Annotated in this window: 116 protein-coding genes and 1 pseudogene (1 of these 117 running past the window's edge); 47 read left to right on the top strand and 70 right to left on the bottom strand. The window is 40.9% G+C overall.

Annotation, left to right across the window (positions count from 1 at the left end; translation table 11 throughout):
- A protein-coding gene (locus B9T29_RS06130) for an MFS transporter (protein ID WP_086175072.1) crosses the window boundary here: on the top strand, positions 1 to 37 show its 3' end. It extends 1286 nt beyond the left edge of the window; only the last 37 of its 1323 coding nucleotides appear in the window; the start codon falls outside the window, past its left edge; the stop codon is at positions 35 to 37.
- Between the two features lie 4 nt (positions 38 to 41).
- The gene (gene coq7 / locus B9T29_RS06125) at positions 42 to 677 is read left to right on the top strand and encodes a 2-polyprenyl-3-methyl-6-methoxy-1,4-benzoquinone monooxygenase (RefSeq protein ID WP_086175071.1); all 636 of its coding nucleotides are present in this window, start codon (positions 42 to 44) and stop codon (positions 675 to 677) included.
- 54 nt (positions 678 to 731) lie between these two features.
- Here the strand turns inward: coq7 and B9T29_RS06120 are convergent, their stop codons facing one another.
- On the bottom strand, positions 732 to 1301 hold the full coding sequence (locus tag B9T29_RS06120) for a DedA family protein (RefSeq protein WP_086175070.1): 570 nt from the start codon (positions 1299 to 1301) through the stop codon (positions 732 to 734).
- A 485-nt stretch (positions 1302 to 1786) separates the two neighbouring features.
- Here B9T29_RS06120 and B9T29_RS06115 point away from each other — a divergent pair, with 485 nt between their 5' ends.
- Positions 1787 to 2113, top strand: coding sequence for a pyrimidine/purine nucleoside phosphorylase (locus tag B9T29_RS06115; RefSeq protein WP_086175069.1), 327 nt, complete (start codon positions 1787 to 1789; stop codon positions 2111 to 2113).
- 501 nt (positions 2114 to 2614) lie between these two features.
- On the opposite strand, the gene B9T29_RS06110 is transcribed toward B9T29_RS06115, so the two are convergent.
- The 8 genes from B9T29_RS06110 to B9T29_RS06075 all read right to left on the bottom strand — a co-directional run bounded on the left by B9T29_RS06110 (position 2615) and on the right by B9T29_RS06075 (position 10988).
- On the bottom strand, positions 2615 to 3175 hold the full coding sequence (locus tag B9T29_RS06110; protein WP_086175068.1) for a hypothetical protein: 561 nt from the start codon (positions 3173 to 3175) through the stop codon (positions 2615 to 2617).
- A gap of 361 nt (positions 3176 to 3536) precedes the next feature.
- Complete coding sequence (locus B9T29_RS06105) at positions 3537 to 3974, bottom strand: 2-amino-4-hydroxy-6-hydroxymethyldihydropteridine diphosphokinase (protein ID WP_086175067.1); 438 nt, start codon at positions 3972 to 3974, stop codon at positions 3537 to 3539.
- A complete protein-coding gene (gene folB / locus B9T29_RS06100) occupies positions 3931 to 4311 on the bottom strand; it encodes a dihydroneopterin aldolase (RefSeq protein WP_086175066.1) in 381 nt (126 codons plus the stop codon). The genes B9T29_RS06105 and folB overlap by 44 nt, the downstream gene beginning before the upstream one ends.
- A gap of 97 nt (positions 4312 to 4408) precedes the next feature.
- The gene (locus B9T29_RS06095; RefSeq protein ID WP_086175065.1) at positions 4409 to 5707 is read right to left on the bottom strand and encodes an ABC1 kinase family protein; all 1299 of its coding nucleotides are present in this window, start codon (positions 5705 to 5707) and stop codon (positions 4409 to 4411) included.
- Positions 5708 to 5765: 58 nt separating this feature from the next.
- A complete protein-coding gene (locus tag B9T29_RS06090; RefSeq protein ID WP_086175064.1) occupies positions 5766 to 6521 on the bottom strand; it encodes a HesA/MoeB/ThiF family protein in 756 nt (251 codons plus the stop codon).
- 153 nt (positions 6522 to 6674) lie between these two features.
- Entirely contained in the window at positions 6675 to 8321 is a 1647-nt protein-coding gene (locus B9T29_RS06085; RefSeq protein ID WP_086175063.1) for an AMP-binding protein, read from the bottom strand.
- A 264-nt stretch (positions 8322 to 8585) separates the two neighbouring features.
- Positions 8586 to 9722: an acyl-CoA dehydrogenase family protein gene (locus B9T29_RS06080; protein WP_086175062.1), complete on the bottom strand. Its 1137-nt coding sequence runs from the start codon at positions 9720 to 9722 to the stop codon at positions 8586 to 8588.
- 495 nt (positions 9723 to 10217) lie between these two features.
- Positions 10218 to 10988 (bottom strand): 3-hydroxyacyl-CoA dehydrogenase, encoded by a 771-nt coding sequence (locus B9T29_RS06075; protein WP_086175061.1) that lies wholly within the window; start codon positions 10986 to 10988, stop codon positions 10218 to 10220.
- A 156-nt stretch (positions 10989 to 11144) separates the two neighbouring features.
- Here B9T29_RS06075 and B9T29_RS06070 point away from each other — a divergent pair, with 156 nt between their 5' ends.
- The 4 genes from B9T29_RS06070 (at position 11145) to B9T29_RS06055 (ending at position 15102) form a co-directional block, all read left to right on the top strand.
- Positions 11145 to 12167, top strand: coding sequence for an AraC family transcriptional regulator (locus B9T29_RS06070; RefSeq protein ID WP_086175060.1), 1023 nt, complete (start codon positions 11145 to 11147; stop codon positions 12165 to 12167).
- Between the two features lie 210 nt (positions 12168 to 12377).
- Entirely contained in the window at positions 12378 to 12731 is a 354-nt protein-coding gene (locus tag B9T29_RS06065) for a hypothetical protein (protein WP_086175059.1), read from the top strand.
- Between the two features lie 572 nt (positions 12732 to 13303).
- A complete protein-coding gene (locus B9T29_RS06060; protein ID WP_086175058.1) occupies positions 13304 to 14272 on the top strand; it encodes an aliphatic sulfonate ABC transporter substrate-binding protein in 969 nt (322 codons plus the stop codon).
- Complete coding sequence (locus B9T29_RS06055; RefSeq protein ID WP_086175057.1) at positions 14272 to 15102, top strand: ABC transporter permease; 831 nt, start codon at positions 14272 to 14274, stop codon at positions 15100 to 15102. The genes B9T29_RS06060 and B9T29_RS06055 overlap by 1 nt, the downstream gene beginning before the upstream one ends.
- Positions 15103 to 15145: 43 nt before the next feature.
- On the opposite strand, the gene prmC is transcribed toward B9T29_RS06055, so the two are convergent.
- Positions 15146 to 15964 (bottom strand): peptide chain release factor N(5)-glutamine methyltransferase, encoded by an 819-nt coding sequence (gene prmC, locus B9T29_RS06050; protein WP_086175056.1) that lies wholly within the window; start codon positions 15962 to 15964, stop codon positions 15146 to 15148.
- Positions 15964 to 17052 (bottom strand): peptide chain release factor 1, encoded by a 1089-nt coding sequence (prfA, locus tag B9T29_RS06045; RefSeq protein ID WP_086175055.1) that lies wholly within the window; start codon positions 17050 to 17052, stop codon positions 15964 to 15966. Before prfA ends, prmC begins: the two co-directional genes overlap by 1 nt.
- A 367-nt stretch (positions 17053 to 17419) precedes the next feature.
- On the opposite strand from prfA, the gene B9T29_RS06040 reads away from it, so the two are divergent.
- The 5 genes from B9T29_RS06040 (at position 17420) to B9T29_RS06020 (ending at position 21270) form a co-directional block, all read left to right on the top strand.
- The gene (locus tag B9T29_RS06040; RefSeq protein ID WP_086175054.1) at positions 17420 to 17851 is read left to right on the top strand and encodes a hypothetical protein; all 432 of its coding nucleotides are present in this window, start codon (positions 17420 to 17422) and stop codon (positions 17849 to 17851) included.
- A 192-nt stretch (positions 17852 to 18043) separates the two neighbouring features.
- Positions 18044 to 18544, top strand: coding sequence for a hypothetical protein (locus tag B9T29_RS06035; RefSeq protein WP_086175053.1), 501 nt, complete (start codon positions 18044 to 18046; stop codon positions 18542 to 18544).
- Between the two features lie 158 nt (positions 18545 to 18702).
- On the top strand, positions 18703 to 19704 hold the full coding sequence (locus B9T29_RS06030) for an LLM class flavin-dependent oxidoreductase (protein ID WP_086175052.1): 1002 nt from the start codon (positions 18703 to 18705) through the stop codon (positions 19702 to 19704).
- Positions 19705 to 19875: 171 nt separating this feature from the next.
- Positions 19876 to 20352, top strand: coding sequence for an inner membrane protein YiaA (gene yiaA, locus B9T29_RS06025; protein ID WP_086175051.1), 477 nt, complete (start codon positions 19876 to 19878; stop codon positions 20350 to 20352).
- Between the two features lie 363 nt (positions 20353 to 20715).
- A complete protein-coding gene (locus tag B9T29_RS06020; RefSeq protein WP_086175050.1) occupies positions 20716 to 21270 on the top strand; it encodes a flavoprotein in 555 nt (184 codons plus the stop codon).
- Positions 21271 to 21620: 350 nt separating this feature from the next.
- Here the strand turns inward: B9T29_RS06020 and B9T29_RS06010 are convergent, their stop codons facing one another.
- Both B9T29_RS06010 and B9T29_RS06005 read right to left on the bottom strand, forming a co-directional pair.
- Positions 21621 to 22391, bottom strand: coding sequence for a hypothetical protein (locus tag B9T29_RS06010; RefSeq protein ID WP_143223870.1), 771 nt, complete (start codon positions 22389 to 22391; stop codon positions 21621 to 21623).
- A 76-nt stretch (positions 22392 to 22467) separates the two neighbouring features.
- Entirely contained in the window at positions 22468 to 23304 is an 837-nt protein-coding gene (locus B9T29_RS06005) for a pyruvate, water dikinase regulatory protein (protein WP_086175047.1), read from the bottom strand.
- Between the two features lie 153 nt (positions 23305 to 23457).
- Between B9T29_RS06005 and ppsA the strand changes: the two genes are divergently transcribed.
- From ppsA to alr, 12 genes are all read left to right on the top strand, one after another.
- A complete protein-coding gene (gene ppsA, locus B9T29_RS06000; protein WP_086175046.1) occupies positions 23458 to 25836 on the top strand; it encodes a phosphoenolpyruvate synthase in 2379 nt (792 codons plus the stop codon).
- An 89-nt stretch (positions 25837 to 25925) separates the two neighbouring features.
- Positions 25926 to 26696, top strand: a complete 771-nt coding sequence (locus tag B9T29_RS05995) for an RDD family protein (protein ID WP_086175045.1) — start codon at positions 25926 to 25928, stop codon at positions 26694 to 26696.
- Between the two features lie 317 nt (positions 26697 to 27013).
- The gene (gene cyoA, locus B9T29_RS05990; protein WP_086175044.1) at positions 27014 to 28084 is read left to right on the top strand and encodes a ubiquinol oxidase subunit II; all 1071 of its coding nucleotides are present in this window, start codon (positions 27014 to 27016) and stop codon (positions 28082 to 28084) included.
- Between the two features lie 3 nt (positions 28085 to 28087).
- Positions 28088 to 30076 (top strand): cytochrome o ubiquinol oxidase subunit I, encoded by a 1989-nt coding sequence (gene cyoB / locus B9T29_RS05985; protein ID WP_086175043.1) that lies wholly within the window; start codon positions 28088 to 28090, stop codon positions 30074 to 30076.
- 4 nt (positions 30077 to 30080) lie between these two features.
- A complete protein-coding gene (cyoC, locus tag B9T29_RS05980; RefSeq protein WP_086175042.1) occupies positions 30081 to 30701 on the top strand; it encodes a cytochrome o ubiquinol oxidase subunit III in 621 nt (206 codons plus the stop codon).
- Positions 30702 to 31028: a cytochrome o ubiquinol oxidase subunit IV gene (locus B9T29_RS05975; RefSeq protein ID WP_086175041.1), complete on the top strand. Its 327-nt coding sequence runs from the start codon at positions 30702 to 30704 to the stop codon at positions 31026 to 31028.
- A gap of 10 nt (positions 31029 to 31038) precedes the next feature.
- Entirely contained in the window at positions 31039 to 31917 is an 879-nt protein-coding gene (gene cyoE, locus B9T29_RS05970) for a heme o synthase (protein ID WP_086175040.1), read from the top strand.
- Positions 31918 to 32227: 310 nt separating this feature from the next.
- Positions 32228 to 32614 (top strand): 30S ribosomal protein S6, encoded by a 387-nt coding sequence (rpsF, locus tag B9T29_RS05965; protein ID WP_004648827.1) that lies wholly within the window; start codon positions 32228 to 32230, stop codon positions 32612 to 32614.
- An 11-nt stretch (positions 32615 to 32625) separates the two neighbouring features.
- Positions 32626 to 32853: a 30S ribosomal protein S18 gene (gene rpsR, locus B9T29_RS05960; protein WP_004676982.1), complete on the top strand. Its 228-nt coding sequence runs from the start codon at positions 32626 to 32628 to the stop codon at positions 32851 to 32853.
- 9 nt (positions 32854 to 32862) lie between these two features.
- Entirely contained in the window at positions 32863 to 33309 is a 447-nt protein-coding gene (gene rplI, locus B9T29_RS05955) for a 50S ribosomal protein L9 (RefSeq protein ID WP_086175039.1), read from the top strand.
- 257 nt (positions 33310 to 33566) lie between these two features.
- Positions 33567 to 35012, top strand: a complete 1446-nt coding sequence (dnaB, locus tag B9T29_RS05950; RefSeq protein WP_086175038.1) for a replicative DNA helicase — start codon at positions 33567 to 33569, stop codon at positions 35010 to 35012.
- A gap of 300 nt (positions 35013 to 35312) precedes the next feature.
- The gene (alr, locus tag B9T29_RS05945) at positions 35313 to 36377 is read left to right on the top strand and encodes an alanine racemase (protein ID WP_086175037.1); all 1065 of its coding nucleotides are present in this window, start codon (positions 35313 to 35315) and stop codon (positions 36375 to 36377) included.
- A gap of 63 nt (positions 36378 to 36440) precedes the next feature.
- Here alr and B9T29_RS05940 read toward each other — a convergent pair whose 3' ends face one another.
- From B9T29_RS05940 to B9T29_RS05925, 4 genes are read right to left on the bottom strand one after another with little or no spacing between them, the layout of a single operon-like run.
- Entirely contained in the window at positions 36441 to 37181 is a 741-nt protein-coding gene (locus B9T29_RS05940) for a proteasome-type protease (protein WP_086175036.1), read from the bottom strand.
- 26 nt (positions 37182 to 37207) lie between these two features.
- On the bottom strand, positions 37208 to 37987 hold the full coding sequence (locus tag B9T29_RS05935) for a transglutaminase family protein (RefSeq protein ID WP_086175035.1): 780 nt from the start codon (positions 37985 to 37987) through the stop codon (positions 37208 to 37210).
- Complete coding sequence (locus B9T29_RS05930) at positions 37984 to 38586, bottom strand: alpha-E domain-containing protein (protein ID WP_086175034.1); 603 nt, start codon at positions 38584 to 38586, stop codon at positions 37984 to 37986. Before B9T29_RS05930 ends, B9T29_RS05935 begins: the two co-directional genes overlap by 4 nt.
- 24 nt (positions 38587 to 38610) lie before the next feature.
- Positions 38611 to 40170, bottom strand: coding sequence for a circularly permuted type 2 ATP-grasp protein (locus tag B9T29_RS05925; protein ID WP_086175033.1), 1560 nt, complete (start codon positions 40168 to 40170; stop codon positions 38611 to 38613).
- A gap of 380 nt (positions 40171 to 40550) precedes the next feature.
- On the opposite strand from B9T29_RS05925, the gene B9T29_RS05920 reads away from it, so the two are divergent.
- Together B9T29_RS05920 and B9T29_RS05915 are read left to right on the top strand one after the other, a co-directional pair.
- On the top strand, positions 40551 to 41552 hold the full coding sequence (locus B9T29_RS05920; RefSeq protein WP_086175032.1) for a helix-turn-helix transcriptional regulator: 1002 nt from the start codon (positions 40551 to 40553) through the stop codon (positions 41550 to 41552).
- A gap of 569 nt (positions 41553 to 42121) precedes the next feature.
- A complete protein-coding gene (locus B9T29_RS05915; RefSeq protein ID WP_086175165.1) occupies positions 42122 to 43792 on the top strand; it encodes an FMN-binding glutamate synthase family protein in 1671 nt (556 codons plus the stop codon).
- Between the two features lie 86 nt (positions 43793 to 43878).
- Here B9T29_RS05915 and B9T29_RS05910 read toward each other — a convergent pair whose 3' ends face one another.
- From B9T29_RS05910 to B9T29_RS05895, 4 genes are read right to left on the bottom strand one after another with little or no spacing between them, the layout of a single operon-like run.
- Positions 43879 to 44922 (bottom strand): alpha/beta hydrolase, encoded by a 1044-nt coding sequence (locus B9T29_RS05910; protein WP_086175031.1) that lies wholly within the window; start codon positions 44920 to 44922, stop codon positions 43879 to 43881.
- A complete protein-coding gene (locus B9T29_RS05905) occupies positions 44922 to 46049 on the bottom strand; it encodes a YdcF family protein (protein ID WP_086175030.1) in 1128 nt (375 codons plus the stop codon). The genes B9T29_RS05910 and B9T29_RS05905 overlap by 1 nt, the downstream gene beginning before the upstream one ends.
- 7 nt (positions 46050 to 46056) lie before the next feature.
- Complete coding sequence (gene murB / locus B9T29_RS05900) at positions 46057 to 47091, bottom strand: UDP-N-acetylmuramate dehydrogenase (protein WP_086175029.1); 1035 nt, start codon at positions 47089 to 47091, stop codon at positions 46057 to 46059.
- A 12-nt stretch (positions 47092 to 47103) separates the two neighbouring features.
- Positions 47104 to 47640, bottom strand: coding sequence for a low molecular weight protein-tyrosine-phosphatase (locus B9T29_RS05895; protein WP_086175028.1), 537 nt, complete (start codon positions 47638 to 47640; stop codon positions 47104 to 47106).
- A gap of 116 nt (positions 47641 to 47756) precedes the next feature.
- Here B9T29_RS05895 and B9T29_RS05890 point away from each other — a divergent pair, with 116 nt between their 5' ends.
- Together B9T29_RS05890 and B9T29_RS05885 are read left to right on the top strand one after the other, a co-directional pair.
- Positions 47757 to 48917: an iron-containing alcohol dehydrogenase gene (locus B9T29_RS05890; RefSeq protein WP_086175027.1), complete on the top strand. Its 1161-nt coding sequence runs from the start codon at positions 47757 to 47759 to the stop codon at positions 48915 to 48917.
- Positions 48918 to 49099: 182 nt separating this feature from the next.
- A complete protein-coding gene (locus tag B9T29_RS05885; protein ID WP_086175026.1) occupies positions 49100 to 49537 on the top strand; it encodes an acyl-CoA thioesterase in 438 nt (145 codons plus the stop codon).
- Positions 49538 to 49539: 2 nt separating this feature from the next.
- Here B9T29_RS05885 and dnaX read toward each other — a convergent pair whose 3' ends face one another.
- From dnaX to B9T29_RS05855, 6 genes are all read right to left on the bottom strand, one after another.
- On the bottom strand, positions 49540 to 51684 hold the full coding sequence (gene dnaX / locus B9T29_RS05880; RefSeq protein WP_086175025.1) for a DNA polymerase III subunit gamma/tau: 2145 nt from the start codon (positions 51682 to 51684) through the stop codon (positions 49540 to 49542).
- A gap of 61 nt (positions 51685 to 51745) precedes the next feature.
- Positions 51746 to 52474 carry a hypothetical protein gene (locus tag B9T29_RS05875; protein ID WP_086175024.1) on the bottom strand — a complete coding sequence of 243 codons (729 nt, stop codon included), beginning with the start codon at positions 52472 to 52474 and terminating at the stop codon, positions 51746 to 51748.
- A gap of 69 nt (positions 52475 to 52543) precedes the next feature.
- Complete coding sequence (locus B9T29_RS05870) at positions 52544 to 52990, bottom strand: copper resistance protein NlpE N-terminal domain-containing protein (RefSeq protein WP_086175023.1); 447 nt, start codon at positions 52988 to 52990, stop codon at positions 52544 to 52546.
- Between the two features lie 76 nt (positions 52991 to 53066).
- Entirely contained in the window at positions 53067 to 54341 is a 1275-nt protein-coding gene (locus tag B9T29_RS05865) for a serine hydrolase domain-containing protein (RefSeq protein WP_086175022.1), read from the bottom strand.
- Positions 54342 to 54418: 77 nt separating this feature from the next.
- Positions 54419 to 55273, bottom strand: coding sequence for a MaoC family dehydratase (locus tag B9T29_RS05860; protein WP_086175021.1), 855 nt, complete (start codon positions 55271 to 55273; stop codon positions 54419 to 54421).
- 179 nt (positions 55274 to 55452) lie between these two features.
- Positions 55453 to 56844: a 3-oxoacyl-ACP reductase gene (locus B9T29_RS05855; protein ID WP_086175020.1), complete on the bottom strand. Its 1392-nt coding sequence runs from the start codon at positions 56842 to 56844 to the stop codon at positions 55453 to 55455.
- A 240-nt stretch (positions 56845 to 57084) separates the two neighbouring features.
- On the opposite strand from B9T29_RS05855, the gene B9T29_RS05850 reads away from it, so the two are divergent.
- Both B9T29_RS05850 and B9T29_RS05845 read left to right on the top strand, forming a co-directional pair.
- Positions 57085 to 58602 (top strand): acetyl-CoA C-acetyltransferase, encoded by a 1518-nt coding sequence (locus B9T29_RS05850; RefSeq protein WP_086175019.1) that lies wholly within the window; start codon positions 57085 to 57087, stop codon positions 58600 to 58602.
- A gap of 126 nt (positions 58603 to 58728) precedes the next feature.
- Complete coding sequence (locus tag B9T29_RS05845; protein ID WP_086175018.1) at positions 58729 to 59277, top strand: hypothetical protein; 549 nt, start codon at positions 58729 to 58731, stop codon at positions 59275 to 59277.
- A 47-nt stretch (positions 59278 to 59324) separates the two neighbouring features.
- Here B9T29_RS05845 and aceI read toward each other — a convergent pair whose 3' ends face one another.
- Complete coding sequence (gene aceI / locus B9T29_RS05840) at positions 59325 to 59756, bottom strand: chlorhexidine efflux PACE transporter AceI (protein ID WP_086175017.1); 432 nt, start codon at positions 59754 to 59756, stop codon at positions 59325 to 59327.
- Between the two features lie 84 nt (positions 59757 to 59840).
- Here aceI and B9T29_RS05835 point away from each other — a divergent pair, with 84 nt between their 5' ends.
- The 4 genes from B9T29_RS05835 to B9T29_RS05820 all read left to right on the top strand — a co-directional run bounded on the left by B9T29_RS05835 (position 59841) and on the right by B9T29_RS05820 (position 63849).
- Positions 59841 to 60731, top strand: a complete 891-nt coding sequence (locus B9T29_RS05835) for a LysR family transcriptional regulator (RefSeq protein WP_086175016.1) — start codon at positions 59841 to 59843, stop codon at positions 60729 to 60731.
- 88 nt (positions 60732 to 60819) lie between these two features.
- Positions 60820 to 61809, top strand: a complete 990-nt coding sequence (gene tal, locus B9T29_RS05830) for a transaldolase (RefSeq protein ID WP_086175015.1) — start codon at positions 60820 to 60822, stop codon at positions 61807 to 61809.
- A gap of 80 nt (positions 61810 to 61889) precedes the next feature.
- The gene (gene leuE / locus B9T29_RS05825; RefSeq protein ID WP_086175014.1) at positions 61890 to 62540 is read left to right on the top strand and encodes a leucine efflux protein LeuE; all 651 of its coding nucleotides are present in this window, start codon (positions 61890 to 61892) and stop codon (positions 62538 to 62540) included.
- Positions 62541 to 62676: 136 nt separating this feature from the next.
- The gene (locus B9T29_RS05820; protein WP_086175013.1) at positions 62677 to 63849 is read left to right on the top strand and encodes a benzoate/H(+) symporter BenE family transporter; all 1173 of its coding nucleotides are present in this window, start codon (positions 62677 to 62679) and stop codon (positions 63847 to 63849) included.
- On the opposite strand, the gene B9T29_RS05815 is transcribed toward B9T29_RS05820, so the two are convergent.
- From B9T29_RS05815 to B9T29_RS05805, 3 genes are all read right to left on the bottom strand, one after another.
- A complete protein-coding gene (locus B9T29_RS05815; protein ID WP_086175012.1) occupies positions 63846 to 64415 on the bottom strand; it encodes a TetR/AcrR family transcriptional regulator in 570 nt (189 codons plus the stop codon). The two genes, B9T29_RS05820 and B9T29_RS05815, sit on opposite strands and share 4 nt — an antisense overlap.
- Positions 64416 to 64763, bottom strand: coding sequence for a DMT family transporter (locus B9T29_RS05810; RefSeq protein ID WP_086175011.1), 348 nt, complete (start codon positions 64761 to 64763; stop codon positions 64416 to 64418).
- A gap of 87 nt (positions 64764 to 64850) precedes the next feature.
- On the bottom strand, positions 64851 to 65852 hold the full coding sequence (locus B9T29_RS05805) for an alpha/beta hydrolase (protein ID WP_086175010.1): 1002 nt from the start codon (positions 65850 to 65852) through the stop codon (positions 64851 to 64853).
- A 268-nt stretch (positions 65853 to 66120) separates the two neighbouring features.
- On the opposite strand from B9T29_RS05805, the gene B9T29_RS05800 reads away from it, so the two are divergent.
- Entirely contained in the window at positions 66121 to 66564 is a 444-nt protein-coding gene (locus B9T29_RS05800; protein WP_086175009.1) for a universal stress protein, read from the top strand.
- 135 nt (positions 66565 to 66699) lie between these two features.
- Positions 66700 to 67143, top strand: coding sequence for a universal stress protein (locus tag B9T29_RS05795; RefSeq protein ID WP_086175008.1), 444 nt, complete (start codon positions 66700 to 66702; stop codon positions 67141 to 67143).
- 165 nt (positions 67144 to 67308) lie between these two features.
- Here the strand turns inward: B9T29_RS05795 and B9T29_RS05790 are convergent, their stop codons facing one another.
- Both B9T29_RS05790 and pepN read right to left on the bottom strand, forming a co-directional pair.
- On the bottom strand, positions 67309 to 67524 hold the full coding sequence (locus B9T29_RS05790) for a hypothetical protein (protein ID WP_086175007.1): 216 nt from the start codon (positions 67522 to 67524) through the stop codon (positions 67309 to 67311).
- Positions 67525 to 67819: 295 nt separating this feature from the next.
- Positions 67820 to 70426 (bottom strand): aminopeptidase N, encoded by a 2607-nt coding sequence (pepN, locus tag B9T29_RS05785; protein ID WP_086175006.1) that lies wholly within the window; start codon positions 70424 to 70426, stop codon positions 67820 to 67822.
- A 422-nt stretch (positions 70427 to 70848) separates the two neighbouring features.
- On the opposite strand from pepN, the gene B9T29_RS05780 reads away from it, so the two are divergent.
- The 3 genes from B9T29_RS05780 (at position 70849) to thiM (ending at position 73438) form a co-directional block, all read left to right on the top strand.
- The gene (locus B9T29_RS05780) at positions 70849 to 71112 is read left to right on the top strand and encodes a hypothetical protein (RefSeq protein ID WP_086175005.1); all 264 of its coding nucleotides are present in this window, start codon (positions 70849 to 70851) and stop codon (positions 71110 to 71112) included.
- A gap of 265 nt (positions 71113 to 71377) precedes the next feature.
- Positions 71378 to 72541 (top strand): hypothetical protein, encoded by a 1164-nt coding sequence (locus B9T29_RS05775; RefSeq protein ID WP_086175004.1) that lies wholly within the window; start codon positions 71378 to 71380, stop codon positions 72539 to 72541.
- A gap of 75 nt (positions 72542 to 72616) precedes the next feature.
- A complete protein-coding gene (gene thiM / locus B9T29_RS05770) occupies positions 72617 to 73438 on the top strand; it encodes a hydroxyethylthiazole kinase (protein WP_171263992.1) in 822 nt (273 codons plus the stop codon).
- Between the two features lie 121 nt (positions 73439 to 73559).
- Here the strand turns inward: thiM and B9T29_RS16500 are convergent, their stop codons facing one another.
- The 3 genes from B9T29_RS16500 to B9T29_RS05760 form a co-directional block, all read right to left on the bottom strand.
- On the bottom strand, positions 73560 to 73922 hold the full coding sequence (locus tag B9T29_RS16500) for a hypothetical protein (RefSeq protein ID WP_228146566.1): 363 nt from the start codon (positions 73920 to 73922) through the stop codon (positions 73560 to 73562).
- Between the two features lie 69 nt (positions 73923 to 73991).
- Positions 73992 to 74291, bottom strand: a complete 300-nt coding sequence (locus B9T29_RS16495) for a hypothetical protein (protein ID WP_228146565.1) — start codon at positions 74289 to 74291, stop codon at positions 73992 to 73994.
- A 224-nt stretch (positions 74292 to 74515) separates the two neighbouring features.
- The gene (locus B9T29_RS05760) at positions 74516 to 76042 is read right to left on the bottom strand and encodes a TerC family protein (protein ID WP_086175003.1); all 1527 of its coding nucleotides are present in this window, start codon (positions 76040 to 76042) and stop codon (positions 74516 to 74518) included.
- A 481-nt stretch (positions 76043 to 76523) separates the two neighbouring features.
- Between B9T29_RS05760 and B9T29_RS16490 the strand changes: the two genes are divergently transcribed.
- The 4 genes from B9T29_RS16490 to B9T29_RS05740 all read left to right on the top strand — a co-directional run bounded on the left by B9T29_RS16490 (position 76524) and on the right by B9T29_RS05740 (position 78757).
- The gene (locus B9T29_RS16490; RefSeq protein WP_228146564.1) at positions 76524 to 76718 is read left to right on the top strand and encodes a hypothetical protein; all 195 of its coding nucleotides are present in this window, start codon (positions 76524 to 76526) and stop codon (positions 76716 to 76718) included.
- 343 nt (positions 76719 to 77061) lie between these two features.
- Positions 77062 to 77529, top strand: a complete 468-nt coding sequence (locus B9T29_RS05750; RefSeq protein WP_086175002.1) for a MarR family winged helix-turn-helix transcriptional regulator — start codon at positions 77062 to 77064, stop codon at positions 77527 to 77529.
- A gap of 151 nt (positions 77530 to 77680) precedes the next feature.
- The gene (locus B9T29_RS05745) at positions 77681 to 78145 is read left to right on the top strand and encodes a MarR family winged helix-turn-helix transcriptional regulator (protein WP_086175001.1); all 465 of its coding nucleotides are present in this window, start codon (positions 77681 to 77683) and stop codon (positions 78143 to 78145) included.
- A gap of 147 nt (positions 78146 to 78292) precedes the next feature.
- Positions 78293 to 78757, top strand: coding sequence for a MarR family winged helix-turn-helix transcriptional regulator (locus B9T29_RS05740; RefSeq protein WP_086175000.1), 465 nt, complete (start codon positions 78293 to 78295; stop codon positions 78755 to 78757).
- A 10-nt stretch (positions 78758 to 78767) separates the two neighbouring features.
- On the opposite strand, the gene B9T29_RS05735 is transcribed toward B9T29_RS05740, so the two are convergent.
- The 5 genes from B9T29_RS05735 to B9T29_RS05715 all read right to left on the bottom strand — a co-directional run bounded on the left by B9T29_RS05735 (position 78768) and on the right by B9T29_RS05715 (position 86058).
- Positions 78768 to 79430 (bottom strand): SOS response-associated peptidase family protein, encoded by a 663-nt coding sequence (locus B9T29_RS05735; protein WP_086174999.1) that lies wholly within the window; start codon positions 79428 to 79430, stop codon positions 78768 to 78770.
- Positions 79431 to 79507: 77 nt separating this feature from the next.
- Entirely contained in the window at positions 79508 to 80950 is a 1443-nt protein-coding gene (locus B9T29_RS05730) for an aldehyde dehydrogenase family protein (protein ID WP_086174998.1), read from the bottom strand.
- Between the two features lie 332 nt (positions 80951 to 81282).
- Positions 81283 to 83445 (bottom strand): malate synthase G, encoded by a 2163-nt coding sequence (locus B9T29_RS05725; RefSeq protein WP_086174997.1) that lies wholly within the window; start codon positions 83443 to 83445, stop codon positions 81283 to 81285.
- Between the two features lie 361 nt (positions 83446 to 83806).
- Entirely contained in the window at positions 83807 to 84955 is a 1149-nt protein-coding gene (zapE, locus tag B9T29_RS05720) for a cell division protein ZapE (RefSeq protein ID WP_086174996.1), read from the bottom strand.
- Between the two features lie 95 nt (positions 84956 to 85050).
- Complete coding sequence (locus B9T29_RS05715; protein WP_171263991.1) at positions 85051 to 86058, bottom strand: AraC family transcriptional regulator; 1008 nt, start codon at positions 86056 to 86058, stop codon at positions 85051 to 85053.
- A 158-nt stretch (positions 86059 to 86216) separates the two neighbouring features.
- On the opposite strand from B9T29_RS05715, the gene B9T29_RS05710 reads away from it, so the two are divergent.
- Together B9T29_RS05710 and B9T29_RS05705 are read left to right on the top strand one after the other, a co-directional pair.
- Positions 86217 to 87728 (top strand): flavin-containing monooxygenase, encoded by a 1512-nt coding sequence (locus tag B9T29_RS05710; RefSeq protein WP_086174995.1) that lies wholly within the window; start codon positions 86217 to 86219, stop codon positions 87726 to 87728.
- A gap of 49 nt (positions 87729 to 87777) precedes the next feature.
- Positions 87778 to 88686, top strand: a complete 909-nt coding sequence (locus tag B9T29_RS05705; RefSeq protein WP_086174994.1) for a lysine exporter LysO family protein — start codon at positions 87778 to 87780, stop codon at positions 88684 to 88686.
- 114 nt (positions 88687 to 88800) lie between these two features.
- On the opposite strand, the gene pyrF is transcribed toward B9T29_RS05705, so the two are convergent.
- From pyrF to B9T29_RS05565, 28 genes are all read right to left on the bottom strand, one after another.
- Positions 88801 to 89496 (bottom strand): orotidine-5'-phosphate decarboxylase, encoded by a 696-nt coding sequence (gene pyrF / locus B9T29_RS05700; protein ID WP_171263990.1) that lies wholly within the window; start codon positions 89494 to 89496, stop codon positions 88801 to 88803.
- 229 nt (positions 89497 to 89725) lie between these two features.
- A complete protein-coding gene (locus B9T29_RS05695) occupies positions 89726 to 90091 on the bottom strand; it encodes a lipopolysaccharide assembly protein LapA domain-containing protein (RefSeq protein ID WP_086174992.1) in 366 nt (121 codons plus the stop codon).
- A 21-nt stretch (positions 90092 to 90112) separates the two neighbouring features.
- Positions 90113 to 90415 carry an integration host factor subunit beta gene (locus B9T29_RS05690; protein WP_086174991.1) on the bottom strand — a complete coding sequence of 101 codons (303 nt, stop codon included), beginning with the start codon at positions 90413 to 90415 and terminating at the stop codon, positions 90113 to 90115.
- Between the two features lie 160 nt (positions 90416 to 90575).
- Positions 90576 to 92252, bottom strand: a complete 1677-nt coding sequence (gene rpsA / locus B9T29_RS05685; RefSeq protein ID WP_086174990.1) for a 30S ribosomal protein S1 — start codon at positions 92250 to 92252, stop codon at positions 90576 to 90578.
- Between the two features lie 107 nt (positions 92253 to 92359).
- On the bottom strand, positions 92360 to 93043 hold the full coding sequence (cmk, locus tag B9T29_RS05680) for a (d)CMP kinase (protein WP_086174989.1): 684 nt from the start codon (positions 93041 to 93043) through the stop codon (positions 92360 to 92362).
- Between the two features lie 17 nt (positions 93044 to 93060).
- Entirely contained in the window at positions 93061 to 93492 is a 432-nt protein-coding gene (locus B9T29_RS05675) for an SRPBCC family protein (protein ID WP_086174988.1), read from the bottom strand.
- Between the two features lie 59 nt (positions 93493 to 93551).
- Positions 93552 to 94073 carry a tRNA adenosine(34) deaminase TadA gene (gene tadA, locus B9T29_RS05670; protein ID WP_086174987.1) on the bottom strand — a complete coding sequence of 174 codons (522 nt, stop codon included), beginning with the start codon at positions 94071 to 94073 and terminating at the stop codon, positions 93552 to 93554.
- A gap of 4 nt (positions 94074 to 94077) precedes the next feature.
- Entirely contained in the window at positions 94078 to 95202 is a 1125-nt protein-coding gene (locus B9T29_RS05665) for an enoyl-CoA hydratase/isomerase family protein (protein ID WP_086174986.1), read from the bottom strand.
- On the bottom strand, positions 95199 to 95912 hold the full coding sequence (ung, locus tag B9T29_RS05660; RefSeq protein WP_086174985.1) for a uracil-DNA glycosylase: 714 nt from the start codon (positions 95910 to 95912) through the stop codon (positions 95199 to 95201). Before ung ends, B9T29_RS05665 begins: the two co-directional genes overlap by 4 nt.
- Before the next feature lie 49 nt (positions 95913 to 95961).
- Positions 95962 to 96558: a 6-pyruvoyl trahydropterin synthase family protein gene (locus tag B9T29_RS05655; protein ID WP_086174984.1), complete on the bottom strand. Its 597-nt coding sequence runs from the start codon at positions 96556 to 96558 to the stop codon at positions 95962 to 95964.
- A 177-nt stretch (positions 96559 to 96735) separates the two neighbouring features.
- Complete coding sequence (gspK, locus tag B9T29_RS05650; RefSeq protein WP_086174983.1) at positions 96736 to 97683, bottom strand: type II secretion system minor pseudopilin GspK; 948 nt, start codon at positions 97681 to 97683, stop codon at positions 96736 to 96738.
- 18 nt (positions 97684 to 97701) lie between these two features.
- Positions 97702 to 98385, bottom strand: coding sequence for a type II secretion system minor pseudopilin GspJ (gspJ, locus tag B9T29_RS05645; protein WP_086174982.1), 684 nt, complete (start codon positions 98383 to 98385; stop codon positions 97702 to 97704).
- Positions 98382 to 98804 (bottom strand): type II secretion system minor pseudopilin GspI, encoded by a 423-nt coding sequence (gspI, locus tag B9T29_RS05640; RefSeq protein WP_171263994.1) that lies wholly within the window; start codon positions 98802 to 98804, stop codon positions 98382 to 98384. Before gspI ends, gspJ begins: the two co-directional genes overlap by 4 nt.
- A gap of 7 nt (positions 98805 to 98811) precedes the next feature.
- Positions 98812 to 99372 carry a pilus assembly FimT family protein gene (locus tag B9T29_RS05635; RefSeq protein ID WP_086174980.1) on the bottom strand — a complete coding sequence of 187 codons (561 nt, stop codon included), beginning with the start codon at positions 99370 to 99372 and terminating at the stop codon, positions 98812 to 98814.
- Between the two features lie 9 nt (positions 99373 to 99381).
- Positions 99382 to 99996, bottom strand: a complete 615-nt coding sequence (locus B9T29_RS05630; RefSeq protein WP_086174979.1) for a TetR/AcrR family transcriptional regulator — start codon at positions 99994 to 99996, stop codon at positions 99382 to 99384.
- A gap of 45 nt (positions 99997 to 100041) precedes the next feature.
- Entirely contained in the window at positions 100042 to 100815 is a 774-nt protein-coding gene (locus B9T29_RS05625; protein ID WP_086174978.1) for a TatD family hydrolase, read from the bottom strand.
- A gap of 26 nt (positions 100816 to 100841) precedes the next feature.
- On the bottom strand, positions 100842 to 101183 hold the full coding sequence (locus B9T29_RS05620) for a PilZ domain-containing protein (RefSeq protein WP_086174977.1): 342 nt from the start codon (positions 101181 to 101183) through the stop codon (positions 100842 to 100844).
- A gap of 20 nt (positions 101184 to 101203) precedes the next feature.
- Positions 101204 to 102187, bottom strand: coding sequence for a DNA polymerase III subunit delta' (locus B9T29_RS05615; RefSeq protein WP_086175162.1), 984 nt, complete (start codon positions 102185 to 102187; stop codon positions 101204 to 101206).
- Between the two features lie 13 nt (positions 102188 to 102200).
- On the bottom strand, positions 102201 to 102962 hold the full coding sequence (gene kdsB / locus B9T29_RS05610) for a 3-deoxy-manno-octulosonate cytidylyltransferase (protein ID WP_086174976.1): 762 nt from the start codon (positions 102960 to 102962) through the stop codon (positions 102201 to 102203).
- 12 nt (positions 102963 to 102974) lie between these two features.
- On the bottom strand, positions 102975 to 103979 hold the full coding sequence (gene lpxK, locus B9T29_RS05605) for a tetraacyldisaccharide 4'-kinase (RefSeq protein ID WP_086174975.1): 1005 nt from the start codon (positions 103977 to 103979) through the stop codon (positions 102975 to 102977).
- A gap of 3 nt (positions 103980 to 103982) precedes the next feature.
- A complete protein-coding gene (msbA, locus tag B9T29_RS05600) occupies positions 103983 to 105710 on the bottom strand; it encodes a lipid A export permease/ATP-binding protein MsbA (RefSeq protein ID WP_086174974.1) in 1728 nt (575 codons plus the stop codon).
- Positions 105707 to 106132 (bottom strand): ExbD/TolR family protein, encoded by a 426-nt coding sequence (locus B9T29_RS05595; protein ID WP_086174973.1) that lies wholly within the window; start codon positions 106130 to 106132, stop codon positions 105707 to 105709. The genes msbA and B9T29_RS05595 overlap by 4 nt, the downstream gene beginning before the upstream one ends.
- Before the next feature lie 8 nt (positions 106133 to 106140).
- Positions 106141 to 106779 (bottom strand): MotA/TolQ/ExbB proton channel family protein, encoded by a 639-nt coding sequence (locus B9T29_RS05590; RefSeq protein ID WP_086174972.1) that lies wholly within the window; start codon positions 106777 to 106779, stop codon positions 106141 to 106143.
- A gap of 27 nt (positions 106780 to 106806) precedes the next feature.
- Positions 106807 to 107694: a ParB/RepB/Spo0J family partition protein gene (locus B9T29_RS05585; protein WP_086174971.1), complete on the bottom strand. Its 888-nt coding sequence runs from the start codon at positions 107692 to 107694 to the stop codon at positions 106807 to 106809.
- Complete coding sequence (locus B9T29_RS05580) at positions 107691 to 108473, bottom strand: ParA family protein (RefSeq protein WP_086174970.1); 783 nt, start codon at positions 108471 to 108473, stop codon at positions 107691 to 107693. The genes B9T29_RS05585 and B9T29_RS05580 overlap by 4 nt, the downstream gene beginning before the upstream one ends.
- 25 nt (positions 108474 to 108498) lie before the next feature.
- Positions 108499 to 109131, bottom strand: coding sequence for a 16S rRNA (guanine(527)-N(7))-methyltransferase RsmG (gene rsmG / locus B9T29_RS05575; protein WP_086174969.1), 633 nt, complete (start codon positions 109129 to 109131; stop codon positions 108499 to 108501).
- 84 nt (positions 109132 to 109215) lie between these two features.
- Entirely contained in the window at positions 109216 to 109905 is a 690-nt protein-coding gene (murU, locus tag B9T29_RS05570) for an N-acetylmuramate alpha-1-phosphate uridylyltransferase MurU (protein WP_086174968.1), read from the bottom strand.
- On the bottom strand, positions 109906 to 110919 hold the full coding sequence (locus tag B9T29_RS05565) for an aminoglycoside phosphotransferase family protein (RefSeq protein WP_086174967.1): 1014 nt from the start codon (positions 110917 to 110919) through the stop codon (positions 109906 to 109908). It lies immediately after the preceding gene.
- Positions 110920 to 111038: 119 nt separating this feature from the next.
- Between B9T29_RS05565 and B9T29_RS05560 the strand changes: the two genes are divergently transcribed.
- Together B9T29_RS05560 and B9T29_RS05555 are read left to right on the top strand one after the other, a co-directional pair.
- Positions 111039 to 113486: an LPS-assembly protein LptD gene (locus B9T29_RS05560; protein ID WP_086174966.1), complete on the top strand. Its 2448-nt coding sequence runs from the start codon at positions 111039 to 111041 to the stop codon at positions 113484 to 113486.
- A complete protein-coding gene (locus B9T29_RS05555; RefSeq protein ID WP_086174965.1) occupies positions 113486 to 114790 on the top strand; it encodes a peptidylprolyl isomerase in 1305 nt (434 codons plus the stop codon). The genes B9T29_RS05560 and B9T29_RS05555 overlap by 1 nt, the downstream gene beginning before the upstream one ends.
- Before the next feature lie 202 nt (positions 114791 to 114992).
- Here B9T29_RS05555 and B9T29_RS05550 read toward each other — a convergent pair.
- A pseudogene (locus tag B9T29_RS05550) lies at positions 114993 to 115343 on the bottom strand (RNA chaperone Hfq); the annotation flags it as partial.

The raw sequence follows: 115343 nt of genomic DNA, 5'->3' as shown, positions 1-115343 counted from the left end.
GCTTGCAGCACAACGACAAGATGCTTTAGAGGATTAATTTTATGCGCCAATATACCGGTATCGACAAATTTATTCATTCGTTTGACCAAACGCTACGCAGTCTGGTTCCCGGAACGACCTCTGCCCATCGTGAAAATCCAGGCCATGATGTAGAAACCAAATTAGGCGTCAGTGAAGCACGCCATGTCGCAGGTTTAATGCGGGTCAATCATAGTGGTGAAGTATGTGCTCAAGCGCTTTATCATGGTCAGGCGTTAACAGCAAAATTGCCAAATGTACGCCGTGAAATGGAACAGGCTGCAATTGAAGAACAGGATCATTTGGCCTGGTGTGAAGACCGTTTAAAAGAACTGGATAGCCATACCAGTTTACTCAATCCGGTTTGGTATGGCCTGTCTTTTGGGATGGGTGCCATTGCCGGTATCGCCGGTGATAAATATAGCCTGGGCTTTGTGGCAGAAACAGAACGTCAAGTGAGCTTGCATTTGCAGCATCATATCAGCCAGTTGCCTGAACAGGATGAACGTTCACGTAAAATACTGGTGCAAATGAATGAAGATGAGTTGCACCATAGAGATACCGCGTTAAATGCCGGAGGTGTAGATTTACCTGCACCGGTACGGATTACCATGACAACCATTTCTAAATTAATGACCAAGACCAGTTATTATATTTAATTGAAATTTGCATGATTGAGCCCACTTGAATGTGGGCTTTTTTATGCCTATTCATCATGATTTTTTATAGTGAATGACAATGGCATATATGATCCGAAGCAATAAAATACAGGCCACCACTGCAAGAATAATATAAAGATCATGATGATAAGGCAGTATTTTTTCCCAAAATACATGTAACCAGTGGCTAATCTGCAATCCCACACTCACAACAACAAAGGCCCAGATTAAACAGGCCAGCAGATTAATCAGCATATATTTCCACAATGGATAAGCCTTAATTCCTATGGATATAGGCAGAATGCTTCTAAGCCCCCATGCAAATCGCATCAATAAAATGGTCAGCACCGGATAATGATCGATGATGATGCTGGCCTGGGCAAATTTTTGCGCCAATTGCGGCTTGCTTTGGATGATTTTCTGGCCATAGCGCATGCCTATTTGATAGTAAAATTGATCGCCAATAAAACCACCTACCATCGCGACCATAATGAGTATCCAGAAATGGAAAATATGCTGATGCACCGCATAAGCTCCCAATATCAGCACGGTTTCACCTTCTAATAGCGTTCCAATAAAAATGGCAAAATAGCCATAATGTTGCAGCAGATCAGTCCAGTTCATTTTTTTAATGTGTCTGATTACAGTTTTACTATCTTCACCAGATCGCTATTCATTGCAAAGACCAGTCTGGTGGCTTTTTTAAGCATTTATATTTCATCAGTAAAATAAAGTGATTTCTCGGCCGATATCATCTCATCCATATTTGTTGTTGTTAGTTTTGCCTCGGGCATGGCATTATTTATATATTTGTTATTCATCTGCAATAAACTGTTTTTAAAAAGCTTTTTTCATTCAAAAAAAATGAATCCAAAAATATAAGAGATCAACCTGTTTCCTTGTAAGTTTTAGCTTACAACACTTGTCTAAAATTTTATTGGAATAAATAAGCTTTTATAGCGCCGTATGAAGCTTTTATTCTAGTAAAATTTATACAATACGATGACCAAAACATATAAAAAAATTGATTCGTATACTTTATAAAAATAAATATTAGCTGCACAAACAACAAAAAAAACCAACAACAAAAATAATTTAAGGAGCAAGGTATGTCTACCCAGTTCAATTTTGTCTCTGTCAAAAAAAAATCAAACATTCATTTTGATGGCTGTGCTGTAAGTCATGTGATTGAGTTGAAAGATGGAACCAAAAAAACCATAGGTGTGATTCTTCCCACAGAACGCCCTCTTGTTTTTGAAACTCTGGTTGCTGAACGCATAGAAATCGTTTCAGGCAAGTGTCTGGTTCAAATTGGTAAAAGTCGAGAGAGTCAAACTTATCATGCAGGTGAATCTTTTTATGTACCTAAAAACACTCAATTTAAAATCATCACTGATAATATAATCGATTATGTTTGCCATCTGGAAGATCGTTAAGATGGTCTGCAACCTGCATTACACAGTAATTGATCAACAATAAAAAAACCCGACAGGATGTCGGGCTTTTTCGTATAGGTTCGCTCGGTATAACTCCTGTCGTACCTTACTGTCCTTGTGCTTGTCTATTGTTATTCTTGTATGGAACTTCCTGTTCCTCATGAGTTCATCATATGAAATTTCCACTATTTCTACCAGAAGCTATAACCTTGAATTCATGTGAGCAAATGCGTACAAAGCCGATTAAAAACTGTCCCCTTTTTATCCGCAGAAATTGGGGATAACTTTTGGCTTGGAAAGAGCGTAAATATTGAAAAAAGTTTCAATTTGATTAAAAAGCGACCGTTTTTATTGGCAAAAGATTCCACTTTTGACTAAAAAGAAACCGACTTGTTTCCAATCCGGTTTTATTAGAAATTTCATACTTACTTAAGTATTTGAAATTTAATATTTAAATTAATTTCGTTTCGTGTAACGCCCATTATGTTAAAGGGAGGTTGTTTATCTAATACCCTCATTTAGATAATTTTTAATTTCATGTGACCAGATTATGAATAAAGTATGACTAACGAAAATAGCATAAAAAAATAGAGAATATACAATAGTGACAAATATTCCACTTCCGTACATCCAATAGTACTTAGGCGAATTAGATGGGGGTGTAAAAAACATACCTATAAACATCAGAAAATATATTAGATACAAAAACCAAGACATATTCTTGAGAGATATTCCTGCTTCTTTTTCTTTTTGCTTAACACCGACAAAATTTATTTTTTTAAATACTTGATGACTAAGTTCTTTCGAGATTCCCATAAGTTTATATTTTATAAAAATATACAGACTCATAAACGTCGTTAGGAAGAAAAATGCATCCATTAAAATTTTGGCTTTTATATCCAAAAATGAAGATTGGGATTTTACGATGATTCCAGGGTAATCATTGAATGGAATAAAGATTGATATACATAAAATAAAAGGTACAAATATCAAAAAAAAGTATTTCTGTTGAAAGGGTGACAATTCTTTTAAAATATTCATCCAAATTTCATTTTTATTCATAACAAAAACTTCTTTAGTTGTGACCATGTAAAGAAAATTGAGGATTTAGTTTATCTGTTTTAAGATTTCCTAAAATTAACATAATACACGTTATGCAAATTTCAAAATTTATTCTTATAAATCAACAACTTAATGTAAATCAAAAAATCTAATCCTTATAGAATCGTCTTTTTGATTGATTTTTCATGTTCCACGCCTAATATTTGATCATTTTTTCATAATTTAAATAACTTAGACTTTATCAGCACTCACCTTTTGTCCTATGTTTATTGCTTGATTAAACAAATTAACTGTTCAGGTTAAGCGTATTTAGCTTAGGCTATTTAATAAAAACAACGATGCATGGTGAATCGGTTGAAAGTTATTTCATCCAATTTACTACCGGAAATTGATGTTTTTCGTGCTGAAAATCGCTACTTTGCCAAATATCCCACATTGGAATTTTAACATCTAAAGCCAATGGTAATTTTTTTGGATTAAACTGCATGTGCTGTAAATCACTGCCCCAGGCAATTAAATCGACATCCAAAGAAATTTGATGTGAAGGACGTACACGCCCAGAATCTGTTTCCATTTTTTTTAATATCGCGATGATATCATCCACCGACATATCGGCTTTTAACAAACACGCAGCATTCCAATAGTCTGCACCTACAGCATCGCGGCATGGAATCACATAAATTTTAGAAAAACGCACCTCTCCCAAATTAGAGATTAGTTTCATTGCGTTTTGGAAATGTGGCTTTGGATTACAATTACTCGCCAGAGCTAAGGCGAATATCGTTTCGGTGGCGTTCAAGACGAATTCCTACAGAATTTGCTTGCGCGATAATGGCAGGCTTACGGATTGTAATCATAATCGATTCTATGGCAGGAAAGGTAGTAAAAAGCGCATTGAGCACAAGTTTTGCAGCATGTTCGATCAATTTTGGCTGAGCATGCTGAATGACCTTTGCTGAAATCTCGCAAATTTCCGCATAATTCAGGGTATGTTCCAATTCATCCGAACTTGCCGCTTGCTCCAGACTGGTCTGGATAGCCATATCCAGCATTAAAGGCTGCATGATTTGACGTTCCCAATCGAAACATCCCACTACAGTATCAACCCTCAAACCTTCAATGATAATTGCGTCCATCATCTCACTCTACTTCTAAAAATCCCCCTAAATCCCCCTTTTTCAAAGAGGGACTTCCATATCCCTTTAATAAAGGGATATGGAAGGGATTAAAATATTAATGCTTTAGCAGCAAATTCGGATCCAGAGTTTGCACCATTTGCAGTCTCTGGTCTGCATAAATATCGGTATATGGCGCAAGGATGCGCATAAAGCGATCGAAATACAGCATTTGCTTAAACAGCAAGGCAAAGTCACGCGGGAAACGAATACCATGACGCTCCCCTACACCCACCATATCCATCATGATGTCGTTTAAATCTGCCGGATTGGAAGTCAACAATTCTTGAGGATCAGCCATGAGCACGCCACTAAATAAGCGTTCTAAATCAGCTGCGAGTACTTGAGTATCAATTTTCTTGTCAGTCATGCCCATTTTCAGCATGTTTTCTGCCATCAAATTGTAATCGGTGTTTTGCAATGCATCCATAAAGGCAATACAGGCTGTCCACACTTCAGGTTTCAGCTGGCCGACGATGCCAAAATCGATAAAACCGACACGACCATCTTCCAGCAGCATCAGGTTTCCGGCATGTAAATCGGCATGGAAGCTGTTACACATCATCAGGCTACCGAACCATGTATTCATGGCGGTAATGAGCACTTGAGATGGATCTTTAGCCACCTTTTTCACCACTTCAAAATCGGTCAATGGCACGCCATATAAGCGCTGCATGGTCAACACACGGCGGGTTGAATATTGATGATAAACCCTTGGTGCTGTGGCTTTCTGATTTTGCGTCACATTGAGATAATTAACAAAATCATCCAGGTTTTGTGCTTCTTCAATAAAATCGACTTCACGCACCATACGACTTTTAATTTCATCGACTATATCGGCAAGTGATGCAAATTTTACTTTCGGTACCGCTTTTTCTAAAATTTTAGTCGCCCAATGCAATACATTTAAGTCGGTATAGAGAATGGTTTCTACACCCGGCTTTTGCACTTTAATCACCACATCTTCACCGGTCACCAGTTTTGCCGCATGAACCTGAGCAATAGAGGCTGAAGCTAATGGTTTTTCGTCAATTGAGGCAAAGATTTCATCCAAATTTCGACCTGCAAATTCAGAAGCCAATACCCCTTGCACATAACTGAATGGCAAAGATGGGGTTTGATCTAAACAGCCCTGAAACTCCTCGACATATTCACGTGGAAACAATGAAGGGGTGCTGGCAATAAACTGCCCGAGCTTAATATAAGTTGAACCTAATGATTCAAAAGTTTCACGCATCAGTTTTGCGTTACTTGGTTTTTCTGTGGCGTATTTAATGCCGGCTTTTGCTGCAATGACAGCTGTTTCACCTACGCGGGCAACCGAACGCAGTCCATCTAACCAGATATTGTTTTTCATAATGTCAGCTTAGAATTAAATTGTAGTGAGTTTAGCAAAAAAAATTTGCCTTGCAGGGTTATCTTGCCTGACAGATTGGACAATCTGTATCTTTTTCGAAAGCAAGTAAGCGCTGTTTCATGCTTAAACCATCCCAAAGCATCAGTTTTTGCTTAAGCGGTGTTTTGCCCAAACCCAAATAAAGTAAGGCATGATGCGCTTGCAAGCTTGCCATCACATTAGGCGTAGTGGCTAATACACCAGAGTCCGCACAGCGTAGGTTTTCATTGGCATGTTGCTCTTTGGGAAATAGACATTCATAACAGGCCGATTCCCCTTCAACCATAAACAGTTGTCCCTGAAAACCAATCGCTGAAGCACTGATTAAAGATACATTAAATTGTTTACAGACTTGATTGACCAAATAACGTGTCGTGAAGTTATCACAACCATCTAAAACCAAATCTTGAGCTGAAATAAGTTGTTCTGCATTGCTTTCATCCAGTTTTACTGTTTTAGATTCAACACGAATATGTGGATTAATCTGTTTTAAGCGTTTAGCCAATATTTCAGATTTATAGAATCCAATATTTTCTTCTACATAGGCTATTTGCCGTTGCAGATTACTCATTTCAATCGTGTCGGCATCAATGAGGGTAATTTGTCCTACACCTGCACGTGCAAGCAGTTCCGCAGTTGTACAGCCAATTCCACCACAACCCACAATCAAGACATTGGCAAGTTTAAGTTTTTCCTGTGCTTCAATGTCCCAGCCATCTAATAAAATTTGACGGCTATAGAGATGCATTTCTTCATCAGTTAACTCTAGGTCCATATCTATATCGGTCACTTGGCGATTCCTATCCGAACAATCACGTTAGCTAAATTCAGCATGAATTATAGTTCAAAATGATGACTAAAGAAGACCAATAAAAAAAGCACCATTTCGGGTGCAAAGAGCATGAAACTTTTTTAACTAGAGATTGGCTTATCCCACTTTTTGAATTCCCTGCATTTTGGCAATTTCCTGCTGTTTGAGTAAATTGCGCTGAATTTTGCCACTTGAAGTTTTAGGAAGACTTTCTACAAATTCAATTTCCTTAGGATAGGCATGTTTAGACAAACGTGAACGTACATATTCCTGAAGTTGCTGGCTTACCTCAACTGAAGCTGAAAATTGCGGTTTAAGCACCACAAACGCTTTCACAACCTCTGTGCGTTCTGGATCTGGCTTACCAATCACTGCTGATTCCAAAACCTGTTCACATTCCAGTAAAGTGCTTTCCACATCGAAAGGGCCTACACGATAGCCTGACGTTGTAATTACATCGTCAGCACGCCCAATAAAATCTACCCCACCAAATTCATTTAATTTAACGGTATCGCCGGTTAAATAATAATGGCCCACAAAGGATTTACGGTTATGTCCGTCATAACCTTTAAACCAGGCCAGTGGTGATTGTGAGTAATCGATGGCAAGTGTACCAATACCACCTTTTTCGACTTCCTTATGGTCTTTATTCAAAACCGCAAAGCGATGTCCCGGAATGGCATAACCTGCTGAACCGACTTTTTTTTCATGCTCTAAAGCATGATGGTTAGCAATCACCATGCCCAGTTCAGTTTGTCCATATTGATCATAAATATTCACATTTAAATCATGGTTAAACCAGTGAATCACTTCAGGGGTTAACGGTTCACCTGCACTGCTTACCACACGTAAATGCGTTTTAATGGACGGATCAAATTTTTCTTTAAATCCAAAGAACATACGGAATGCAGTTGGCGAACCGGTTAAATTGCTGACTTTATATTTTTTAATCACTTGCACGGCGTTATCTACACTAAACGCACGTTCATCCATAATAATACTATGGCCCAAACTTAAAGGTCCGGTAATACCGTAATACAAGCCATACGCCCAACCCGGATCAGCCAGGTTCCAGAAAGAATCATCTTCACGTAAATCGACAGCATGGGTCATATAACCTTTAAATGCCAGCACAGCTTTTAAAGGAACAGGAACTGATTTTGCCAAACCTGTCGTTCCTGAGGTAAACATCATCAGGAAATCATCTTCAAAGTTTTGCATGACTGGTGCAAAAGACGAAGATTGCTTGTCGAGTTCTGTCCAAAAATCATCATCCTGACGATCTGAATGATCTGACTGATGCACAGTTAGAATATGCGGGACAGCGATACTATTCAGTTTTGGACGCTGCTCTTGATTGGTCACAATTAATTGGGTTTTGGCTGTGTTGATACGATGTTCAATCGCTTTTGATTCAAATGCGGTAAATAAAGGCTGGTAAATTGCCCCCATGCGCCAGGTTGCTAAAATGGTAATCAGCAATTCAGGGGTACGTGGTAATAAACCTGCTACACAATCACCTGCTTTCAAGCCACGCGAAGTAAAGTAGTTTGCCAATTTTCCAGAAGCATCTGCCAGTTGTTCAAATGTCCACTGTTCAGATTCGCCATTTTTGCCTTCCCAGATTAATGCTGTTTTATTGGCACCGAGATAACGCTCACAACATTCGATATAGGCATTAACTGCCTGAGATGTACCGACCAGTTGTTCCGCAAGAAAATTATCAAAATTAAACTCTTGATGTGCTTGTTGTAGTGTCTTCATGGCGACAGCCTCTCATCCGTTATTTTATAAACAAAGCTCCTGCCTTGTTTGATCCATTTTGCTTATTGTTCTCAGTCTAAAAATGCCAAAATTCATTCAGCATTTTTAATCTTTTTACTTCAATATCGACTTAAATAATTACTTAGATAACTTGCTTTAGATAATCATGATTGCTGACATCCTGCAATTTCCGAATCCATCAAAAAATGTGCAGGATTTGAGCACCCACTAAAGTCTAGAATTTAACCACTATTAAATTACTATTCAGATTTTAGTAACTTCACGTGCAATGACTAGGCGCTGAATGTCAGATGCACCTTCATAAATTTGGCTGACCCGTACATCACGATAAATTCGCTCTACAGGAAAATCAGATACATAGCCATAACCGCCATGAATTTGAATCGCATCAGAACAGACACGTTCTGCCATGGTGGATGCAAACAGCTTGGCCATAGAAGCTTCTTTCAAACATGGCAAGCCTGCATCTTTTAAAGTCGCAGCATGGAAAATCAGCTGACGTGCAGCTTCAATTTGGGTGGCCATATCTGCCAGACGAAATGCCACCGCCTGATGCTGAACAATCTCTACACCAAAAGCCTTACGCTCATTGGCATATTCCACTGCAGCATCCAAAGCCGCACGTGCCATTCCGACTGATTGTGCAGCAATACCAATGCGCCCTGATTCCAGGTTAGATAAAGCAATCTTGTAGCCCTCTCCCTCTTTACCTAATAAATTTTCGGCAGAAATGCGGCAATTTTCAAAAATGATGGTTGCGGTATCTGAACAGTGTTGTCCCATTTTTTCTTCAAGTCGGGCTACGATATAACCTTGGGTATCGGTAGGCACGATGAAACAGGAAATACCTTTTTTCCCTACCGATTTATCTGTTACAGCAAATACAATCGCAACTTGGGCATGTTTACCTGTGGTAATGAACTGTTTAGTGCCATTCAGCACCCAAAAATCACCATCACGTTCTGCTTTACATTCAAGTGAACCTGCATCTGAACCCGCTTGCGGCTCAGTTAAACAAAAACAGCCTAACCATTCACCGGTGGCAAGCTTGGTTAAATATTTTTGCTTCTGCTCTTCTGTACCGTAACGTTGGGTAATTCCGCAAGGCAATGAGTTTTGCACGCTCACAATAGTAGAAATCGCCCCGTCACCTGCGGCAATTTCTTCCAAAGCAGCCACAAGGGATACATAGTCCAGACCTGCACCGCCCCATTGTTCAGAAACTGTCATGCCTAAAGCGCCTAACTCACCCAGTTCTTTCAGTTCTTGCACGGGAAATCTGGCTGTTTTATCGCGTTCTGCTGCGGTGGGTTTTAGCTTGTTTTGCGAATAATTGCGCAACATGTCCTGAACCATTTTTTGTTCATCATTTAAAATCATTGAATGTCCTTTTTCTTTCAATTTATAAATTTTGCTTTGAATATTAGATAACTTGTATAAGTCAAAAAATATTCATTATTTGATTTTTTAAAATCAGCACTGCCTCATTTGATTGATTCAGTTTTTTTGCCTTTGCGTAGGCAGTATTTCTACTTTTGAAAGGTCAAAAGTAGACAAAAATCTTTTGTTTCCCATACACGACTTCCTTGTCGTGATGGGAAACGTGTGGCATCCATGCCACACTCATAACTCCAATACCTGCTCAAATTTATTTTTAATTTTGGCTACAAGAACAACTTGTAGTAATTAAAAATGATTTAGGGCGACATGGATGTCGCCTGCGAAACTGAGATACAGGGACGTATCTTCAGTTTCGAAAAGGATTTTTGTTTCTTTTGATCCTTCAAAAGAAAATCAATGCTTATACAAAGCCATTTAAATTCGATGAGAAATTCGCAGCTGTGCAAATCATCATGTTCTATAAAAATCGAAAAATTATTTAGGCTGCATACGAATCGCACCATCCAGACGAATCACTTCACCATTCAAATAGCTATTTTCAAAAATATGCCCCACCAGATGTGCAAACTCTTCCGGCTTGGCTAAACGCGATGGAAACGGCACCATTTGCCCCAAAGCATCCTGTACATTTTGTGGCATCGCCTTGAGCATAGGCGTTTCCATAATTCCCGGTGCAATGGTCATCACCCGAATCGCTTCACGAGCCAGCTCACGAGCCAAAGGCAACGTCATGGCAACCACAGCACCTTTAGAAGCTGCATAAGCCGATTGACCAATCTGGCCATCATAGGCAGCCACAGAAGCGGTATTCACAATGACACCGCGTTCTTCTTCACCCGCTTGTAATGGGTATTTCGCCATCAAGCTTGCAGCAAAGCGGATCATGTTAAATGTACCGTTCACATTAATATTCAATACGCGTTGGAACATGGCAAAATCATGAATGCCATCACGGCCCAGTACTTTGGCAGAAGGTGCAATACCGGCACAATTCACAAGACCATTCAATTGACCATATTGCTGAGCTACATTGTCAAAGAACACCTGCACTGCATGCTCATCCGCAACATCCAGTTTAACAAATGCGGCATGCTCGCCTAAACGCTGCTGCATTTCCAGACCTAGCTCATGATTCATATCGACCATGATCACTTTAGCGCCCTGACCCACCAGATATGTTGCCGTCGCGGCACCCAAACCTGATGCACCACCGGTCACTACGAACACTTTTCCTTGGATTTTCATTTTATTTTCCTGTTAATTCTTTGAATAAACACTCGACTTAAGATGCAGAGTAAATGCAGTTAAGCTAGAGTACAATTTCCAAACGTTGCATCCTCTATGATGGATTTGGACAATCCCAGTCACGGCAGCAAAAATACGGAATATGGATGACGGTGCATGAATGAACAGGATTTAGACTACAGCAAAGGTACGATTTCAATCAGCTTGGTGCATGAGGCACTGCTCAATGCGCAGCAACAAGGTCTGGACATTCAAAATATCCTGATGAAATCAGGCATTGCCGATGAATTGATGCACTCCATCAAGGCCCGTGTTTCTGTTTCCCAATACGCGCAGCTCTGGACCGAGCTTGCCGATGCCATGAATGATGAGTTTTTTGGCATGGATAGCCATCCCATGCGACGTGGTAGCTTTAAACTTTTATCACAATCGGTAATGCATGCGGAGACGTTAGAAAAAGCCCTGCAACATATTCTACAATTCTTAAATCTGCTGCTGGATGATTTTGTCAGTCAGTTATTTGTGCAGGAAAACTATGCCTATATTGTGATTTATGAACAAACACAGACCAAAAGAATGTTCAGCTATGCCACCTATTTAATGCTGATCCATGGCTTGATGTGCTGGTTAAGCGGACAAAGGGTTTTACTGAATCAGATTCAGCTTAAATGTGATGCACCTCTGGATGATCAGGACTATAAGGTGCGATTTTGCGAAAATATCCAATACAATAGTGATGAAAATTACATCCAGTTCGATGCCAATTATTTAAAAATCCAGATCAAACAAGATCAACAATCATGGTATCAATTTATCAGGCAGACCCCACAAAACTTGCTGGTGCGCTTTAAAAACCCACATGCCATCAGTTCCCAGATCCGTAAACATTTAATGCATGTTCCCCCTGCTGAATGGCTGGAATTAAATGAAATTGCCCAGCGTTTGAATATGTCGGATGCCACCATGCAACGGCGCTTAAAAAGTGAAGGTGTCAGTTATCAGCAACTTAAAAATGATATCCGGCGTGATACGGCCATTGAATTGCTGACCAAAACAGAAAAAAACTTGCAGCAAATTAGCGATGAACTCAGCTTTCATGATCCGAGTGCCTTTCACCGTGCTTTTAAAAAATGGACCGGAGTTAGTCCCGGTGCCTATCGGCAGAACCAAGATCAATAAGTTAAATCGCTTGCTGAAAGAATGAATCTTTTATTGAAGATTTAATAATTCTTTGTTTTTCATTATTTTAAAAAATTGACACATTTTTCGTCGGAATCTAGTTGCAAAAAATACCAAAATAGATTACTTTTCAACCAATTTAAAGGCATATCTTTATGCCATCCCTGCTGTACTCCTCCCCATGAAACACCTTAGATTAAAGGTTCTGACATGCTTAAGATGATTGATGTACTAGAGCAAAGCTTGGTGCAAAACTTTACTCATTCTCTCAACGCTCAAACTGGCCAATTCGATGAATTATTCAATCAGGGCATTTTAAATAGTTCTGACTCTGAACTGCAAAAAGCGGTGCTCAGTTTCTTTAAACGTGCTGATGCCATTGAATCCGCTCAGGCCCTGGATATCAGTGCCGACCGCATTGCAGCTTTACAGGCGGGTGTGGCATTGAAAGATGATCAATATCTTGCAGATACAGCAAAAATCGTGGCGCTTTGTTTAGCCCTTGAAACCAACAGCTTGGAGCAAGTTGAAGTTTCAGACTGCTTACAAGACTACCCTATGTAATCTTTCAGAATACATAAAAACGGCTCATAGGAGCCGTTTTTTAATGCACATCATTACTCAATCTTTAAAACTTGAATGAAATAACCATGCTTCAAGCTTTAACCACTTAATGCGGTCCTGGGTTTGCTTCTGATATTTTTGTTTGCGGAGCTGTTTAAGCTTTCAGGTCTAATACCTTATTTGAAAAGCAGTGTTCCGTCACAGCTCAACCCCAGTAAAATGCTAGGGTCATTCACAATTCAAACCTGTCGGCAATTTATCGCTATTATTATTTTAATTTCTTCTCTTAAAACCATTTGTCATTACATTGAAATGACTATGAAATGATATAGACCATTGATAATCTGAAATTTTCTTTATTTTCTTTTTATTCATGTTGATGTATGTTTTTCGTATAATATGGAAATATAAGAAAATTAAAGATAAATTTAATTATTTTTCAAATACTTAATTTAAGTTCATCAGTATATCTGGAATTAAGATAATTTTATCAAAATTACTTTTTTGTCTTATATCTTCACTCGCTGGCACTATTCGCTGCATCTCATTCAAATCATTTAATTGGGGCTTGTATGCAAAATTCTGGTTTTAAAACGAAAATATTCTCTGCGATAACATTGGGCCTAATCAGTCAATATAGCTTAGCGGCTCTCCCGGATACGCTAAAGCTGGATTATGCTTATTATGCTCCGACCAGTTTGGTGGTGAAGGAACAAAAACTTTTAGAAAAAGCTTTACCTAATACCCAGATTAAATGGGTATTTAGCCAAGGCAGTAACCGCTCTCTAGAATATTTAAATAGTGGCAGTGTGGATTTTTCCTCAACCGCCGGTTTGGCTGCCGTCTTGAGCCGTGCCAATGGTAGTCCAATTAAAACTGTGTATATCCAGAGTCAGCCTGAATGGACTGCCTTATTAGTTGCAAAAAATTCTCCAATTAAAAGCCTAAAAGATTTAAAAGGGAAAAAAATTGCCGCCACCAAAGGTACAGACCCTTTTCTTTTTACCTTACAGGCACTGGAAACTGCAGGCTTGAATAAAAAGGATGTTCAGCTTGTACACCTGCAACATCCAGATGGTAAAACCGCGCTTGAACGTGGACAAGTGGATGCCTGGGCAGGCTTAGATCCGCTGATGGCTTCTGCTCAAGTCCAGTCGGGTGCAAAACTACTGTATCGAAATGTCGGTTTTAATAGTTACAGCGTATTAAGTACCAAGGAACAGTTTGCCAACCAAAGCCCGGAAGCCATCGAAGCGGTGATTAAAGCCTATGAACAGGCACGTAAATGGGCCAAAGCCAATCCGGCTAAACTGGCCGAATTGCTGGCGCGTGAATCGAAACTGCCTGTTCCGGTGGCAAAGCTTCAATTAAGCCGTACCAATTTTGAGCAAAATATTCCAACAGCCAAGCATATTAATGCCCTGAAAAAATCTGGAACCATTTTGACTGAGGAAGAACTGGTGCGTAACGGTACCAACGTCAATCAGGTCGTGGATCAACTGTTTGATGCCAAATATGCACAAAAGGTCGTAAAAAAATAATGAGTTCGTCTGCAACAACGAATAAGGCGCCGGTTCAACCTGAAATTGATAAAGTCCCAGCGTCTGGCTTGCTTAGATTATTAAGCAAGCTTAAGGGCTTGGTGATCCCTGTTTTTGTGCTGATTTTATGTGAAGTACTGGTGAGAAATGGCTTTATCGAAGCTTACTTACTTCCCGCACCCAGCAGTTTATGGCAATCACTCTTGGAACTGTCTTCAGGCGATTTGTGGCTGCATATCTGGACCAGTACCTGGCGGGTATTTCTTGGTTTCTTTATCGGCAGTGCGCTTGCCCTCATATTTGCCATTCTTGTCGGTTTAAACAAGCAAGCTGAAGAATTTTTAGAACCTTCTTTTTCAGCGATTAAGTCGATTCCAAGTCTGGCCTGGATTCCCCTATTACTGCTGTGGTTAGGCATCGATGAAGCGTCTAAAATCACCTTAATTGCCATCGGTGCATTTTTCCCGACCTATACCAATACTGTTGCCGCCATTCAGGGTGTGGACCGTAAACTGCTTGAAGTGGCGCAAGTTTACCGTCTGAAATACTTTCAACAGATTAAGGAGATTGTGCTGCCTGCGGCATCCCCAGGTATTTTAACCGGTTTACGCAACAGCCTGAGCTTGTCCTGGATGTTTATGATTGCCGCTGAACTGATTGCCGCTACTCAAGGGATTGGTTATTTGCTTAGTGATGGACGGGAAACCTCACGACCTGACATTGTGATTATTGCGATTATTTTATTGGCCATTTTAGGAAAATTAACCGATAGTTTAATGAAAATTGCTGAAAACTGGCTGTTACGCTGGCGCGATGTGGTCAAAAAATAAAGCGCTTTTGAGCGCTTTATTTTTTAAATGGATTAATTTTCAGCTATTTTGAACAGCCGATCGTCACACGGTTATTGCCGCCGTAATCTTTAATGGTTTGAATATCTTTATAACCATATTTTTTAAACAGTTGATACACTACACCAGCTTGATCATAACCATGCTCAAGTGCAACCCAACCATTAGCAGTTAACCACTTTTTACCATTTTGAATAATAAATTCAATATCGGCCAGACCATTATTTCCTGCAACCAAAGCACGTCTAGGCTCAGAGCCTAAATCTTTCATATGCTTGTCTTGCGGATCAATATAGGGTGGATTCGACACAATGACATCAAAGAACTGGTTTTTTTCTAGCGCTTTAAACCAACTGCCTAATGCGAATTTCACCTGAGCTAAATCATGCTTTTCAGCATTAAACTGTGCAACTTCCAAAGTTGGCGCATAGATATCCGTTGCAGTCACTGCCCATTCAGGATGTTCACTGGCAAGTGATAAAGCAATTGCACCTGTACCTGTACCCATATCCAAAATACGGGCATCTTCAGGGAGTTCCAGACGTAATACTGTTTCAACCAGTACTTCAGTATCAGGTCGTGGCACCAAAGTATCTTTGGTGACTTTTAAATCTAAAGTCCAAAAGGGTTGTGAACCGGTGACATAAGCCAAAGGTTCGCCATCTTCTATTCGATTTAAACCATCAATATAAGCGTGTTCTTGCTCTGCAGTCAGCTCTTGGTCTTTCTTCATGATCAAATCAAAAGAGTCGATCTTGGTAATATGTTCTAGCAACCACGCATTTTCTTGACGCTCGTAGCTTTCTGGTTCACCACGTAAAGCCAAGGCTTGTAAAATATTCATTATCCACCATTCTGCTGTGCAAGAAGTGCCAACTGATCTGCCTGATATTCTCGATGCAAACTATCCAGCAATTCGTTCAAATCACCTTCCATCACCGCATCTAACTTATATAAGGTTAGGTTAATACGGTGATCGGTCATACGACCTTGCGGATAGTTATAGGTACGGATACGTTCCGAACGGTCACCCGAACCGACCAGGTCACGGCGCATTTCCGAAGTTGCTGCATCTGCTGCTGCACGTTTGGCATTTTCCAGACGGGAAACCAAAAGTGCCATGGCTTTGGCCTTGTTCTTATGCTGTGAACGTTCATCCTGACATTCCACCACAGTACCGGTTGGAATATGGGTAATACGCACCGCAGAATCGGTTTTGTTAATGTGCTGACCACCCGCACCCGATGCGCGATAAGTATCGATACGCAAGTCTGCCGGGTTAATATCGACTGTTGTGTCTACATCGACTTCAGGCAAAATGGCAACAGTACATGCTGAAGTATGTACTCGACCTTGAGACTCAGTTGCAGGTACACGTTGTACACGGTGCGCACCACTTTCAAATTTCAAACGACCATATACGCCTTCGCCATTAATCAGGCAAATGACTTCTTTATAGCCGCCATGTTCGCCTTCATTTTCAGACAGAATTTCCAGACGCCAGCCTCGACTTTCCGCATATTTACTATACATACGGAATAAATCGCCCGAAAAAATTGCAGCTTCATCACCGCCTGTTCCGGCACGAATTTCCAGATACGCAGAGTTGGCATCATTGGGATCTTTCGGAATCATCAGGATATTTAAATCTGCTTCGAGTTGTTCTAGCAGTGCTTTATTGTCTTTAATTTCTTCCTGCGCCATTTCCTTAAAGTCAGGATCTGACAGCATGGCTTCGGCAGTTTCAATGTCTTCTTCGGCTTGACGGAATTTAGTCCAGACTTCGGTAATTTCGGATAAATCACTATGCTCACGAGACAATTGACGGAAGCGTTTGTTATCTGAAATCACTTCAACGTCGGCAAGTAATGCATTTAATTCTTCGTGACGGTCAGAAAGTTGATCTAATCGTAAACGTAACGATTCTTTCATTTGCTAAAATATCTCAATAAAAAGGCCATCTCCATGTCGGACTAGACATAGATCAGCGCAAAAAAATTGTGCCTAGTGTAACGATTCTAAGGGCTAAATGACATAGATATTGTGCAGACAAAAGCCCTTACACACTGAGATTTTTTTTCAACCAAGCTTTACTTCGCTCCTCGTTTTCTTCATATTTCAATTGTAAATGCATACTTTCTGATCGCTTTTCAACATTGTTAAAGAAACTTTACAAAGCAGACACTAAACGCCACAACTATGAACCATCCTCTCCACATTGTTGGAAAAAATTTTTGTTACATTTGCCGCCATCGAAATAACTTACTGACAATGTCTACTTTTGGACACGGAGTTAACTATGAAACTTAATGCACTATTATTAAGCGCAACATTAGCCACTGCATCGATGTTTACTGTGACTGCTCATGCAGACAACTCTACTCGTATTGCAGCAACTTCTGCATTAGGTAGCGTAGCCGGTACTGCTATCGGTAAACAAATGGGTGGTAACACTGGAGCAATGATTGGTTCTGCAATCGGTGGTGCGGGTGGTGCTGCGGTTTCAGCGGATAGACGTGACCGTACTGGTGCTGCAATTGGCGGTGGTTTAGGCGGTGTTGGTGGTTACACTGTAGGTAAAAGCATGGGGGGTACCACTGGCGGTTATGTTGGTTCAGCTCTAGGTGCTGCGGGTGGTTCCGTTCTTGGTAAGAAAGTATCACAAGACCGTCATGCTGACCAACGCAAATACAAAAAACACTCTAAAAAATATTATCGCAGCCATCGTTAATACATCATTAACTGACTGGACAAAAAAGCATCTTCGGGTGCTTTTTTCATTTATTCACGTTATTGACTGTTAATTATGAATAAATGCGTCAGAAAAAAAATACAAATCATAAACAACTCATCCATTTTTATTTCTACATCTTTTATTACATTTAAGCCAATACATAACAAAAGCTTCCCTCTGGAGTTTGCCATGAAATTTAATTCAATAGTTCTAGCTGCTGTCGTAACAACATCTGCTTTAACAATGACAACCGCCAATGCAGGCAATACAACAAATACAGCCCTAACTTCTGCCCTAGGTGGGGTGGTTGGTGCCGCAGTAGGTAAACAAATGGGTGGTACTACAGGTGCCATGATTGGTTCCGCCATTGGTGGTGGTGCCGGAGCTGGTGTTGCTGCAAATAAGCGTGACCGTACTGGCGCTGTAATCGGTGGTGCTTTAGGCGGTGCCGGTGGCTATACCGTAGGCAAAAATATGGGCGGTACCAACGGCGGCTATATTGGCGCTGGCTTAGGTTCTGCCGGTGGTGCAGTTCTCGGTAAAAAAGTCAGTGAAGACCGCCGTTACGATGATCGCTATGATCGCGAAGACCGTCGTTACGATGATCGCTATGACCGCCGTAATAATGGTTACCGTTACAATGACCGCCACGATAATGGCCGTCATTTAGGCTGGAACAAACATCGTTAATTTTAAAAATTCAATTTAAAGCACCTTCGGGTGCTTTTTTTATAGTTGCGATGAGCACAACCCTATTTACACAACTCACCCATATATCGAAAAAAAACGATATACAAATTCAGGCAAGCATCGTATGCTTTTCTTAGCCCTGATATTAGAGAAAACCAATGCATTCTTTAAAAGATACCCAATTTTCAATTCTGGACTTAGTTCCTGTTCGTGAAAATAAAAGCATTCAATCTTCATTGCATCATGCACTTGCTTTGGCTCAACATGCCGAAAAATTAGGTTATAAACGCTTATGGCTGGCTGAACATCACAATATGTCTGGTATTGCCAGTTCAGCAACCTCTGTTCTCTTAGGCTATTTACTGGCAAATACGCAAACTTTAAAAGTCGGTTCAGGCGGTATTATGCTGCCAAACCATGCCCCTTTAATAGTTGCAGAGCAATTTGGCACTTTAGCAACACTCTATCCAAACCGTATTGAACTTGGTCTTGGTCGTGCACCGGGTACAGATCAAAATACCATGCGTGCACTGCGTCGTGGTCAGCAAGAAACTGAAGATCAATTCCCGCAAGATGTACTGGAAATTCTGCAATACTTTAAAGACCCACTCCCACAGCAACGTATTGTGGCAACTCCAGGCCAAAGTACCCATGTTCCTGTCTGGCTATTGGGCTCTAGTTTGTTTAGCGCGCAACTGGCTGCAAAATTGGGACTGCCCTATTCATTTGCCTCCCATTTTGCGCCGCGCATGCTGGATCAAGCCATCAAACTGTATAGAGAAAACTTTGAACCCTCAGAATATCTGGAGCGACCTTATGTGTCGATGGGTGTACCTACCGTCATAGCCGATACAGATGAAGAAGCGCAATATTTAGCAACATCACCCTATCAGCGTATTATCTCAATGTTCCGTAATCAACGCGGCCAGTTGCAACCGCCAATTGAAAATATTGATGAAATCTGGTCACCATCAGAGAAAATATCGGTGCAACAGTTCTATGCCATGGCACAAATTGGTTCTAAAGAAACGGTAAAAGCAGGTCTTGAACGTCTACTTGAACGCTATGAAGTGAATGAGTTTATCTTTACCTGTGACATTTACGACACAGAAAAACGTATTAAAAACTTCGAGTTATTAATGGATATCAGAAATTCTTGATCTCTGGCTCAAAAATCTAAAAAGCACCTGTAGCGGTGCTTTTTTTATGCAAAAAATTCAAATAAAGGAACGCCTTCATTTTTAAAATGAATCGCAACAATAATTGCGAAATGCTGGAGCTTAGGCATAATAACTGTATAAAAACAAGCTCATATAATAATGGACAATAAAATGAATCAATATATCAATAAACCTAGCTCCGCATTTATTGCTGCAAGCTGGCTGGCGCTGATCGCAGGTGCAGCAGCCTACATGATCGGTCTCTGGAATGCAGAAATACTGTTAAATGAAAAAGGCCATTATCTGATCCTGATTTTATACGGCTTATTTACCGCAGTGTCTTTGCAGAAAATTGTCCTCGATAAACTCGAAGGAATTCATGTCACTGCCATATATTTTGGGCTGTGCTGCGCCTCCATTGCAATCTGCATTACCTTATTGACCATAGGTTTGTGGAATGCCTCACTTGAATTAAGTGAAAAAGGGTTTTATATCATGGCATTTTTACTGAGTTTATTTGGTGCGGTTGCGGTTCAAAAAAATATTCGCGACTTAGACTATCTCAGAACACATACCCAGCCACCAAGTGTCCCCAATTACTCCAATACACAATTCCAACCTATAGAACATAATGAGGAAAAAAACTAAGCTTTTATAAGCATCATGAATAAACATAAGACTCGTTCTTTCATGGCAGGTCTTTATTTTTTATGAGTTCATAACTAAAAAATTATGAAGATAAAGTAGATGAGAATCACTATGCCACAGTGAATTTTCTAGGATGTAAAGAAAATCAAATTAGAGTCATCGCAACGATTAATATTAAATTATTTTATCCTAAGCGCATAACACCTTAAATCATAGGCAAAAATTAATCCACATTCGAAACAATCACATAGTTGCGATGACTGACAAGATTCCAGAAAAATCTTTACCAAAAGTTCCATCTTGGATATACCAGTTAACTGCAGAACCAACTGCAACGAAGTAAAAATAAGAAAGGATATGAAAATGGTTAACAAGAAGAAGAGCCCATTGGATGGTTTCTTTCAAAATTCACCCGAGTTTTTCCAGAAATTCCATGGAAAAATTGTCACCTCTGAAGATATTAAAAACTTTGATTTTACAAATTTAAATGTGGCTGTTGTGGGGGGCAACCAAATGACAGTCATGCATCTGGAGCAGATCTGCAGTACTGCAAAATTTGTGAAAGTATTCCAGAATATGCCTTTGTTTATTCTGCCGCAAACTGAAAAAGGCATTCACAAACTGCTTTCACATCCTTTAATTATCAAGAATCGTCGTTTGTTTAATAACCGCGTTAAATCATTATTGGCGATTCGCTATCTTGAATCGCAAGTTCAGGATACCTGGTTAAAACGCCAGCTCATGCCCAATTCAGCTTCTGAAAACAAGATTTTTTTCAAATCTGATAGTTATTACGCTGCACTACAACGCGAGAATTGCAAGCTGATTACCTGGCCTGTGGTGAAAATCACTGAAAATGCCGTACAAAGCATAGAAGGTGTTGAACATCTGGTAGATGTAATTATTAGCACCTATTAATGGCTTTTATAGTAAAAGAGACCGTAATGCCATTCCTGTTCCAGAGTTTAATTAAAGCAAACTTTGGATACACGCAGTGTGGCAAGGATGCCACACGTTATCCATCACAACAAGGACGTTGTGTATGGATAACAAAGGATTTTGCTTACTTTTGGCCTCTCAAAAGTAAGAGATCGCCTACACAAATATCATTTGAGTTTATTGAAAAACTGAGGCAGTAAATGCTTCCAACTAATATAAGATGTTTTTAAACTTTCGAATAGGCAAAGAATCGAAACATATCAAAGCTATTTAATTAACAAAACTTTGCAAGACTATGCCATGAGACAATAATACCTCTTTTTTCTGTGTTATTTTACGATACCGATATATCGATAATGATTTTTATCCTTTTGATAACGCAGATAATTTGAAGTTAACTCACCTGAAGTTTTCACCACTAAAATATCGATATTTTTTAAATCCTTAGATACCCGAATATAGTGCTGATTCATATCAAAAGGCTCTATATTTTGGGGATAATAATTGCAGTCATAATCGACATCAATATGGTTCATTGTTTGAGTTCTGGTTTTAAACACATCAATAGCTTTATATTGCGCATTTTTGATTTGTGCTGCCTGTATAGCATAAGCCCCGACACAACTACTGCCTACATAAGTACTGAAAATGAAATAAACTGCTTGCTGATTTAATTGCGTTTGCTGAATAGATCGAATAAATCCACCATCCTTTACGGTTTGAGTAATGACTTTATTGCCCTGTTTAAATTGCACATAGGACTCAAATTCGCGCATCGTACCGCCTGCAGAAACATCAAGTGTATAAAATTTAAGCTTTCGATCAGGACTATAATTTACAAAAATCATGCTTTTGCTACTTAATTTTTTAAAATCATAAGCAAAACTTTGCGGATTCTGTTGAATAAATTCCTTTATTTTTAATGCAACTTCCTGGTTCACACCCTCATTTTCATAGCGGTCGGTTAAGCGGATTTGTTCATATTGATTGATTATTCGGGTTTCAAAATCAGCCACAGATGCTGCAAAAATTGGGCTATTTGCCAGACTGAGCCAAGCAAACAAAAAGACCATTATTTTTGGCTTTAATATTTTATTCATATAATAACCATTTTTATTTTCGATTATTAAAACGTAGAGTTAAACCTTGATTTAACTCTAGTTTAAAAATTTTCAATTAACCAATACGACGTTTCAGGCCAGTCATTTGCAAAACACGGGTTGAAATTTCTTCAATCGACATTTCAGAAACGTTCAGATATTTAATGCCTTCTGAAATATAAATGCCTTCTACCGCACGCAGTTCCATCTGGCATTGACTGAAACTTGCGTAACGGCTGTTGGCTTTACGCTCGGTACGAATCGCGACAAGTCGCTCTGCATCAATCATTAAGCCAAATAGCTTATGTTTGTGTGCTCTTAACACTGCAGGTAGACGGTTATCATCTAGGTCTTCTTCAGTCAGTGGATAGTTTGCAACACGAATTCCAAATTGTAATGACAAATAAATTGAAGTTGGCGTCTTACCGGAACGGGATACCCCGATCAGGATCAAATCTGCCTTGTCATAATGACGTGTGCGTGCGCCATCATCGTTATCCAGGGCAAAATGTACCGCATCAATACGTGCCTTATAGGACTCGGAATCGGTCACGGCATGGGTTTGTCCGACTAAAGTTGTAGGAGCAGTACCCAAAACCTCAGACAACTTCCCAATAAGACCTTCAAAAACATCAAGATTTACTGCATTTGCAGTATTAATAATATCACGTACATAAGGGTCTACCAGAGTATCAAACACCAAAGGTTGTTGCCCGTCTTGATCAGCACGCTGGTTAATTTCAGCCACAACATTCATTGCAGCTTCTTCGGAACTGATATAAGGAATAATATGAATGTCAAAATCTACATGAGGAAACTGCGCTAACAGTGAGTGTCCAAGGGTTTCAGCAGTAATTGCAGTACCATCGGAGATAAAAAACACACTGCGCTTAATCTGTTTACCTTCTGACATTAAAATTCTCCTTAAATATTTGTCTTAGTGCTATATAATCTTTATAGTAAACCATCTTACATGACTGTCGCCCAGTAAATTCTTAAAGCTCGGCGATTTGCTATAATTTCATGCCAAGATAGTGATTAATACTGCATAAGTGGAGTAACAACTTTGGAAGCGCGCGTAATTGGTCTAGAAAAATTAGGGAAACACGACGTTGAACTCGTTGGTGGGAAAAACTCATCACTGGGTGAAATGATCAGCCATTTGTCTAATGCTGGTGTATCGGTACCGGGTGGTTTTGCAACCACAGCTGCTGCATATCGTGAATTTCTCGAGCAAAGCGGCCTAAACGCTAAAATCAACGCAGAGCTTGCAGCACTAAATGTTGATGACGTAATAGCTCTAGCAGAAACTGGCGCTAAAATCCGTCAATGGATTGTCGAAACTCCGCTTACGGCAGAACTTGAAAAAGAAGTTCGTGAATCTTTCGCAATTCTTTCAAACGGCAACCCCGACATCGCGGTTGCCGTTCGTTCATCTGCGACTGCAGAAGACTTGCCGGATGCTTCTTTCGCTGGTCAGCAAGAAACTTTCCTGAACATCCGTGGCATCGACAACGTTCTTATCGCAATTAAAGAAGTATTTGCATCTCTTTATAACGACCGCGCAATTTCTTACCGTGTACACCAAAACTTTGCACATGACGTGGTTGCCCTTTCTGCTGGCGTACAACGTATGGTGCGCTCAGAAACTGGAGCTGCAGGTGTAATGTTCACTTTGGACACAGAATCTGGCTTCCGTGATGCAGTATTTATCACTGCGTCTTATGGCTTGGGTGAAATGGTTGTTCAAGGTGCAGTAAACCCTGATGAATTCTATATCTCTAAACCACTTCTTAAAAACGGCAAACATTCAATCCTGCGTCGTAACCTGGGTTCTAAACACCAAAAAATGATTTATGGTGAAGAAGGCGCGGCAGGTAAGTCTGTGGTTGTAGTCGACGTTGAAAAACAAGACCGTCAACAATTTTCTTTAAATGATCATGAACTTCAAGAGCTTGCAAAACAAGCATTGATCATTGAAGAACATTACGGTGCGCCAATGGACATCGAATGGGCAAAAGATGGCGACGACCAACAGCTTTACATCGTTCAGGCACGCCCAGAAACAGTAAAAAGCCGTGAAAATGTCGGCACTATGGAACGCTACCTATTAAAACAAAAAGGTACTGTGCTTTGTGAAGGCCGTTCAATCGGTCAACGTATCGGTTCTGGTAAAGTACGTATCGTTTCTTCAATCAAAGAAATGGATAAAGTACAAGACGGTGACGTACTTGTATCTGACATGACTGACCCGGATTGGGAACCAGTAATGAAACGTGCTGCGGCCATTGTCACTAACCGTGGTGGTCGTACTTGTCACGCAGCAATCATTGCACGTGAACTCGGTGTTCCGGCAATTGTAGGTTGTGGTAATGCAACTGAAGTATTAACTGATGGTCAAGAAGTGACAGTTTCTTGTGCTGAGGGTGATACAGGTTTCATCTACGAAGGTTCTTTAGATTTCGAAGTTCAACGCAACTCTATCGAATCTATGCCTGCGCTTCCATTTAAAGTCATGATGAACGTGGGTAACCCTGACCGTGCATTTGACTTTGCTCAAATTCCAAACGCAGGTATTGGTCTTGCACGTCTAGAATTCATCATCAACCGCATGATTGGTGTGCATCCTAAAGCATTATTGAATATTGACAGCCTTCCACGCGAAACTCGTGCCGCTGTAATGGCACGTACTGCGGGTTACTCTTCTCCAATCGAATTCTATGTAGAAAAATTGGTTGAAGGTATTTCGACGCTTGCTGCGGCATTCGCTGACAAACCAGTGATCGTGCGTATGTCTGACTTTAAGTCAAACGAATATGCAAACTTGATCGGTGGTAAGTTATACGAACCAGAAGAAGAAAACCCAATGCTTGGTTTCCGTGGCGCTAGCCGTTACGTTTCTGACAACTTCCGTGACTGTTTTGAGCTTGAATGCCGCGCGTTGAAAAAAGCACGTGACGAAATGGGCTTAACCAACATTCAAATCATGATTCCTTTCGTACGCACAGTTGCTGAAGCGAAACGTGTGATTGAATTATTGGCTCTGAACGGTCTTAAACGCGGTGAAAATGGTCTTAAAGTGATCATGATGTGCGAATTGCCAACTAATGCATTATTGGCTGAACAATTCCTTGAACACTTCGATGGTTTCTCTATCGGTTCTAACGACTTGACTCAGTTAACACTTGGTCTAGATCGTGACTCTGGTATTGTTTCTCATTTGTTTGATGAGCGTGACCCAGCGGTTAAAGCGCTTCTTTCTATGGCAATCCATGCATGTCGTAAAGCAGGTAAATACGTAGGTATTTGTGGTCAAGGTCCTTCTGACCATCCTGACCTAGCTAAATGGTTGATGGAACAAGGTATTGAGTCTGTTTCTTTAAACCCGGACTCTGTTTTAGACACTTGGTTCTTCCTTGCTGAAGAAAAAGCTCAACAAGCGTAATAAAACATGTTAAAAAAGACCCACTCGTGGGTCTTTTTTTTCATCTGCGATTTTTTGTATTTTTAGATTTATTTTGAGAATTTAGTTTTATGCAAATTTACTTGGCGAGAAATAATCAACAAGCCGGTCCCTACACCCTAGAGCAACTAAACCAGATGCTCGCCAGTCAACAAGTACTGCTTACAGACTTGGCCTGGCATCAAGGTATGACCGAATGGAAGGCTTTAGGTGAATTAACCCAAGGTAAACTTGTATATGAACCTGAAGGATATACCTCACCTCTATCCTCTCCCGAACAAAGCCCTTTACAAAATTCAGCTATTCGTAAAATTCAGGTTGAAAAAAAAGCCACTGCCCAAAAGGAACTGGCTTCAATTACAACCCGCATATTGGCAAAAATTATCGATTTACTACTGTGGTTACCTGCAGCAGCAATTCCTTCATTTTTTTTAAAGCCGGAACAATTTAACCAGCTCTCTGAGATTCAGCAAAAAATGCAAGCGGCTCAGAGCTCAACTCAAGCCGTTCAATTGCAACAGGAATTATTTGCCCTTATTCCTCCTGAAGCATGGCAAACCATGTTTGCTTACATCTTCATTATGCTGGGTATACAGGCATTTATGCTGGCAAAATCAGGCCAAAGCATGGGTAAAAAACTGACTAAAATTAAAATTGTCGATGCCGACAGTGGCAAAAAAGTGAGCCTGATGCGTGCTTTCACTTTACGCAGCTTTATCTTTATCGTTTTAAATTTACTCTTTATGCCGTTTATTACAATTATTGATCATGTTTTCGCAATCACTGAAAAGCGTCAAACTTTGCATGATAAATTAGCCAAAACCAAAGTAGTTAAACAATAACTATTTAATTAGACAGGGATTGTTTTTACATCCCTGTTTTTCCCCAGAATATTGATATTAAAATAAAATTCATATAATAAAAGTTCAATTCCGAGTAAAAAAATCAGTTTTTATAACAGGTATTTAAAGCCATTTTACATATAGCTTAGTTGCTCGATATGAGGCATAATGCCCTACAACGTAGCGGTGTCTCATGATTGGGAAGGATTTTCTATGCTTGGATTTTCTAAGCGAAAATAAACATTTCCAATCATGCGACACTTTAATCGCTATCCCATATTAAATTAGGGAATGGGACTCTTCACCGAGGTTGTAAAATGAGACAAACGATTTTAGCTGTATTGTCTTTATCTGCGATTGCTGCACTCTTAACTGGGTGTGGTGGTGATATGGTACTTCTAAACTCAAAAGGTCCAGTAGCAGAAGGTCAAAGTGGCCTAATGATGGCTGCGATCTACTTAATGCTTTTGGTCGTAATTCCATCAGCAATTATGGCATTGTGGTTTGGTTGGAAATATCGCGCGTCAAATAAAGATGCAGACTATAAACCTACATGGGCACACTCTACTGCAATTGAGATTGTAGTTTGGGGTATTCCTGTCATTATTATTGGTATTTTAGCTTGGTTAACTTGGTGGGGCTCCCACAAGTATGACCCATACCGTCCGCTAGAATCAGATAAAGCCCCTTTAACTGTTCAGGTTGTTGCTGAACAATTCAAATGGATCTTTATCTATCCAGAACAAGGCATTGCGACAGTTAACGAAATCCGCTTCCCGGAAAAAACTCCGGTCACCCTGCGTTTGACATCTAACTTCACAATGAACGCGTTCTTTATTCCTGCATTATCTGGTCAGATTTATGCAATGGCGGGTATGCAGACTCACTTGAATTTCTTGGCAAATGAAACTAGTCCAGCCGATGGCTACCGCGGTTTCTCTTCTGTCTATTCAGGTTATGGATTCTCGCAAATGCGTTTCCGTGCTCACTCTGTGACTGAAGCTCAGTTCGCTGAATGGGTAGCTGCTGTTAAAGCAGGTAATGGCACTTCAGTAAACCCTAAAGCAATTCAAAAAACTGTTTTAGACCAGGCTGAATTAGCAAATTTACGTGACGGTAACCGTTCTAAGCACCAAATCGAAGCATTAGTTGCGAAAGCAAGTACTCCTGAAGAAAAAGCTGCTGCAGAAGCAATGAAGTCTTATCCGACTAAGCCACACCCAGTGACTTACTACTCTTCAGTAGAACCTAAATTGTTCGAATCTGTGATTAACAAATACATGAGTAATTACCACGGTGCTGATCACTCAGCAACTGCTGGTCATGAAGCTGCTGCTTCTGGAGCCCATGTAAATGTTGAACATGCGACTGCTTCTGTAGAGGAATAAGACATGAGCTTCTTAGGTAAGTTAGGTCCGGATGCAATTCCAACCGATCCAATCGTGCTGGTTACTGTTGCACTGATGGTTCTTGGCGGTATCGCAGCTGTTGCAGGTATCACCTATTTCAAAAAATGGAACTATTTGTGGACTGAATGGTTCACATCGGTAGACCATAAAAAAATTGGTATCATGTATATTTTGGTATCCATTGTCATGCTTGTGCGTGGCTTTGCCGATGCGATCATGATGCGTCTTCAACAGTTCCTTGCAAAAGGTGGCGGTGAAGGTTATTTACACCCGGAACATTACGATCAGATCTTTACTGCGCATGGCGTAATCATGATCTTCTTCGTGGCAATGGGTCTGGTAGTTGGTTTAATGAACATCTCTGTACCACTTCAAATTGGTGCACGTGACGTGGCATTCCCATTATTAAACTCTTTAAGTTTCTGGCTATTTGCCGGTGCTGCCGGTTTGATGATGGCTTCTCTTGCGATTGGTGAGTTCGCTGCAACAGGCTGGATGGCTTATCCTCCTCTTTCAGGTATCGAATATTCTCCTGGCGTAGGTGTAGACTACTACATTTGGGCACTCCAGGTTTCTGGTCTGGGTACGCTTTTAACGGGTGTTAACTTCTTTGTTACCATCATCAAAATGCGTGCGCCTGGCATGACTCTTATGGATATGCCTATTTTTACTTGGACAGCTTTAGTCACTGTTGTACTTATCATTGCTACGTTCCCAGTATTAACTGCGACTCTTGCAATGTTGACACTTGACCGTTATTTCGGCTTCCACTTCTTTACAAATGACTTGGGTGGTAGCCCAATGTTGTATGTAAACTTGATTTGGACTTGGGGTCACCCAGAAGTATACATCTTGGTATTACCAGCTTTTGGTATTTACTCAGAAGTTACTGCCGTGTTCTGCCGTAAAGCATTGTTCGGTTACAAATCAATGGTGTACGCAACTGTAGCAATCGGTGTGTTATCACTTGTTGTTTGGGTTCACCACTTCTTTACTATGGGTGCAGGTGCCAACGTTAACGCGTTCTTTGGTATCATGACCATGATCATTGCGATCCCGACTGGTGTAAAAATCTTCTCTTGGTTGTTCACCATGTACAAGGGCCGCATTACCTATACAACCCCTATGCTGTGGACACTTGGCTTCCTTGTGACTTTCGGTATCGGTGGTTTAACAGGTGTATTGATGGCTGTTCCTCCAGCGGACTTCCTGGTACACAACTCTTTATTCCTGATTGCTCACTTCCATAACGTAATTATCGGTGGTGTAGTATTCGCGATGTTCGCAGGTATCATTTTCTACTGGCCAAAAATGTTTGGCTGGAAGTTAAATGAAACTTGGGGTAAAGCTGCATTCTGGTTCTGGTTCATCGGTTTCTACTTTGCGTTCATGCCACTTTATATCCTTGGTTTCATGGGTATGACTCGTCGTTTGAATACATTTGACAACCCAGAATGGGATCCATATGTAAACATTGCAATGTTTGGTGCTGTTCTTATTGCGCTTGGTATTGCATGTTTCGTTATGCAAATCGTGGTAGGTTTCCTACAACGCGAAAAAGGTATAGATGTAACTGGCGATATCTGGGATGGCCGTACTTTAGAATGGTCTACTTCATCTCCAGCTCCGTTCTATAACTTTGCCTATCTTCCAAAGATCAATGGTATTGATACTTTCTGGACTGACAAAGAAAACGGTATTGCATACACTAAACCAACCAAATATGAAGACATTCATATGCCAACAAACCGTGCGGCTGGTTTCGTTATTGCAATGTTTATTACAGTAATGGGCTTCGCATTAATCTGGCACATCTGGTGGTTAGTAGCGATTACATTCGTTTCTGCGATCATTAGCTTCATCGTGTCTTCTTTCACCAAGAAAGTGGATTACTATGTTCCAGCTGCTGAAGTTGAACGCATCGAAAACGAACGTTATGCACAACTTGAAAAACACTTGAAGAAGGACTAAGACTATGGCTGAAGTACTTCATCACGATAACCACGGACACGATGAACATCATCATCACGATGATACTGACATCACAGTCTTTGGTTTCTGGTCTTACTTGATGAGTGACTTGATCCTATTCGGTACACTCTTCATCGCGTTTGCTGTATTAAGCAGTCACGTTCCAGTTGGTACTCCAAGTGCACGAGATCTTTTTGGTGAATCTCTCAGTTTCGTATTAACTGAAACATTCGCCCTCTTGATTTCGTCTGTAACGTTCGGCTTTGCTGTTCTTGCTGCCTACAAGAAAGACGTATCTAAAGTTCTGACTTGGCTTGCAATTACTTGGGTATTTGGTGCTTCGTTCATCGGCATGGAATTATATGAGTTTAATCATTTAGTTCATGCTGGTCATGGCCCTAGTACAAGTGCATTCTTATCTTCGTTCTTTACGTTGGTAGGTACACACGGTATTCACGTAACTTCAGGTTTGGTTTGGATGATCGTGTTAATGATTCAAATCAAGAAAAATGGTTTGACACTTCCAAACACACGTCGTCTTGCATGCTTAAGCTTGTTCTGGCACTTCCTTGACATCGTTTGGATCTGTGTATTCAGCGTAGTTTACTTGATGGGAGTTCTCTAAATGAGTCACGATCACAACTCTACTGGTGCAGCACACGGTAACGTTAAACAGTATACAGTCGGTTTTATCCTCTCTATTGTCCTTACCATTATTCCTTTTGGAATGGTAATGGCAGGTGGTTTTGACCGCGGTATTCTGATTACCGTGATTGCAATTACTGCCGTTGCTCAGATTCTTGTACAGTTAATTTATTTCCTGCACATGAATTCTTCTTCAGAGCAACGTTGGAACGTGATTGCATTCGTTTATACGATTCTGACCATTGCCATCCTTTTGGTTGGTTCTGTATGGATCATGAACTACCTTCACTACAACATGATGATCTAAACTGGTTGTCATGCTGAAAAAGTATTTATTCCTGACTAAGCCAGGAATTCTCTTTGGTAACTTCGTTACCACTTTGGGTGGCTACTTTGTAGCTGCCCAAGGTTCTGTAGATTTCCTTCTTCTGCTCCTTACTCTCTTGGGCACACTCTTCGTTGTTGCTTCTGGGTGCGTGGTCAATAATGTTATTGATCAAGACATCGACCAAAAAATGCAGCGCACACAAAATCGTGCGATGGTTAAAAAATCCATTTCAGAACCTGTTGCTTATGCCTATGCATTGGTACTTGGGCTTATTGGTTTTAGCATTTTATGGTTTTGGGTAAATGCATACGCTTTCCTATTCGCAGTCCTTGGTTTTGTCGTATACGTTGGCTTTTACAGCTTATGGACAAAACGAACGACTATTCATCAAACAATCGTTGGTAGTATTTCTGGTGCTGCGCCGCCTGTGATCGGTTATACCGCTGTCGCTCAACATTTTGATTTGGGTGCCTTACTGGTTTTCATCGGTTATGCACTTTGGCAAATGCCTCATTCATGGGCCATTGCTGTTTATCGTTTTGACGATTACAAAAATGCAGGTGTTCCGATTCTTCCTGTAGCGCGTTCAATCTTACGCACTAAAATTGAATCGTTGATTTATGTTGTTTTATTTACCATCACCATGAATGCCCTATTTGTATATGGTTATGCAAATTGGCTTTATTTAGTGATATTAAATGCTTTATGTATTTACTGGTTATATATTGGTGTAATTGGATTTAAAGCTGAAAATGACCAACTTTGGGCTAAACGCTTTTTCCTCTATTCAGTAATTTTAATTACAGTAATCAGTATCTGTTTTAGTTTCACAGCGACTGCACCGGCAACACAAATCGTATTTTTTTAAAAGATAGAGTTACACTCTATCTTTTAATGAGATATTTCATATTCTCTTCTAACTTCGCTCTTTGCTATTTTTAATTTCTGTTTTTCACTTGCAAACTTTAAGTAAGTGTATTACTCATAAAATTTGTGAAAAGCAAAGTTTAGCATCTACCTTTTTCAGTATTTTTCCGTTTTCCTGTGCTTAAACCTTGTATTTAACAAGCAAAGGCTCTAAAATTCACGCTTCGCAAATTTATGCGACACAACCTTGGTTGTGACTCCTTGCTTCAATTTAGTTAAATTGAGGCTGTTTAAACCGTAAGGAGCTGACAATGCGTCACTACGAAATCGTACTTTTGGTACATCCAGACCAAAGCGATCAAGTTGTGGGTATGGTAGAACGTTACCTAACTCACATCAAAGAAGCTGAAGGTCAAATTCACCGTTTAGAAGATTGGGGCCGTCGTCAATTGGCTTACCCAATTAATAAAATTCATAAAGCTCACTACATTTTAATGAACGTTGAATGTGGTCAAACTACGCTTAATGAATTAGAAGAATTGTTCCGTTATAATGACGCAATCCTTCGTAATGTTATTATTCGTCGTGAACATGCAATTACTGAAGAGTCATTGCTTGCTAAAAGTGCTGAAGAAAAACGTGCGCGTAAAGCACAACGTGAAGAAGCACAACAATCTCAAGACTCTGCTGAAGCATAAGGAGAACATAAATGGCACGTTTTTACCGTCGTCGCAAGTTCTGCCGCTTTACAGCTGAGAAAGTTGCTTACATCGACTACAAAGATATCGATACTTTAAAACAGTACATCACTGAAAACGGCAAGATTGTTCCTAGCCGTATTACAGGTACTAAAGCTCGTTACCAACGTCAATTAGCGCTTGCTATCAAACAAGCTCGCTACTTAGCGTTGATCCCTTACACTGACAATCATAAGTGAGGTTGAGCTGTGGATATTATCTTATTACAACGCATTAAAAACCTTGGTAAATTAGGCGATAAAGTATCAGTTAAAGCTGGTTACGGCCGTAACTTCCTTATCCCTCAAGGTAAAGCAGTTGCAGCTACTGAAGCTAACACTGCTGCTTTTGAAGCTCGTCGCGCTGAACTTGAGAAAGCTGAAGCTGACGTTTTAGCTGCTGCTCAAGCACGTGCTGACCAATTGAACGAAGTTAACATCGTAATCACTGCTAAAGCTGGTGACGAAGGTAAACTATTCGGTTCTATCGGTACTCGTGACATCGCAGACGCTTTAACTAATGCTGGTCTTGAAGTTGACCGTGCAGAAGTTCGTTTACCAAACGGTGCGCTTCGTAACACTGGTGAATTCAACATCGCAATCCAATTGCATCATGATGTTGTTGCTGAAGTTCTCGTTACTATCGTATCTGAGTAATTTCTTGCAAGAAAAAGAGCATGCTTTTGCATGCTCTTTTTTTATCTCTGAAAATAGTCAAAATAGTTGAATCACGTTGTTTAGCGCTTGTTCACTTCACTTATTTTGACTATTTTTAAACACTTCAATAAATGAAATTTTCGATTCGCATTTTTTTTAAGAGCGCGTATCATCTGCTTATACGAAGAGAATACCTTTTTGTTCTTCGTCACTTTTTCTAAATTACTCATTTATTGCATTTAAAATTAGGGTTTTATATGTCACAGGCGAATGCCAACGCTATGCTTAACTCAGCTAAAGTCGATAATAAAGCAAGCGAGTCGGGCCAACTCAAAGAGTTTCGTACTCCTCCGCATAACTTGGCGATTGAACAGGCCGTTCTTGCCGCACTTATGACGGTAGCCGAATCTTTTGAGCAAGTCGGTGATGTATTAAGTGAAAATGATTTCTATGCTACACGGCATAAATATATTTTCCGAGCCATTGAAAAATTAGCCCAAGAAAATTCACCTTATGATGCAGTCCTGGTGAATGACTGGCTGATCAAACAGAATCTTCTAGAGGCCGTAGGCGGTGAAGAATATTTAATGCAATTGATGGCAGATTCCCCTTCCAGCTTTTATAACCTGGAAACCTATGCCAATAAAATTAAAGAATTTTCAACTTTACGCAGCATGATTAAAGTCAGCTCTGAAATTCTACAAAACGCTTATGACACCAAAGGCCGCAGTGTCAGTGAAATTTTAGACCTGGCTGAAACCAATATTTTTTCGATTGCCGAACAGCATAATAACAATGCCAAAGCTCAAGGCCCAAAACCGATCAATGCTGTGGTTGCCGATGTTTTTGACAAGTTAAATGAACTTTCGCAAATGGAAGGCAATATTACCGGTTTAACTTCAGGCTTTCTGGAACTGGATAATAAAACTTCCGGCATGCAAGCGGGTGATTTAATCATTGTGGCGGCCCGTCCCTCTATGGGTAAAACCACCTTCGCCATGAACCTGGTCGAAAGTGTGCTGTTTAATTGCGATTTGCCAGCTTTGGTTTTTTCCATGGAAATGCCAGCAGATTCGATTGCCATGCGTTTGATTTCTGCTTACGGTAAAGTGCATCAGGGCCATTTGCGTGCCGGTAAACTGGATGGCGATGAATGGTCTAAAGTAACAGGCACCATTTTACAACTGCAGGAAAAAAATCTGTACATTGATGATTCTTCTGCCCTGCCTCCGACGGAATTACGTGCACGTGCACGTCGTATTGCCAAAATGCATGGCGGGAAAATTGGCTGTATCATGGTCGATTACTTACAATTGATGAAAGTGCCAGGTATGGGTGATAACCGCGTGGGCGAGATCTCAGAAATTTCACGAAGCTTAAAAGCACTGGCTAAAGAAATGATGTGCCCTGTCATTGCATTATCTCAGCTCAACCGCTCACTGGAAAACCGGCCAAATAAACGCCCGGTGATGTCCGATCTTCGTGAATCCGGTGCGATCGAGCAGGATGCCGATTTAATTATGTTTATTTACCGTGATGAAGTTTATAACAAAGAATCCAAAGAAGCAGGCACAGCGGAAATTATTATCGGTAAACAACGTAACGGTCCAATTGGTACTGTTCGTCTGGCTTTTGAAGGCCAATATACACGTTTTAGCAACCTGTCACCCGAGTTTTATTCTCAATATAATGATGAAGAATAAGATATAAAAACGAGGTATTGACCTCGTTTTTTTAAATTTATTTTTCTTGTGCTATTGCTTTAATTTATCATTATTCAATATTACATAATATTTTTCTGTTTAAATTTTGGTGAAAAATACACTTTAACTTAGTGTTTATTTTCAGCTAGAGGACTACAATATCCATCTCCATTTTGCTTAAGTTCCTCATTTTCAATACTGAGATCACAAGCATATCTATAATATTCTTACGTAGCTTATAAGCGATTTGATCCAACGAATTGCTGTAATGTTTCATTGTAATCCCAAGGAGTAACTAGGGTGCGCCAAGCAACAGTTTATATTGATAGAGAAGCCCTTCAATATAATTTAAACCGTGTCAAACAACTTGCACCAACTGCTCAAATTGTAAGTATGGTTAAAGCCAATGCTTATGGACATGGAGTCAAAGACTGTTTAGCAGCCTTAGGTGATACGGATGCCTTTGGTGTCGCCTGCCTTGAAGAAGCTTTAGAAATTCGTGAACTTGGCTATAAGCAACCGATTACCCTCATTGAAGGCATTTTCTCTGAAGATGAAATGCAGGTTGTGGTAGAGAACAATATTGAATGTGTGATCCATCATCAACAACAATTGGAGTGGTTACTTACACACAAAGCACGCTACATTGGCAAAAACCTAAAAGTTTGGGTCAAACTCAATAGCGGTATGAACCGTCTGGGTTTCAAAGTACCTGAAATTATTGAAGTGATTAATTCACTTAAAGCTGAAGGTTTTACTTGTGTACTGGCAATGCACTTTGCCAATGCTGATGCAGACCACCCCCTCAATGAACAGCAGAAATCACAATTTCTACAAGTAAAACAAGCCTGTGCGCCAGTGATGGGTTCTTGCTGCAATTCGGCTGCCATTTATAAATGGCCTGAATTGAATTTTGATTTTGTGCGTCCAGGGATCATGCTCTATGGTGCATCGCCCTTTGCGGATAAATCAGTCCATGATTTAGACCTCAAACCAGTGATGACGTTTACCGCTGAAATTATTGCTTTAAATCATATTCAAGCTGGTGAACACGTCGGTTATGGTTCAACTTTTACCGCAGACAAAGAAATGGACCTAGCCATCGTTTCGATTGGCTATGGAGATGGTTACCCGCGTGCTTTCTTTAAACAGAACTATATATCCATTAATGGTCAAGCTACCCGTGTCATTGGTCGCGTGGCAATGGACATGATTGCGATCGATGTGACCGGTATCAATGCACCACTTGGTACTGAAGTTGAACTTTGGGGTAAAGACCGTTTGGTGGATGATGTTGCCGAAGCCAATGGCACTATTGGCTATGAGCTGCTATGTCGTTTAAGCCCGCGTCCTATAAGAAAATAACACTAGAAATTCAATAAAAAACCCAAGTCTGTACTTGGGTTTTTTCATTCTGATAACAGCTTATTAATCTAAATAATCATCAGTCGGGATAGGCAACTCTAGCAAGCCACGGCGCAAAGTATCTGACCATTGTTTACTGAGTTTCCAGAAATAGGGATCTTCTTCATAAATTCGTTTGCCATTTGGGATATGCAAAGAATCTTTTTTATACACTACCAAATCGAGTGGCATACCCACAGAAACATTGGAACGCAAGGTAGAATCAAAAGAAATTAAACAACAACGTAGCGCTTCATCTAAAGGCATTTGATAAATTAAGGCCCGATCGAGTATCGGTTTGCCATATTTACTTTCACCAATCTGGAAATAAGGGGTATCTTCTGTTGCACAAATAAAATTGCCTTGCGGATAAATATTGTACAATTGCATTTCTGAACCTTGAATCTGCCCGCCTAACAAAATACTACAATAATAATTACCTTGTTCATGCATATGCGAGTCTTCTGTGACATCAGCAATGACTTTTTTTAGTGTATGCCCCACCAGTTCCGCCATTTCAAACATGGTGTTCACACTATACAAGTTCGGTTCTTGCTTCAGTTCCAGATGATTGTTTAAATGCCCAATCACGGCCTGGGTTGTGGCTAAATTTCCTGATGTCTGTATCGTGAGAAATCTTTCACCCTCTACACCAAAGATATAGAGCTTGCGAAATACCGAGATGTGATCGACCCCGGCATTGGTACGGGTATCGCTCACAAAGACTAGACCATCTTCTAATCGTAGCGCACAGCAATAAGTCATGAGAACTCCTTATGACTTTTAAGTTTTCAGCAAGCGAGCACTTGAACGATAGAGTTCATGGATTCAACACCACCGCGCTCTCGTATGCCTCGCACTGGTGCAACATCCCAGTAATCACGGCCCACAGCCACATAAATGTGCGCATTCGGCGTAAATAACTGGTTGCTGGTATCAAAACAATACCACGAATTTTCAAAAAAAACCTCTGCCCAAGCGTGACTGGCAAGATGAGAGGTATCGGGTACAAATAAGTAACCCGAGACATATCGCGCCGGCAAGCCCAGATATTTACACATGGCAATAAAGACATGGCTATGATCCTGACATACCCCCTGTCGGCATTGAAAAGCATCTATAGCTGAAGTTTGTACCGAAGTTCGGTCAGGCGTATAAGGAATATGATTTAAAATGGCTTCTGACAAAACCATTAAGTTGGCTCGGTTCACCCACGGAACATAGCACTCTGCAAAACTTTTCATCTCCGCGTTGCACAGCGTACTTGGCGTAGGCTGCAAAAATAAATGCGGATTGAGGTTTGTAGCAATCCCGAACTGCGTATCAGGGTTAATCTCGACAATGCCCTGCGCCATTATGGACATTTGGCTATAAGACTGGCGCTGCGAACTGGTAATCCAGAGATTGTTAAAGGCATCATTTTTTATTTCTTTTAGCCCCGGCACGCTGACATCCCAGCAATGAACCTGCTGATGGGCATTGCTGGTCGGTGTCATTTTAATATACTGAATACTGTTACAGGCCTGATCACTATACTGATAATGAGTTTGGTGATTGATCATCAACTTCATACATCCACCTCAAATAGATTCTGAATATGATCACTAAATTGATAAAAATTCATATTATCCGGGTTTAATTTAAGTTGCTGCCAGGCGTCATCCAGCTTATCCCAACCAATCTGCGTCAATAGCTCTACAACTTTATTCAGGTTGTTTAGTGTTACGGCCTGATCCTGTTTCAGACGAATTTGCCGATCAAGCTGCTCAATATTTTGTCCCAAACTAAAAAACAGAAACACATCTTCCGACTCAGCTTCTATCACCTCATGGCAATCTCCCGCTACGTCACAAATATAAGTCGCATTTTCATGGGCATTTTTAATCAGCTGATTTAGTTCTGCATAGGCTTTTGCCGAAAGAACGCCACGCAAATCCTGGATATTATCTTTAGCATATTGAAATTGTTGACTGAACGATGAAGGCTGTTCAGCATCCAGAAATAACGAATTGAGTGAGCTTGCATCAAAAGCGGGCAAGCAAAAGCCATGGGCATATTGCAATGCATCCTGATTATCCAGAAACGGAAACTGGCCACATGCATATTGAATCCGGGTTAAATACCGACCTAACCAAAAAATCTGCTGAGCATTACTATTTAATAAAATCATAATTTCCTTCCCATGGTTAGATGTCTATGAATGCAGGTTATCGACCACCCATGTGTCTTTAACGCCCCCACCTTGTGAAGAATTCACTACCAGTGACCCTGCCTGCATAGCCACCCGTGTCAAACCACCCGGAACAATTTCGGTTCGGTAAGGCGAACTGAGCACAAAGGGCCGCAAATCGATATGCCGCTCTGCCACTCCATAATCGGTCAAAGTCGGGCAAACCGATAAATCCAGCGTCGGTTGTGCAATATACAAATGCGGTGCAGCAATAATTTTGCCTCTGAAAGACTCAATCTGGCTGTTTGAAGACTGAGGGCCAATCAACATGCCATAACCACCCGAGCCTTGAGCTTCTTTCACCACCAGTTGTTCTAAATTGGACAAAACATAGTCTAGATCTTGAGTTTCCCGGCATTGATAGGTCGGCACATTTTTTAAGATGGCCTGCTCACCCAGATAAAAATGAATCATTTTATCGACATAAGGATAAATCGATTTATCATCTGCCACTCCGGTACCCGGTGCATTGGCAATCACCACATTGTGATTGAGATAGGCCGACATTAAACCTGGTACACCCAAGGTGCTATCGGGCAAAAAGCATAGAGGATCGAGATATGCATCATCGACCCGTCGATAAATTACATCAACCTTCTGTCTGCCACGAATCGTTTTGACATAAACCTTATCGTTCTCTACAAAAAGGTCACGCGATGTCACTAAAGGCACATCCATTTCCCTTGCCAGGAAGGAATGTTCATAATATGCGCTGTTATAGCGTCCCGGCGTCAGCACCACGATAAAAGGACTGTCTACATAAGCATTTTCAGCCAGGATTTCTTTAAGCAGCTGAGGATATTGCTCAATACCCAGAACATTATTTTGCTGAAAAAGCTGTGGCATGAGTTCTTGGCTAATTTTGCGGCATTCCAGCATATAAGACACGCCGGACGGCGTTCTTAAATTATCCTCGAGCACATAAAATTCACCGTGGCGGTCACGAATAATATCAATCCCGCTAATTTGGCTGTAAATTTTCCCTTTTAAGTCATGTGCATACATATGCGGCAGATAGGCTTCATGGCTAAGCACTTGTAATTCAGGTACCACATTGGCTTTCAAAATGTCCTGTTGATGATAAATATCGTGTAAAAATAAATTCAGTGCCCGTACCCTTTGTGCACAGCCAAGCGATATCTTGTTCCATTGCTTTTTTTCAATCACCCGTGGAATTAAATCATAGGGAATGGTTCGCTCTATCCCTTCGGACTCGCCATATACGGTAAAAGTAATCCCTTCATATAAAAAATGATCTTTGGCTGCCTGATTCAGCGACTTCAACTCTTCCAGCGTATGTTGTGATAGCCAGTGTTCTATTTTTTGGCAGGTTTCACCCGACATGCTTTGATCGTCAACCAATTCATTAAAAAAATGTGATTTAAACTGTTGAAATAATGTATTAAATTTAGAATTTGGTTTTATTTGTGTTGTTAAAGACACATTGCTTTTTGCCCCTGCTTCATGATGGGCAAACGTCTCCAGTGACGGAATCGAATTTGTATCTTGATTTTCTTTAAGCATACAAACCTCGTAATTTTCTCTATTGTCAGTAGAGTTAAGCAATAAACATGCCAGTCACCATTTAAGTTATTTATCCACTTGCATTTTAGGGTCTGTTGGTAATTCTTCTATGTTTGCGACTACGCGTATTTTTTAAGCGATACGAGGCGTGAACTGAAAAATTTAGTTATTCTAAATGCGTAGTTCACAACGACGTAGCTTCAAAAAATATCCTAGCCCCCAGCTGTGCCTTGCGCTGCAAACGAAGCCGTGCTTTGTTCTTGCTCATATCAAAACATGCAAGCTCAGGCGCAAGTGCTTGCGAAAAAAAATTCAGTTTTTTTATTGTGTTCATCATTTAATGGTTATATAAACACTCTACTCGATCTTTAATTTTAGTTATGTCTTCACAAGAAAAAGAAACTTCAAATAGCCTGTATCGTCAGTGGCAAATTTTATCTCGTCTTTCTACCGGGAAATGGATGGGCACCCGTGAATTGCAGGAAATTTTGCAACGTGAAGGGATTGATATCAGCCTGCGTACCATTCAACGCGATTTAAATCAGATCTCGTTACGTTTTCCGATTGAAAGTAGTAAAACGGTGCCGCAGGGTTGGCGTTGGCGTTCAGATGCGCCTATTCAAAGCTTGCCGCATATGACCAGCTCGCAGGCAGTTACCTTTATGATGGTCGAAGAACATCTAAAACACCTGTTACCACCTAGCCTGATTGAAGAGATGAATCCCTGGTTTGATCTGGCACGCCGCAGCTTGTCGACCCAAAACAATGTCCGCCAATGGATTAACCGGGTGCGCATTGTTCCAGCGACTCAACCATTGATTCCGCCTGTGGTCGATAAACTGGCGCAGCAGTCTATTTATGAAGGCTTGCTGCAAGACAAACAGCTTGAATGCGTTTATCAGGGACGCAGCCATTCGGGAGAAGAAAAAACCTATATTTTAAATCCGCTGGCATTGGTACAAAAAGGTGCAATTATTTATTTAATCTGTACCCGTCATGACAAAACCGACATTCAGACTTTTGCCCTGCATCGTTTTAAATCGGCTGTAGTGCTAAATTCGCGTGCGATGCATCCGGTTAACTTTGATATTGATGCCTATATTGAATCCGGTGCCTTAGGCTTTAGAGTCGACTATAACAAGCCGACTGAAAATGTAGCGTTAAAACTGATCATGACAGAAGAAGATGCACATTATTTTGATGAAAGCCAACTCAGCGCTGACCAGGTCATAAACAAACTGGATCATGGCTTAGCACAAGTCACTGCAACTGTGCCCTTCACTTCACAGCTGGTGTGGTGGTTAAGAAGTTTTGGCAATAAAATTCAGCATATTGAACCTGTTGAAGTTTCCAATGCTGTGCATCAAATTGCTAATGAATAAGATTAGTGAAATAAAAATACATCTAACAAGAATCAATTAAAAAAAACTTAGAAATAAAAAAAGTCCCAATGATTGGGACTATAGGATATTTCTGTTTGGATCTATTTTTATTGTCGTACTGTGGGCTTCAAGAACATCAAGCTTTATTTTCTCACCCCGATACAAAGCTTGATGGCGTCTGATTTCATTTGTGGAGTAGCAAATATTGTGCTTTAGCACGCCAAATCTCCCGTGTTATATCGAATTGATTTCATCGTCATAGGCATTACCTCTGTTGCTAACGTAAAACCAATGTAGTCCATAATCTCTGCTTTGTGAAAGCATAAGATCAGAAGCGCTAAGCTGATTTTTTATTAAGCATTTATTCTGGATTTTTATTTCACTGTGTTTATATACCGTTCATCTGTAGTGTTCAGTCCAACTTTCATTAAATTCAAGAATGCCTGTACTCAACCTTAACAGCTGAGATTTACCATTACTTATTCCTTAGGTTTTACAAATCAGAACTTGTGCAGTGTATATAAAATAGGCAGATTCATGTTATGCAGAATTCGATGGAAAACATGAAAATGCCAGTTCCAGCCCAAGCCGTCAGACATAGACTTTTAAATACTTTTTTCTCACGATACTCAGTCTGGTTTAGCTGTATTTTTATTACCTTAACCATTAGCTGGTTTCGAATTATCTATGAGCCTCAATCTATTCATTATTTTCTTTCAGATCCCTTTCTGAATTCTTTATGGCTAATTTCAGGCATCCTGACCCTAGTTGGCGTATATGATATCTTGCAAAATCAACATTCAATCCTGAAAAATTATCCCATCATTGGACATTTCCGCTTTATTTTTGAAGAGTTTCGTCCTGAAATCCGGCAATATTTTATTGAAGACGATCAGGATGCCCTGCCATTTTCACGGATGCAACGCAGTCTGGTTTATCAACGTGCCAAGAATAAAAATGCCGATAAACCTTTTGGTTCACTTATCAATGTCTACCAGCAAGATTATCGCTTTATTACCCATTCTATTACGCCATGCAAACCTGCCGATCCTGAAAGCTTCCGTATTCAAATCGGCAATGATCAGTGTCGGCAACCCTATAGCGCCTCGATTATGAATATCTCTGCCCTGAGTTTCGGCAGCCTGAGTGCCAATGCGATTCGAGCATTGAATCTGGGGGCGAAAATGGGCAATTTTTACCATGATACCGGTGAAGGAAGCATCAGTCCTTATCATCTGGAAAATGGCGGGGATATCGTCTGGGAACTGGGTAGTGCCTACTTTGGCTGCCGTACCCTGGAGGGTCAGTTTGATTCAGAAAAATTTGCCCGGCAAGCCCGATTACCGCAAATCAAAATGATTGAAATCAAGCTGTCTCAGGGGGCAAAACCGGGTCATGGCGGAATTTTGCCTAAAAGTAAAATTTCAGAAGAAATTGCCCAAATACGTGGAGTCAGCCGGGAGCATGATTGTGTTTCTCCGGCCCAGCATTCTACATTTAGCACCCCGATTGAAATGATGCATTTCATCCAGCAACTGCGTGAACTGTCTGGCGGTAAACCGGTAGGTTTTAAACTCTGTATTGGTCAGCCCTGGCAATTTATGAGTATTGTGAAAGCCATGCTTGAAACTCAAATTGTGCCGGACTTTATTGTAGTAGATGGCTCTGAAGGTGGTAGTGGTGCTGCCCCGATTGAATTGATTGACCACGTGGGTACACCTTTACGGGAAGGTTTACTGTTTGTACATAACACCCTGGTCGGTGCAGGTTTAAGAGATCAAATCAAGATAGGAGCTAGCGGCAAAATTATCAGTGCTTTTGATATTTCCAGCACTATGGCGATTGGCGCAGACTGGGTGAATTCGGCACGTGGCTTTATGTTTGCCGTAGGTTGTATTCAGGCGCAAAGTTGTCATACCAACCAATGCCCGGTAGGTGTTACCACTCAGGACCAGGAACGGCAAAAAGCCCTGCATGTTCCCAGCAAGGCAGTGCGTGTTTTGAATTTTCAAAAAAATACCCTGCGTGCCTTATCCGAAATGATTGCAGTGGCAGGCTTAAAGCATCCAGCGGATATCAAGCCACATCATTTAGCCCAGCGCATTAATGACCGGGAAATCAAGAACTATGCCCAGTTACACTTCTGGCTAAAAGAAGGTGAATTACTCAACTGCAAAGCTGAAGATACCGAAAACTTCTATTATCGGATCTGGAATTTAGCCCATGCAGATAGATTTTAATCACGGCTCAAATTCACAGTGAAACTCATTTAAAAAATAAACGAAGAAGCCATATGAGCCTCTTTTATGTAGTAATGCAAAGAAAATCAATAATAACCAGACGAGCTTTGGGCATGTAAAAAAGCAGGAATCAAACCGGTTAAGGCGGCACGAATATCAGCACGTTCATTAATCAACTGATGTGAACCTTCTTCCAGCATCAATAAGGTCTGCAAGCGGAACTTGCGACGAATAAACTCAATGTTATAACGCCAGTCTACAGTCTGATCCTGTGCACCTTGTGCCAGCCAGACTGGAATGCGGCAAGCAGGACGTGCTTCCATTTCCTGCATCCATTTCGACATGGCTAAAATCCAGTCCATCCCCATCATACGCGGCTGTAATGGATCTTTTAAACGGACAAAACGCAGAAATTCCGGGTTGTGGTTATTGCGTCTAAAATGCCGTGGTACCTGACGTTTAATGCGTCGGATAATACCCAGACCCACCGAGTTATGCCACCAAGCCGACTTGGCTGGTCGAAGCAGTGGTGAAAGCAATAACACACGGTCTACATAGGGATTTTCCCGACGCTGGGCAAATTCCAGCAAATGATGCATCCAGATGGCACCACCTGTACTCTGCCCAATGCCCAACCAGGGTTTGGGTAATTGATCCGCATTTTTAATGTAGTGATAAACAGCGTGTAAGACCTGCTGATAATGGTCAAAATTCTTGATATTTGCCGGCGAACCATCACTCAGACCATGACCAGGTAAATCATAGGTAATGACGCTAAAACCCTGTTCCAGCAATTCGCGAATAATTGGCTGGTAAATTCCGCTATGTTCCAGATAGCCGTGCAGTAAAAATACCGTGCCGCGTATTTTCGGCAAGGCAATTTTTTCCAGATTCGGCTGAAATACCTGTACATGCAGTTTAAACAAAGGCATTAGCACATAGCCTTGCCAATGCTCACAATCCAGTAAATGCAAACCATATAATTTACGGTAAGCCTGTATCTCTACGGAAGGCTGATACGGTTTATTCAGATTTAAAACTTCAAGTAATTGCGGTGTGGTTTCACGACTTGGAACGGGTAAATCCAGCTGTTTTAAAATAGTGGGATTCAAAAATGGGATATCGGTCATTAAGGTACCTCTCGGCAATCACTGGAACCAAACCAGACATCGCGAATCGTGGCTAGCATTTCATAATTGGCACGGCGACTATGATCATAATTTCGTTCACTTGGACGCCAGTTTGTCAGACGTGTAGGCATTGGTGCCTCTACCGGTACAGTTTCAATACCATTTAATGCAAATAAACGGCGGGTACGCGGCATATGATAACGGTCGGTAATCAGAATCACCCGCGGTGCGCCACCCTTTTTTTGCAGTAACAATGAGCTAAACCGCGAATTTTCACAGGTATTCATGCTGCGGTCTTCCAGCAATTTGGCATCCACATCATGTTCTTTCAACCAGCGCTGCATATATGGGGCTTCCACACCGCTGAGTACAATCGGGAGTTGATATTGTTTTTCTGTGGCCAAAGTCGTTTCCAGGCGCAAACGGGTATACTCATTCACCACAATATCCTTACCATTTTTATCCAATTTTAGTCCACCACCTAATACCACAATGGCATAAGGTTTTGAACTTTGTGGCTGAGGTTGCCCATTCTGTTCATGAATTAATGCAATATCTTGATAAATGGTTTCATCAACAGGTTCTTGAGCGACTTGTTCCTGTTCAATTTTGTGGGTGCGAAGAAATTTTACGTATTTCTCCATCAACGCTTTATTTTCCGTACTGTTCAAGTCCAATAAATCTTTCACCGCTTGAGCGGGATCTTCTGACTCAGCTGCTTCAGATGCGGGTTTTGCAATGAGTGGAATCTGTGGTTTTTCCTGATCATCATTTTCTTGCTGTTGCTCATCCTCAATCATTTGCTGCAAGGCTTTATAGCGTGCCTGAATCACTGTCAGATCCTGAGAGTTATGGCTTTGAATCGCTTCTTCCATCAACTTTAAATAGGCTTGACGGGCAATCCATAACTTGGAGCCTGGCTCCAAACTGTCATGCTCGCTTAATGCCGCCATTTGCTGGCTTTTCGCAGCCACCTGATTCACTTCTACAGGAACAAAACTATTCAGGGCTTTCACTACCCAGCCCGAATAAAATGGTGAATAAATCAAAACCATGAAACAGCCGGACAATACAAATAGCACTGAAGCTGTTTGTACCAGTCGAACCATCCAATGTGATTTCGCCATCTTTCTCTTATTCCATGTGTGAACGGATTAAACCGCTTTCATCAAACAGTACCGGTTCAGGTTCTAATAAAATATCAAATTTTTGCTGCACATCATGTTGTACAGCATGGTAAGTGGCTTGAACATCCGCCAGATTAGCCTGATCATAATTCACCAGTACCAGGGCTTGTTTATGGAACATCCCCACCATACCCAATTTTTTACCTTTCCAGCCCGATTGATCAATTAACCAACCTGCTGCAATTTTAACGCCACCTTTGGCCTGAGGATAATGAGGCAAATTCGGAAATTTTAATGCTAAATGATCAAAAAGTTGTTCCGAAATGATCGGATTTTTAAAGAAACTTCCCACATTTGGATATTCTTTGGGATCTGGCAGCTTAGTTTGACGTATTTGAATCACTTGCTTTTGCAGGTTTTCAGCAGTTTGTTCATCGCCTACAGCTTGCTTGAGATCGCCATAATTCAACATTAAATGGGCTTGCTTAAGCAATTTAAAAGTCACATGAGTAATCACAAAGCGCTTTGGATCGTCTTTAAAAATACTATGCCGATAGGAAAAATCACAATCTTGAGCCAGGATGGTGTTGAACTGTTCCATCTGGCGGTCATAAACCTGAACCGACTCGATGAACTCGCCCGCTTCCACGCCATAGGCACCAATATTCTGTACCGGAGATGCCCCCACCAGGCCAGGAATAAGTGCCAGATTTTGCAGGCCATATAAATGATTTTCTGTAGTCCAGAGTACGAAGTCATGCCAGACCTGACCTGCACCCACGCGTATGGTCTTGCTGTATTCATCTTCAGTCACATATTCAATGCCCTGAATATCCATATGGATGACCAACGCGTGAATACGTTCCGGCAATAGCATGTTGCTGCCACCCGACAAAATCAAGACATTTAGCTGTTGTTGCTGGGCATAATGTAAGGCATCCACCAATTCAGCTGTAGATTGAACCTTCACATAATGCGATGCTGTTGCATCAAGACTTAAGGTATTAAAAGGCTTAAGTTGAATTTGCGTTTGAATATTCATGTGCTTAAACCTTTATTTCACATCTATCTGTTGTTTGAACTGTTGTTGAAATTGCTGTTTAAAAACACTGACCCACGCCAAACTGCTCGATTCACACTGATCGAGTACACGTTTAAAACCATCCTCCCCACCATAATAGGGATCCGGCAGTGCCTGTTTCAAATAAGTTTGATCGTATTCACTCATCAATGCAATTTTTGCCCGAATTTGGCTGCCAGCGTATTCTGCCTGTGCTTGCGCTAAAAGTGCTTGAATATTGAATAAATTTTCATGATCCATCGCCAGAATCAAATCAAAATCAATGAAATCTTGAGTACTTAACTGGCGCGCACGCAAAGCTGACAAATCATATCCACGCTTTAAGGCATACTTCTGGCTACGCAAATCCGGTGCTTTTCCGGGATGGTAATTACTTGTTCCGGCTGAGTCGATCACAATATTAAGTTGCTGTTTATCACAATAATGTCTAAGAACCACTTCTGCCGTGGGAGAGCGACAAATATTTCCTAAACATACACATAACACCTTATAGGGCGTTTGGGATGACATAACAACCTCGATAACCGCTTTATTTTCAGGTGTCTTATGTTAAGTTATTTACAGGATGAATCCTATAGAACACTAAAACAATAATCTTGAATTTGATATAAAAAAGGATGCAATAGATGAGCCATTTTCAATTTCAAACTGTCTCGAATATTATTTCAGGGCTCGGCTCGATCTATGAGTTAAAGTCGCTGCTTCAACAACACGCTTATAAAAAACTGTTGCTGGTCACCGATGCCGGTATGATTCAGCAGCAACTGCATGTGCCGATTATTGAAATTCTGGAAACCATTCGGCTGCCCTATGTTATTTATTCAAACGTTCAGGCCGATCCTCCCGAACACATCGTGTTAGATGCTGTTCAATTCGCCAAAAATGAAAAAGTGGACATTGTTTTAGGTTTCGGTGGTGGAAGCTCCCTAGATGTTGCAAAAGTGATTGCAGTTCTGGCCCATCCTGAACAGCAGCAAACGTTGAAAGATTTATACGGTATCAATAATGCTAAAAATCCACGATTACCGTTATTTTTAGTTCCAACCACGGCAGGTACAGGTTCCGAAGTCACTCCCATTTCGATTGTCACTACCGGTGAAACCACAAAAACCGGTATAGTTTCGCCGGTTTTATTTGCCGATGTTGCCATTTTGGATGCCACTTTTACCCAAAACCTGCCCACCCATATTACTGCCGCAACTGGCATCGATGCGATGGTACATGCCATTGAAGCCTATACCTCAAAAATCAAAAAGAACCCTTATGCCGATATGTTGGCCAAACAGGCTTTAAGATTACTCAATAAGAATTTAAGTCTGGTTCTCGCCGATGGACAAAATTTGGTAGCACGGCAAAATATGCTGGTCGGCTCCATGCTGGCTGGGCAGGCCTTTGCCAATGCACCAGTCGCAGCTGTCCATGCGCTGGCTTATCCTTTGGGTGGACATTTCCATATTTCACATGGCCATAGCAATGCCCTAGTGTTGACTGAAGTTTTAAAATTCAATGCGCCGAATGCAAAGCAACTCTATGCTGAACTGATGTGCTGGCTAGATCCAAAAAGTACCGGCAGTACAGATGGTTTATGTGATTTATTTATTGATCATATGCAGAATCATTTAGATAAAAGCGGTTTGGTTTTAAAGCTGAAGGATCTAAACATTCCTGAAAATAAGCTGGAGCAACTGGCAAATGATGCGATGTTACAAACCCGTCTTTTACAAAACAATCCACGTGAATTATCTCAGCAGGATGCACAACAGATCTATCAGGCTATTTATGGATAAGGATTCAATCTTTTATTGACACTAAGGCTGACTGCTTTTTGTAGCATCATCTCAAAGTCAGATTCAAAATCAAAAAACTAAGGGTATTATTCTTGCGATGAATATTCTTAGTTTTAACCCAGTTGCATTGATTTATTTTTCGCAGTACAACTAAATGCTCATACCCCAAACAATAAAATTAAATGAAACAAATACCTAAACGACGTGCAGATTTTTCATATTTTTTACCAATTCAAACCCGATGGTCGGATAACGATATCTATGGTCATGTTAACAATGTGACTTATTACAGTTATTTTGACACTGCTGCCAATGCCTTGCTGATTGAAAAGGCAGACTTTGATATTCGCTATTCGCCCGTGATTGGATTAGTGGTCGATTCGGCATGCAGTTTTTTTCAGGAACTGTCTTATCCTGAAATCATTGAGGTTGGCGTAGCTATTTCGAAACTGGGAAATTCATCCATACAATATGATTTAGCGATTTTTAAACAGGGTCATGAGGTGGCTTCTGCACAGGGTCATTTCGTGCATGTCTTTGTCGACCGCCAAACACGAAAAAGCACCCCGATTCCAATTCAAATGCGGGATGCTCTGTATCAATATAGTGTAAATAAATAAATTTATTTAAGCTGGATATTCTGTATTTCACCCTCAAAATTTTGCAGTAGCTCTTTGACCGCTGGTTCTGCATGTAGTAGCTCTGCCGCGCGTGCATAGGCTTTTTCTTTACGCTCAGTTTGCATGCTATACGGCGTGGTGGTTGCTACTTCTGCATAATGAACCTGAAAATGAGTACTCGACCATTCGGTTTTTAATGCCTGTTCCAAGGCATGCTGCAACTGCGTCAACAATGCTTCATATTTTTTTGGAATATGGAAGGTTGAATCACCGTTAATTTGTCCGGTCATTACCCCTTGTTGAGCAAGCTCTTGAACTGCCGGTGATAATTCACTATTACGGAACCAGTACTCCCATTTATCCACTGTCCATTCGCCTTCAAGCACTTGAGGCTTTAATCGTAGAATATCCTGTGGCATTAATGTCGAGTCAGTCGTATCAGCAGCTGCTTCGTTATGAACGACTTTTGCTACCTTCACTTCAACATGAGGAATTGCTGCAGGAGCCAAATCAAATAATGAATCTTGTGCTGCCTCTTCTATAGAATGTTGAGCCTGTGCCTGAACTTCAGTCTGAGATTCAATCGATAAAGTTTCATCAGTCGGTAAAGGTGCAATTTCATCAAACAGAAAATCATCGCTACTTGCTTCAACCACAGATTCTGCGGCAATCTCATCATCCATACCAAATAAAACATCAGCAGCAGCAGGATCAAAAACAATCTGGTCTGAAGCGGCTGCAGGATTTATAGCTGGCGTTTCAACTGTATTTTGCTGCGCAGGTTCAGTAAATTCAGTTTCTGGTTCTGCATCTAAGAAGTCATCAGAACTCGGTTCATCCACAGAAACAGATTGAGTTGCAATCTCATTAAATGGGTCATCATCATACTGACCATCATCGAAATCATCATATACAGCTGCTGATTCAACAGATGTGATCGGCTCTACAGCTACCTTTTGCGATGATTGCTGCTGTGAAATCTCCGAATCAACCGGCTGTTGTACGACTGGATGAACGTCCTGTGTAACGACTGGTGCTTGTGATACAGGAATTTCATTGGGCTGCAATGGACGGAACGCCAACAAGCGTAACACGCACATTTCAAAACCCTGCTCTTGAGTGACCGCCAGTTGCAGGTCAGCACGTCCTTTACACGCCACCTGATAATACAATTGTAAATCTTGGGCTGAAATGCGTTGAGACAACTGCATAATCTTTTGATTGATTTCAGCACTATATTTCAAGCTCAGTTCAGGCAGATACTGCAACAATGCCAGTTCATGCAGGGTCGAAATCAACTGATCCAGAACCAGAGATACATCCAGAGCCTGCTGGCGGAATTGCATGAGTAATTCACTGACACGGGCTTTCTGGTTCTGATGAATCGCCAGAATCAAATCATAAATGATGGTACGATCAATCAGACCCAACATCTCTTTAACATCTTGATGCTGAATTTCACCCTGACCATACGCAATCGCCTGATCGGTTAATGACAATGCGTCACGCAATGAACCCTGAGCAGATTCGGCAATTTGCCAGATGGCATCCTGTTCTGCCTGAATCTGTTCTTTTTGCAGAATATCCGTCAAATGTGTAGTAATTTCATCTACAGCAAGCGGACGTAAAGTGAATTGCAAGCAGCGCGAAATGACGGTAATGGGTAGCTTTTGCGGATCTGTAGTAGCAAAAAGGAATTTTACATGTTCTGGTGGTTCTTCTAATGTTTTCAGTAAGGCATTGAATGAATGCGTAGACAGCATATGCACTTCATCGATCAGGTAAACCTTAAACCGGCCTTGTGTGGGTGCATAGGGAACATTATCTAACAATTCACGTGTATCTTCAACTTTAGTACGTGATGCAGCATCAATTTCAATCAGGTCGATAAAACGGCCTTCATTGACTGCCTTACAGGTTGGACATACTTCACAAGGTGTTGATGTAACGCCAGTTTCGCAGTTGAGGCATTTCGCCAAAATACGTGCAATGGTGGTTTTACCTACCCCGCGAGTCCCGGTAAACAAATACGCATGATGTAACCGACCACGTTCCAAGGCACTCGTCAGTGCGCGTGACACATGGTTTTGTCCCACCAATTCATTAAAATTACGTGGACGGTATTTTCGTGCAAGTACTTGATACATGTATGCTCCTTTTTACAGGTCTAAGCATACTGTTTTTTTAGCTAAGAGTGAATGGATAGGATTAATTTACAGAAGCAGATCCAACAATCTTTTCGATTTGATCACTTTGCAAAACATTAAATTCATATTTAGAATTATTTCGATAAAAAACTATTACTTTATCCTGATACATATCTAGTAATTTTAATTCACTTTTCACTTCATTTTCCCCTTTTATAAGAATAACAGGAGCATTATTTATATAAGCAATTTTAATTTCTGCATTTAAAGCTGTTGCACATATAAGAACAAAAATAAGACTAATTCTTCTGGATACATTATCTAATTCTCTGCTAGCTACAGTTTTCAAAAGTGATCCCCAAGTAAAAGCTGTCCAAAACATTACTTGTGATGTAATTAGAAAACCGAATTTTCTAAGACCTATCAATATAAAATAAAGTAAGAGTATGGAAAAAATTGTATAGCCAAGAACAAAGGACTTCCTTTTTTTATCTAGTAGAATCTTTATTTCTTTTTCATTGTTTTTATAGATTATTTTTCTCTTTCTAATACAAATTTTTATGACAAACTTATAAATTGTTTCTGCCCCCAATGCTCCTGCAATTAAAATTACTGTAAGTGCTAATACTCTCATAACTTCAAGAAAAAATACAGATGGAGGTAATATTGATAATAGCCAAAGTGCATCTAACCTATAGTAAAAATAAGTTTGTGAAGCCATGGTAACAACAAGAGCTACTGCTGAAATAGCAGCAATAAAATCTGTTAAACTAGATTCCTTTAATTTCATATTCTTGTGAACTTATTCGTTATTTTTCAAAATATCTAAGGATCTTTAATATTTCAATAAGTAAAAAAATTAAATTAATTTTCCCAAAAGAAAATCACTTTGCATCTGGTAGCTTTTACCGCTTTGGTCTTCACGAATTTCAAGCAACTGCTTTTCCAAATCCACATAGAGCAAATTACGCGTTGCCACATTCACCAGCTCAATTTTTTGCTTGGCATCATCCATAAAACGTAGCTTACCCTGCAAGGTTTCTATTTCATTATGACCACTTAAACTTTCACGGGTTAAGGTATAAGTTTGATCTTCATGCAGGGCTAAAGTGACTGCCATGCCCGGACAATCTTCGCAACGGGATAAACAGCCCATGCACGGCGTTGTACCCTCATATTGACCGATCCAGGGTGCAACTTTTGATTGAGCTGCCGATTGTGCCTGAGCAGTATTCGAATGATTGGCATCCTGACATCCCAATAAAGCAGCACTTGCCAGCAAAGGAATCAACACCACATTTTTCATAAAACATCAACAGCAGCTAAAATCGCAGGCAAAATAGCACATTTTTCCGTTAATTTCTCACGCAAAATGTTGCAAATTAAAACCAGCCTTTATGTCCCGCCAAGACCTGATCAGCACAGCGTAGCGTTTCCTGAGTTAAGCCCCAAAGCCGGTAATCGCCAGTGATGGAAGTGGTGGCAAAATTATGGGTATAGGCAAAACTTAAACCACGTTCAGGGTCACACCATGCGCCAGAGCCATTAAAGCCCATATGGCCAAAACCTGAGGATGATTTTCCTAAAGTTAAAATCCGGTGATAACCCAAACGCCAATGCATGGGCAACGGCATAATCCGGTCACGTCGGGTATACTGAATTTGGCTTAATTGCTTAAAGATTTCAGGGCGTATCAACTGCTGCCCTTGCCACTCACCACCATTGGCAAGCATGGCATAAATTCTGGCCAGACTGTTTGCACTAAACACTCCATTGGCAGCAGGGATAATCGCTTGCAAACCTTCATCACTAAAAAAGCTAAAATTTTTCATACCTTTGGGAATCATGGCATCCTGAAAATCTTGTGGGTTTTGTCCAGAAAGTTCCAACAGCTTATCTAAGGGAGATGCCTTGCGTGCTTTCTGCTGCGTAGTTTTTTTATGATGCGCTGATGAGGCTGATGCAATAGAATCTTCACGCTGTTTCTTGGGCAGCAAACGGGCAATTTGCGGTAATTGATCTTGAGGCACACCCAAATAAGCATCTTTAAGGGCTAAAGGTTGCAGCAGGTATTGTTGCATTAATGCCGTTAATGACTGTCCTGTAGCTTTTTCCAATACCCCACCCACTTGCCAGCCAAACGTTAAGGGCTGATAAGCTGCATCTGTAGCTATCTCAAAACGCGGTTTAGCTTTGGCAATAACATCCAGCATATGCTGCCAGTCAGCCATTTCCGAGGCATCGGCAATTTGATTACGAATATCATATAGGCCACTTTGATGACTCAGCATATGCCTTAAGGTAATTTTGTCTTTACCCTGTTGCGCAAATTCAGGCCAATACTGTGCAACGGGGATATTGTAATCTAAAAAACCTTCACTCACTAAAATATGCGCTAAGGTAGATAAAACCCCTTTGCCTGTGGAATAGCAAACCGACAAGGTATCTGCTTGCCAGCTTTCAGTTTCAGACTTTTTCCCTGTCCAGATATCAACAACTTTACGTCCCTGAAAATACACCACCAAGGCAGCGCCACCTAAATCTGTCCGTGCATCCTGCATGCGACTGAACTGTCTGGCAAGGTCCAGAAACCGTTCATCGACATGACCTTGATAATTTGCAGTATTGGCAAAAAGATAATCTTTTAGTTGCTGCATCATTCCATCCCTAGAACTCTATTTTCCATGAGCTTAAAACAAAAAAGCCTAAATCAACAGTGACTTAGGCTTTGGTCTTAAAGTGCTTTCACACTTCCCGCGACATGCGGCTTTTTGTTTTTACTGCTTCGAATGACAAACTCGGTATCTTTACCTTCCTGAGCGGTTAAGAACTCCACTTTTGAAGGGAGATACATCGGGAGCTTAAACCAGACATCAGCTTCATAAGCATCCGGTAAAGTTAAGCTGGCAAGAGCTCTCGCCTTACTCCACATGCCATGCGCAATCGCCTGTTTAAAACCGAATGCTTTTGCCGTAATGGCATGGATATGAATCAGGTTAAAGTCACCAGACGTTAAAGCATAACGACGACCGGTATTTTCAGACACATTCCATTCTGCATTCAATTCATAAGCAGGTGTTTTGTTTTCTACTAGTTTAGGCGCAGCTTTAGTATCGGTTTTTTGGCGGGCTAAATAGGTAGTTGTCCCTTCCATCACCACTTCATTGCCGACTTTCGCCATGGTAATAAACTCAAATTGCACGCCCTTGTCATGCGGTTGCAACTCACCAAACTTGCAAGACAAAGTTAACTGTTCATTGGTACCCACTTTGCGGCTTTGTTTAATCTGGTTGCGAATATGCACCAGACCCAAAATTGCAAATGGGAAAGCCTCTGTGGTCATCATGTGCATCTGCAGGCTTTGCGACAGCACCGCTAAATAAATGGCAGGAATATAACCATTATTTTTGAAGCCGCACACTTCATTGTAAGCTTTAAGATGCTTTTGATCGACCTTGAATGAATCCACCACATATTCAACTTGCGGCAGCACTTTTTCACCCTTCGGCTTTTTAAAAATCAAGCCTTGAATCACTTTAGGATAAGCTAAATAAGGTTTTGGAAGTTGACTAAAATGGCGAGTATTCATACTGAACCTTTGGAAGTTTTATTATTTCAATTTGTATTGAAAGCTCCTTCTCTTGTGCCATATATGGCGCAAGAGAAGGTTGGGATGAGGGTAAGACTTCTGCCAATGTAAAATTAAAAGAATTTTACCTCTCCCTAACCCTCTCCTTAAAGGAGAGGGAACTTTTTTAAGAGAATTACTTAAGCCCCTAACAAGCTTTGACCACACACACGAATCACATTGCCATTTAAACCTGTAGATGCAGTTGATGCAAACATTGCAATCGTTTCAGCAACGTCTACAGGTAAACCGCCCTGACTCATAGAGTTCATGCGACGACCCGCTTCACGGATGGCAAATGGAATTGCAGCTGTCATTTGAGTTTCAATGAAGCCCGGTGCAACAGCATTAATGGTGATGCCATTTTTCAAAACTGGTGCTGTGAATTTCACTACACCAATCACACCTGCTTTAGAAGCGGCATAGTTGGTTTGACCCAAGTTACCCGCAATACCTGAAATTGACGATACGCAAACAATACGGCCATTGGCATTGAAGCCATCATTTTCGAGCAAGTAATCATTCACACGTTCAATTGCAGACAAGTTAATGTTGATCACCAAATCCCAAAGCTCAGGCTTCATATTGGCCAAAGTTTTGTCACGGGTAATCCCTGCGTTATGCACAATAATATCCAGACCGCCTTGCGCAGCTGCAGCAGCCTTGATTTTCTCACCAGCATCCGCAGCAGTGATATCAATCGCTAAGGTTGAACCACCGATCTCTCCCGCAACACGGTCCAGATCAGCTTGCTGTTGTGGAACGTCCAGACAAATTACATGCGCACCATCACGTGAAAGTACGTGAGCAATCGCTTCGCCAATACCACGGCTTGCACCTGTTACCACGGCAGTTTTGCCAGCAAGTGGTTTAGCCCAGTCTACATCTACCACATCTGCCTTAGAAACGCGGATGACTTGACCAGACACATAAGCAGAACGCGGAGATAATGCAAAACGCACTGTAGATTCAAGGTTGGCTTCTGCACCTTCATCTACATATACAAGTTGTGCTGCAATACCTTTCTTGAATTCTTTACCCACAGATTTCACAAAACCTTCAAGCGCACGTTGAGCAATGGCCTGTTTTACCGTTTTTGCAGTTTCAGGGGTAATACCGACAACGACGACACGGCCTGAGGTCTGAATTTGGCGCGCAATCGGGTTAAAGAAATTATAAAGTTCTTTCAGCTGTTCTGAGTTTTGAATACCTGAAGCATCAAAAATGACCACTTTAAATTTAGACTCTTTATCGCCCGGGTGAAAAGCGCCCAGATTTAAACCTGTTTTTGCAGCAGCTTGCTGTAATTCGGAGTTGTTGCCTGCGTAGCTATTGGCATGAATATTAGCTAAAACCTGTGCAATTGCACCCGATAATGTACTTGCTGGTGCAGCACCAAATAACACAGCCCCTTTCACCACTGGGGTTGCTGACTCAAAACGCTCTAAAGAAATTGGGGACGGCAAACCCAAATTTTTGATGACAAATTTACCAATAGGAGATTTTGCAAAGGTTTGGTATTGATCAGTCATGTTTATTATCTCTCTTACAAATTAATTTTTGATGGTTTTGAACATATCCTTTTAACTTCAATATGATGTCAGGCACTTATATTTCAATACATCCATCAGTTTCCATAGAATCATACTTGAGTTAAACCATGGATGTCTTGACCTGAATGCTTTGCCTAATGTCATTTTAGTCAATTCAGCTGTTTTTAGATTGTGTTAATGTACTGCTCAAGAATACTGTAAAATGCTTGGAAAAGCCTGATGAGCAAAACAACTCAAGAAAATCCGGCAGTCGAAAATTCTGCTATGGAAACTGTGTCAAAACCATCAAAAAGTACTTCTCGTACAAGTAAAACTTCTGGCGCGGCAACCACGCCTGCAAATACTACGACGAAAACGACTCGCACTCGTTCCACATCACCACGTAGTAAAACTACTGCTTCAGCTACAACAAAACCTGAATCTACAACTCAAACGTCTGTTCAACAGGATAAAACCATGAGCCAAAACACAGTTCGCCGCGTTGCTATTATCGGTGGTAACCGCATTCCTTTTGCCCGTTCTAACGGTGCTTACTTTACTGCGTCTAACAGCGATATGTTTACTGCAGCATTAAATGGTCTGGTTGAGCGTTTCAATTTACAAGGCCAACGTTTAGGCGAAGTGGTTGCCGGTGCAGTTTTAAAACACAGCCGTGACTTTAACATGACCCGTGAGTGCGTGTTAAATACTGAACTTGCTCCAGAAACACCTGCTTACGATATTCAGCAGGCCTGTGGTACCGGTTTACAAGCAGCATTCCTGATTGCCAACAAAATTGCACTGGGTCAAATTGAAGTGGGTATTGCAGGTGGTGTAGATACCACATCTGATGCGCCAATCTCTTTCGGTGATGGCTTACGTAAGGCATTGCTTGAACTGAACATTGCGAAAACCGCGAAAGACCGTTTAAAAGCATTAACCAAAATTAATATTAAAGACTTGATGGATGCCCCTAAAAACGGTGAGCCACGTACCGGTCTTTCTATGGGTGACCATCAGGCGATTACTGCACTTGAATGGGGTATTTCTCGTGAAGCACAGGACGAACTTGCAGCGTCATCTCACCAAAAAATGGCGGCTGCATACGAAGAAGGTTTCTTCGATGACCTGATCACGCCATTCCTTGGTTTAGAGCGTGACAACAACTTACGTGCAGATTCTTCTGCAGAAAAACTTGCAAAACTTAAACCAGCATTTGGTAAAGGCGATGCACGTACCATGACTGCGGGTAACTCTACACCGCTAACTGATGGTGCATCATGTGTACTCTTAGCTTCTGAAGAGTGGGCTAAAGCCAATGGCCACGAAGTTCTGGCTTACCTGACTTTCCAGGAAACTGCTGCAGTAGATTTTGTAGAGAAAAAAGAAGGCTTGTTGATGGCACCTGCTTATGCCGTTCCACGTATGCTTGAACGTGCTGGTATTACTCTTCAAGATTTTGACTACTATGAAATCCATGAAGCATTCGCATCACAAGTTCTTTCTACATTGAAAGCTTGGGAAGATCCTAAATTCTGTAAAGAGCGTTTAGGCTTAGATGCTCCATTGGGTTCAATTGACCGTAGCAAATTGAACGTTAAAGGTTCATCACTTGCAGCAGGTCACCCATTTGCAGCAACTGGCGGTCGTCTGATCGCTACTGCTGCCAAGTTGCTTAACCAGAAAGGTTCAGGTCGTATTCTGGTTTCGATCTGTGCTGCTGGTGGTCAAGGTGTAACAGTAATTATTGAAAAATAATCTTGCTGCTTTACCAGATCGATGAAAATACCGTTTGTTTATGCAAGCGGTATTTTTTATTTCATATTTTAAAAATTGAATAAAAATCCTAAAATAACAGACACTTTAAATAGTTTCTAACCAGCCATGCATAATAAAAAGCCAGCTTTCTTCTTCGATTCTTTATCTAACGTTGCCCCATGCTATTACTTTTTGATTGTTCCCTTGATTATTGCCTTTATCCTGATTTCTTTTGAGTTTTCTTTTTACGGTATTTTACCTACCACCCAAGCTTCTACCATTTCAACAGCGCATAAAATCTTGAATGATTTCTTTGCTTTGTGTACCTGGATCACCAGTTTAATTATTGCCTATAGTTACTTTTTTATTGGTCTAGATGCTGCAACCAAGCAACAATTAAAACAACACATTCGTGCGCTCCCACCTAAGCAACAAAGTATGTATAAGCCACTCTGGATTATCTTTTTTATTTTCATCGTGCTGTTCTTAAACCTAAATTGGTTTTTTATCTCAAATGATTTACCAGCCCGGAATAGTAAAGGCTATTTAATGGCTTATCTGCTCTATCATGCGCCTAAATATCTCAGTTTAATTTTTTCCTTCTTGCAATATTCACTGATCATCTTTTTGACCCTGATGCTGTTTAATGCATTGCAGGGTCGCAAAATGAAATAAAAAAGCCATAACTTAGTTTGGCTTTTTTATTTATTGAGTTAATCGCATTAACTTTGACGATATTCAGGTTGATAACCCATCGAAGCTTCAATATGGTCATAACACCATTGGAAAATAAAGGTGTACACCAGAATACACAGGGTCATGCCGAGATCAGTCAAAATGGCCTGCCAGATTGGCATTTCCAGTGCATAAGCCACCATGGGAATGGTTGCCAGCATCAAGCCACCTTCAAAACCAATCGCATGTAAAATACGCACACCGACCGTTCTTTTCAGTTTGCGTTTGGCTTCAAACTTTTCAAAAAAATGATTGAAAGTCATATTCCAAATCACTGAAGTCACGGCCATGGCAATACCTAGCGTACCCGTCACTTGCATAGGCATATCAAAAATAAAGCTTAACGCAATCGCAATGATCACCAGCAGGATCGTCTCATAGCTCAATGCATGAATCATCCTTCTTTTGGAAATCAACATTTTAAAACTCTTTCACTTGGATGAAGGTATTTTATTTTGATAATATTGATTAATCGAATTAGATTCTTTCAAAAGTTTTGATAGATGAATATTAACCAAGAACAACTGATCATTTTTAAAACCGTGATTGAAAGCGGCTCATTTTCTGCTGCAGCTAGAAAGCTGGGTAAGGTTCCTTCGTCAGTCAGCATGTCGATTGCCAATCTGGAAATTGATCTCAATTTATCGCTATTCACCCGTGTTGGCCGTGAGCCAGTACCTACTCCTCAAGCCCTGACGCTATACGAAAAAACCGCACAGTTACTTATTGAAATCAACCAGTGGAAACAGCAGGCTTTTGCCCTGAGTCAAGGTCTGGAATCTGCTTTAAATATTGTGGTGGTCTCTGAACTGCTGCACACCAAGTGGATTGACTATATTTCATTGCTGGAAAAACAGTTTCCTGAACTGCAAATCAACATTTTTTCAGCTCCGCAGGAAGATGCATTAAAAATGCTGCTCAACCAGACGGCGCAATTGGCACTTATGTTTGAAAGGGAACAGCTGGAAGCACGTGAACAGTTTGTTGAACTTAAACGTGAGGCACTGGTGCCTGTTGCAGCGATCAACTCCCCATTAGCCACATTTGAGCAGGTGAGCTATGAGCAAATTCTGCAAAGCCGGCAAATTGTGGTGGCAAGTCGTGACCGCAGCATCAAGCCAGAATTGCTGTTTTCAAAAACCTACTGGCGCACAGATAACCATTTATCGGCCTGTGCCATGATCCAGCAAGGCCTGGGATGGGGTGTTTTACCTTTAGAAATGTTGAATCAGAATCCTCATATTCAACAACAACTTAAAATACTTAACTTTCTGGATTTCAGTCCTAAATTTGAATATTTTGTCGATCTGGTCTGGAGTCGTGAGAGCCAACTGGGGGCAGCTGCTCATTTTTTGATTAATCACATCCGAAATTCGAGAAAAAACACAAAATAGACAGGGCTTATACGCGCTTTTTACTTTGGATAAAAGCAGATTGTGATATAACAAATAAACGGGAAATAACTTTAAGAACTAGACGACAATGACTCAATCAGCCTTAAATCAATTAAAAAACCTTACTACCATTGTTGCCGACAGTAGCGACTTTTCCGCAATCGAAAAATTTCGCCCTCTTGATGCAACAACCAATCCTTCACTGATTACAGCTGCAGCGAATCAGCCTGAAAATAAGGAACTAATTGAAGCTGCCTTTGAACAGGCAAAATCAGAAGGCTATAGCGGTGATCTTCTGGTTGAACGTACCATCGATATACTCACGGTCAAGTTTGGTGTGGAAATTTTAAAACTGATTCAAGGACGAGTTTCCACCGAAGTGGATGCAGCACTTTCTTATGATACTGAAGCCACTATTGCCAAAGCCAAAGAATTACTGGATTTATATAAGACTTATGGTATCGATCAGAACCGTATCCTGATTAAAATTGCTTCCACCTGGGAAGGCATTCAGGCAGCTAAAGTATTAGAAGCGGAAGGTATTCATTGTAACTTGACCCTGCTCTTCGGCTTGCATCAGGCTCAAGCCTGTGCTGATGCCAACGTCACCCTCATTTCACCATTTGTCGGCCGTATTCTTGACTGGTTCAAAAAAGCAGAAAATGTCGATCATTATCCTATTGATAAAGATCCGGGTGTACTTTCGGTCAAACAGATTTATCATTTCTACAAACAGAACTGCATCAAAACAGAAATAATGGGCGCAAGTTTCCGCAGTATCGATCAGGTCCTTGGGCTGGCTGGTTGTGACCTGCTCACCGTTTCTCCAAACCTTTTGGCAGAACTGGAACAGGATCAGCGTGAAGTGGTCGCTCAGCTTTCAAACAACCATGCTCAAGCACATTGTCAGCATCAGGTCGAGCCTTTAACTAAAGAAGCCTTTAAAGCTCAGATTGAACACGACTTAATGGCTTCGCAGCTTTTACAAAGCGGAATTGACGGATTTATTAAAGCACGTGACCAGTTAAGTACTTTATTGCGCCAGTCTTTTGGCTTAGATGCTGAAATTAAAGCTTAATTGACTCAAATCTCCCCCATAAAAAAAGCCGATTTTGTTATAGTGAACAGGTCGGCTTTTTTATGATTTGAGAGTTTATTTTGTTCGGCATAACCGATCTCAGCACCTATATTATTGGTACCACCTTAATCGTATTATTACCCGGTCCAAATTCACTCTATGTGATGTCCATCGCTTCGCGCTTTGGGATAAAAGCCGGTTATAAAAGTGCTTTCGGTGTCTATACCGGCGACCTGATTTTAATTCTACTGACGGCATTGGGTGCAGCCTCATTACTGCATGCTTTTCTCTGGTTGTTTACCTTACTGAAAATTATTGGTGCAATTTACTTAAGTTATTTAGGTATAAAATTACTGATAGCGGCCTATCACAGCTGGAATGCCCTGCCTTCAAGTGCTCAAATAACCACAATAGAAAAAAATATTGAACAGTTGCATCCGTTTAAAACCGCATTAACCATTAGTATTTTAAACCCCAAAGCCATTTTGTTTTATTTGTCCTTTTTTGTGCAGTTTGTCGATCCAGCTTATCCCTATCCGGCAATTACCTTTACTGCACTTGCAGTGGTGTTACAGATTATTAGCATGAGTTATTTAACCGTTCTAATTTTTTCTGGTGTAAAACTGGCGTCTTATTTTACTGCCCGTTATAAAGTGACAGCCTCATGTGTAGCGGCTGTGGGTCTGTTATTTTGTGGTTTTGGACTTAAACTTGCGACTTCCACCTTGTAGTTTTTGGGTGCGTCAAAGCAAATTAAACTTATCAATAGCCTATAAATTAGAGCAATGATGTCTTTCCGCTTGAAAATGAAAAGCGTATGATTAGTACGCTTTTCCACTATTATAAGATCACTATTGCAAAGGATTTATGCAAAAATTTCTCCAAGACTTTTCCATTCCTGCTGTATTTGCAGGATTTATTACTTTCCTTGTCGGTATCAGTGTTTCCTCTGTATTGGTGATTCAATCTGCTCAGCTTTTGGGGGCTTCTACAGCACAAATCACCTCCTGGTTCTGGGCACTGGGTTTGGGCATTGGTTTAAGCGGTTTAATCCTGTCTTGGAAGTTTAAATATCCAGTTGCGACCTCATGGTCAACCGCAGGGCTGGCCTTAATTCTGGCCACAGCCAATGGTTATAGTCTCTATGAGGCGATTGGGGCATTTTTAGTTTGTGGATTGCTGACAGCGATTTTAGGTTTTTCCGGTATTTTTCAGAAAGTTTTAACTTATATTCCGCAAGGTTTAACCAGTGCCATGCTCGCAGGTGTGTTGCTGAAATTTGGTATTGCACTGTTTGCCAGCATGCAAAATGACTGGGAGTTTATCCTGTCATTATTGGCTGTCTATATTCTGTCTAAACGACTGTCTCCACGTTATAGCATTGTCATCACTGTGATTGTCGGCGTTGCACTGTGTCCTCTGTTTTTACAGTTTCATGCCTCAACCATTCAGTTCAGTCTGGCTCAACCAGTATGGATGGCGCCTGAATTTAGCTGGTCGGCCATTTTCGGTTTGGCTCTCCCATTGTTTGTCATTAACATGGCATCCCAATATTTGCCCGGTCTTGCCATGATCAAAAGCTATGGTTATGAACCAAATGTGAACCAGCTGATTGGCTGGACAGGTACGGCGCAAAGTATTTTGGCACCGTTTGGATGTTTTTCCGTAAATATTGCCGCAATCAGTGCTGCAATTAGCCTGGATGATCAGGCACATCCTGACACTAAAAAGCGTTATATTGCCGGTATAAGCTGCGGCTTCTTTTATATCTTGATGGGTTTGTTTGCCGCGACACTAACCAGTATTTTAATGTCTTTCCCTGGCGTATTTATTACTGCTTTGGCGGGTATTGCGCTGTTAGGCACCATTGGTCATAACATCGCGCTAGCCTTTCATCAGGCTGCTGAACGAGAAGCTGCCCTACTGACCTTTTTATTTAGTGCTTCCGGTATTCAGTTTTTCGGTATTGGTTCAGCTTTTTGGGGACTATTATTTGGACTTGTTGTTCACTTCATTTTCAAGTTTAAAAATAAATCTTAATCCAGCTTCGCCCGATAACTTCGGGCGATTAACTCTGCTTTAAGTCGCTGCGTTTCAGCTTCATCTTCCACTTCAGTGAATGCAGTTAGCCAAATGCCATCTGCCGCGTAACGTAAAATTTTCAGTTCAATATCTGACTCGGTCTGATGATGCTTAATTAGACGTTCATTCAGCCATTGAATCCAATATTCATTAAAGGTTTTATCTGTGAGCATGGTCATAGAAATGGCAGACCAAGAATGCTCCAAACCCAAGACCTGTTTTTCCAATGTCACTTCAATATAAGCACGGGTAAAACTGCCATAGGGTTGATCATCTTGAGCGATAAGCTGATCAATCACCACATCCAATTGTTGCAAAAGCGAGACCACCATCGACTCAAGTAATTTTTGCTTACTGGGAAAATGATGAAACACGCCGCCTTTGGTGATGCCAACCAGATCCGCAACGGCCTGTATAGACACCCCGTTTACTCCTTTTTCTGCTGCCAAAGCAATCGCATGTTGCAGAATTGCCTGACGGATAACTTGGGGTTCTTTTTTACGCTGATGTGGATTGTCGAGCATTCACGAATGTCCCGTAGAATTAGAAAAAAGATTAATCACCACGACACCTGAAACAATCAAGGCGATCCCAAGCATGGCAGGCAGATCTAAACTTTGGCGAAAGATAAAGTAGCCAATTAATGCGGTGAGCACAATCCCCACCCCAGCCCAAATTGCATAAGCAATACCCAGTGGAATGACTTTAATCACCTGTGACAATAAATAAAAAGCCAATGAAAATAAAACCACGACCACCAGCGAAGGCAATAATTTGGTAAAACCTTCAGACTTCACCAGAAATGTTGAACCAATGACTTCAGAAATAATGGCACATGCCAGCAGCCCATAAGCAAATAATATCGAATTCATCTCTTAAATCCAAAAACATACCTAACGGTAGGTATGTTATGTTTTTAGAATTTTTTCTGCAAGCCTATTTTCATTTTCTAAGTCTTTCTAAAACCTTTCAGGACTATATTTTTGAATAAATTGAATGGTTTGCTGAAATGTCAGTTGGCTGGCTTTTTTACTCATCATAAACTGATACTCATGAACGAGAAACTCTTTAGATTCAGGATAAAATACTTCGGTTACCGGTATTTTCTGGCGATGCAAAGCATTTACAAAAGGTACCGATTGGGTCTGAGTTAAAAAGTCTTTATTGCCTCCACTAATAAATACCGGCGGGTAACTCGCTGTTAAATATTGAATGGGAGAAATCGTTTTTAAAAACTCGGCATCATCTTTTTTATTTCCGGTATAAGCCTGAACCAGATTAAATACACCCCATTCGATGAGTTTCACTTCATCCGGAGCAGTATGAATAAAGGCATTCAGGTCATAAATACCACAATGCAGGATCAAACCTTTAATCTGTTCACGTTGGATTAACGGCTTAATAGCAGACTGCCGGGCAAAATCTGGATTACTGATTAAAGCTGCATAATGACTGACTAGATTGGCCCCTGCAGAGTCGCCCGCCAGATACATGTGTTGGGGATTAATATGATAAGCATCAGCATGATCACTAATGAATTTGAGCGCCTGATTAATTTGCAGCAGCTGCTCAGGATAAATCGTTTGCGGAGCAAATTGGTATTCGACTGAAACCACGTTATAGCCTTGATCAGCCAAACGTTTAAAGTAGCCACGAGCGTGCTCTTTAGAGCCTGAAATCCAGCCACCACCATGAATCCACACTACAGTCGGCCGCATTCCCAACGCTACAATATCAGAAGGTTGGTAAATATCCAGATGCAGCGCCGGATTTTGAAAATAGGCAATGTTGGTTTGAACTAACACTTCTGGAGCATGCCGATCTATAAACTTTTTTTGAATATTAGTCGAGGCATTAAATACGCCGGCAATAGCCTTGCTGCTACTTTGCACATTCTGGCAACCACTACTAGACAGTGCGGCAATTAAACATAAGCTTAGACTAAAAAATTTTGAATACACATTTGACCTATTAACTTACTCTCCACAATTTTGAGAGGAGTAATCATATTTTACGCATTTTAATCGCGGTTTAAACATTTAGAAATACTGGCTCGAATATTGAGCTTTACACTCGATTTTTCAATACAAAATTGAATACACTTATATTTATGATTTGTATATAATTTAATGAATTTTAAAACAATTTCCACAGACTAAATTGATCAATTCAACACAATGTGCTATGTATAAACAATAGCTACACAATAAACGCTAAGGAATCATTCTTATGTCTTATCAAAATATTCTAGTCCCAGTTGACGGCTCAGAAATTTCTTTCTCTGCAGTTAAAAATGCAGCTCAAATTGCTAAGGCATTTTCTAGCCAATTAACATTGATCAGCCTGGTCACTGAAGATCCATTTTCTGAAGCAGATTTCTATTACCCATCTCCAATCATGAAAGAATATTTTGTTGAGGCTTATGCCAATGCCGAAAAGGCATTAGAAAAAGCCAAAGCGATTGCTGCTGAGAATGGGGTCATTGCAACGCCTCAAATCATTAAAGGCAATATCTCCGAAGAAGGTATTATTGAAACTGCGGAAAAATTGAAAACCGACCTGATTGTGATGGGTTCTCATGGGCGTAAAGGTTTTCAAAAATTCTTACTGGGCAGCTTTGCTCAGGATGTTTTAAAAGGCACCCTGCTTCCTGTTTTAGTGGTAAAAGAATAAGTATTTCAAAAAATGAGCCTTTCAATCAATGCAAGGCTCATTTTATCGATTCCGGCGTTTCACCAGATGGTCATCATAACTGGCTATAAATCATCATAACTCTTATCCATTCAGCAATATTCATAAGGAAATTTCATGTCTTATAAACATATTTTGGTTCCAGTAGATGAATCCCCTATTTCTTATGCAGCTGTTGAACAAGCATTAGCCTTGGCCAAACCTTTAAATTGCCAAGTCACCATTACCAGCGTAATTGCTGTTGATCCCTTTGTCGGTGTAGATTTTTATAAGGTCGCACCTGCAATTACCGATTACTTTATTGAAGCTGAAAAAAATGCGCAGTTGCGCTTGGCGGAAATCAAACAATCTTTCATTCGTGATGGAATTGCCGTAGACACCAAAATTGTTCGCGGGGTATCACCTGCTGAAGGTATTATGCAAATAGCTGATGAAGTGGGCGCTGATTTAATTATTATGGGCTCTCATGGTCGTACCGGATTTAAAAAATTGATGTTAGGCAGTGTGGCACAAGAAGTCTTGACCCAGTCTCCAATTCCCGTATTGATTATGAAAGTCTAAGCAAAAAAAAGTCCCTGTAGTACAGGGACTTTTTTTATATACAGATATCGGCCATCTGTTCATCATGCCAATCACGCACTTGATCCCAGGCACGGGAAATATCTCTTAGCCCTGCGAAGCCAAAACCATCCTGGCTGAACATTTTATCTTGGCCTGAACACCTGTTTATACTTTAGAAATATGCTGATGTAAGGTTTGCAGGAAAATTTCCGCTTCAAGTTTGCTGTTAAAAGCTTTCTCATAGCTTCCCATGGATTGAATATTATTGGGCGTATATTCAATCGCCACAACAAAATTACCATCAGTGGCATTTTTCGAAACCCGAATTGCAATAATATGCTGAGTATTTAGGTAAAAACCATCTTCAATTTTAACTAACAAAACCAATCTCCAGTCTACTTAGTAAAATCACAGGCTAATGCAATCACAGTCTGTTAAATGACAAAAGCTCATCCTATGATGAGCTTTTATATGCCTATATTACCCCTAAAATGTGATTAATTCGACGCTTTTAAAGCGATTAATTCATAGGAATTAAGTCTTAACATGGCAGAATGAAGTGAAATTCAGCCAAACATAAGCATAATTTATAATCAGTAAAATGATTGAAATATAAAAAAGCCTTTTCCTGACTTTAGCAGAAAAAGGCTTTTGCGACTTATTCAGTCTGTCTGAGTTAGACGTTCAACATACTGTTTAAAGTTTCGACCACATTTTTAGATTTCACTTGTGGTTTTAAAGCCTCAAGTGCAGTTTTTACTTCTGTACGTTGTGGCTCTGCCAAAGTGTACCAGCGCGAAAGTACTTGCAGTAAGCGTGAACCCACAATCGGGTTTTTCTCATCCAGATATTTAGCCAGATCGATATAGTGCTGAACACCAAAACTCCAGGTATTGACCGGATTGGCATTTAAACCACCACTCACCGAACGGATCCGGTTAGGATTACCCAAATCATAATCAGGATGAGAGGTTAAATATTTGATGGTTTCTGCATTGGCTTTTGGATGCGCTGCTTGAACCATAAACCATTGATCTAAAGACAGGGCTTCATCTTCAAAACGGCTATAGAAGTCCGCCAAAACTTCCTTGGCTTGTGGTGCATCATTCCAGACCAGAACTTTGAGCGCACCCAAACGTTCAGACATGTTACCGGTATGATATTGCTCATAAGCCAGATCAAAGGCAGATACATCCCCTTGGCGTGCGATCATGCTGAGCATGATGTTTCTGAGTGCACGAACACCCATCGCTTGAGAAAATTCACTTTGCATATCTGGATCTAATTCCAGATAGGTCTCTTTACAGAATGAGCCAAATTCACGTGCCAAGGTATCTAGCAAGGCATTACGCTGTTTCTGGATTTTGGCAGGCTGATAATCTGTATCTATACGGCTACCCAGATACCCTTCGGTCGGCACATCAAACAAACGTGAGGCCAATAATGGATCTTTTTCAATGACTTCCGGCAAGGTATTTTTCATGGCTTGAATATAAATATCTGCATCATGGCCATTTAATAAAATACGTTCCAGCAAGGTTTGAGTGGCTTGCCACTGGTTAAAACCATTGGTTTCATATTGCATCAAGAAAGCAAGTTCTTCATCTGAATAATTGAATTCAAGATTGACCGGTGCAGAGAAATTACGCAGCAATGACACCACCGGTTTTGCCGTTACACCAGTAAACTGAATGCTTGCCGTGTCTGTATCAAACAGATACACGCCATCTTTAACACCATTTTCAAACAGTGCTTCAGATTGCAAAGTATATTGCTCACCTGTTTCTGCATTAAACAGTGCCAAAGCTACTGGGATGGGTACAGCTTTTAAATTTGGATATTTTACATTCGATTTTAAACTTTGTTTAAAGCTTAAACGATAGATTTGATTCGTAGCATCATACTCGCCTTGCGCTTGCAGTTTTGGTGTACCCGGCTGGTTATACCAGATCAGGAATGCCGATAAATCGACACCCGAACCTGCTGTCAATGCAGACACCCAATCTTCAACCGTTACCGCTTGACCATCATGACGGCGGAAGTATTCGTCCGTTCCCTGACGGAATTTTTCCTTGCCAAGTAGAGTCGACATCATGCGGTTAATTTCCGCACCTTTTTCGTACACCGTCGCTGTATAGAAGTTATTAATTTCAACGAAATGATCTGGACGTGGCGGATGTGAAAGCGGACCTGAATCTTCAGGGAACTGATGCGCTTTTAATACCGCAACATCATCAATACGTTGTACCGCCGCAGACTGTAAATCTTCCGAGAAAGACTGATCACGGAATACCGTCAAACCTTCTTTTAAGCAGAGCTGGAACCAGTCACGGCAAGTAATACGGTTACCGGTCCAGTTATGGAAGTATTCATGCGCAATCACCGACTGTACCCGCATGATGGCTGCGTCAGTCGTGAATTCCTCATCGGCAAGTACACAAGAAGTGTTGAAGATATTCAGGCCCTTATTTTCCATGGCACCCATATTGAATGCACTGGTCGCCACAATCATATAGTTATCCAAATCGTATGGACGACCATAATGCTCTTCATCCCATTGCATCGAATGTTTCAGTGCTTGCATGGCAATGTGACATTTAGGAATATCTTTTTCTTCGGCATAAATTTCTAGTGCAACGTTACGGCCTTCAGACGTTACATAAGAATCTTTCAGTACTGCCAAATCACCAATCACACAGGCAAACAAATAACTTGGTTTTTTAGTCGGATCTTGCCAGATCGTATAGTGACGACCTTCGCCTGCCTCACCCGCTTCCATCAAGTTACCATTAGCTAACAGTACCGGGAATTTTTTATCCGCTTCGACACGGGTGGTAAATACAGACAAGACATCCGGACGGTCTGGATAGAAGGTAATTTTACGGAAACCTTCAGGCTCATTTTGCGTTACGAATAAATCGTCACCCGCCTGATACAAGCCTTCAAGTTGGGTATTGCTTTCAGGATGAATAATCACTTCTGTTTCCAGAATGATTTGATCTGGTGCATTGCTAATCACCAGCTGTTCCGAATCAAGCGTGTAATCCGCTTCAGTTAACGGCGTACCGTTTAAAGTAATTGATTGTAATTCCAGATCACGGCCCAGCAGCACCAAATCTCCAGCGGTCTGGCGCTTCATTACCAAGGTTGAACTGACATCGGTATGATCTGTATGAACCTGAATATCCAAGTTGATTGAATCCACCAAAAATGAAGGTTTTTGATAGTCTTTTAAATAAACAGTCTGGTCTGCTTCAACCACCGGGTTTGCCGTGATATTCATATAATGTCCTAATCCTGTCGTTTTTAAGCCAAGAATTTGTTGTTGTGAAATGCTTCGATCATACGACAACTTTCACAATCTGTCTGTGCTATTGATTTGAGTTATATATGGGCACATGAATGGTCATTTTCAATTCACGAGTTGAACATCAGTACAATTAATATCTCAGTTGCTTATTTAACATGCGCAGCCAATGAAATTACGTAGCTTAAATTCCATCACTTTCAAAATTTACATAAAAAAATCTGGGTATCTTAATATCTGTTTATATGACTGAAGGTGGATTTATATAATTTATAAACCTGACTAACCCAAAGTGACACTTATTTTCAAGATGACTACATTTTGAGCACGTTTTTTGCTTGTATATATTTGTGCAAAGCGCACTATAAAATTAAGTTAAAAATTAGAAGAGGTGTCCCATGTATTTAAAAGACCATATTGTCCGTGTGGAAAACATCAAAACCATGCAAACACTTGACGCTGCCGGAATTGATCACAAAGTGATTGCCATGTTTATGAGTTGTGAAGGTATTCCGATGCAGTCGCCTGACATTTGTGCAATTCTGAATAATTACGATGCGCTAGGAAGTAAAAAAATTCCATCCAAGAAGGTTCAGGCTTTAATTAATGCAAAGCAGCTAGGAGAGGAGGATGAGTCCCTACCTTGCCCTGTCTCTTATTAACTGAAAAATTACCTTCTAATTTAATCTTATCCTTCTGAATCACCCCTATATTTTACTGTGGAGATGAAAGATCAAGGTTTCATCTCCAGGTAAATTCACTTACTAGCACTAAACAATAATACTTAGGCTATTTTCTCGAATCACTGCTATTAGGCTGAATGAACTGACCGAATTATTCTCCTTTCAGCACTATTCCATCACGTCCCGGCAAAAGACAGGTGTATAATCTGTAAAATGATTAACCGACTTGTGATTGACTCTTTCCATGCTTCTTCAGATTCTGCAAAAACAGCTCGATGAAAGTTCATCCTGCCCTTTATGTCAGGCATCCATGTTCTGGATTGAAGCAGAACAGTACGATCAAGCAATGAATTTTCATGAATGCAGTCACTGCCAGCATCGCCTGTTTCAGGATGGACGTGGCAATTGTCACTGTGACCGATGTCTGGCCAAGCGAAAAAAAATGCTCGCGGAAACACGCCTGCAAGAACAGCGCAAACTGAAGTCTAAAGATAAAGATGCTGTTGAATACCGCCTAGATCAGATCAGCTTTTTAAATAAACTGTTTTTACTGAGTATTCTGGACAATCAGGTGCAGGAACATACTACGCATCATGAATATATTGATTGGGAAAGCATTAAATATCATGCCATCACCCCCAATTATCTGTTCCAGAATTATTTGGTCAAGCAACTGGTTAAAGAACAAATCCTGATTGCCAAAGATTTTGCTACTGATGCTCATCATTACTATGTCAATGTACGCTTGGACGGTTATTCGGAACCGAGTCTTTTTAGCATTACCCAGCAACTTCGCAACTGGTTCTATGAAAATTTAAGCTTGGGTGTGCCCTTTAAAAATGTAGATGAAGTCAAAAATGCACTCTATCTGGTGCTGTATCAGGAAATCATTCAGTTTGCCCAGTTTTACTGTCGCACCTGGGGCATTCAGATTGCCGGAAATAACAGCTTTCAAACCTTTTGCTATCGCCTGATGGATTCCCTGGCAGTGGGTCAAATCTATTATTTGGTACAAACCGCTTTAGAATATTTGCATCAGCAGAAAGCCCTCCAGCCACGCAATGAAAACTTTATCAATACCAACTTATTGAAGAAAACCTTACAGCAATACCGTGAACGTTCAGTGACGGAAAAATGGGAAACCTCCACCCTGCCTCGTCCGCACAACATTCCATTCAGCAAGATGAGTGAAATCCTGTTGTTCCGCTTTCTTGGCTATGATGAAGCTATTTTTTTCCAGCCCATCTGGAAGTTATGGAAAAAAATTGAACCCCGATTAAGTTTCTATTCACAAAAACGCTGTATGTATTGTGGTTCCAATGAACTTAGCGTGGATTATGATGCTGAAAATTATGTGACCTTATGCTGTCGCACCTGCAAGCATCAAGACCACTATTTTACCCAATAGGATTTCACCCGTTAAATGGTGATCGATATGTCCAGTTTTTCCGATTCCACCCTATATAATTTAAGGAATAATCCCATGGATCAAACTTCAGCACTGGTCGAGCAGATTGTTGAAGCATGGACACAGCTGCATAGCCAGCAGCCTTTGGTGCAATGCATTACCAATAGCGTGGCAGCCAACTATACAGCCAATGTTTTATTGGCTGCTGGCGCTTCTCCAGCCATGATAGACAATCGGTTTGAAGCTGAAAGTTTTACCCAGATTGCAGCAGCGCTAAGCATTAACCTGGGTACACCCACACAGGAACAAATGCAGGCCATGCAAATTTCTGCACAAACGGCACAGCATACCCATACCCCGTGGGTGCTTGACCCGGTAGGATATGGTCCAATTTTAAAGTGGCGCTCGGACATGGTGGATGATTTATTGCAATATCATCCTACGGTGATTCGGGGCAATGCTTCTGAAATTAGCACACTCGCAGGCAAGCAAACCCAATCTAAAGGTGTCGACAGCACGCTCGATAGCGCCGAAGTTTACAGCCATGCCAAAGTCCTGCTCGAACATGCGGAATGTATTGCCATTTCAGGTGAATCCGATTTTATCTTGACTCAAGAAATTGATGCTGTGATTCAAGTCAATGGCGGCTCTTACTTGCAACCGAAGGTCACCGCAACAGGCTGTGCGCTCGGTGCTTTAATCGCGGCTTACTGCGCGGTAACCACACCGACCATTGCCACCATTGCTGCACATACCCATTTTGCCATTGCCGGGAAATTGGCATTTGAGCAAGCGCCTATGCTCGGACAGTTTAATGTGGCCTTTATGGATTACATTTATAGTTTAAATCCTGAACTCATACAGCAATATGCAGATATTAAAATTTTGACCCTCTAAATCTATCCTGCATTACTATTGCTGATGTATGGCAGATGTTCAGCTGCCTCAGACTGTAGAAATACAGTCTGCACTTATCACCATGACAGCATCGCAATTAAAAAATCAATCAAAACTGGATTTAATATACATGACGATCTAAAGACAGATTCCATATTGTTTCCAAAATCGTTTTTAAATCCAATTTACAGATACACAGCAAACCCATGCCATCAAAATAGTCAGGCACATGCTGCATAAAAAAATTGATGTGAGTGGTGGTTTTATTTCTTAAACGCTTGATCTGCGCAGGCGTGGTCAAGGGCATCACATAAGGATACACAAAAATATCTTCTCGGCGCTTATGCACCTCAACTTTACGCTGCTGCATCATCTGCAAAACTTTTAAATATTCAGCAGGTATCTTCCTTCCCACACGTGGAAAGAAGTGACGTGAGCGTGAAGCCAAATAGGTATAGATTTTGGGCTGTATAATGGTAGGCACAAACCATAATGGAATGCTGGGATGGCGAATCCGCTGATTAACTGCAACACGAATGGCCGTTTTCAGGGTTCAGTTTCCTCTACGGTAAGCAGGTAATATACCCGCCCGCGAGCTCACCACAAAAATCGGTTTCCCATTTAAAGCAAGCTTAAGAATAGGAATAATATTTTGTCCAATCAGTTGTCCCTGATGATAATAGTGAACAACCTGAACTGAAACAGCATCTACATCATAAACAAAATCATAGACTTCTTTTTTGCTGGAATCTGGAAAAATTTGCTGATCAAATGCCAGCATGGTTTCAAAAAACTGCTGTTGATGATCAGAGGCCAGTTTTGAAAAATCGACCATCTTTTCAGTAATCCCCATCAGTTTGATCCGTCTCCTCCCATTTTTTATCCATTATTGATTATTATGCTGATTTAAAATATCCCTAGAAATAGGGATTTAATCACTGATTCATTTGAGTTTTTACCTTGCGATTTCACAATCAAAAGCATAAAAAAAGCCCAACAGCTTAAGACTGTTGAGCTTTTCCAGGACTAAAATAATTTATTCGAAGGACAAGTTCTTTATCACTGTAAAATCATGGTCTAATGATAAGTAATTAAAACCGTTTTAATACGGTTATCTTCCAGTTCTGTCACGTCAAAATGAATGCCGTGATACTCCAGATGGGTACCTAAGCTCACTTTTCCATGCGTTTTATCTAAAATTAGACCAGCAACACTGATATAACCTGCATCATCTTCGACCAAATCCATCATGCCCAACTCTAATTCAAGCTGGTACACGTCCAGCATGCCCGATGCTTTCCAGGTGTGATCATCAATTTTCACTAAATCGAGCTGTTCATCCGCATCAGGGAATTCTCCGGCAATGGCTTCAAACACATCTAGCGGAGAGATCAAACCCTGTACACTTCCAAACTCATCACTGACCAAAACCAGTGAACCTTTTGAAGTACGCAAGGTATTAATGGCATCAATCACTTTCATTTTCTGGAAAATGTGAATAGGACGATGACGTTTGATTAAAGCTTTAAGTTGTCCGTCATCCTCCAGTACATCCAGCAGTTCTTTGGCACGAACCACGCTCAGAACCTTATCTAGGCTGCCACGACAAACTGGAAACAAGCTATGCGGCACAGACAGCACCTGTTCACGAATTTGTTCAGGCGTATCATCCAGATTGACCCAGGAAATCTGGCTTCGCGGAGTCATGATTGAAGCAACCGACCTTTCTGCCAAGGTTAATACCCCGCCAATCATGTAACGTTCTTCATCAGCAAAAGCTTCTTGAGCTTCAAAGTGCTGAGCACTGTCAGTAACCGTCTCCATTTTGCCACCCATCAATTTCAAGATGGAATCCGCTGTACGATGACGCAGTGGAATTTTAGATTCATGCTTGGCTACATTGCGCTGACCAAATTGGTTAAATGCTTCAATTGCAATGGCAACGCCAATACCTGAATAGATATAGCCTTTCGGAATATGGAAACCGAAACCTTCTGCAATCAAGCTAATTCCAATTAACAATAAGAAACTTAGACACAGAATCACAACGGTCGGATGTCGGTTTACAAAAGCAGTGAGTGATTTAGAGGCCAGTAACATTACAGCCATGGCAACAATCATTGCCACCATCATCACATAGATGTTGTCGACCATACCTACGGCAGTAATGACCGAATCTAAAGAGAATACAGCGTCTAAAACCACAATTTGTGCAACAACTGCAGCAAAACTTGCATAAACAATATTGGTGGCAACCTTAACTTCAGGCTTGCCTTCAATCTTTTCATGCAGTTCGGTCACAGCCTTATAGACCAGGAATAAACCACCGAATAAAAGGATAAGATCTCGACCTGAGAATGTCCAATCAAAGACGGTAATAAGCGGTTTGGTCAAAGTGACTAACCAAGAGATGGCAAACAATAAGCCCAAGCGCATGAATAAAGCGAGGGAAAGACCTACTACACGTGCTTTATCACGTTGTTCTGGAGGAAGTTTTTCAGCCAAAATGGCAATAAAGACTAGGTTATCAATACCTAAAACAATTTCTAAAACAATAAGGGTAAGTAAACCAACCCAAATTCCCGGATCTAATAAAAACTCCATTAGTTTATATCTCCGGTTTTATGAATTAGCTTTAAAATGAGGAAATTCAAAATAAAACTAGACCTGCACGGCGACGGATCCATAGATATGACCTGTTCAACAATAGATAACTGATTATGCACAATCTTGAAAATGAGTAACAAGTTTTTTGTATTTTTATTTACCAAAACTTGACTAAACTTAGCGTTATCTCAAATCAGTATATTATTTAATCACGAAAAATCATGTTTTAAGAAGCAACAGATTTAAAAATAATCCACCCTTAGTCACACCAGCATAGAGCCAAAAAATAGTAAAGTTTTTAGCACATAAACTATTGTTTTATAAAATTATTCAAATTTATGAAAATATTAATTTATTAACAGTATGAAATAACTGCCAGGATTTTTTTATATAAAAGATCAGTTCCTCAAGCCATTTTTTTCACTAGAATAGAATACAGCCAAGATTATTTCATTCAATAATCGATAGCTAAACTTAGATGCTCAAGTTTTTTAATCCAATCAAAAAAATTATAGGATTATTTGCTCTGACAAATGAAAAAGCATTGACCTTCAGCAAAGCATCTAAAACGATTGCCAATATTAGTTATGAAGGTGCCTATCTTAATTTAGGCTCATCATTTGGTCAGCATCAAGTTAAGATTGTGGCCATGCATAATAAGCAAAAGTTTTAAATACTCCTGCACGTCGTCTTACAACATGGTATCCCTACGGCAACCTTACTTCAGAAACCTATCAAAATCCTGAAGCCCAACTAGAAGTGCTGAATTTTGCCAAAAGTATTGGGGAGATTTCATTGAGACCAATACAGCCCCACCATATCCCTTCTAAACGATCTGCGTAATTTGGATTTTTTGTAAGGAAACTTATCAGGAGATAAGTTTCCTTATTGCATTATAAAAAACTTGATATATATTAATAACCATAAAAAAAATGTGTATTGTTAAGCATAATTTGATTTAAATAAGACGCTTTTCAATAAATTAAAATTACAATTATCTTAGGGAGATCTTCTCCATGACTAAAAAATACAGCAAATTTCTACCTTCTGGTGCAGAAAATTTCACTTTAGAAAATTTTCCTTATTATTGGGTCACCCAAGTACATGCCCAATATGTCCAAAATGTAGATCACGCCTTGAAGAAATATGGTCTAGACAATTCACGCCGTCGCATTTTACTGTCACTAAGGTCCAAGCCTCATGCTAGTGTGTCAGACCTTTCTGAAATGGTCATTTCCAAAATGTCGACCACAACCAAAATTGTCTATCGTTTAAAAGATGAAGGACTGGTTGAAACTTATTCCTGTGAAGATGATGCCCGCATTACTCGAGTTGTCTTAACCGATAAAGGACAACAAATGACGCATAAGATTAATGACATTAGCAATGTGGTATTGGAACAATCTTTTGAAGGCCTCACTCCCTTACAAATTGAAAAAATGATGGAAAGTTTAAAATATATTTTTAAAAATTTAGCCCATTAGTTTGGGCTGAAGAAAAAAGTAACTAATGAACTATTTTTAAGTTTTACTTTAAAATGTAAGACAAATATATCTTTTTTTTCACTTTAACTTTCTTAAAAAAAAGTTACAATAATAAAATATAATTACAACAATTATTGGGGAGAAAGTTCATATGACAAAAAAATACAGTAAATTTTTACCTTCACCAGAAAATTTCAATTTAGAAAATTTTCCTTATTACTGGGTCACCCAAGTGCATGCCCAATACGTACAAAACGTTGATCATGCACTGAAAAAATACGGTCTGGACAATTCACGTCGCCGTATCCTACTCGCTTTAAAATCAAAACCTAATGCCAGTGTTTCAGATCTTTCTGAAATGATGGTTTCCAAAATGTCTACCACGACCAAAATTGTCTATCGATTAAAAGATGAAGGACTGGTTGAAACTTATTCTTGTGAAGATGACGCACGAATCACTCGCGTAGTTTTAACCGATAAAGGCCAACAAATGACGCAAAAAATTAATGACCTGACCAATGTGGTTCTGGAGCAATCTTTTGAAGGACTAACTCCATTACAAATTGAAAAAATGATGGAAAGTCTCAAACATATTTTTAAAAATTTATCACGATAATTTAGGCTTAAATTTAAAAGTTCAGTAAATACTGAATTTTTTTCTTTTTGACTTTAGAGATAAATGCAAAATTTATGTATTTTTCTTACATGTTTTAACAAAAGCAAGAGATTCTAAATAAAACAATTAAATCGTGGAAAATAAATAATGACCAAGAAATACAGTAAATTTTTACTTCTATCCAGTGAAAATTTTGATTTAGAAGACTTTCCCTACTACTGGATTACTCAAGTTCACGCGCAAGGTGTAAAAAAACTAGACCATGCTCTGAAAAAATATGGTCTGGACAATTCACGTCGCCGTATTTTACTTTCTCTAAAATTCAAGCCTCATGCCAGCGTATCAGATCTGTCTGAAATGGTCATTTCCAAAATGTCGACTACCACCAAAATCGTCTATCGTTTAAAAGATGAAGGTTTAGTTGAAACTTATTCTTGTGAAGATGATGCTCGTATTACTCGAGTTGTCTTAACCGATAAAGGACAACAAATGACCCTGAAGATTAAGGATCTGAGTAATATAATTCTGGAACAGTCTTACGAGGGTATAACTCCTTTACAAATTGAAAAAATGATGGAAACCCTTAAACATATTTTTAAGAATCTATCGTAATAACCTATGCTTAATCATCGAAAAAATTAAGCTGGGGACTAATTTTTTCGATTTTTGCTTTTGGAACATATGAACACTCAAATTCTTCTACCGGGAATCCTTCTACAAAAGAACGGATATCTTGAGATTTCCAGCTCAGCCACTCATCTAAACGCTGGTGAGGAATCACAATCACTGAGCGTTTAACATTGCCTGGCTCATGAAAATCTTTCATCATCGGATGGTTGATTGCATTCATCGTGAGCATTGTGGCTGAACGAACAATTTCATCCCCTATCCGGGAAATTTCATATAACGCAGCAATATAACAGGCCTGACCATCCTTTCGGCGTACACCCCAGCGCTGTGGCTTGTTCTCAATGTATTTAGATTCATAAAATTCTGAAACTGGAATCACTCCAAATTTAAATTTTGAAACAGCATTCATAAAGGTTGGTTTTTGCAGAAGTGTTTCACTACGTGCATTGTAGGTCTTAAGTGCAATGCTTTTATCTTCTGCCCATTTCGGAATTAAACCAAAATGCACCTTGCGCCACTCCAGACCATGAACAGACTTAAACAGCAAGGGCAATTCATAATTTGGATAGACTTCATCCGGATATTCAAAAGGAATATCGGGAAGATTTAGATCCTTCACCTGCTTTAAGCTGAGCGGTTTAAAATTAGCGCACATACAATGAATTACACTCTGATATTCGTTACATGATCACTTTAATGACATTGGTTTATCTTTTTTAGCTTGAAGAAAGTTTAGCCAGAAACTGTGAGCCAATGGGTATGACTAAATTCTTCCAATATCCACAGTCCATTAAAGCGGCCTAAGCCGGAATTTTTCTCCCCACCAAAGGGTGCATTCGGTTGATCCGCCACGGTGATGGCATTGATATGGGTCATCCCTGCATCAATCTGCATCGCAAAACGCGTTCCGCGCTCAATATCGGCGGTACATACTGCACTGGATAATCCATACGCCGTGTCATTTGCCAAGTGCAAAGCCTCGGCTTCATTTTGAGCCTTAATCACCGGTAGGACTGGCCCAAAACTTTCTTCTTTAGCTAAACTGGATTCTGGATCTACATCAATAAAAATATGCGGTGGAATGATATTGCCTTGAATCTTTCCTCGTAGGATGAGTTTAGTACCCTGTTGTAGTGCCTGATCAATGATGTGTTTTATTTTTTCCACTTGTGAGCTATTAATAATCGGGCCAATGAGGGTATCTGCTTGATCTGGATCACCATAGACAATGTCTTGAGTCCGGATCAGCAGTTTTCCAACAAAAGCATCATAAATTTTAGCATCAACAATTACCCGATTGGTACTCATGCAGATTTGCCCTTGATGCAAAAAACGTCCCATTACAGCCAGTTCCACTGCCAAATCCAGATCAGCATCATCCAGAACGACCAAAGGGGCATTCCCTCCCAATTCCAGTGCAATCCGCTTCAGATGATTGCCGCCAACTGCCAATTGCCCGACACGTTTTCCAACCAAAGTTGAACCTGTAAATGAAATCATTTTAGGCGTATCGTGCTCGACAAAGTAATCCCCAATTTCACTGCCTAAACCTGCCACTACACTGAATACTCCTTGAAGGATACCTACTTCCTCAAAAATTTTAGCCAGCAACAATCCGCCGGTAATAGGCGTATCACTTGCAGGCTTCAGCACCACGCAATTTCCACTCGCAATGGCTGTGACGACTGAGCGCATACTCAGGTGAAATGGAAAGTTCCACGGGCTAATCACTGCAATGACACCTAAAGGTTTTCGGATTGCATAACTTTTGCGACCAGGATCTGTGGATTGCAACTCCTGGGTTTCCATTCTTTCAGGAAATGTGACAGCCTCATTGATAATGCCCAATACGGCATCGACTTCAATATTGGCTTTGAAACGTGTACTACCAGATTCCTGAATGAGCCAGTCAATGATTTCTTCGCGTCTATTTTTGACTACATCCAAAACCCGAAGGATGATACTTTTACGTTCGGATGGAGATGTTTGCGACCAAGTGACGAAACTACGTTCTGCAGCCGAATAAGCACTATCCACATCGACAATGCTCGCAGCCTGCAGTTTTAATATAAGTTCTTGATTATAAGGATTGAGATTATTCAGCGTATGAGTTGAAGTTCCTTTTAGCCAATGTCCTGCAATAAATTGCTGATCGGAAAATTGATAAGCTGGCATTCTTTCACCCATCGTTAGAATTATGTATTGCTTTACTCTAAGAGGTATTGAGCAGAAGTTCTAGCAAAATTACCAATTGTATCAATCTGCCAAAGCTGGGCTTTTTAAAAGAAAATCCAGAGTAAAGAATCAGGAATTTATTTTCTGAATTGCTTCATCTATACACCAAAAACTAAAAAAGCATAAAGCAAATGAGTTGACTGGCTTTTAACATTACTTATTTGAATGATTCGAACTTTACCAATGTGTTTAGTATCTAAAGTTAAAAAAAAATGATGAAATAAAACAAGCATAAAAAAAGCCTCCGCAGAGGCTTTTTTCAGTTCACAGGATTAGTCACCTGTATAACCTTTTAACTTCAAACGTGCTGCATGAAGTAGCGGCTCAGTATAACCAGAAGGCTGTTCACCACCTTTGAATACCAGGTCATAAGCAGCTTGATAAGCATAACCGTTGAATGCTGGTGCCATTGGCGTATAAAGCGGATCATTCGCATTTTGCTCATCCACGATTTTCGCCATGCGCTGCATCACTTCTTCAACTTGCTCTTTAGTTACGATACCGTGACGTAACCAGTTTGCAACATGTTGAGAGGAAATACGTAATGTTGCACGGTCTTCCATCAAACCAACATCGTTGATATCTAGAACTTTAGAACAACCTACACCCAAGTCAACCCAACGAACTACATAACCCAAGATCCCTTGAAGATTATTTTCGAGCTCTTTGGTTTTCTCTTCAGCAGTCCAGTTGGTATCGGTTGCTAAAGGAGGCGTTAACAAGTCATCTAGAGACAATGCTTCAGTTTTCAACAATTCTTGTTGACGCGCCGAAACGTTGCATTGATGGTAATGGATCGCGTGAATGACTGCACCAGATGGAGACGGAACCCATGCACAGCTCGCACCCGCTTCTGGATGCTCAATCTTGGTTTTGTACATATCTAAAAGCATGTCCGGTTTTGGCCACATGCCTTTACCAATCTGTGCTTTACCACGTAGGCCAGCTTGAAGACCGATCATTACGTTACGGTTTTCATAGGCTGGGAACCAGATTTGTGATTTCACTTCGCCTTTACGAACGAATGGGCCTGCTTCCATGAAGGTATGGATTTCATCACCGGTACGATCCATGAAGCCTGTGTTAATGAAGATGGTACGATCTTTCGCTGCTGCAATACAGTTCTTCAAGTTTACAGATGTACGGCGTTCTTCATCCATGATACCGATTTTCAAAGTTTTCGCAGGCAAGCCAAGCGCCTGTTCAGCACGTTCAAATAGCTCAACTGCAAATGCAACTTCTTCAGGACCATGCATTTTTGGCTTCACGATGTACATAGAACCTTTACGTGAGTTCTTGATCGTGTTTTCGCCTTTAATGTCTGCGAAAGTAAGCAATGGAGTGATTAACGCATCCATAATACCTTCGTAGATCTCTTGACCATCTACCAGGATCGCCGGGTTAGTCATCAAGTGACCAACGTTACGAAGAAGCATCAATGAACGACCGTGAAGTGTAGTCTCACCACCAATCAGGTTTTTGTGCGTACGGTCTTTATTGAGTGTACGAGTCACGGTTTTGCCGTTTTTCTCGATAGACTCTTCCAAAGTACCGCGCATCAAGCCTAACCAGTTACGGTAGCCTTCAACTTTCTCTTCAGCATCTACAGCTGCAATTGAATCTTCCAAATCTTGAATTGTTGTTAAAGCAGATTCAAGCACAAGGTCTTTTACGCCAGCTGCATCAGTTTGACCAATCGGGCTGGTTGCATCAATTTCGATGACAACATGTAGACCATTGTTTAAAAGAACGATTTCAGTTGGTGCAGCTTCATCACCATTAAAACCAACGAATTGTGCTTCTTTGGCTAATGTAGTCGTTGAACCGTCTTTTAAAGTTACAACAAGCTTTTTCGCTTCAACTGCATATTTTGTTGCATCTGCGTGCGAACCATTTGCCAACGGAAATGTTTCATTTAAGAACTTTTTAGCAAATGCGATAACTTTATCACCACGAACCGGGTTATAGCCCTTGCCTTTTTCCGCGCCACCTTCTTCAGGAATAACGTCGAAACCGTAAAGCGCGTCGTATAATGAGCCCCAACGTGCGTTCGCAGCATTCAAGCAGTAACGTGCATTACGCACAGGTACTACTAACTGTGCACCAGCCAATAATGCAATTTCTTCATCTACATTTTCTGTGCTGATTTGGAAATCTTCTACTTCTGGTAATAAGTAGCCAATTTCTGTAAGGAAAGCTTTGTAAGCTTCTAATTCAAATTTGTTGTTGCGGTGCCATTCATCAATTTTAGCTTGAATGTCGTCACGCTTAGCCAATAGTGCTTTGTTCTTTGGGCTAAGATCGACAACGACTTGTTCAAAGTTTTTCCAGTATGTTTCACTGTCCAAACCAGAACCTGGTAATGCTTCATTTTCGATGAAATCGTAAAGTTCTTTAGCAATCGCTAACTTGCCTTTTTGAATACGTGCAGTCATTGTCTTTCCTGATATTGCTACTTTTTATAACAAGAGATTCTAGTATACCGATTTATACCTAGCTGAATAGTACTATCACATTCCTAAATAATGATCATTTTCTAATAAATGAATATATCCATCATTCAAAAAAATGAAGATCACAAATGCAACGTTATTATCTGCCTGAATACCTTTTTATAGTTTATAAAGTTTTTAAAATGTCGAAATTAGACTTAAGTGCAGAATTTTGCTTTAAAACCACTCAAAAGCTTTATTTCTCACAGCTGTCGAGCAAAGATTAAGCCATGAATAGGGCAAAATGTCGATAAAACAATCAAAGAATTTGTATAAAAAAAGCGCCTGTTTAGGCGCTTGATCTTTAGCTGGCTTCTGAGGCTGAACCCTGTATTTGTCGATGCTCAGAGTTTAGATAGTCATCAGACTGCATTTCCAGTAAACGTGAACGCGTGCGTTCAATTTCAAAGACCAGTTTTTCACCTTGGTAAATATCAATAATACTGTCTTCTGAAGTCAGCAATAATTTGACCCCACGATCGTAAAACTCATCGACCAGATAAATAAAACGACGTGTACCTTCAGACAGGTAATCGGTCAAATGCGGTACATTACTGACCAGTACCGTATTATAAATATTGGCAATTTCAATAAAGTCGGCTGGACTGCGCGGTTTTAAACACAGCTCTGAATATTCACACCACAATACATCTTCAGTATGGCCAACGGTTTCTACAATACGGTTATTGATGATAATCGGCTCTTGCGAAATAGTTTGCGTTTGTGTCAGCGCCGTAAAACGCTGGGCGATCCAGAGTTTATGGTCATGCGTTAATGGATGTTTAAACAATTGTGCCTGTTTCAGCACGCGCAAACGATAATCCACACCTGCATCAACATTCAAAATAACACAATGTTTTTTTACCATTTCAATGGTAGGGATAAAACGGTCACGATGGATTCCGTTTTTATACAAACCGTCCGGTGCAATATTTGAAGTCGCCACCAAGGTAATGCCACGAGTAAACAATTTCTGGAATAATTCGCTCAGAATCATGGCATCTGTCACATTGGAGACAAAGAATTCATCAAAACAGATCACCACCGCTTGCTGGTAAATCTGATCTGCTACCTGATCCAGCGGATTACGCTGTCCTGATAATTTGTTCAGTTCACGATGTACATGCTGCATGAAATGATGAAAATGCATGCGCATTTTACGGCGAAACGGAATCGACTCAAAAAACTGGTCCATCAACCAGGTTTTGCCACGCCCTACACCACCCCACATATATACCCCTTGTGGTGAAGTTTGACGACGGAAACGACGGAAGGCTTTTTTAGACGCCTTAAAGCGCTGAATCAATTCTTGCCAGACACGATCCAACTCATGTACAGCTTGCGCCTGAGCATCATCCGGCATGAACTGACCAGACGAAATGGCTTGTGCATAACGTTCCGCAGGTGACAAAGGGATAAAGGCTGTACTGTGCTTCAAATTTAAGTCTGACATAACATGGATACTATTTTAGGCTATTGAAAGTATAGCGAAGATTGAGATGAAATATATAACACTTTGGCATTAATATACTTAGGCTATTTACTAAACTATTTAAAGTACTGACGAGGACTATGTCCAAACCAGCGTTTAAAGGCATGATTAAAGGCTGCAGGCTCCGAATATCCTAGTAATTCCGCAATCATTTCAATGGAATACTCTTTGTACTCGATCAGCCTTAGAGCCTTGTCCTTAATCAATTGTTCACGTATCTGTTTATAACTGCTTTGCAATTGTTGCAGCTGATGCCGCAAGGTTCGCTCCGGAATTTGCAAGGCTTGCGCCGTTTCTGCCATGGTTGGCATAACCCCTTGTTGCAGCTCTAAATAATCTTTTACACGCTGCACCAAGGATGGCGCTAACTCATCCACCTTTAAACGTTCTAATTCAGCGATACATTTGCTTTCATAGATCTTAAAGGTCATTTTATCCGCTGAAGGAATCTGTACATTTAATACGTCAGCGTCAAACCAGAATTCCGCATACTCGGCAGCAAACTGCAATTCGGCACCATAATAATCATGATAGATATCTAAAGCCTGCAGATTTTCCGGCTGTGCAAATGGCAGTTCTATATGCATTTGCGGAACACTTAAGCCCATCATCTTATAAAGATCTTGAATAAATTTATAAGTTCCCGAAATTTCACATTGCGCCCTTAACAACCCAAGATCACTGTTTAAATCTTCAGGCGCATAACATAAAGCCACCTTTTGAGCGGTATATTTTAAGCTTAAGACACCGGTTAAATGCGTTAATGCCTGATAGCGAATGCCCTGCTCTAAAGCAGTACGCACATTTTCACTGGTGACCAGCAACATCAGTAAGGGACCATAGCCTGCAAGTGCATAATGCTGCCCAATAAACAACCCTTTTTCTGGTGCGACATCCTGACCAATGACTTTAAGCACATCCCATTCTAAACTGGGATGAATAATAGAGCCGGGATCGAATGCATCCGCACGCAATCCAATAGCTTGAAGTTTTTGATCAACTGCAACACCTGCTTTACGCATGCCTTGAATTAAATACATCAAGCCGAGAATTGATCGTTTCATAGCAGGGTCACATTAAAATAGCATCTCAATTTTTACTATAATTTTTCATACTTGAAAATTGCCGAATCTATCAATTTTTCTGTCATGACTATCATGTTGGTTATTACACCATTGCTATACGCTATAAAAAATACGAAAAGTAATAAGGCCAATAAAAAATGCATAATCAAACACAAAGCCAGCCTATGCCAGCACAAACAAAAATTGCCATCATTGGTGCAGGTTTTGGTGGATTGGCAATGGCTATACGCCTATTACAAAGCAATATTAATGATTTTGTGATTTTGGAAAAAGCCAACGAGGTAGGCGGAACCTGGCGTGAAAATCAATATCCCGGTGCAGCCTGCGACGTACAGTCACATATGTATTCCCTCTCTTTTGCACCCAAAAGCGACTGGTCAAAACGTTATGCTGAAGCACCGGAAATTTTTAAATATATACAAGATTTAATCACAGACCATGATCTGGAAAAGTATTGCCAGTTTAATTGTGAAGTTCTGGCTACCGAATACAATGAGCAAAGTTGCGACTGGAAACTTATCCTCAATAATGAGCAAACTCTGATTGCTCAATTTGTGGTTTTTGCATCCGGTCCTTTACATGTACCCCATATCCCTCATATCAAGGGCATTGAAAAGTTTCAGGGTAAAGTTTTTCATTCCTCACAATGGGATCATCAATACGACTTATCTGGCAAGAATGTCGCATCCATTGGCACAGGTGGCAGTGCAATTCAATACATTCCAGAAATTGCACCTAAAGTTAAGCAACTCTATGTATTCCAGCGTACAGCGGCTTGGGTCATACCACGGGATGAACGCCAATATTTAAATGTTGAAAAGGAATTATTCAAAAAACTAGACTGGTTTAGAAAACTGCATCGGGCACGTTTATATTGGTCAAACGAATCTCGTGTGGTTCCCATTGTTCAACCTGCAGTAATGAAATACACCCAAAAGCTAGCAGAAGTTTTTATCAGATTTCAGGTCAAAGACAAAAAGCTGGCTCAAAAACTGACACCGGATTACATCATGGGATGCAAACGGATATTGGTGTCTAATAAATACTATCCAGCTTTTAACCGAAGCAATGTTGAACTGGTCACCGAGGCAATTCAGGAATTAACTGAAAACAGCATCATCACCCAAGATGGGCAAAAACGTACTATTGATTGCCTCATTTACGGTACGGGTTTTATTACCGATCCACGCATCTATTTAAAATCCTTTCACTGCATTGGTGAACATGGGCAGGAACTTAAAGATGCCTGGAAAGATGGTGCTGAGAGTTACTATGGCATTAGCACCAAAGGCTTCCCTAATTTATTTCAGTTACTGGGGCCTAATACCGTTTTGGCGCACAACTCCGTGATCTTCATGATCGAATCTCAGGTCAATTACATCTTGCAAATGATTCAACTGGTCAAACAAACTCATAACAATGCCATTGTGGTGAAAGATCAAGCACAAGACCAGTTCAATCAGAAGGTACAAAAATTGCTTGATGGCACAGTCTGGCAATCTGGCTGTGTAAGCTGGTATCAACAGGATGGCGGCAAAAACTTTGCCCTGTGGCCTACCTATACCTGGAAATATTGGTTACAGACTAAAAAACTCAATCCAGCTGATTTCCGTCTACTGAGTCAATCCAAGAGAAATCGTGCAGCTTAATCTTATATTGTTCATAATAAGCAGGTATTTTTTACCTGCTTAATTCTTTATGCAATCCATCTGGTTAATCTTCCAACTTCTCGCCAGCCTCGCGATGGGCTTTCTGCTTGCCCGCAAACTGCCTGCCCGGCTTGAAAAATTTGCTTTTCAAATTTTGCCTTATTTCACCTATATTTTACTGTTTGCCATCGCAATTGAGTTTTCTCAAACACTACAGAGCATCTCGAGCCCGCATGTAATTTTAGGGTATTCCCTGACGCTTGCATTATGTACCTCATTTGGCGCATTTATCTGTTGCTACCTGCTGTTTAAAAGCATTGGCTTTCAGCCCACCCAAGGTAAGGTTTCAGCGAGTCTGTTGTTTAAATCACTACTCAATATCAGCTATGCATTTATTGCATTGGTAACAGGATACTTTGTAGCAGAAACTTCCAGTTTTTCAGGTTATAGCCTGCACATCAGCACCTGGAATTTGTTACTGGTCTTTATGTTTCTTATTGGGCTTGATCTAGCCTATTCACCACTGGATCACTCGTGGCTAAACTGGAAAATCATGCTCGTGCCAGCAGGCTGTATTATGGGGTCACTGCTCGGTGCCTTCATTAGTGTTTTATTTATAGAGCATATTGCGCTCAAAGATTTGATCATGCTGTCACAAGGTTATGGCTTTTACTCCATGACCGGCATTGTGGTGACAGAGCTTAAAAATGCTGAACTTGGCAGCATCGCCTTGATGAACGATCTGTTCCGGGAAATTATTTCAATTTTGATGATGTATGTGATTGGCTGGCGTTATCCACGATCTGCCATTTCAGCAGCTGCTGCGACTGCTATGGACGTGACCTTGCCGATGGTGAAACAGGCCTGTGGTAATGATTTTATTCCGCATGCCATGGTCAGCGGTTTTATCCTTTCTGTGCTTGCACCAATTATGGTGAGTGTTTTGGCTGTAGTTTAATTTTTCATATTTATCCCTCACCTAAATCCTCTCCCAGAGGAAGAGGACTTGTCCATTTTTACAATAATGGGACGTTCTCTCTCCCTTTGGGAGAGAGTTAGAGAGGGTGTAAAATTACAACGTTGCCAAAATATCTTTCAATGTCTGACGCGGATTTTCAGATTTAGTAATCGGACGACCAATCACCAAATGCGTAGAACCATCCAGCATGGCTTGTTTCGGTGTCACAATACGTTTTTGGTCATCTGCTGCCGAGCCTGCTGGACGAATCCCAGGAGTCACTAAAGCAAAGTCTTGACCCAAAGTTTCACGCAGCATTTTCGCTTCTTGCGCAGAACACACCACACCATCTAAACCACTGTCTTTCGTTAAAGCAGCCAGGCGTTTTACTTGCTCAAATGGTTCGATATCCAATCCGATATCTTTTAAATCTTCACGCCCCATTGAAGTCAGTACAGTCACAGCAATCAGTTGAGTTTTATAATTCCCTGTCTTTAAGCGTTCTACACAGGTTTCCATCATTTTACGGCCACCTGATGCATGTACATTCACCATCCAGACACCCAAGTCTGCTGCTGCACATACTGCTTGAGCTGTAGTATTCGGGATATCATGAAATTTCAAATCCAGGAAAACTTCAAAGCCTTGGTCATGCAATGCCTTAACCACGCTTGGGCCTTCATGAGTAAATAGCTCTTTACCAACTTTCACCCGACATAATGCAGGATCCAGCTGCTCTGCAATTGTTAACGCGTCATATTGGCTTTTAGCATCCAGTGCAACAATGATACTCAAGAGACTTACCTTCACTCAGACAAAAAAGAAAGTCTATTATAAGGGCTATTCCAGCTTAGACATAGTGTTAAAAAAATAAGTTAATTGAAGTCATTATTTTAAATTATTGTTCTCTGCTTCAGATTAAAAACATAAAAAAACACCCTGAAGTGATCTATTTTCAGAGTGTTTCAAAATTCAATTAAATTTTTTGAATCTCAGCCGTCTAACCGACTGAGCTAAACCTTATATACAACATACGACATTATAAGGGGGTAGACGAACGATCTTCCGGATGAATATCGAGTACTGTCTTTTCATGTCTGGTATGAGCTGCCGCCTCAGCTGCTGCCAGCTGTGCCGCTTGTATTTGTTCTTTTCGTAGATGTTCAATGTCTTTACGTAATCGCTTAATTTCCCAGTTAGTCTGAAATACCCGGAAAATTTGTACTCCCAGCAGCAATCCTAGCACCACACCTAAAGCTAACGTCAATAACAACAACAGGCCTAAACGCATTGCTGGTACTTGAGTAAACAATAAATCAACCGTGAGTTCGGTACCATTTTGCAGTACGAGAGCCAATGAATAGCCAAAAAGTATTATTAGTAATGCGACTAACACGTAACGCATAAACACCCCATAAAATTTTTATTACTGTGCAGATTCGTTTACTGCATCGCGTAATGCTTTACCAGGTTTAAAATGCGGAACTGCTTTTGCAGCCACTTCAACAGAACGACCTGTTTTAGGATTACGCCCCACACGTGGATCACGGTGATGCAAAGCGAAACTCCCAAAACCACGAATTTCAATACGATTATCAGATGACAATGCGGCTATCATTTGATCAATCATAATCTTAACAGCTTCTTCAACCAAAGGCTCTGCTAAGTGTGGATTTTTTAGGGAAATTCGCTCTATTAAGTCAGACTTATTCAGTGCTTCCGTAGTCATCTGCGACCTCTTTAATTATCAAGCTATTTTATAGATAATCAGATAATAACCTGTTTAAATACAAAACGGTAGCGTAATAAGTTAATACTACGCTACCGTTTACAGTATTTGTGTAAAAAGTATTAGTTAATTTACATTAACAATACATTTTAACGCCTACTTAGTTACCCATTTGAGCTTTGATCAAATCACCAATAGTCTTAGGACCATTGTCTTGACCAGCTGCAGCTGTTTTCAAGTTAGCAACTGCTTCTTTCTCTTCAGCTTCGTCTTTCGCTTTGATTGACAAGTTGATAGAGCGAGATTTACGGTCTACATTGATGATTTTAGCTTCAACTTCTTGACCAACTTCAAGGAACTTAGTTGCATCTTCAACGCGGTCGCGGTTGATTTCAGATGCTTTAAGAGTCGCTTCAACTTCGTCAGCTAACTTAACAGTAGCGCCACGAGCATCAACTGCAGTTACAGTACCTTTAACAAGCGCACCGCGTTCGTTAGTCGCCAAGAAATCGTTGAACGGATCGCTGTTCATTTGCTTAATACCAAGGCTGATCCGGTTGCCTTCAGCATCTACAGACAAGATAACCGCTTCAACAGTGTCACCTTTCTTGTAACGACGGATAGCTTCTTCGCCTTGTTCGTTCCAAGAGATGTCAGACAAGTGAACTAGACCATCGATACCGCCTGGTAAACCGATGAAGATACCGAAATCAGTGATTGATTTGATCGTACCTGAAACTTTTTCGCCTTTGTCGTGGTCTTTAGCAAACTCTTCCCATGGGTTAGCACGAGTTTGTTTGATACCAAGAGAAATACGACGACGTTCTTCGTCCACTTCAAGAACCATAACATCAACTTCATCACCGATCTGAACAACTTTAGATGGGTGGATGTTTTTGTTAGTGTGGTCCATTTCTGAAACGTGTACTAAACCTTCAACGCCTTCAGCGATTTCAGCGAAGCAACCGTAGTCAGTAAGGTTAGTTACGCGCGCTTTAACGATAGAACCTTTAGGGTAACGGTTCATGATCGCTAACCATGGATCTTCGCCTAATTGTTTAAGGCCTAAAGATACGCGGTTACGTTCGCGGTCGAATTTAAGTACTTTAACAGTAACTTCTTGTCCAACTTCAACAACTTCTGAAGGATGCTTGATACGTTTCCAAGCCATGTCAGTGATGTGAAGAAGACCGTCGATACCGCCAAGGTCAACGAATGCGCCGTAATCAGTAAGGTTCTTGATAGTACCTGTAACTGTTTGACCTTCTTCAAGCTGAGCAAGAAGAGCTTCACGGTCAGCTGAAGATTCAGCTTCCATAACAGCACGACGAGATACAACAACGTTGTTACGTTTAGCATCAAGTTTGATTACTTTAAATTCTAACTCTTTACCTTCTAAGTGAGTAGTATCACGAATAGGACGAGTATCAACTAAAGAACCCGGAAGGAACGCACGTACTGGACCGATGTCAACAGTGAAACCGCCTTTAACTTTACCAGAGATAACACCAGTAACGATTTCGCCGTCTTCAAAGATTTTTTCAAGTTTAGTCCAAGTTTCAGCACGTTTAGCTTTTTCACGTGATAAAACTGTTTGACCCATACCGTTGTCAAGAGCTTCAACAACAACGTCAACAGTATCGCCAACTTGAACTTCAAGTTCACGTTGGTCGTTTAAGAATTCAGCGCGGTCAACAATACCTTCTGATTTAAGGCCAGTGTCAACTGTTACCCAGTCAGAGTCGATGCTTACTACAACGCCCTGGATGACAGCACCCTTTTCAACGTTGAGGTTTAATTCGCTTTCTTCAAAGAGGGCTGCAAAAGATTCGGTCATGATATACCTGATAAAGTCAGCGGTCTTGGATCAGACAAGGCCGGTTTAATAAAGCTTCCACATAGTCCGTAATAAACTGATCTAGCTATGCTTTGGCTGAAAATTCTTTAATTGGCTAATTGCTGGTCGACAAAGTTCGTCATCAAATTGAATACTTCATCGATGCCCAGTTCTGAACTATCGATGATATATGCATCTGCTGCCGGCTTGAGTGGTGCGACTGTGCGCTCCATATCACGTTTGTCTCGAGCTTGTATATTAGCTAAAATGTCGTTCATTTTAACATCTAGCCCCATACCCTGCAACTGCTTTACTCGTCGCTCCGCTCGGGATTCAGCCGATGCAGTCAGGTAAATCTTGGCTTGAGCTTCAGGAAAAATAGAAGTGGCCATATCTCGACCATCCGCAACCAAACCTGGCGCTTGTGCAAATGCGCGCTGACGTTCTAAAAGTGCAGTTCTAAGCTCAGGAATTGCCGCAACTTTTGAGGCAAATTCACCGACGCGTTCAGTACGGATGGTTTGGGTGACATCTTCACCGTCCAGTTGAACCTGCGTACCCACCTGAGTTGTAACAAATTTTATGTCTAAATTTGTTGCAATTTTAATGCATGAATCAAGCGCCGAGTCTAAAGCATCCAGTAAATCCTGCTGATGTAATGACAGCCCCAACAGACGATATAAAGCACCAGAATCAAGCAAATGAAATTGATAATGTGCTGCCAGTTTAGCAGCAAGGGTGCCTTTTCCAGAACCACTTGGCCCATCTATGGTAATAATTTGAACTGTCATTAATATTCCACTTTACGCTATACAGTTTTAGCTAATTTTGAAAAACCTAGTTTAATCGCAGATTTAAGCTGTGCAAGGATTAATTTACTGATAAAAGGAGCACGCACCTTCAATTCAATGGTATAAGTCACCAAGGTTTTGCCAGCATCTTTTGCTTCAAACTCGATAATCCCCAAATGGTGTTTTACCAGAGGATTCTTCACAATCTGGTATTCGATACGCTGATTTGGCTCCAGCAAGGTAATTTGTTCCTGTAAAGGCTTGATGGGACCAAAACCCATGCGACGCACCGAACCCACCCCATCCGGACGCTCCGGATCATTTGAGTCTTTAATTCGCTCCACCTGAATCGGCGCAAAAGCGACATTGTAGGTGGCATGTTTTGATAACAAATCAAAAACCTGATCGATGGGTGCGTTAAATTCTTTTTTTACTTGAATAGAATTCATGACTTATCCTGATTTTTTATTGACAATATATATTGTCATTATAGTTTATATGATTTTAATTAATGATTCTGATCATTTAGGGACTTTTCTTGTAACTTCTGCAATCTTTTTTGCTCACGGCGCATCTTGAAAAAATTGCTAAGTTGCTGGGAACACTGTTCCTGCATACAACCTGCCTCATACTCGAAAACATGATTGTAGTAACCGGTTTCAAATAATCGACGCACGCTAATTAAGGAACCTGCTTTCGGTTCAGTTGCGCCGAACACCACCTTGGATACCCGTGCATGAATCAAAGCTCCAACACACATGGTACAAGGTTCCAAAGTCACATATAGAACTGAATCGTCAGGAAGACGGTAATTATTCAAATAAGCACAAGCCTGACGCAATGCTTGAACTTCAGCATGCGCAGTCGGATCATTCAAAGAAATTGGCGCATTATAGCCTGCACCAATAATCTGATTTTGACTGACGATCACTGCACCCACAGGAATCTCCTGTTTGGATGCTGCAATGGCAGCCTGCTCATAAGCAAACTGCATCCAGTACTCATCAGTCAGTTGTGTAGCATCAGTCATAAGCTTAGCTGATGACCCCATAATGCTTCAACAGCTCATTCCAGCTTTGAATAGTCGTGATTGGTGGGTAATCAGATAAAATGGCTTTTAAAGAGAAATCACTGCCCTTTTTCCATTCTGGCGATAAATCTTTATCCACCAAACGTGCTCGTACACCTTCCACGAAATCCGGATGACGAATCTTCCAGTTGGAAATTTGTGTTTCCAGTTCAAAAACTTCATTCCAGGAATGAACTCGCTTACCCCATTGCCATAACAACCAGGTAATGGCAGCAGTCGCAGGCGAACCTTTTTGCAGGTTTTCACTGGCTTGACGCAGCCAGTCACTGCGCGCATCACTGAGTCCGATAATAGATTCATAGTCATGTTCGAAGTTCACCCCACGGCAAACACTATGAATGACATCCAGTGAGTTTTGCAACGGGCCTGGCCCTACAGGACGATGCAAACTATTTAAAGTATCATCAATGGCACGGAAATCTCCCGCCGGATAATGACCCCAATCAATATTAAGCATTTTTTCCAGTACATTATCACGCTGCGCATCACAAATATGGGTTGCCCAACCAATACCATAAGCACCCGCTGAAGTCATGATTGATCCAGTCAGGCCGGTAAACAAACCAATGGCACCACGATCGGCCAGAAAACGTGTTGCACCTACATCGGGATACAAACCGATATTAATTTCAGGCATCGCCAAACGTGAATAAGGTGTGACCAGACGGAAAGGCGCCGCCATAAATAAACCTAAACCACCACCCATGACATAACCTTCACCCCAAACCAGCACAGGCTTAGCATAGTTATGCAACAATAAATCCAGCGCATATTCCTGCTCAAAGAATTTATTTGCCGTTTCAACTTCATCATTGATGACCAACTGACGAAGTTTACGTACATCACCACCGGCACAGAATGCTTTTGGTGTAGTGGAATCCAGCCAAATGGCTTTTACCGCATCATCATAATGAAAATCTTGGAATACTTGCAAAAGTGCGGTAACGATGGATTCATCCAAGGCATGCAAAGATTTCGGACGGTTCAGGCGAACAATGCGCCAGCCATTCTTTGCTTCTTCTACAATAAGATCGGGATGATAATTTTTTAGTTCAGGAGATTGTGTCATGCGTCCAGCTGCCAATTGATCGGCTCAATGCCATTTTGTTTCAGATAATTATTTGCTTTAGAAAATACTTTACAACCAAAAAAACCACCACGGTTTGCTGACAAAGGAGAAGGATGTGCAGCTTTCAATACCAGATGTTTATTTTGATCGATGCGTTGCCCTTTACGTTGCGCATAAGCGCCCCAAAGGATAAACACGATATGCTCACATTGCTCGTTTAAAACGTCAATAATGTGATCGGTGAAATCTTCCCAACCACGCTTTTGATGTGATGTCGGTTGTCCAGCTTCAACAGTCAAAACCGCATTGAGCAATAACACACCTTGTTCAGCCCAACGGGTTAAATCACCATGCTTGGGAGCAGGAATACCAAGATCGGTATTTAATTCATGAAAAATATTACGCAAAGATGGAGGCAACGCAACCCCTTTTTGCACTGAAAAACTTAAGCCATGTGCCTGATTGGGCCCATGATAAGGATCCTGTCCCAGAATAACGACTTTAACATGGTTCAAGGGAGTTGTATTTAAGGCGTTAAAAATGAGTGGATTTGGTGGATAGATGACTTTATCCGCCTGTATTTCAGTCACTAGAAACTGTTTTAAATCATCCATTTTAGTGCTAAGCAAAAAATCGCTCAAGGCACTTTTCCAACTCGCATCTAACTGGATTTTGTCTAGTTTAGCTTGCTGTTGTTCCGTTAAAGACATATCTACTTCCTAAGTTTTTATTTACCAGACCCAACTTTTTTTGCCATCTTTAAATTTGTACTTGAAGATCGACCGTTGGGTTTTGGAATTTAATGCCTTGTTGTAGTTTTTCATACATCGCCGGATCAGTCCATTCCGCTTGAACCTGTTCAGAAAACACAATATGTTCCAGACTTAGCACACCCATTTGCTCATTTTCAATATCTTCAATAAAGCTTTGCGCATAGCCTGTATCGGTTTCATGCACAATCACTGAATAGACTTCTACATCACCTTCCCCGTTTTGGGTTTCAGTAGACGCAAGTACCTGTTGTGCCAAGTAGAAGAAAATACGTGAAAATTGTTCTGCGGATGGAGAAACAGGTAAAGATACCCAGCGTGCACTAAATTTCTTGCAAGCGGCAATATATTCGGCATCATCATGCTGCCAAAAGCAAATGGCATGATCAAAACTGTCAAAAATATCTTTAATTACGCCTTTTAATAATCCAAAGTCATACACCATTTGCCCATGATCAAGCTTTGATGCTTTCAGTAACAATTCAACTTTATAGCTATGCCCATGAATCGAACGCTTACAACGATCCGATGTGCAATTTCGCACAATATGAGCATTTTCAAACTTAAATAACTTACGAATTAACATGTGCCGTGATGCAATCAAAAATTTGTGAATTAATCTCAATTATAAAGCAAAAGTAAAAGTTATAAAGTAAAACTAAGAGGCGGTGCATGAATTTTACTGTTCAACACCATTGGTGAAATGGATGCAGCTCAATAGAAGTGAAGATATAATTTTTATAAAATGTCTTGTTTTCTTTGATTAAAACGGCGCCATACTGCGAGATGCCACATAAACGCGCTTATCCTTGCGCACAAAAGCACTACTGAACTGGCGTTTACGCCCACTGAGCAGCACTTCAATTTTGGCGCTAAAATACGCAGATTTTACCCCCAACAGATTGCTGACTTCACTTCTTACATCAGCACTGACCTGGTTAAAAGGCTCAATTGACCAAAGATCATTCACACTGGAAAAATGTTCCAAATTGGCCTGGCGCTGTTGTAAAACCTGTTGCACTGCTTTGATATCCAGCTTGGGATCAAGACTTGCCAGTAGCATCGCTGGTGCTGTATTGATATTCACCTTTGCATCCACGTCTGGAACTGCACTGACATAATCGGCAATTTGCAGATATTTTTGTCCTTCAAAGCCGCGCACCAGTTTCAGTTCTTCTACACTATGAAATTTATTGTTAGCCGGTAAATAACCTTGTGGCATGCCCTGATAATAGCTTGCTTCAGCACCCATTGAACCAATGGTTTCATTATCGTCATCTTGCCAGTCTATGACAGCTTCACTCAACTTTTCCGGCAATCCAACACGCAGCAACAGTTTTTCAAACCAGGCTTTTGCCTGAGGATTCGGCGTACCATCTGCATTCAGCAAACTGTTTAAATTAAATTTTCCCGACTGATCCTCTAAAGTACCTGCTACAAAACCATCCTCTACCGGGAAAGCCGGCATCGATTTGGCCCAGTTTTCTTGTAAATGATCAATATCGCCAGCATTCTCCGCATCATCAATCAACAGTTCTGAAAAAAAGGCTTCTGCACTTTTGGCATATAGTAGCGACTGGTTTTGACGCATCAAATATGCCGTGTTTTCCGCAGTATTGGCCTGTCTTTTGGCAATAGTCGCAGCAAGGATGGTCGCCAATGCCACCATGACCAAAATCGTGATTAAGGCAATGCCCTGTTGCGGCTTCATGTTCAATTAAGTCAAACCTTATGATGTAGAGTTATTTGTATTGCTATTTGCATTGTTATTCGGAATGCTATTTTGCTGTTTTAAATAATCAGTATTTAATAAACTAAAAACCCACTCATAAGCCACATCTTTTACGGTCAGTTTAATTTTTATGCCTTTCGGCAAGATCTGTTTTTGCGTGACATCATTTAAATCTACCTGACCTTCTGGCCATGCATTGAGTTCACTCGGATTTAATACCACAATCTCAAACTGGTCGACATTATTTAACAGCACACTGGATTCCGGCTGATCACGTCCCGTACTGTTCAAGTTACGGTATTTTAAGCGATAGAGTTTTTTTTCATCGGCACGATATTGATATTCAACCCGCTCATCTGGAGATATACCCTGACTCAAGGGGTCGGTCACACCAGTTTTACTAAAATTAAAACGACCATTTTGCAACACCAATGCCGGTTGCAGCTGATTATTTATATCCGCATTCAACGGAACAGCCTGTACGGTATCACGCAGAATTTGCTGATAGGCTTCCTGAAGCTGACCTAAATTGATCTCATGTTCAGCATTACGATCTTTGACTTTAATTAAATAATCAAAAACTTTCCAACCCAAAGCAGAAAGCACACTAAAGATGGCAATTGCCACCAAGAGTTCAACCAAAGTAAAACCTTTTTTATTTTTTGCAGTCTGCTTTTTCATGCTTTGGCCTTCGGGTTAAAGAAAACCACATGTGTAATTCCTGACTCAACCTTGCCCGTGTCAGGATTAAATAAACTGACCTGTACTTCTATGCGTTGTACATTCGGACTGATTGTAGATTGGGCAGCTTTATCAATTTGCCAGTTTTCACCTTGCTGGGTGACCTGTTTGGATTGGGTTCCCTGCAACCATTCCTGATTAATTTCCATCATTGCCACTTCGTTCAAGGCCACAAATTGCGCTTTGGTTCTTAAAATGGCATTCGAGGTTGCTTGGGTATATTGCATAGCCACCTTGGTGAAAGCAATTGCAGCAGTGGCGAAAATTGCCAAAGCCACCATGACTTCCAATAGCGTAAATCCTGAGCTGCGATGAGCAAGACACTGTTTTGCCGCGAAGCAAGACAAAGAGCTATGCATAGAATATCTAGCTTTCATTGATTTTACCCAGATGATCAATCTCGATTTCTTCACCAATCGGACGCTGTTCAAAATAAAATTGAATCCGTACCGGTTTAGCCTCTCCATTGCCTAGCCACAGCAATTGCGGTGCATTCGAATTCAGCAAATCCTCATTATTGGCATTTTCATAAGCATGATCGAGTGAAGTGACAGTAAACGAAACATGCTCTGGCAAAGCCTTCGGAGTAAATTCCGCATAATCCTGCCATTTTTTGTTTTCTTCAACAACTTGAGGGCTTGTAGTTTGAATGGAAGGAGGTAGGTATTCAAGCACCCCATAACGAAAGGGTGAGACATCCGTAGCACTTTGTACATTCAAGGCAAAAATGCGGGCTTGATCATTTGCTTCACGGTTAATCCTGCGTAAATCCATAACAAACACTTCTCGTGCCTGCATCGCTTTACGCTGGTCTACCCCGTTAATATTGGTGAGAATTAACGATGTCATGATTGCCATAATCACAATGACCACCATCAACTCGATCAGGGTAAAACCACGAATTGATGATGATCGGATTGACTTCATGGCATACCTTTAAGCAAACTGTTCCGCAGAACTGACCTGTTTTGGCATGGCCAGTGCCTGATCGATATACGCCACGCGCAATGTGTCACGTGACCCCAGATAACGCTGGTAAAAACTGGAATTCAGAATAGCTGCTGCGCCATGCGTTAAGGCCCAAATGGATGCCAGATAATCGCGTGTCGACATGCCACTTTGAATACTTTCTAAATAGCTTTCAGTCATACGGATAATAATGCGCAAACGCTGTTTTCTGACCTGATACAGTTCACTAAACAAAAGATTAATGCCGATCCCGGTTGTAGAAAGGCGTTCCTCTATTTGATGGAACAGCACGGTGCGCTCAGGATGATGTAAATGATGCAGCATAAAGAAAGCCAAATGCTCTGGAAAAGCTTTCTCCGCGTCCTTAATCATCTCGAGTAGCATGTTCTCATTACGAATAATGAGCAACATGTACAGTTCATCTTTACTTTGGAAATGTTTATATAGAGTTCCCTTCGCCAGATCGAGTTCTGCTGCCAACGCATCTAGCGTCATCCCTGATTCGCCATTTTCTAACAGCAGTTGCTCTGCGACCTGAAAAATTAACGCTTCTCTTGCTCGAAACTGAGCCTGACGATCCATCTTCACTCTGTAATTCTCTTCTGCGCTTATATCAATTTAAATTATTTACTTTAAATTAAGGAGGTTTTCAAAGTTCTGCATTGTAATGAAAGCAATTTCCTCAACTGACTTATCATATACATCACTCAAAGCTTTTGCTACATAAGGAACGTATTTTGGTTCATTAGATTTTCCTCTATAAGGCATTGGTGCCAAATAAGGGCTGTCGGTCTCAATCAGTACGCGGTCAAGTGGAACCTGCTTGGCCACATCACGCAAATCCTGCGCATTTTTAAAAGAAACAATCCCGGAAAATGACACATAATAGCCACAATCCAGCACAGCCTTTGCAGTTTCCCAGTCTTCAGTAAAACAATGCAAAATACCATGGGTGGATTTTTCAGCCCGGATGATATCGACCGTATCATGCTTGGCAGCGCGGGTATGTACCACCACCGGTTTTTTCACCGCCTGAGAGGCATGAATATGGCGAGCAAAACATTGTTTTTGTTCTGTAATAAAATCGGTACTGTGAAAATAATCCAGTCCTGTTTCACCAATGGCCCAAACTTTTTCAGGCTGCGCCAGTTCAATCAGATAATCCGTGGTTGCACGCGCCATGGTCACAGGATCTTCACAGGGATGAACACCGACGCTGTATCCTACATCCGCATGGCGTGAGGCAATTTTAGCCAGCTCGATATGGTCATTCAGGTCAACTGAGATGCTCATGAATTTGGATACCCCTGCTTCACGCGCCTGAGCTAATGCCAGATCCAGATTGCCATCATAAGGCGTTAAATCCAGCAAGGTTAAATGGCAGTGAGTATCTACAAACACAGTGAGATCCTAAATCGATTAAACAGCTACATAGTGTAACTAGTTCGACCTTCAGACTTAATACCTGTAAGTATCTTTTCAGCCTCTGATTTGTAATAAACACCCTTTTCCCCAGTCAACTGCATACCAAAGCCCTGTAATTTGATGCCATTTTGCTTTTGCGATATCCAGATGACTTTACCGGTTAAAGGAATTTTTTGTGATTGTTCAGGCAATGTCGCCAGCACAAATACTTCTTCACCCAGCGTGACCGGTTGCTTGGTCGGAATAAACAATCCCCCACCGACAACATAGGGCATATAACTGGCATATAACGTGTCTTTATCCGGGATATTGACTTGAATAATACCGCCCATACGTGGTTGCATTTGATTCCCCTTTTAAATGTTTAAATATTCATTAGTTTTATACACAATTGATCCAGCACTAAATTGCTTTGGACATTTTGCTCAATATATTGTTTAGCTTGCTGCAAATCAGAATAAACCGTAAATAAAAATTCCAGAGTATATTGTTCTGATAATCCACTCAAATCAAGATCGGAATTTTTAACTTGCTGACTGAGCTTGACACAAATTAAATCTGACAACAAGTATTCAAACATTTGTGCAAAGTCACTAAAACTCAGCGCTTTATTCCACTTGGTCGCAATTGCCATCGGCATATTTTTTTGTGTGACCAGTTTTTGCCAGTCCATTAAAAACTCTTGTCGCTTGTTCAACCATTCCATTTCAGCCAGCTGCATGGCCTGCAATGGCATCTGATTGGATAAGTTCATCAATAACTGTTTTTGGATTGGGTCCAAATCGGGCAAATGCTCGGATAGATAGCTATCCGCTTGAGCCACAGAAATACGGTCCAGTGCAAAATGCTGTAACCGGCTGCGAATCGTAGCAGGAAGTTTTAAATAGTGATCAGCCAATAGAATAATCACTATCCGATCGCCCGGCTCTTCCAGGGTTTTCAGCAAGGCATTGGCAGATGCGATATTTAAGGCTTCTGCTGGCTCAATCACAATAACGCGCCAGCCATCCACGGTTTGCTGCACAAAGGGCAATAAATCCCGGATTTTTTCAATCTTGATTTTGGCGTTTTGCTTTTTATTGTCTTCATCTGTGCTGATATAGACATAGTTGGGATGGGTATCTGACTTTAACCACAAACAGCTGCCACATTCTCCACAAGGTGCATTTTTTACATGCCGGTTGGCACACAACACCCAAGCCAAAAAATATTGTGCAAAAGCTTCCTTCCCACAGCCTTTTTTGCCATAAAAAAGCAGGCCATGACCCAGTCTGGGAAAGCGCCCTGTCAAGGTATCCCAAACCGTTTGCTGCCATGGGTAAACTTGTGCCACAACATTATTTTGCATTGGGGAATTCACCTTATTCGAAGCAAGCAACATCCATCTGATTCAGACGATCCAGATCCGCCTGCGTATCTACACCCGGTGGCAAGTTTGCTTCTGCAACGGCAATCGCAATACGATGCCCATTTTCCAGCACACGCAACTGTTCCAGACTTTCCAGCTTTTCCAATACACCCATATCCCAGGATACATATTCTTGCAGCAAATTCACGCGATAAGCATATAAGCCCAAATGGCGGTATGCCTGCTGATGCAATTGCTGAACTACTTGCTTGGCACCATCACGATCATAAGGAATGGTGGCACGGCTAAAATATAAAGCCTGGTTATATTTGGACATCACCACCTTAACAATACTGTCGCGCTGGAACTCTTCCAGACTATGAATCGGCTCACACAGTGTCGACATAGAAGATTCAGGTTGTGACTCTAAAAGCTGCGCTACCTGCTGCACCAATTGAGCAGGAAGCAAAGGTTCATCCCCTTGCACATTGACAATAATGTCTTCACTGGCCCAGCCTTTAATGCGTGCAACTTCACTTAAACGGTCAGTGCCAGAGGGATGGTCGGCGCTGGTCAGTACTACATCTACCCCTTCTTCACGGCAAACCGCCGCAATACGCTCATCATCCGTGGCTACACAGAGATCATCAAAACCAGCCACTTTTTTAGCCTGATCCACCACACGTAAAATCATGGCACGACCATGTATTTCCAATAACGGTTTACCCGGCAAACGGGAACTGGCAAAACGTGCTGGAATAACAATATGTTTCATAAACGATGAACCTTAAGAAATTTGAATACCGAATTGCTGTAATTGCTGACCTAATACATCATAGCACTGTGCTGAAAGCACCGCTTCAACCGGAACCACCCAGATTTCGCGATTAAAATCAGGATTTTGCTTTAATAATGGCAGAATTTTAACCGCATCTTTTTCAGTAGTAATAATAGGATTGGCATCTTCAAATTGCAGGTCAGTGATTTCATAATCATAATGATCTGGAAATTCATGACACTGGAATTGATGAATCCCCATGGTGTCTAAAGTGCTATAAAAACGCTGTGGGAATCCAATGCCGACCACGGCATAAAAATTATCATCCGGATTAAAGGGTTTGGCTTCCATTGCATTTAGCAAATAGGGATCTGTAACTTCAAGATGCATATTTAAAGCAGATGTCGGCTCAGTTGCATGCTCAATGACAGTCGCTGTTGCTAATCGGCTTGGAGGTTCGCGTAAATATCCTTCAGGCAATAGCTTTTGATTGCCGAGACCTCGATTCTGATCCAGCACAATCCATTCAATTTGTCGCGCTAAAGCCCAGTGTTGCAAACCATCATCACTGATAATTAAATCTAAATCATACTTTGACAGTAAATATTCAATACTCTGTTGCCGATTTGAACCCACCACCATCGGCACACCGGTAGACTGCACAATCAGACAGGGTTCATCTCCAACAACCTCGGGTAGCGATTCCAGATCGACATAGGCTGGAAATGGCCCCTTTCCACCATAACCACGACTAATTACACCCACGCGAACATCTTGAGTTTGCAGATAATTGACCAGTTGAATCAGCAGTGGTGTTTTCCCGCTTCCCCCAACGGTAATATTGCCAATTACCATCACCGGAACGGGTGATTGATAGCTGGTTTTAATGCCCAGCTGGTAAAGTTTTTTATTCAGTAAAAAACCACCACGATAAATCCATGACAAAGGTCTAAGCACAATCAACCACTTGGCCTGTTTATTCCAAGCATCTTGAATCAATTGTGCTACTGACATAAATCAATGTTCCTCAAAATTACGCTGATGTAATTGATAATAGGCACCCTGCTTGGCAATCAATTCTGCATGATTGCCTTGCTCCACAATTCTACCTTTATCCATCACCACAATGCGGTCAGCATTTTCAATGGTAGATAACCGATGTGCAATCACAATGGTGGTACGGTCTTGCATAGCTGCATCAAAGGCTTTCTGGATGAAGTATTCCGATTCATTATCGAGTGCACTGGTGGCTTCATCCAGAATCAGGATTGGGGCATTTTTCAAAATAGCCCGGGCAATGGCAATACGCTGGCGTTGCCCACCTGAAAGATTTAAACCTTGGGCACCTAATTGCGTATCATAACCGTGCGGTAAAGCCATAATAAAGTCATGCGCATAAGCTGCTTTTGCTGCTGCAATGATTTCCGCTTCCGATGCATTCTCCAGTTGTCCATAAGCGATATTTTCACGCACAGTGCGGTTAAATAACACCACCTGCTGGTTCACCATGGCAATTTGGGTACGTAAAGTATTAATTTCCAGCTCTTGAATGGCATACTGATCTAAATAAATATTGCCTGAACTCAGTTCCTGAAAACGTACCAGCAAATTGACCAAAGAAGTCTTTCCAGCTCCTGAACGCCCCACCAAGGCAATGGTTTCACCCGCCTTAACATCCAGGTTAAAATCATGAATCGCATGATGACCATCTGCATAAATTAAATTTGCGTTCTGGAATTGAATGTTACCTTTAAGTAGCGGAGTAACCGTGCCGGTATTTTGTTCTTCCGGTAAATCCAGCAATTCAAAAACTGAATGCGCAGCAGCCATACCGCGTTGTAATTTCTCATTCACATCGGTTAAAGCTTTAATCGGCTTGCTTAACATACCCGCTGCGGTAATGTAGGCAACAAACTCACCGGCACTGGTATCACGTAAGATTTCTGGTCGTAACGCAATCCAGATGATAATCCCCATAGCCAGCGACATAATGAATTGCACCACGGGGCTATTCAGCTGCTGCACCACCACCATTTTCAGACCACGTTTCAAGTTTTCCAGCGAATTGTTGCGAAAACGAGCCTGCTCGTAGTCTTGTCCACCAAAACCCTTAACGATTAAATTGCCATTCACCGTCTCCTGCACTACATGGTTAACATCCCCCATGGTATCCTGAACCTGAATAGATAATTCACGCATACGTTTTGAGGCTTTACGAACCAGCAACCCCATTAACGGAGCAAAAATAAGGATAATAAGGGTAAGTCGCCAGTTGCTATACAATAAATACCCTAACAACCCAATGGTAATCAGACCTTGTTGAACAATGGTTTTCAGCGATTCAGATGAAGCAGCGGTTAATTGCTCCACGTTATACATGATTTTAGCGGTGATATGACCACTGGTATTATCCAGATAATATTGCGATGGAAGTTTAAGCAGTTTGCCAAAAACTTCCTGACGAATATTAAAGACTAAATTCCGGGAGATCACTGCGGTATAATAGCCCCCAATAAAGGAACCTAAACCGCGAAAAAACATCAATAAAATAACCAGGAAAGGAAATATAGAAGTAAAGCTCTGATCTCTATGCTGAATTGCGGTAATGATTTTTTCCAGTAATTTCGCAATCGATACTTCAGTCGCAGCACTGATCGCAAAACCGATAAAAACCAGTATCGCTATACCCCAAAAAGGTTTCAGATATCCTAAAAGACGCAGGTAGACTTTAAAATCTTGCTTCACTCATAACCTCTAGACGGAACTTTGGTACTAATATTGACGTTAACAAAACCTAACTGTCCTGCCACATCCATTACACGAATCACATCCTGATGCGTTGCCTTGGCATCAGCAGCAATAACAAACATTAAATCACGACGATCATTGGAAATCTGTTTAATTGCAGTACTTAAATCTGCAATATCCTTGGTCGCAATCGATTGTCCATTAATAGAATAATGCCCTGAAGCATCAACTACCACTTCAATTTTATGATCATATTGTTTAGGTGGCACGCCTTGCGCATCAGGCAAGGTTAAATTCATGCGGCTAAACTGGTTGAATGTGGTTGATAACAGCAAAAACACCAAGATAAACAGCAAGCAGTCGATCATGGGGGTCAGGTTAATGTGAATATCTTCAACTTGTGTGCGTTTGAATTTCATTTTTCACCTTAACCTGCTTTTCTAATATTTTGTTCTTCATTTGTAGAATTTTGATAGAAAAGTGCAGCATGAAATAAGGTCGATTGCTGCTCAAGTTCTGCAATATATTCTTGAACCAAACGCTGAAAATAGCGATAGGCAAACAATGCCGGAATCGCAATAAACATCCCTGCCGCAGTCGTGATCAAGGCTTTGGAAATACCTGGAATCATTAAAGTCGGATTACTATTGGTACCCAAATCAATTACCAAGAAGGATTCGATAATCCCCAGCACCGTACCCAATAAACCCAATAATGGTGCTACAGCACTGAGTGTGCCCAGAAAGTTGATGTTTTTTTCCAGATAACCAATTTCTTGCGATGCAGTCGTTTCCATTTGTGCACGAGCAAATTGTTCATTGTGATTTTTACTTTGGTAACCCGCCATAAAAATGCGCCCCAAAGTCGTACCTTGTAGCGCTTGATTCTGTTGCAACTGCTGCATGACCGCTTCGGCATTTTGCGCTGGATTTAACAACAATACCTTAGGCAAAATCATGGTTTTTTTTAACCGAATAAAGCGTTCAATCGTGATTGCAACGGTAAAAATTGAACATAAAACCAGGGGCAGCATAAGCCATCCACCCGCCTTGACTAATTCCCACATGTTTTTCCCCAATAAAAAACAAAAATATTATTCTGCGAAACAGATATTTAATATCCCATCTAGCTCATCAAGCGAGTGATATTGAATAACCAGTTTACCCTTGCCTTGTTTATTATGATCAATTTTCACATCTGCACTAAAACGCTCAGCCAAACGCTGAGTCAATTGTTGAATATCTGGCGCAACTTCCGCTTTTGGTTTTTCTTGTTTTGGCGTATTTAACTCACGTACCAATTGTTCGGTTTGGCGTACAGATAAACTTTTTTCAATCACATGTTCTGCGACTTTAAGCTGGTCTTTGGCTTTTAAAGTTAAAATTGCACGGGCATGCCCCATATCCAGCAGACCTTGCTGCATAAAGTCTTTTACCGATTCAGCCAGAGTCAACAAACGCAATAAATTGCTGACTGTGGTACGGGCCTTGCCAACGGTATCGGCAATTTCCTGATGGCTTAAACCAAATTCTTCATGGAAACGTTGCAATGCCATGGCCTGGTCAATCGGATTCAAATCTTGACGCTGAATGTTTTCAATTAATGCCAAGGCGATAGCAACCTGGTCATTCAAGTCACGAACAATCGCAGGAACTTCGGTTAAACCCGCCAGTTGTGCAGCACGCCAACGACGCTCACCGGCAATAATTTCATAGGGATATTTTTCATCATCGATCGGACGAATCACAATCGGCTGCATCACCCCATGCTTTTCAATAGAAGCAGCAAGCTCCTGCAAATCCTGTTCATGAATAAAACGGCGCGGTTGATATTCACCGCGTTTTAATAAATGCACATCTATCTGTTTCAGCTGACCATGATCTAAAGCTTGAGCTTCCATTTGTAATTTTTCTTTCTGGATCGAGCCAAGCAAGGCATCCAGACCACGACCTTTAGCTAGTCCGCGTTTTTTTGTGGTCATGCGTTACTTCCTTTTTTTACTTTGCTTTTCTTTAACATTTCAGCCGCCAGATTTAAATAGGCAACCGCACCCTTCGAGCTTTTTTCAAAATAGATAATCGGCAAACCATGCGCCGGTGCTTCAGCCAAACGTACATTACGCGGAATGACCGTTTCATACAGTTTTTTACCGAAATATTGTTCCAGTTCTTCAGAAACATCACGGGTTAACGCATTACGCGCATCATACATGGTGCGTAACACACCCACGATTTGAAGATCCGGGTTGAGGGCTTGCTGAATACGGTCAATGGTCTGGGTTAAATCAGCGAGACCTTCCAGGGCATAATATTCACATTGCATTGGAATCAGCACACTCTGCACAGCTGCCAAAGCATTGACCGTAATCAAGCTCAAGCTAGGTGCACAGTCAACAATAATATAATCAAAAGAAGATTCAATTTCTTGTAATGCATCACGCAAAATATATTCGCGGCCATCCTGTTCAGCAATAGCAAGTTCTACACCAGCCAGATCACGGTTAGCACCTAAAACTCTATAACCCACTTCTGCTTTGGTAATTGCGGTTTCAATTGGAACTTCGCCCAATAACACATCAGTAACCGAATACAAAAGATCATTTTTCTGGATACCAGATCCCATCGTGGCATTGCCTTGTGAATCCATATCCACAAGTAAAACGCGCTTTTTCAAAACAGCTAACGATGCTGCCAAATTTACTGCGGTTGTGGTTTTACCTACGCCACCTTTTTGGTTCGCAATCGCAATAATTTGTGCCATGGTGACCCCAATCCTTCGAAAAAAATTAAATATGTTTCAATAAAAGCAAGTGACGTTGTTCGTCTAAACGTGGAACTGTAAGTTCAATAATTTCGCAACTAAATTGATCTTTTAAAGCATCCACTTCATCTGCAGGAATTAAACCTTTCATTGATGCAATAATACTTTGCTCATGCATAAAGGGTTGAGATGCAGTCACAAAATCAGTTAAAGAGGCAAATGCCCGGCTGGTAATGACATCGAATTGACCCAGTTCCTGAATGCTTTCTTCATTTTCAACACGTGTTTGTACCGCAACCACATTTTTTAGTTTTAAATCAGCAATAAACTGTTTCAGGAAACGGATTTTTTTGCCATTTGAATCGAGCAATACACATTGGCGTTCAGGCTGGCATAAGGCAATGATCATGCCCGGCATACCGCCACCAGTCCCGATATCAAGCAAGCGGCCTTGAGGTAAATCTTTCAAAATACTCAAGCTATCCAGCAAATGCTTGACCAGCATTTCTTTGGGATCACGAATCGCTGTCAAATTATATGCTTTATTCCACAGTACCAAAGCATCCTGGTATTTGAGTAATAAATTTAAAGCCTCATCGCTAAGCTCCAAACCCAAAGCCTGACTACCCTGCTTAAGTTCTTTAAAAAACTGATGCATATACAAATAACGTCTCGAAAAGTTAATGGAAGTATACCGATTTATACAACAAGTCACAGTAGCTTGTGCTTAGTGAATATGCACTTAGTCGTACAAGCCTTGCTTAATTTGTTGATCCAGTACATTTAATCGTTCAGGAGTGCCAACATCTACCCAAACACCCTGCATTTTGGATGCAGAAATTTGTTGCCCAAGCATGGCTTGTTTTAATAAAGGTGCGAGTGGTCGCTTGCCGTTTTCCAGGCCTACAAACAGGCGGGGATGAATCACTGCAACGCCGCTATAAGTCAGTGCTTCACCTTGCTGGTCTTGATCAAAAGTATAACCACGACCATTGGTCAAGATAAAGTCACCCTGCGGATGTTGAGCCGGATTATCGACAAAAACCAGATGAGCGAGGTCATTTTCCAGTTTCACATCCAGTAAAGTTGAAAAATCCATGGTGGTCCAGACATCACCATTGACCAGAATAAAAGGATCTTCACCCAAAAGCGGCAAGGCATTAATAATGCCTCCCGCTGTTTCCAGACCTTCACCTTCATGAGACCACAAGATCTTGACACCAAACTCTGAACCATCACCCAAAGCCTGAGCCAGCTTTTCACCCAACCAGGCGGTATTGATCACAATCTCAGTAACACCAATCTTCTGCAATTTTTCAATATGCCAAACAATTAATGGTTTGCCACCCACTTCCAGCAATGGTTTTGGTGTATGCAGAGTCAGTGGACGCATGCGGTTACCCAAGCCCGCAGCAAGAATCATGGCTTTCATTTATGCAGCAACCTCATAACGACCATATTTGGCTTCAAACTTCGGCATTACCTTAGCCTGAATAAACTGCATAAACGGTTGTAGTTCTACATAAAGTTTGCTTTCTTCCAGTAAATACCACATCACACGCGGTAAATCCTTGAGATAACCCGATTTGCCATCACGCTCAAACAGGCGCACAAAAATGCCTAAAATTTTAATATGGCGTTGAATGGCCATCATGTCGGCATCTTTTTTAAACTGTTCAAAATCACGATCCTGCTTGGATGATTCCGGCAACAGGTCATAGAAGGTTTTGAACCAGGTATAAACACGCTCTGCATTCCACTGCACATAGGCATCCCGGGTAATTGAAATCAGGTCATAAGTATCTGCACCAATCACGGCATCCTGAAAATCAATCACGCCCAGATCAGTTTCGCCTTCAATTTTCATCAGGTTACGGCTATGAAAATCGCGGTGTACGATGACTTGCGGTTGTGCCAAAGCAGCATTGGCTAAAATGGCAAAACTGCGTTTAATTAAAGCACTTTCTTCTGCTGTAGGCTGAATGTGCAATGAAGGCAACATCCAGTCAGTCAGCAATTCCATTTCAGAAATCAGTTTTTCATAGGAATAATTCGGAAAATGATTTGTTCCATCAATTGCTTGTAATTGAATCAATTGTTTAAAGCTTTGCGCATAATAAGCATCTACAGTTTGCTCATTCAGCAAGGTAGAGAGCAAAACATCGCCAAAATCTTCCAGCAATAAGAAGCCTAGTTCCAGGTCTTTAGCAATAATATGTGGTACACGCACACCATTCTTATCAAAAAATTCATCGATCGTCACAAAAGGCCCACAATCTTCTTTTTCTGGTGGTGCATCCATAAGCATAAATGTTTTATTATTCAATTTGATTCGTGCATAACGACGGAAGCTTGCATCGCCTGCCAAAAAATGAGTTTCAAATTGATCTGAACCAAGTACAGATGTAATCCATGTTTGTATCAATTGTTCACGTTGTGTATTCATTTGCGATAAATTCTAATACAGGCTGAGTTTTTAAAGTGCTAAGTGTAGCCACTTATCAACTTTTTCTCTATGATGCGAGGATAATTAATTGCGATTAAGCATACTTGGTTAATGAACAAATGAAGCATCAGTTTAAATTTAATCCTTTAGCGACTGCTATCTTTACCCTTTTATGTGGCAGCTCGATTTCAAGCTATGCTGAATCCACAATTCCAGCTTCGACTGTCGACAACCAAAAAATGAAAGACAGTATTCAGGAATCGTATCCTGGACAACAATTTTTTGAACAATATTATGTAGACAAATCCTCTCCTGAAGCCCAGCAACGCCGAGGACAACAGTTAAGTTCTGCTTATTGTCAAGGAGCCTGGATTACCCCGATTAGTCCAGAAACCCAGCCTGCAGACCCGGAAAACACAACCTCTACCGTAACAGCCGATTATGGTCATTATGATCCAAATGGTGATTCGGTATTGGAAGGCAATGTGCTGATTGATCAGCAAGGTCGTCAAATTCGTGCCGATAAAATCACCATTGATCAAACCCAGACTTATGCCAATGCCCAAGGTCGTGTACAAATGGCACAGGGCGGTTTACTGGCACAGAGTGACCAGATCAATTACAACTTAAAAACCCAGCAAGGCGACCTGAATAACAGCTTCTACATTTCTGAAGAGCAGCATGCGCATGGCCATGCAGAAAAAATTGCCCGTACCTCAGAAAACGTGGTGGTGATGAACAATGCAACCTATAGCACATGCCCACCAGATGAAACGCCAACCTGGAAAATTCAGGCCAATAAAATTACTTTAAATAAAGAAACCGGACGTGGTGAAACACGTGGAACCAAACTTTATGTAAAAGATGTTCCCGTTTTAGCAGTACCCTACTTCAATTTCCCGATTGATGACCGCCGTACCACCGGTATTTTGACCCCAAGTTTCGGATTTTCTAATGATGGCGGTGTAGAGCTTGGAGTTCCGGTTTATTTAAACCTGGCACCGAATTACGATGCGACTGTCACTCCACGATATATTGCCAATCGTGGCGCCATGCTTGAAGGTGAATTCCGCTATTTAACGGAAAATTTTGGCTCGGGTATGGTTTGGGGTGGTTATTTAGCTTCGGATAGTAAATATAACGACCAAGACCGTAAAGATTTACATTTTTTACATAACTGGCAAATCAACAACCAGTTTTCTACCAATCTCGAATATAACTATGCATCAGATAAAGACTATTTTTCTGATTTAAATAACAATCCCAACTCCAAGACCGACTTAAACTTACGCCGTGCCTGGGAACTGAATTATAAAAATGGCATTCCGGGGTTAAAGGCCCAGCTCAAGGTGGAAGATTTCCAGACACTGGACAAGACTGTTCCATCTGAAGACCGTCCTTATGCTCGTCTACCACAGTTTTTATTGAATTATAAAAATGGCAATCCATTAGGCTTGCAATATGAATTCAATAATGACACCGCTTACTTCAAAAAAGACATCTCCGATTTCAACAGTGTAACTACAGAGCCAAGCGGTACACGTATTTATAATGATTTTGCAGTCCGTTACAACTACCGCAATCCATGGTCATTTGTCATTCCGGAAATATCACTGCGTAATATCAATACTTTCTATGATCAAAACACGATTGCAGCTCAAAACATTCGCTCATCAGATGAAACAAAGTCTGTCACTGTACCGCAATTTACTTTAGATACAGGCTTAACCTTTGAAAAAGAAGGTAAATATCTACAAACAATTACCCCTCGCGCTTTTTATGCCTATTCTCCGTATAAAAACCAGGATACTTATCCAAACTTTGACTCTACCACAGCCTCTATCAATTATGATCAGTTGTTCAGTCCACGCCGTTTCTATGGTCATGACCGACTTGAAGACAACAATTTTTTATCTTTAGGTCTAAGTTATAGTCTGTTTGATGAAATTGGTCTGGAACGCTTAAAAACCAGTGTAGGCCAAAGCTTTTACTTTGAAGACCGTCGTGTCAGTCTAAATAATGAATCTGACCAGTTTGATACTGAACGTCATACCGGACCGGTGTTAAGCGTTTCCAGCCAACTATCACAAAATTTCACTATTGGCGCAAATTCAGCCTGGATGTCAAATGGTGACAATGCTCAGCGTGACTTGCAACTGTATTATACCGGCAATCAAGGCAACCTTTATAACCTAGGCTATTTTTATCGCAAAGATATTCCAAACCGACAGAAGCAATATGACCAAGTGGTTGCATCTTTCATTCAACCTGTAGCAAATAACTGGCGGATTTTAGGTCATGCTCAATATGATCTGGACAATAACGTCGCTCGCGAGTATTTATTAGGTGTAAATTATGAGTCATGTTGCTGGGGCATTTCGGTTTATGGACGCTCTTATTATAATGACCTAGATGATGTAAGCGCAGATGGCGTAAATGCAAAACGCGCGATTATGGCTGAAGTCAGCCTCAAAGGTTTAGGTGGTTTCAACAAAAAGCTTTCATCATTACTAGAAAACCGTATTCTAGGTTTTAATAAAATTAATCAATCTTGGACACAACGTTAATGAAGACAATACAGTTAAAACATTTTTTTAAAGCGACTGCTCTTGCTTTAGCTTTATCTTCATCAATGACTACATTTGCGCAACCCTCAGATGAAGTGGTAGCCCTGGTAGATAATAGTGTCATTTTAAAAAGTGATTTAGAACAAGGTATCGCCGAACTCAAACATCAACTTGAAGCACAAAAAAAACAGCTTCCGCCTGAACAGTATTTACAGCAACAGGCACTTGACCAGCTCATTATTCGTCAAGCGCAACTCGAGCAAGTTAAACGCTACAATATCAAACCGAACGAAAAAGAACTGAATGAAGCTGTGCTTAAGGTCGCGGGCCAATCGGGTAGCAAGAGTTTAGAAGCATTCCAGCAAAAGCTGGATAATATTGCACCAGGGACTTATGAGTCTTTGCGTAATCGTATCGCAGAAGATTTAGCGATTAATCGCCTGCGTCAACAAGTGGTGATGTCACGCATTAAAATTAGTGATCAGGATGTAGAAAATTTCTTAAAGACTCCGCAAGGTCAAGCTGCTTTAGGCAATCAGGTTCACGTATTGCATGTCCGCATTTCTGGCGACAACAACATAGAAAAAGTGGCCAAACAAGTTCAAGCGGCTCTCAAAGAGAGTAATGATATTCAGGCCCTTGATAAAAAATTCACTGCAAATGGCGTAAAAGTTGAAAGTGCCGATATGGGCTTTCGTAATCTATCCGACATCCCAGGTGAACTGGCTGCACGTGTAAGTCCGCTACAAGTTGGACAAACCACAGACCTGATTCCGGTTCGTGATGGTATCCATGTATTAAAACTGGTGGATCGTAAAGGTGCAGACCAGAAAGCGATTGTGCCTCAATATCAGGCACGCCACATTTTGATTCAGCCTTCTGAAGTGGTGAGTCCGGAAAATGCCAAACAGCAAATTGACAGTATCTATAACCGCTTAAAAGCAGGTGAAGATTTTGCCATATTAGCCTCTACTTTTTCCACTGATCCGGGTTCTGCACGCGATGGCGGTAGCTTAGGCTGGGTTAGCCCGGGTGTGATGGTGCCTGAATTCGACGCTCAAATGAAGAATACCCCTGTAGGTCAAATCAGCGCACCCTTCCAGACTCAATTTGGCTGGCACATTCTTCAGGTGACTGAAACACGCCAACAAGATATGACCCGTGAATATCAGCAACGTATGGCTCGTCAGATTCTAGGTGAACGGCAATTTGATGCTGAATTGGATAGCTGGTTACGCGAAATTCGCAACAATGCCTTTGTCGAAATTAAAGATCCTAGTCTTGACCGGAAGAAAAATAAATAATTTCAGATGATTTAAATTAGCCCGAAGCCAGTTGTGTGAACAGCTGGCTTTTATATTTTCCATAATATAAAAACCCACATTCACCTCTATTTAAAATCCCAGCAAATAATTTAAAAAACCTATCCAATGCCCATTCATTTTATTTTCTAATTTTCACGCAAAAAAAACCTCTCACAAGGAGAGGTTTTCTAAAAATTAACAATTAACGGTTATTTTCGTCGTCTTGAGAATCTTCAAATTTTGTTTCGCCTTCAAAGCCTGGGTTTGATTGACCACCGAAGCCACCTTGAGCACCAAAGCCACCTTGACCACCAAAGCCGCCAGTTTGACCGCCGAAGCCACCTTGACCACCGAAGCCACCAGTTTGACCGCCGAAACCACCTTGACCGCCGAAGCCACCTTGACCGCCGAAGCCACCTTGACCGCCGAAGCCACCTTGACCGCCGAAGCCACCTTGAGGCTGACCACCACCGAAGCCACCAGCGCCTTGAGCACCAGCAGGAGCACCAGCAGGACGTGGGTTACGTGCAGGAACAACTGTAGAAATGGCATG

The organism is Acinetobacter sp. ANC 3903, assembly GCF_002135315.1.
Classification (GTDB): domain Bacteria; phylum Pseudomonadota; class Gammaproteobacteria; order Pseudomonadales; family Moraxellaceae; genus Acinetobacter.
Note: the sequence above shows the minus strand (reverse complement) of the source record. Positions and strands in the feature narration are given on the sequence as shown.

What these genes read in the sequence shown, in the direction of transcription:
- coq7 (WP_086175071.1), top strand. Translation starts at nt 42, where the DNA reads ATGCGCCAATATACCGGTATCGACAAATTTATTCATTCGTTTGACCAA.
- B9T29_RS06120 (WP_086175070.1), bottom strand. Translation starts at nt 1,301, where the DNA reads ATGAACTGGACTGATCTGCTGCAACATTATGGCTATTTTGCCATTTTT.
- B9T29_RS06115 (WP_086175069.1), top strand. Translation starts at nt 1,787, where the DNA reads ATGTCTACCCAGTTCAATTTTGTCTCTGTCAAAAAAAAATCAAACATT.
- B9T29_RS06110 (WP_086175068.1), bottom strand. Translation starts at nt 3,175, where the DNA reads ATGAATAAAAATGAAATTTGGATGAATATTTTAAAAGAATTGTCACCC.
- folB (WP_086175066.1), bottom strand. Translation starts at nt 4,311, where the DNA reads ATGGACGCAATTATCATTGAAGGTTTGAGGGTTGATACTGTAGTGGGA.
- B9T29_RS06095 (WP_086175065.1), bottom strand. Translation starts at nt 5,707, where the DNA reads ATGAAAAACAATATCTGGTTAGATGGACTGCGTTCGGTTGCCCGCGTA.
- B9T29_RS06090 (WP_086175064.1), bottom strand. Translation starts at nt 6,521, where the DNA reads ATGGACCTAGAGTTAACTGATGAAGAAATGCATCTCTATAGCCGTCAA.
- B9T29_RS06085 (WP_086175063.1), bottom strand. Translation starts at nt 8,321, where the DNA reads ATGAAGACACTACAACAAGCACATCAAGAGTTTAATTTTGATAATTTT.
- B9T29_RS06080 (WP_086175062.1), bottom strand. Translation starts at nt 9,722, where the DNA reads ATGATTTTAAATGATGAACAAAAAATGGTTCAGGACATGTTGCGCAAT.
- B9T29_RS06075 (WP_086175061.1), bottom strand. Translation starts at nt 10,988, where the DNA reads ATGAAAATCCAAGGAAAAGTGTTCGTAGTGACCGGTGGTGCATCAGGT.
- B9T29_RS06070 (WP_086175060.1), top strand. Translation starts at nt 11,145, where the DNA reads ATGAATGAACAGGATTTAGACTACAGCAAAGGTACGATTTCAATCAGC.
- B9T29_RS06065 (WP_086175059.1), top strand. Translation starts at nt 12,378, where the DNA reads ATGCTTAAGATGATTGATGTACTAGAGCAAAGCTTGGTGCAAAACTTT.
- B9T29_RS06060 (WP_086175058.1), top strand. Translation starts at nt 13,304, where the DNA reads ATGCAAAATTCTGGTTTTAAAACGAAAATATTCTCTGCGATAACATTG.
- B9T29_RS06055 (WP_086175057.1), top strand. Translation starts at nt 14,272, where the DNA reads ATGAGTTCGTCTGCAACAACGAATAAGGCGCCGGTTCAACCTGAAATT.
- prmC (WP_086175056.1), bottom strand. Translation starts at nt 15,964, where the DNA reads ATGAATATTTTACAAGCCTTGGCTTTACGTGGTGAACCAGAAAGCTAC.
- prfA (WP_086175055.1), bottom strand. Translation starts at nt 17,052, where the DNA reads ATGAAAGAATCGTTACGTTTACGATTAGATCAACTTTCTGACCGTCAC.
- B9T29_RS06040 (WP_086175054.1), top strand. Translation starts at nt 17,420, where the DNA reads ATGAAACTTAATGCACTATTATTAAGCGCAACATTAGCCACTGCATCG.
- B9T29_RS06035 (WP_086175053.1), top strand. Translation starts at nt 18,044, where the DNA reads ATGAAATTTAATTCAATAGTTCTAGCTGCTGTCGTAACAACATCTGCT.
- B9T29_RS06030 (WP_086175052.1), top strand. Translation starts at nt 18,703, where the DNA reads ATGCATTCTTTAAAAGATACCCAATTTTCAATTCTGGACTTAGTTCCT.
- yiaA (WP_086175051.1), top strand. Translation starts at nt 19,876, where the DNA reads ATGAATCAATATATCAATAAACCTAGCTCCGCATTTATTGCTGCAAGC.
- B9T29_RS06020 (WP_086175050.1), top strand. Translation starts at nt 20,716, where the DNA reads ATGGTTAACAAGAAGAAGAGCCCATTGGATGGTTTCTTTCAAAATTCA.
- B9T29_RS06010 (WP_143223870.1), bottom strand. Translation starts at nt 22,391, where the DNA reads ATGAATAAAATATTAAAGCCAAAAATAATGGTCTTTTTGTTTGCTTGG.
- B9T29_RS06005 (WP_086175047.1), bottom strand. Translation starts at nt 23,304, where the DNA reads ATGTCAGAAGGTAAACAGATTAAGCGCAGTGTGTTTTTTATCTCCGAT.
- B9T29_RS05995 (WP_086175045.1), top strand. Translation starts at nt 25,926, where the DNA reads ATGCAAATTTACTTGGCGAGAAATAATCAACAAGCCGGTCCCTACACC.
- cyoA (WP_086175044.1), top strand. Translation starts at nt 27,014, where the DNA reads ATGAGACAAACGATTTTAGCTGTATTGTCTTTATCTGCGATTGCTGCA.
- cyoB (WP_086175043.1), top strand. Translation starts at nt 28,088, where the DNA reads ATGAGCTTCTTAGGTAAGTTAGGTCCGGATGCAATTCCAACCGATCCA.
- cyoC (WP_086175042.1), top strand. Translation starts at nt 30,081, where the DNA reads ATGGCTGAAGTACTTCATCACGATAACCACGGACACGATGAACATCAT.
- B9T29_RS05975 (WP_086175041.1), top strand. Translation starts at nt 30,702, where the DNA reads ATGAGTCACGATCACAACTCTACTGGTGCAGCACACGGTAACGTTAAA.
- cyoE (WP_086175040.1), top strand. Translation starts at nt 31,039, where the DNA reads ATGCTGAAAAAGTATTTATTCCTGACTAAGCCAGGAATTCTCTTTGGT.
- rpsF (WP_004648827.1), top strand. Translation starts at nt 32,228, where the DNA reads ATGCGTCACTACGAAATCGTACTTTTGGTACATCCAGACCAAAGCGAT.
- rpsR (WP_004676982.1), top strand. Translation starts at nt 32,626, where the DNA reads ATGGCACGTTTTTACCGTCGTCGCAAGTTCTGCCGCTTTACAGCTGAG.
- dnaB (WP_086175038.1), top strand. Translation starts at nt 33,567, where the DNA reads ATGTCACAGGCGAATGCCAACGCTATGCTTAACTCAGCTAAAGTCGAT.
- B9T29_RS05940 (WP_086175036.1), bottom strand. Translation starts at nt 37,181, where the DNA reads ATGACTTATTGCTGTGCGCTACGATTAGAAGATGGTCTAGTCTTTGTG.
- B9T29_RS05935 (WP_086175035.1), bottom strand. Translation starts at nt 37,987, where the DNA reads ATGAAGTTGATGATCAATCACCAAACTCATTATCAGTATAGTGATCAG.
- B9T29_RS05930 (WP_086175034.1), bottom strand. Translation starts at nt 38,586, where the DNA reads ATGATTTTATTAAATAGTAATGCTCAGCAGATTTTTTGGTTAGGTCGG.
- B9T29_RS05925 (WP_086175033.1), bottom strand. Translation starts at nt 40,170, where the DNA reads ATGCTTAAAGAAAATCAAGATACAAATTCGATTCCGTCACTGGAGACG.
- B9T29_RS05920 (WP_086175032.1), top strand. Translation starts at nt 40,551, where the DNA reads ATGTCTTCACAAGAAAAAGAAACTTCAAATAGCCTGTATCGTCAGTGG.
- B9T29_RS05915 (WP_086175165.1), top strand. Translation starts at nt 42,122, where the DNA reads ATGCCAGTTCCAGCCCAAGCCGTCAGACATAGACTTTTAAATACTTTT.
- B9T29_RS05910 (WP_086175031.1), bottom strand. Translation starts at nt 44,922, where the DNA reads ATGACCGATATCCCATTTTTGAATCCCACTATTTTAAAACAGCTGGAT.
- B9T29_RS05905 (WP_086175030.1), bottom strand. Translation starts at nt 46,049, where the DNA reads ATGGCGAAATCACATTGGATGGTTCGACTGGTACAAACAGCTTCAGTG.
- murB (WP_086175029.1), bottom strand. Translation starts at nt 47,091, where the DNA reads ATGAATATTCAAACGCAAATTCAACTTAAGCCTTTTAATACCTTAAGT.
- B9T29_RS05895 (WP_086175028.1), bottom strand. Translation starts at nt 47,640, where the DNA reads ATGTCATCCCAAACGCCCTATAAGGTGTTATGTGTATGTTTAGGAAAT.
- B9T29_RS05890 (WP_086175027.1), top strand. Translation starts at nt 47,757, where the DNA reads ATGAGCCATTTTCAATTTCAAACTGTCTCGAATATTATTTCAGGGCTC.
- B9T29_RS05885 (WP_086175026.1), top strand. Translation starts at nt 49,100, where the DNA reads ATGAAACAAATACCTAAACGACGTGCAGATTTTTCATATTTTTTACCA.
- dnaX (WP_086175025.1), bottom strand. Translation starts at nt 51,684, where the DNA reads ATGTATCAAGTACTTGCACGAAAATACCGTCCACGTAATTTTAATGAA.
- B9T29_RS05875 (WP_086175024.1), bottom strand. Translation starts at nt 52,474, where the DNA reads ATGAAATTAAAGGAATCTAGTTTAACAGATTTTATTGCTGCTATTTCA.
- B9T29_RS05870 (WP_086175023.1), bottom strand. Translation starts at nt 52,990, where the DNA reads ATGAAAAATGTGGTGTTGATTCCTTTGCTGGCAAGTGCTGCTTTATTG.
- B9T29_RS05865 (WP_086175022.1), bottom strand. Translation starts at nt 54,341, where the DNA reads ATGCAGCAACTAAAAGATTATCTTTTTGCCAATACTGCAAATTATCAA.
- B9T29_RS05860 (WP_086175021.1), bottom strand. Translation starts at nt 55,273, where the DNA reads ATGAATACTCGCCATTTTAGTCAACTTCCAAAACCTTATTTAGCTTAT.
- B9T29_RS05855 (WP_086175020.1), bottom strand. Translation starts at nt 56,844, where the DNA reads ATGACTGATCAATACCAAACCTTTGCAAAATCTCCTATTGGTAAATTT.
- B9T29_RS05850 (WP_086175019.1), top strand. Translation starts at nt 57,085, where the DNA reads ATGAGCAAAACAACTCAAGAAAATCCGGCAGTCGAAAATTCTGCTATG.
- B9T29_RS05845 (WP_086175018.1), top strand. Translation starts at nt 58,729, where the DNA reads ATGCATAATAAAAAGCCAGCTTTCTTCTTCGATTCTTTATCTAACGTT.
- aceI (WP_086175017.1), bottom strand. Translation starts at nt 59,756, where the DNA reads ATGTTGATTTCCAAAAGAAGGATGATTCATGCATTGAGCTATGAGACG.
- B9T29_RS05835 (WP_086175016.1), top strand. Translation starts at nt 59,841, where the DNA reads ATGAATATTAACCAAGAACAACTGATCATTTTTAAAACCGTGATTGAA.
- tal (WP_086175015.1), top strand. Translation starts at nt 60,820, where the DNA reads ATGACTCAATCAGCCTTAAATCAATTAAAAAACCTTACTACCATTGTT.
- B9T29_RS05820 (WP_086175013.1), top strand. Translation starts at nt 62,677, where the DNA reads ATGCAAAAATTTCTCCAAGACTTTTCCATTCCTGCTGTATTTGCAGGA.
- B9T29_RS05815 (WP_086175012.1), bottom strand. Translation starts at nt 64,415, where the DNA reads ATGCTCGACAATCCACATCAGCGTAAAAAAGAACCCCAAGTTATCCGT.
- B9T29_RS05810 (WP_086175011.1), bottom strand. Translation starts at nt 64,763, where the DNA reads ATGAATTCGATATTATTTGCTTATGGGCTGCTGGCATGTGCCATTATT.
- B9T29_RS05800 (WP_086175009.1), top strand. Translation starts at nt 66,121, where the DNA reads ATGTCTTATCAAAATATTCTAGTCCCAGTTGACGGCTCAGAAATTTCT.
- B9T29_RS05795 (WP_086175008.1), top strand. Translation starts at nt 66,700, where the DNA reads ATGTCTTATAAACATATTTTGGTTCCAGTAGATGAATCCCCTATTTCT.
- pepN (WP_086175006.1), bottom strand. Translation starts at nt 70,426, where the DNA reads ATGAATATCACGGCAAACCCGGTGGTTGAAGCAGACCAGACTGTTTAT.
- B9T29_RS05780 (WP_086175005.1), top strand. Translation starts at nt 70,849, where the DNA reads ATGTATTTAAAAGACCATATTGTCCGTGTGGAAAACATCAAAACCATG.
- B9T29_RS05775 (WP_086175004.1), top strand. Translation starts at nt 71,378, where the DNA reads ATGCTTCTTCAGATTCTGCAAAAACAGCTCGATGAAAGTTCATCCTGC.
- thiM (WP_171263992.1), top strand. Translation starts at nt 72,617, where the DNA reads ATGGATCAAACTTCAGCACTGGTCGAGCAGATTGTTGAAGCATGGACA.
- B9T29_RS16495 (WP_228146565.1), bottom strand. Translation starts at nt 74,291, where the DNA reads ATGGGGATTACTGAAAAGATGGTCGATTTTTCAAAACTGGCCTCTGAT.
- B9T29_RS05760 (WP_086175003.1), bottom strand. Translation starts at nt 76,042, where the DNA reads ATGGAGTTTTTATTAGATCCGGGAATTTGGGTTGGTTTACTTACCCTT.
- B9T29_RS16490 (WP_228146564.1), top strand. Translation starts at nt 76,524, where the DNA reads ATGCTCAAGTTTTTTAATCCAATCAAAAAAATTATAGGATTATTTGCT.
- B9T29_RS05750 (WP_086175002.1), top strand. Translation starts at nt 77,062, where the DNA reads ATGACTAAAAAATACAGCAAATTTCTACCTTCTGGTGCAGAAAATTTC.
- B9T29_RS05745 (WP_086175001.1), top strand. Translation starts at nt 77,681, where the DNA reads ATGACAAAAAAATACAGTAAATTTTTACCTTCACCAGAAAATTTCAAT.
- B9T29_RS05740 (WP_086175000.1), top strand. Translation starts at nt 78,293, where the DNA reads ATGACCAAGAAATACAGTAAATTTTTACTTCTATCCAGTGAAAATTTT.
- B9T29_RS05735 (WP_086174999.1), bottom strand. Translation starts at nt 79,430, where the DNA reads ATGTGCGCTAATTTTAAACCGCTCAGCTTAAAGCAGGTGAAGGATCTA.
- B9T29_RS05730 (WP_086174998.1), bottom strand. Translation starts at nt 80,950, where the DNA reads ATGCCAGCTTATCAATTTTCCGATCAGCAATTTATTGCAGGACATTGG.
- B9T29_RS05725 (WP_086174997.1), bottom strand. Translation starts at nt 83,445, where the DNA reads ATGACTGCACGTATTCAAAAAGGCAAGTTAGCGATTGCTAAAGAACTT.
- zapE (WP_086174996.1), bottom strand. Translation starts at nt 84,955, where the DNA reads ATGTCAGACTTAAATTTGAAGCACAGTACAGCCTTTATCCCTTTGTCA.
- B9T29_RS05715 (WP_171263991.1), bottom strand. Translation starts at nt 86,058, where the DNA reads ATGAAACGATCAATTCTCGGCTTGATGTATTTAATTCAAGGCATGCGT.
- B9T29_RS05710 (WP_086174995.1), top strand. Translation starts at nt 86,217, where the DNA reads ATGCATAATCAAACACAAAGCCAGCCTATGCCAGCACAAACAAAAATT.
- B9T29_RS05705 (WP_086174994.1), top strand. Translation starts at nt 87,778, where the DNA reads ATGCAATCCATCTGGTTAATCTTCCAACTTCTCGCCAGCCTCGCGATG.
- B9T29_RS05695 (WP_086174992.1), bottom strand. Translation starts at nt 90,091, where the DNA reads ATGCGTTACGTGTTAGTCGCATTACTAATAATACTTTTTGGCTATTCA.
- B9T29_RS05690 (WP_086174991.1), bottom strand. Translation starts at nt 90,415, where the DNA reads ATGACTACGGAAGCACTGAATAAGTCTGACTTAATAGAGCGAATTTCC.
- rpsA (WP_086174990.1), bottom strand. Translation starts at nt 92,252, where the DNA reads ATGACCGAATCTTTTGCAGCCCTCTTTGAAGAAAGCGAATTAAACCTC.
- cmk (WP_086174989.1), bottom strand. Translation starts at nt 93,043, where the DNA reads ATGACAGTTCAAATTATTACCATAGATGGGCCAAGTGGTTCTGGAAAA.
- B9T29_RS05675 (WP_086174988.1), bottom strand. Translation starts at nt 93,492, where the DNA reads ATGAATTCTATTCAAGTAAAAAAAGAATTTAACGCACCCATCGATCAG.
- tadA (WP_086174987.1), bottom strand. Translation starts at nt 94,073, where the DNA reads ATGACTGATGCTACACAACTGACTGATGAGTACTGGATGCAGTTTGCT.
- B9T29_RS05665 (WP_086174986.1), bottom strand. Translation starts at nt 95,202, where the DNA reads ATGACACAATCTCCTGAACTAAAAAATTATCATCCCGATCTTATTGTA.
- ung (WP_086174985.1), bottom strand. Translation starts at nt 95,912, where the DNA reads ATGTCTTTAACGGAACAACAGCAAGCTAAACTAGACAAAATCCAGTTA.
- B9T29_RS05655 (WP_086174984.1), bottom strand. Translation starts at nt 96,558, where the DNA reads ATGTTAATTCGTAAGTTATTTAAGTTTGAAAATGCTCATATTGTGCGA.
- gspK (WP_086174983.1), bottom strand. Translation starts at nt 97,683, where the DNA reads ATGAAGCCGCAACAGGGCATTGCCTTAATCACGATTTTGGTCATGGTG.
- gspJ (WP_086174982.1), bottom strand. Translation starts at nt 98,385, where the DNA reads ATGAAAAAGCAGACTGCAAAAAATAAAAAAGGTTTTACTTTGGTTGAA.
- gspI (WP_171263994.1), bottom strand. Translation starts at nt 98,804, where the DNA reads ATGCATAGCTCTTTGTCTTGCTTCGCGGCAAAACAGTGTCTTGCTCAT.
- B9T29_RS05635 (WP_086174980.1), bottom strand. Translation starts at nt 99,372, where the DNA reads ATGAAGTCAATCCGATCATCATCAATTCGTGGTTTTACCCTGATCGAG.
- B9T29_RS05630 (WP_086174979.1), bottom strand. Translation starts at nt 99,996, where the DNA reads ATGGATCGTCAGGCTCAGTTTCGAGCAAGAGAAGCGTTAATTTTTCAG.
- B9T29_RS05620 (WP_086174977.1), bottom strand. Translation starts at nt 101,183, where the DNA reads ATGCAACCACGTATGGGCGGTATTATTCAAGTCAATATCCCGGATAAA.
- B9T29_RS05615 (WP_086175162.1), bottom strand. Translation starts at nt 102,187, where the DNA reads ATGCAAAATAATGTTGTGGCACAAGTTTACCCATGGCAGCAAACGGTT.
- kdsB (WP_086174976.1), bottom strand. Translation starts at nt 102,962, where the DNA reads ATGAAACATATTGTTATTCCAGCACGTTTTGCCAGTTCCCGTTTGCCG.
- lpxK (WP_086174975.1), bottom strand. Translation starts at nt 103,979, where the DNA reads ATGTCAGTAGCACAATTGATTCAAGATGCTTGGAATAAACAGGCCAAG.
- B9T29_RS05595 (WP_086174973.1), bottom strand. Translation starts at nt 106,132, where the DNA reads ATGAAATTCAAACGCACACAAGTTGAAGATATTCACATTAACCTGACC.
- B9T29_RS05590 (WP_086174972.1), bottom strand. Translation starts at nt 106,779, where the DNA reads ATGTGGGAATTAGTCAAGGCGGGTGGATGGCTTATGCTGCCCCTGGTT.
- B9T29_RS05585 (WP_086174971.1), bottom strand. Translation starts at nt 107,694, where the DNA reads ATGACCACAAAAAAACGCGGACTAGCTAAAGGTCGTGGTCTGGATGCC.
- B9T29_RS05580 (WP_086174970.1), bottom strand. Translation starts at nt 108,473, where the DNA reads ATGGCACAAATTATTGCGATTGCGAACCAAAAAGGTGGCGTAGGTAAA.
- rsmG (WP_086174969.1), bottom strand. Translation starts at nt 109,131, where the DNA reads ATGCATCAGTTTTTTAAAGAACTTAAGCAGGGTAGTCAGGCTTTGGGT.
- murU (WP_086174968.1), bottom strand. Translation starts at nt 109,905, where the DNA reads ATGAAAGCCATGATTCTTGCTGCGGGCTTGGGTAACCGCATGCGTCCA.
- B9T29_RS05565 (WP_086174967.1), bottom strand. Translation starts at nt 110,919, where the DNA reads ATGAATACACAACGTGAACAATTGATACAAACATGGATTACATCTGTA.
- B9T29_RS05560 (WP_086174966.1), top strand. Translation starts at nt 111,039, where the DNA reads ATGAAGCATCAGTTTAAATTTAATCCTTTAGCGACTGCTATCTTTACC.
- B9T29_RS05555 (WP_086174965.1), top strand. Translation starts at nt 113,486, where the DNA reads ATGAAGACAATACAGTTAAAACATTTTTTTAAAGCGACTGCTCTTGCT.